The organism is Enterobacter cloacae complex sp. SHL022 (assembly GCF_049237785.1).
GTDB classification, from domain to species: domain Bacteria; phylum Pseudomonadota; class Gammaproteobacteria; order Enterobacterales; family Enterobacteriaceae; genus Enterobacter; species Enterobacter hormaechei_C.
Genome location: NZ_JBMKJH010000003.1, coordinates 1 through 115,343 on the forward strand (window position 1 = coordinate 1; position 115,343 = coordinate 115,343).

The 115,343-nt window shown below is 54.6% G+C and carries 103 protein-coding genes (1 of these 103 running past the window's edge); 49 read left to right on the forward strand and 54 right to left on the reverse strand.

The features are described 5' to 3' along the window. Positions 1 to 356: 356 nt before the first annotated feature. Entirely contained in the window at positions 357 to 923 is a 567-nt protein-coding gene (gmhB, locus tag ACOTZD_RS06905) for a D-glycero-beta-D-manno-heptose 1,7-bisphosphate 7-phosphatase (protein WP_048243524.1), read from the reverse strand. A 188-nt stretch (positions 924 to 1,111) separates the two neighbouring features. On the opposite strand from gmhB, the gene metN reads away from it, so the two are divergent. The 6 genes from metN (at position 1,112) to proS (ending at position 6,691) form a co-directional block, all read left to right on the forward strand. After that, complete coding sequence (gene metN / locus ACOTZD_RS06910) at positions 1,112 to 2,143, forward strand: methionine ABC transporter ATP-binding protein MetN (RefSeq protein ID WP_032608553.1); 1,032 nt, start codon at positions 1,112 to 1,114, stop codon at positions 2,141 to 2,143. Continuing rightward, complete coding sequence (locus tag ACOTZD_RS06915; protein ID WP_003856130.1) at positions 2,136 to 2,789, forward strand: methionine ABC transporter permease MetI; 654 nt, start codon at positions 2,136 to 2,138, stop codon at positions 2,787 to 2,789. The genes metN and ACOTZD_RS06915 overlap by 8 nt, the downstream gene beginning before the upstream one ends. Positions 2,790 to 2,829: 40 nt before the next feature. Then, positions 2,830 to 3,645 (forward strand): methionine ABC transporter substrate-binding lipoprotein MetQ, encoded by an 816-nt coding sequence (gene metQ / locus ACOTZD_RS06920; protein ID WP_003856132.1) that lies wholly within the window; start codon positions 2,830 to 2,832, stop codon positions 3,643 to 3,645. Between the two features lie 106 nt (positions 3,646 to 3,751). Beyond that, the gene (gene rcsF / locus ACOTZD_RS06925; protein WP_003856133.1) at positions 3,752 to 4,156 is read left to right on the forward strand and encodes an Rcs stress response system protein RcsF; all 405 of its coding nucleotides are present in this window, start codon (positions 3,752 to 3,754) and stop codon (positions 4,154 to 4,156) included. Continuing rightward, positions 4,153 to 4,860, forward strand: a complete 708-nt coding sequence (gene tsaA / locus ACOTZD_RS06930) for a tRNA (N6-threonylcarbamoyladenosine(37)-N6)-methyltransferase TrmO (RefSeq protein ID WP_058662611.1) — start codon at positions 4,153 to 4,155, stop codon at positions 4,858 to 4,860. Before rcsF ends, tsaA begins: the two co-directional genes overlap by 4 nt. A 112-nt stretch (positions 4,861 to 4,972) precedes the next feature. Beyond that, positions 4,973 to 6,691 (forward strand): proline--tRNA ligase, encoded by a 1,719-nt coding sequence (proS, locus tag ACOTZD_RS06935; RefSeq protein ID WP_003856138.1) that lies wholly within the window; start codon positions 4,973 to 4,975, stop codon positions 6,689 to 6,691. 45 nt (positions 6,692 to 6,736) lie between these two features. Here the strand turns inward: proS and nlpE are convergent, their stop codons facing one another. The 3 genes from nlpE to ACOTZD_RS06950 are packed head-to-tail and all read right to left on the reverse strand — an operon-like array spanning position 6,737 to position 8,432. Further along, a complete protein-coding gene (gene nlpE / locus ACOTZD_RS06940; RefSeq protein WP_058662610.1) occupies positions 6,737 to 7,435 on the reverse strand; it encodes an envelope stress response activation lipoprotein NlpE in 699 nt (232 codons plus the stop codon). 38 nt (positions 7,436 to 7,473) lie between these two features. Continuing rightward, the gene (gene arfB / locus ACOTZD_RS06945) at positions 7,474 to 7,890 is read right to left on the reverse strand and encodes an alternative ribosome rescue aminoacyl-tRNA hydrolase ArfB (RefSeq protein WP_003856142.1); all 417 of its coding nucleotides are present in this window, start codon (positions 7,888 to 7,890) and stop codon (positions 7,474 to 7,476) included. Continuing rightward, on the reverse strand, positions 7,887 to 8,432 hold the full coding sequence (locus ACOTZD_RS06950; RefSeq protein ID WP_003856144.1) for a YaeQ family protein: 546 nt from the start codon (positions 8,430 to 8,432) through the stop codon (positions 7,887 to 7,889). The genes arfB and ACOTZD_RS06950 overlap by 4 nt, the downstream gene beginning before the upstream one ends. A 195-nt stretch (positions 8,433 to 8,627) precedes the next feature. Here ACOTZD_RS06950 and ACOTZD_RS06955 point away from each other — a divergent pair, with 195 nt between their 5' ends. Continuing rightward, positions 8,628 to 8,828, forward strand: coding sequence for a YaeP family protein (locus ACOTZD_RS06955; protein ID WP_003856146.1), 201 nt, complete (start codon positions 8,628 to 8,630; stop codon positions 8,826 to 8,828). Then, a complete protein-coding gene (gene rof / locus ACOTZD_RS06960; RefSeq protein WP_003856148.1) occupies positions 8,815 to 9,075 on the forward strand; it encodes a Rho-binding antiterminator in 261 nt (86 codons plus the stop codon). The genes ACOTZD_RS06955 and rof overlap by 14 nt, the downstream gene beginning before the upstream one ends. Before the next feature lie 26 nt (positions 9,076 to 9,101). Here rof and tilS read toward each other — a convergent pair whose 3' ends face one another. The 20 genes from tilS to rpsB form a co-directional block, all read right to left on the reverse strand. After that, positions 9,102 to 10,388, reverse strand: a complete 1,287-nt coding sequence (gene tilS, locus ACOTZD_RS06965; protein ID WP_003856150.1) for a tRNA lysidine(34) synthetase TilS — start codon at positions 10,386 to 10,388, stop codon at positions 9,102 to 9,104. A 58-nt stretch (positions 10,389 to 10,446) separates the two neighbouring features. Then, positions 10,447 to 10,836: a VOC family protein gene (locus ACOTZD_RS06970; protein ID WP_003856151.1), complete on the reverse strand. Its 390-nt coding sequence runs from the start codon at positions 10,834 to 10,836 to the stop codon at positions 10,447 to 10,449. A 66-nt stretch (positions 10,837 to 10,902) separates the two neighbouring features. Beyond that, positions 10,903 to 13,035 (reverse strand): lysine decarboxylase LdcC, encoded by a 2,133-nt coding sequence (locus ACOTZD_RS06975; protein ID WP_003856152.1) that lies wholly within the window; start codon positions 13,033 to 13,035, stop codon positions 10,903 to 10,905. A 100-nt stretch (positions 13,036 to 13,135) separates the two neighbouring features. Next, positions 13,136 to 14,095: an acetyl-CoA carboxylase carboxyl transferase subunit alpha gene (gene accA, locus ACOTZD_RS06980; RefSeq protein WP_003856154.1), complete on the reverse strand. Its 960-nt coding sequence runs from the start codon at positions 14,093 to 14,095 to the stop codon at positions 13,136 to 13,138. A 12-nt stretch (positions 14,096 to 14,107) separates the two neighbouring features. After that, positions 14,108 to 17,590, reverse strand: coding sequence for a DNA polymerase III subunit alpha (dnaE, locus tag ACOTZD_RS06985; RefSeq protein WP_003856156.1), 3,483 nt, complete (start codon positions 17,588 to 17,590; stop codon positions 14,108 to 14,110). A gap of 38 nt (positions 17,591 to 17,628) precedes the next feature. After that, entirely contained in the window at positions 17,629 to 18,225 is a 597-nt protein-coding gene (gene rnhB, locus ACOTZD_RS06990; RefSeq protein WP_003856158.1) for a ribonuclease HII, read from the reverse strand. Beyond that, entirely contained in the window at positions 18,222 to 19,370 is a 1,149-nt protein-coding gene (gene lpxB / locus ACOTZD_RS06995; protein WP_003856161.1) for a lipid-A-disaccharide synthase, read from the reverse strand. Before lpxB ends, rnhB begins: the two co-directional genes overlap by 4 nt. Further along, positions 19,370 to 20,158 (reverse strand): acyl-ACP--UDP-N-acetylglucosamine O-acyltransferase, encoded by a 789-nt coding sequence (lpxA, locus tag ACOTZD_RS07000; protein WP_003856164.1) that lies wholly within the window; start codon positions 20,156 to 20,158, stop codon positions 19,370 to 19,372. The genes lpxB and lpxA overlap by 1 nt, the downstream gene beginning before the upstream one ends. Positions 20,159 to 20,161: 3 nt before the next feature. Next, entirely contained in the window at positions 20,162 to 20,617 is a 456-nt protein-coding gene (gene fabZ / locus ACOTZD_RS07005; RefSeq protein WP_003856165.1) for a 3-hydroxyacyl-ACP dehydratase FabZ, read from the reverse strand. A gap of 104 nt (positions 20,618 to 20,721) precedes the next feature. Then, a complete protein-coding gene (gene lpxD, locus ACOTZD_RS07010; RefSeq protein ID WP_032608546.1) occupies positions 20,722 to 21,747 on the reverse strand; it encodes a UDP-3-O-(3-hydroxymyristoyl)glucosamine N-acyltransferase in 1,026 nt (341 codons plus the stop codon). 3 nt (positions 21,748 to 21,750) lie between these two features. Continuing rightward, positions 21,751 to 22,245: a molecular chaperone Skp gene (gene skp / locus ACOTZD_RS07015; RefSeq protein ID WP_003856169.1), complete on the reverse strand. Its 495-nt coding sequence runs from the start codon at positions 22,243 to 22,245 to the stop codon at positions 21,751 to 21,753. Between the two features lie 123 nt (positions 22,246 to 22,368). After that, the gene (gene bamA, locus ACOTZD_RS07020; RefSeq protein WP_003856172.1) at positions 22,369 to 24,786 is read right to left on the reverse strand and encodes an outer membrane protein assembly factor BamA; all 2,418 of its coding nucleotides are present in this window, start codon (positions 24,784 to 24,786) and stop codon (positions 22,369 to 22,371) included. Between the two features lie 31 nt (positions 24,787 to 24,817). Beyond that, a complete protein-coding gene (rseP, locus tag ACOTZD_RS07025; RefSeq protein WP_058656374.1) occupies positions 24,818 to 26,170 on the reverse strand; it encodes a sigma E protease regulator RseP in 1,353 nt (450 codons plus the stop codon). 11 nt (positions 26,171 to 26,181) lie between these two features. Continuing rightward, positions 26,182 to 27,039, reverse strand: coding sequence for a phosphatidate cytidylyltransferase (gene cdsA / locus ACOTZD_RS07030; RefSeq protein WP_003856175.1), 858 nt, complete (start codon positions 27,037 to 27,039; stop codon positions 26,182 to 26,184). A gap of 12 nt (positions 27,040 to 27,051) precedes the next feature. Continuing rightward, the gene (gene ispU / locus ACOTZD_RS07035) at positions 27,052 to 27,810 is read right to left on the reverse strand and encodes a (2E,6E)-farnesyl-diphosphate-specific ditrans,polycis-undecaprenyl-diphosphate synthase (protein WP_003856176.1); all 759 of its coding nucleotides are present in this window, start codon (positions 27,808 to 27,810) and stop codon (positions 27,052 to 27,054) included. 185 nt (positions 27,811 to 27,995) lie between these two features. After that, entirely contained in the window at positions 27,996 to 29,195 is a 1,200-nt protein-coding gene (ispC, locus tag ACOTZD_RS07040) for a 1-deoxy-D-xylulose-5-phosphate reductoisomerase (protein ID WP_022650418.1), read from the reverse strand. Between the two features lie 92 nt (positions 29,196 to 29,287). Continuing rightward, on the reverse strand, positions 29,288 to 29,845 hold the full coding sequence (gene frr, locus ACOTZD_RS07045; RefSeq protein ID WP_003856180.1) for a ribosome recycling factor: 558 nt from the start codon (positions 29,843 to 29,845) through the stop codon (positions 29,288 to 29,290). A 167-nt stretch (positions 29,846 to 30,012) separates the two neighbouring features. After that, positions 30,013 to 30,738, reverse strand: a complete 726-nt coding sequence (gene pyrH, locus ACOTZD_RS07050) for a UMP kinase (protein WP_003856194.1) — start codon at positions 30,736 to 30,738, stop codon at positions 30,013 to 30,015. Positions 30,739 to 30,887: 149 nt separating this feature from the next. Next, the gene (gene tsf, locus ACOTZD_RS07055) at positions 30,888 to 31,739 is read right to left on the reverse strand and encodes a translation elongation factor Ts (protein WP_003856196.1); all 852 of its coding nucleotides are present in this window, start codon (positions 31,737 to 31,739) and stop codon (positions 30,888 to 30,890) included. Positions 31,740 to 31,856: 117 nt separating this feature from the next. Further along, positions 31,857 to 32,582: a 30S ribosomal protein S2 gene (rpsB, locus tag ACOTZD_RS07060; RefSeq protein ID WP_003856207.1), complete on the reverse strand. Its 726-nt coding sequence runs from the start codon at positions 32,580 to 32,582 to the stop codon at positions 31,857 to 31,859. 321 nt (positions 32,583 to 32,903) lie between these two features. Between rpsB and map the strand changes: the two genes are divergently transcribed. The 4 genes from map to ACOTZD_RS07080 all read left to right on the forward strand — a co-directional run bounded on the left by map (position 32,904) and on the right by ACOTZD_RS07080 (position 37,791). Next, on the forward strand, positions 32,904 to 33,698 hold the full coding sequence (gene map, locus ACOTZD_RS07065; RefSeq protein WP_003856208.1) for a type I methionyl aminopeptidase: 795 nt from the start codon (positions 32,904 to 32,906) through the stop codon (positions 33,696 to 33,698). 62 nt (positions 33,699 to 33,760) lie between these two features. After that, positions 33,761 to 36,436, forward strand: a complete 2,676-nt coding sequence (gene glnD, locus ACOTZD_RS07070) for a bifunctional uridylyltransferase/uridylyl-removing protein GlnD (protein ID WP_421636262.1) — start codon at positions 33,761 to 33,763, stop codon at positions 36,434 to 36,436. 32 nt (positions 36,437 to 36,468) lie between these two features. Next, entirely contained in the window at positions 36,469 to 37,293 is an 825-nt protein-coding gene (gene dapD / locus ACOTZD_RS07075) for a 2,3,4,5-tetrahydropyridine-2,6-dicarboxylate N-succinyltransferase (protein ID WP_003856214.1), read from the forward strand. Positions 37,294 to 37,404: 111 nt separating this feature from the next. Continuing rightward, on the forward strand, positions 37,405 to 37,791 hold the full coding sequence (locus ACOTZD_RS07080) for a DUF3461 family protein (protein WP_003856216.1): 387 nt from the start codon (positions 37,405 to 37,407) through the stop codon (positions 37,789 to 37,791). A gap of 92 nt (positions 37,792 to 37,883) precedes the next feature. On the opposite strand, the gene ACOTZD_RS07085 is transcribed toward ACOTZD_RS07080, so the two are convergent. From ACOTZD_RS07085 to dgt, 3 genes are all read right to left on the reverse strand, one after another. After that, entirely contained in the window at positions 37,884 to 39,041 is a 1,158-nt protein-coding gene (locus ACOTZD_RS07085) for a CdaR family transcriptional regulator (RefSeq protein ID WP_003856217.1), read from the reverse strand. A gap of 146 nt (positions 39,042 to 39,187) precedes the next feature. Continuing rightward, positions 39,188 to 40,621 (reverse strand): serine endoprotease DegP, encoded by a 1,434-nt coding sequence (gene degP, locus ACOTZD_RS07090; RefSeq protein ID WP_003856219.1) that lies wholly within the window; start codon positions 40,619 to 40,621, stop codon positions 39,188 to 39,190. A 132-nt stretch (positions 40,622 to 40,753) separates the two neighbouring features. Further along, the gene (gene dgt, locus ACOTZD_RS07095; RefSeq protein WP_174402282.1) at positions 40,754 to 42,268 is read right to left on the reverse strand and encodes a dGTPase; all 1,515 of its coding nucleotides are present in this window, start codon (positions 42,266 to 42,268) and stop codon (positions 40,754 to 40,756) included. An 82-nt stretch (positions 42,269 to 42,350) separates the two neighbouring features. On the opposite strand from dgt, the gene mtnN reads away from it, so the two are divergent. The 3 genes from mtnN to ACOTZD_RS07110 are packed head-to-tail and all read left to right on the forward strand — an operon-like array spanning position 42,351 to position 44,498. Continuing rightward, positions 42,351 to 43,049, forward strand: a complete 699-nt coding sequence (gene mtnN / locus ACOTZD_RS07100) for a 5'-methylthioadenosine/S-adenosylhomocysteine nucleosidase (protein WP_003856223.1) — start codon at positions 42,351 to 42,353, stop codon at positions 43,047 to 43,049. After that, the gene (btuF, locus tag ACOTZD_RS07105) at positions 43,042 to 43,851 is read left to right on the forward strand and encodes a vitamin B12 ABC transporter substrate-binding protein BtuF (protein WP_023315430.1); all 810 of its coding nucleotides are present in this window, start codon (positions 43,042 to 43,044) and stop codon (positions 43,849 to 43,851) included. Before mtnN ends, btuF begins: the two co-directional genes overlap by 8 nt. Before the next feature lie 23 nt (positions 43,852 to 43,874). Then, positions 43,875 to 44,498: a TRIC cation channel family protein gene (locus ACOTZD_RS07110; protein WP_003856227.1), complete on the forward strand. Its 624-nt coding sequence runs from the start codon at positions 43,875 to 43,877 to the stop codon at positions 44,496 to 44,498. A 58-nt stretch (positions 44,499 to 44,556) separates the two neighbouring features. On the opposite strand, the gene erpA is transcribed toward ACOTZD_RS07110, so the two are convergent. Together erpA and clcA are read right to left on the reverse strand one after the other, a co-directional pair. Beyond that, positions 44,557 to 44,901 carry an iron-sulfur cluster insertion protein ErpA gene (erpA, locus tag ACOTZD_RS07115; RefSeq protein ID WP_003856230.1) on the reverse strand — a complete coding sequence of 115 codons (345 nt, stop codon included), beginning with the start codon at positions 44,899 to 44,901 and terminating at the stop codon, positions 44,557 to 44,559. Positions 44,902 to 44,986: 85 nt separating this feature from the next. Beyond that, positions 44,987 to 46,387, reverse strand: a complete 1,401-nt coding sequence (clcA, locus tag ACOTZD_RS07120) for a H(+)/Cl(-) exchange transporter ClcA (RefSeq protein ID WP_045346803.1) — start codon at positions 46,385 to 46,387, stop codon at positions 44,987 to 44,989. Between the two features lie 177 nt (positions 46,388 to 46,564). Between clcA and hemL the strand changes: the two genes are divergently transcribed. Further along, the gene (gene hemL / locus ACOTZD_RS07125; RefSeq protein WP_003856235.1) at positions 46,565 to 47,845 is read left to right on the forward strand and encodes a glutamate-1-semialdehyde 2,1-aminomutase; all 1,281 of its coding nucleotides are present in this window, start codon (positions 46,565 to 46,567) and stop codon (positions 47,843 to 47,845) included. A 93-nt stretch (positions 47,846 to 47,938) separates the two neighbouring features. On the opposite strand, the gene fhuB is transcribed toward hemL, so the two are convergent. From fhuB to hrpB, 6 genes are all read right to left on the reverse strand, one after another. Then, the gene (fhuB, locus tag ACOTZD_RS07130) at positions 47,939 to 49,921 is read right to left on the reverse strand and encodes a Fe(3+)-hydroxamate ABC transporter permease FhuB (RefSeq protein WP_003856237.1); all 1,983 of its coding nucleotides are present in this window, start codon (positions 49,919 to 49,921) and stop codon (positions 47,939 to 47,941) included. Continuing rightward, on the reverse strand, positions 49,918 to 50,808 hold the full coding sequence (gene fhuD, locus ACOTZD_RS07135; protein ID WP_048210793.1) for a Fe(3+)-hydroxamate ABC transporter substrate-binding protein FhuD: 891 nt from the start codon (positions 50,806 to 50,808) through the stop codon (positions 49,918 to 49,920). Before fhuD ends, fhuB begins: the two co-directional genes overlap by 4 nt. Then, positions 50,808 to 51,605, reverse strand: a complete 798-nt coding sequence (fhuC, locus tag ACOTZD_RS07140) for a Fe3+-hydroxamate ABC transporter ATP-binding protein FhuC (protein WP_174402283.1) — start codon at positions 51,603 to 51,605, stop codon at positions 50,808 to 50,810. The genes fhuD and fhuC overlap by 1 nt, the downstream gene beginning before the upstream one ends. 50 nt (positions 51,606 to 51,655) lie before the next feature. Next, positions 51,656 to 53,866 (reverse strand): ferrichrome porin FhuA, encoded by a 2,211-nt coding sequence (gene fhuA, locus ACOTZD_RS07145; protein ID WP_174402284.1) that lies wholly within the window; start codon positions 53,864 to 53,866, stop codon positions 51,656 to 51,658. 237 nt (positions 53,867 to 54,103) lie between these two features. Then, positions 54,104 to 56,629, reverse strand: coding sequence for a bifunctional glycosyl transferase/transpeptidase (gene mrcB / locus ACOTZD_RS07150; protein ID WP_003856245.1), 2,526 nt, complete (start codon positions 56,627 to 56,629; stop codon positions 54,104 to 54,106). Between the two features lie 144 nt (positions 56,630 to 56,773). After that, positions 56,774 to 59,203, reverse strand: a complete 2,430-nt coding sequence (hrpB, locus tag ACOTZD_RS07155) for an ATP-dependent helicase HrpB (RefSeq protein ID WP_174402285.1) — start codon at positions 59,201 to 59,203, stop codon at positions 56,774 to 56,776. A gap of 73 nt (positions 59,204 to 59,276) precedes the next feature. Between hrpB and thpR the strand changes: the two genes are divergently transcribed. The 16 genes from thpR to ACOTZD_RS07235 all read left to right on the forward strand — a co-directional run bounded on the left by thpR (position 59,277) and on the right by ACOTZD_RS07235 (position 73,576). Then, positions 59,277 to 59,831: an RNA 2',3'-cyclic phosphodiesterase gene (gene thpR / locus ACOTZD_RS07160; protein WP_003856249.1), complete on the forward strand. Its 555-nt coding sequence runs from the start codon at positions 59,277 to 59,279 to the stop codon at positions 59,829 to 59,831. Continuing rightward, a complete protein-coding gene (gene sfsA / locus ACOTZD_RS07165) occupies positions 59,821 to 60,525 on the forward strand; it encodes a DNA/RNA nuclease SfsA (protein WP_174402286.1) in 705 nt (234 codons plus the stop codon). The genes thpR and sfsA overlap by 11 nt, the downstream gene beginning before the upstream one ends. A gap of 176 nt (positions 60,526 to 60,701) precedes the next feature. Then, positions 60,702 to 61,157, forward strand: coding sequence for an RNA polymerase-binding protein DksA (dksA, locus tag ACOTZD_RS07170; protein ID WP_001155232.1), 456 nt, complete (start codon positions 60,702 to 60,704; stop codon positions 61,155 to 61,157). A gap of 59 nt (positions 61,158 to 61,216) precedes the next feature. Then, on the forward strand, positions 61,217 to 62,107 hold the full coding sequence (gluQRS, locus tag ACOTZD_RS07175; protein WP_023324171.1) for a tRNA glutamyl-Q(34) synthetase GluQRS: 891 nt from the start codon (positions 61,217 to 61,219) through the stop codon (positions 62,105 to 62,107). Positions 62,108 to 62,149: 42 nt separating this feature from the next. Continuing rightward, on the forward strand, positions 62,150 to 63,547 hold the full coding sequence (gene pcnB, locus ACOTZD_RS07180; protein WP_071785222.1) for a polynucleotide adenylyltransferase PcnB: 1,398 nt from the start codon (positions 62,150 to 62,152) through the stop codon (positions 63,545 to 63,547). Continuing rightward, the gene (folK, locus tag ACOTZD_RS07185; RefSeq protein ID WP_023315424.1) at positions 63,544 to 64,023 is read left to right on the forward strand and encodes a 2-amino-4-hydroxy-6-hydroxymethyldihydropteridine diphosphokinase; all 480 of its coding nucleotides are present in this window, start codon (positions 63,544 to 63,546) and stop codon (positions 64,021 to 64,023) included. The genes pcnB and folK overlap by 4 nt, the downstream gene beginning before the upstream one ends. Positions 64,024 to 64,146: 123 nt before the next feature. Further along, positions 64,147 to 64,938 carry a 3-methyl-2-oxobutanoate hydroxymethyltransferase gene (panB, locus tag ACOTZD_RS07190; RefSeq protein WP_174402287.1) on the forward strand — a complete coding sequence of 264 codons (792 nt, stop codon included), beginning with the start codon at positions 64,147 to 64,149 and terminating at the stop codon, positions 64,936 to 64,938. Between the two features lie 11 nt (positions 64,939 to 64,949). Then, the gene (gene panC, locus ACOTZD_RS07195; RefSeq protein WP_003856282.1) at positions 64,950 to 65,801 is read left to right on the forward strand and encodes a pantoate--beta-alanine ligase; all 852 of its coding nucleotides are present in this window, start codon (positions 64,950 to 64,952) and stop codon (positions 65,799 to 65,801) included. Between the two features lie 31 nt (positions 65,802 to 65,832). Further along, positions 65,833 to 66,213, forward strand: a complete 381-nt coding sequence (panD, locus tag ACOTZD_RS07200) for an aspartate 1-decarboxylase (protein WP_003856284.1) — start codon at positions 65,833 to 65,835, stop codon at positions 66,211 to 66,213. A gap of 325 nt (positions 66,214 to 66,538) precedes the next feature. After that, positions 66,539 to 67,150, forward strand: a complete 612-nt coding sequence (locus ACOTZD_RS07205; RefSeq protein WP_023324169.1) for a fimbrial protein — start codon at positions 66,539 to 66,541, stop codon at positions 67,148 to 67,150. A gap of 85 nt (positions 67,151 to 67,235) precedes the next feature. Next, positions 67,236 to 67,979, forward strand: coding sequence for a fimbrial chaperone (locus ACOTZD_RS07210; protein WP_032608525.1), 744 nt, complete (start codon positions 67,236 to 67,238; stop codon positions 67,977 to 67,979). An 81-nt stretch (positions 67,980 to 68,060) separates the two neighbouring features. Continuing rightward, positions 68,061 to 70,655 carry an outer membrane usher protein gene (locus ACOTZD_RS07215; protein WP_045350395.1) on the forward strand — a complete coding sequence of 865 codons (2,595 nt, stop codon included), beginning with the start codon at positions 68,061 to 68,063 and terminating at the stop codon, positions 70,653 to 70,655. Positions 70,656 to 70,693: 38 nt separating this feature from the next. Further along, a complete protein-coding gene (locus ACOTZD_RS07220) occupies positions 70,694 to 71,263 on the forward strand; it encodes a fimbrial protein (protein ID WP_032610176.1) in 570 nt (189 codons plus the stop codon). 26 nt (positions 71,264 to 71,289) lie between these two features. Then, positions 71,290 to 71,853 (forward strand): hypothetical protein, encoded by a 564-nt coding sequence (locus ACOTZD_RS07225; RefSeq protein ID WP_023324165.1) that lies wholly within the window; start codon positions 71,290 to 71,292, stop codon positions 71,851 to 71,853. 14 nt (positions 71,854 to 71,867) lie between these two features. After that, positions 71,868 to 72,470 (forward strand): fimbrial-like protein, encoded by a 603-nt coding sequence (locus ACOTZD_RS07230; protein WP_048209800.1) that lies wholly within the window; start codon positions 71,868 to 71,870, stop codon positions 72,468 to 72,470. A 20-nt stretch (positions 72,471 to 72,490) separates the two neighbouring features. Next, entirely contained in the window at positions 72,491 to 73,576 is a 1,086-nt protein-coding gene (locus tag ACOTZD_RS07235) for a fimbrial protein (RefSeq protein ID WP_174402288.1), read from the forward strand. Between the two features lie 3 nt (positions 73,577 to 73,579). On the opposite strand, the gene ACOTZD_RS07240 is transcribed toward ACOTZD_RS07235, so the two are convergent. The 4 genes from ACOTZD_RS07240 to ACOTZD_RS07255 all read right to left on the reverse strand — a co-directional run bounded on the left by ACOTZD_RS07240 (position 73,580) and on the right by ACOTZD_RS07255 (position 77,131). After that, positions 73,580 to 74,827: a polysaccharide deacetylase family protein gene (locus tag ACOTZD_RS07240; protein ID WP_032608523.1), complete on the reverse strand. Its 1,248-nt coding sequence runs from the start codon at positions 74,825 to 74,827 to the stop codon at positions 73,580 to 73,582. 63 nt (positions 74,828 to 74,890) lie between these two features. Beyond that, positions 74,891 to 75,331 (reverse strand): PTS sugar transporter subunit IIA, encoded by a 441-nt coding sequence (locus tag ACOTZD_RS07245; RefSeq protein ID WP_032608521.1) that lies wholly within the window; start codon positions 75,329 to 75,331, stop codon positions 74,891 to 74,893. 106 nt (positions 75,332 to 75,437) lie between these two features. Continuing rightward, positions 75,438 to 76,208 carry an ABC transporter permease gene (locus ACOTZD_RS07250; protein ID WP_023324161.1) on the reverse strand — a complete coding sequence of 257 codons (771 nt, stop codon included), beginning with the start codon at positions 76,206 to 76,208 and terminating at the stop codon, positions 75,438 to 75,440. Continuing rightward, the gene (locus tag ACOTZD_RS07255) at positions 76,205 to 77,131 is read right to left on the reverse strand and encodes an ABC transporter ATP-binding protein (protein WP_003856300.1); all 927 of its coding nucleotides are present in this window, start codon (positions 77,129 to 77,131) and stop codon (positions 76,205 to 76,207) included. The genes ACOTZD_RS07250 and ACOTZD_RS07255 overlap by 4 nt, the downstream gene beginning before the upstream one ends. 107 nt (positions 77,132 to 77,238) lie before the next feature. Here ACOTZD_RS07255 and can point away from each other — a divergent pair, with 107 nt between their 5' ends. Further along, positions 77,239 to 77,901, forward strand: coding sequence for a carbonate dehydratase (gene can / locus ACOTZD_RS07260; RefSeq protein WP_003856301.1), 663 nt, complete (start codon positions 77,239 to 77,241; stop codon positions 77,899 to 77,901). A 64-nt stretch (positions 77,902 to 77,965) separates the two neighbouring features. Here can and hpt read toward each other — a convergent pair whose 3' ends face one another. Continuing rightward, entirely contained in the window at positions 77,966 to 78,502 is a 537-nt protein-coding gene (gene hpt, locus ACOTZD_RS07265; protein ID WP_003856303.1) for a hypoxanthine phosphoribosyltransferase, read from the reverse strand. A 206-nt stretch (positions 78,503 to 78,708) separates the two neighbouring features. On the opposite strand from hpt, the gene ACOTZD_RS07270 reads away from it, so the two are divergent. Beyond that, positions 78,709 to 81,099, forward strand: coding sequence for a glucose/quinate/shikimate family membrane-bound PQQ-dependent dehydrogenase (locus tag ACOTZD_RS07270; RefSeq protein WP_003856304.1), 2,391 nt, complete (start codon positions 78,709 to 78,711; stop codon positions 81,097 to 81,099). An 86-nt stretch (positions 81,100 to 81,185) separates the two neighbouring features. Here the strand turns inward: ACOTZD_RS07270 and cueO are convergent, their stop codons facing one another. After that, positions 81,186 to 82,745, reverse strand: a complete 1,560-nt coding sequence (gene cueO, locus ACOTZD_RS07275; protein WP_048243508.1) for a multicopper oxidase CueO — start codon at positions 82,743 to 82,745, stop codon at positions 81,186 to 81,188. Positions 82,746 to 82,890: 145 nt separating this feature from the next. On the opposite strand from cueO, the gene ACOTZD_RS07280 reads away from it, so the two are divergent. The 3 genes from ACOTZD_RS07280 to speD all read left to right on the forward strand — a co-directional run bounded on the left by ACOTZD_RS07280 (position 82,891) and on the right by speD (position 85,004). Beyond that, entirely contained in the window at positions 82,891 to 83,238 is a 348-nt protein-coding gene (locus tag ACOTZD_RS07280; RefSeq protein WP_003856306.1) for a YacC family pilotin-like protein, read from the forward strand. 101 nt (positions 83,239 to 83,339) lie between these two features. Beyond that, on the forward strand, positions 83,340 to 84,209 hold the full coding sequence (gene speE / locus ACOTZD_RS07285) for a polyamine aminopropyltransferase (protein ID WP_045330972.1): 870 nt from the start codon (positions 83,340 to 83,342) through the stop codon (positions 84,207 to 84,209). Next, positions 84,210 to 85,004, forward strand: coding sequence for an adenosylmethionine decarboxylase (speD, locus tag ACOTZD_RS07290; protein WP_003856308.1), 795 nt, complete (start codon positions 84,210 to 84,212; stop codon positions 85,002 to 85,004). A 31-nt stretch (positions 85,005 to 85,035) separates the two neighbouring features. Here speD and yacL read toward each other — a convergent pair whose 3' ends face one another. Together yacL and acnB are read right to left on the reverse strand one after the other, a co-directional pair. After that, the gene (gene yacL / locus ACOTZD_RS07295; protein ID WP_003856309.1) at positions 85,036 to 85,398 is read right to left on the reverse strand and encodes a protein YacL; all 363 of its coding nucleotides are present in this window, start codon (positions 85,396 to 85,398) and stop codon (positions 85,036 to 85,038) included. Between the two features lie 190 nt (positions 85,399 to 85,588). Next, positions 85,589 to 88,186: a bifunctional aconitate hydratase 2/2-methylisocitrate dehydratase gene (gene acnB / locus ACOTZD_RS07300; RefSeq protein ID WP_174402289.1), complete on the reverse strand. Its 2,598-nt coding sequence runs from the start codon at positions 88,184 to 88,186 to the stop codon at positions 85,589 to 85,591. 449 nt (positions 88,187 to 88,635) lie between these two features. Between acnB and ACOTZD_RS07305 the strand changes: the two genes are divergently transcribed. Both ACOTZD_RS07305 and ACOTZD_RS07310 read left to right on the forward strand, forming a co-directional pair. Next, complete coding sequence (locus ACOTZD_RS07305) at positions 88,636 to 90,132, forward strand: DUF3300 domain-containing protein (protein WP_174402290.1); 1,497 nt, start codon at positions 88,636 to 88,638, stop codon at positions 90,130 to 90,132. A 10-nt stretch (positions 90,133 to 90,142) separates the two neighbouring features. After that, the gene (locus ACOTZD_RS07310) at positions 90,143 to 90,934 is read left to right on the forward strand and encodes a DUF2950 family protein (protein ID WP_003856312.1); all 792 of its coding nucleotides are present in this window, start codon (positions 90,143 to 90,145) and stop codon (positions 90,932 to 90,934) included. 52 nt (positions 90,935 to 90,986) lie between these two features. Here ACOTZD_RS07310 and lpdA read toward each other — a convergent pair whose 3' ends face one another. The 4 genes from lpdA to pdhR form a co-directional block, all read right to left on the reverse strand. Continuing rightward, a complete protein-coding gene (gene lpdA, locus ACOTZD_RS07315; RefSeq protein ID WP_003856313.1) occupies positions 90,987 to 92,411 on the reverse strand; it encodes a dihydrolipoyl dehydrogenase in 1,425 nt (474 codons plus the stop codon). Between the two features lie 175 nt (positions 92,412 to 92,586). Beyond that, the gene (gene aceF / locus ACOTZD_RS07320) at positions 92,587 to 94,485 is read right to left on the reverse strand and encodes a pyruvate dehydrogenase complex dihydrolipoyllysine-residue acetyltransferase (protein ID WP_023315404.1); all 1,899 of its coding nucleotides are present in this window, start codon (positions 94,483 to 94,485) and stop codon (positions 92,587 to 92,589) included. A gap of 14 nt (positions 94,486 to 94,499) precedes the next feature. Next, positions 94,500 to 97,163: a pyruvate dehydrogenase (acetyl-transferring), homodimeric type gene (aceE, locus tag ACOTZD_RS07325; RefSeq protein WP_174402291.1), complete on the reverse strand. Its 2,664-nt coding sequence runs from the start codon at positions 97,161 to 97,163 to the stop codon at positions 94,500 to 94,502. Positions 97,164 to 97,286: 123 nt separating this feature from the next. Next, positions 97,287 to 98,051 carry a pyruvate dehydrogenase complex transcriptional repressor PdhR gene (gene pdhR, locus ACOTZD_RS07330; protein ID WP_023315403.1) on the reverse strand — a complete coding sequence of 255 codons (765 nt, stop codon included), beginning with the start codon at positions 98,049 to 98,051 and terminating at the stop codon, positions 97,287 to 97,289. A gap of 537 nt (positions 98,052 to 98,588) precedes the next feature. On the opposite strand from pdhR, the gene aroP reads away from it, so the two are divergent. The 3 genes from aroP to ACOTZD_RS07345 all read left to right on the forward strand — a co-directional run bounded on the left by aroP (position 98,589) and on the right by ACOTZD_RS07345 (position 102,482). Further along, positions 98,589 to 99,959, forward strand: coding sequence for an aromatic amino acid transporter AroP (gene aroP, locus ACOTZD_RS07335; protein ID WP_003856317.1), 1,371 nt, complete (start codon positions 98,589 to 98,591; stop codon positions 99,957 to 99,959). A gap of 164 nt (positions 99,960 to 100,123) precedes the next feature. Further along, on the forward strand, positions 100,124 to 101,521 hold the full coding sequence (locus ACOTZD_RS07340) for a glycoside-pentoside-hexuronide (GPH):cation symporter (RefSeq protein ID WP_174402292.1): 1,398 nt from the start codon (positions 100,124 to 100,126) through the stop codon (positions 101,519 to 101,521). A gap of 10 nt (positions 101,522 to 101,531) precedes the next feature. Further along, on the forward strand, positions 101,532 to 102,482 hold the full coding sequence (locus ACOTZD_RS07345) for a family 43 glycosylhydrolase (protein ID WP_174402293.1): 951 nt from the start codon (positions 101,532 to 101,534) through the stop codon (positions 102,480 to 102,482). Positions 102,483 to 102,500: 18 nt separating this feature from the next. Here the strand turns inward: ACOTZD_RS07345 and ampE are convergent, their stop codons facing one another. Together ampE and ampD are read right to left on the reverse strand one after the other, a co-directional pair. Beyond that, positions 102,501 to 103,355 carry a beta-lactamase regulator AmpE gene (gene ampE / locus ACOTZD_RS07350; protein ID WP_003856320.1) on the reverse strand — a complete coding sequence of 285 codons (855 nt, stop codon included), beginning with the start codon at positions 103,353 to 103,355 and terminating at the stop codon, positions 102,501 to 102,503. After that, complete coding sequence (gene ampD, locus ACOTZD_RS07355; RefSeq protein WP_421636263.1) at positions 103,352 to 103,915, reverse strand: 1,6-anhydro-N-acetylmuramyl-L-alanine amidase AmpD; 564 nt, start codon at positions 103,913 to 103,915, stop codon at positions 103,352 to 103,354. Before ampD ends, ampE begins: the two co-directional genes overlap by 4 nt. A gap of 87 nt (positions 103,916 to 104,002) precedes the next feature. Here ampD and nadC point away from each other — a divergent pair, with 87 nt between their 5' ends. The 4 genes from nadC to hofC all read left to right on the forward strand — a co-directional run bounded on the left by nadC (position 104,003) and on the right by hofC (position 108,073). Next, complete coding sequence (gene nadC, locus ACOTZD_RS07360) at positions 104,003 to 104,896, forward strand: carboxylating nicotinate-nucleotide diphosphorylase (RefSeq protein ID WP_048243506.1); 894 nt, start codon at positions 104,003 to 104,005, stop codon at positions 104,894 to 104,896. Positions 104,897 to 105,069: 173 nt separating this feature from the next. Beyond that, positions 105,070 to 105,507, forward strand: a complete 438-nt coding sequence (gene ppdD, locus ACOTZD_RS07365; RefSeq protein ID WP_023315399.1) for a prepilin peptidase-dependent pilin — start codon at positions 105,070 to 105,072, stop codon at positions 105,505 to 105,507. Between the two features lie 12 nt (positions 105,508 to 105,519). After that, positions 105,520 to 106,899, forward strand: coding sequence for a type II secretion system protein GspE (gspE, locus tag ACOTZD_RS07370; RefSeq protein WP_050871271.1), 1,380 nt, complete (start codon positions 105,520 to 105,522; stop codon positions 106,897 to 106,899). Further along, complete coding sequence (gene hofC / locus ACOTZD_RS07375; protein WP_050871270.1) at positions 106,889 to 108,073, forward strand: protein transport protein HofC; 1,185 nt, start codon at positions 106,889 to 106,891, stop codon at positions 108,071 to 108,073. Before gspE ends, hofC begins: the two co-directional genes overlap by 11 nt. 33 nt (positions 108,074 to 108,106) lie before the next feature. Here the strand turns inward: hofC and ACOTZD_RS07380 are convergent, their stop codons facing one another. Next, entirely contained in the window at positions 108,107 to 109,150 is a 1,044-nt protein-coding gene (locus ACOTZD_RS07380) for a GMP reductase (protein WP_003856327.1), read from the reverse strand. Positions 109,151 to 109,378: 228 nt separating this feature from the next. Between ACOTZD_RS07380 and coaE the strand changes: the two genes are divergently transcribed. From coaE to yacG, 3 genes are read left to right on the forward strand one after another with little or no spacing between them, the layout of a single operon-like run. Then, positions 109,379 to 109,999 carry a dephospho-CoA kinase gene (gene coaE, locus ACOTZD_RS07385; protein WP_059370142.1) on the forward strand — a complete coding sequence of 207 codons (621 nt, stop codon included), beginning with the start codon at positions 109,379 to 109,381 and terminating at the stop codon, positions 109,997 to 109,999. Continuing rightward, a complete protein-coding gene (zapD, locus tag ACOTZD_RS07390; RefSeq protein ID WP_003856329.1) occupies positions 109,999 to 110,742 on the forward strand; it encodes a cell division protein ZapD in 744 nt (247 codons plus the stop codon). The genes coaE and zapD overlap by 1 nt, the downstream gene beginning before the upstream one ends. 9 nt (positions 110,743 to 110,751) lie before the next feature. Then, on the forward strand, positions 110,752 to 110,946 hold the full coding sequence (yacG, locus tag ACOTZD_RS07395) for a DNA gyrase inhibitor YacG (RefSeq protein ID WP_003856332.1): 195 nt from the start codon (positions 110,752 to 110,754) through the stop codon (positions 110,944 to 110,946). Between the two features lie 34 nt (positions 110,947 to 110,980). Here the strand turns inward: yacG and mutT are convergent, their stop codons facing one another. The 4 genes from mutT to lpxC form a co-directional block, all read right to left on the reverse strand. Continuing rightward, complete coding sequence (gene mutT, locus ACOTZD_RS07400; protein WP_003856333.1) at positions 110,981 to 111,373, reverse strand: 8-oxo-dGTP diphosphatase MutT; 393 nt, start codon at positions 111,371 to 111,373, stop codon at positions 110,981 to 110,983. A gap of 57 nt (positions 111,374 to 111,430) precedes the next feature. Further along, positions 111,431 to 114,136, reverse strand: a complete 2,706-nt coding sequence (gene secA / locus ACOTZD_RS07405; RefSeq protein WP_003856335.1) for a preprotein translocase subunit SecA — start codon at positions 114,134 to 114,136, stop codon at positions 111,431 to 111,433. A 58-nt stretch (positions 114,137 to 114,194) separates the two neighbouring features. Beyond that, a complete protein-coding gene (secM, locus tag ACOTZD_RS07410; RefSeq protein ID WP_032628081.1) occupies positions 114,195 to 114,698 on the reverse strand; it encodes a secA translation cis-regulator SecM in 504 nt (167 codons plus the stop codon). 280 nt (positions 114,699 to 114,978) lie between these two features. Continuing rightward, positions 114,979 to 115,343: the end of a UDP-3-O-acyl-N-acetylglucosamine deacetylase gene (gene lpxC, locus ACOTZD_RS07415; protein WP_003856337.1), read on the reverse strand. 553 nt of this gene lie beyond the right edge of the window; the window shows 365 of its 918 coding nt (coding positions 554-918); the start codon falls outside the window, past its right edge; the stop codon is at positions 114,979 to 114,981.

The following is a 115,343-nucleotide window of genomic DNA, read 5'->3' on the forward strand; positions in this document are numbered from 1 at the left end:
AATGAATTAAACTTCGTAATGAATTACGTGTTCACTCGTTGAGACTTGGTATTCATTTAGTGTCCGAGGACGTTAAGAATCCATGTCACTTTGAGTGACCACACAGATTGTCTGATAAATTGTTAAAGAGCAGTGCAACGCGGCTTTCGCTCACCGTTGCGAGGTGGCGTATATTACGCTTTCCTCTTTCAGAGTCAACCCTGATTTTCAGGATTTTTTCTCTTCAACCGACCGGGTTATCTGTGAAGTGATTCACATCCGCCGTGTCGATGGAGGCGCATTATAGGGAGCCGCCGAGGAATGACAAGCGGAAAAATGCATTTTTATTTCAACCGCTCACCTTTTCGCCAAAACGCCTATTTTTGGTGCTTTTTAATCTCTTTTGGCAGTTCTGCCAGACTAGTTATCACCCAGTCGGCTGCATTTTCTGCTTCTGGGGTGACCGGTTTACCGGTACGCACTAATACTTTGGTACCTACACCTGCCGCCGCTGCTGCCTGCATATCTTCCAGTTTATCGCCCACCATATAAGATGCGGCCATATCAATGTGCAGGAATTCCTTTGCAGAGATAAACATGCCCGGGTGTGGCTTACGGCAATCGCAGGTCTGACGATACGCCTCTACACTTCCCTGCGGGTGATGCGGACAATAATAGATGCCATCAAGATCGACGCCGCGATCGGCCAGAGACCAGTCCATCCATTCCGTCAGCGTCTCGAACTGCGCTTCGGTAAATTTACCTCGGGCGATACCGGACTGGTTAGTTACCACCACCAGCGCATAGCCCATCTCTTTCAACTGGCGCATGGCATCTATTACGCCCTCGATAAATTCGAACTCATCAATCTCATGGACGTAACCGTGATCCACATTAATAGTGCCGTCACGATCGAGAAAAATTGCGGGTACAGATTTTGCCACCGGTTTGCTCCTGAAAAAGGCTTGTTCGGTTAGTATCTCATGAATCGCAGCGCAATAAAGTGCTCATCGCAAAGAGGTGCATTGATTTAGACGTCTGGATGCCTTAACATCCATTTTGTTTACGGTCATTCCCCGTATCTGGCAGAAGAAAATGCCACGGCTAACTTACTTACGATAAAAATAATCTAATGATTAAACTTTCCAATATCACCAAAGTGTTCCAGCAGGGGAACCGAACCATTCAGGCGCTGAACAACGTCAGCCTGCATGTGCCTGCTGGTCAGATTTATGGCGTCATTGGCGCATCGGGTGCAGGTAAAAGTACGCTGATCCGTTGTGTTAACCTGCTTGAGCGCCCAACCCAGGGCAGCGTAGAAGTTGGCGGCCAGGAGCTTACCGCTCTCTCAGAAAAAGAACTCACCAAAGCGCGTCGCCAGATTGGCATGATTTTCCAGCACTTTAACCTGCTGGCCTCACGCACCGTTTTCGGTAACGTTGCGTTACCCCTGGAGCTTGATAACACACCAAAAGAAGAAATTACGCGTCGCGTCACCGAACTGCTCGATCTGGTTGGTCTGGGTGATAAACATGACAGCTACCCGGCAAATCTGTCCGGCGGGCAAAAACAGCGAGTAGCAATCGCTCGCGCGCTGGCAAGCAACCCAAAAGTGCTGCTGTGCGATGAAGCCACCAGCGCATTAGATCCGGCTACCACGCGCTCTATTCTGGAACTGTTAAAAGACATTAACCGTCGTCTGGGCCTGACTATCCTCCTTATTACGCATGAAATGGATGTAGTGAAACGTATCTGCGACTGTGTAGCAGTCATCAGCAACGGTGAGCTGATTGAGCAGGACACGGTGAGCGAAGTCTTCTCGCACCCGAAAACGCCGCTGGCTCAGCAGTTCATTCAGTCCACACTGCATCTTGATATTCCGGAAGATTATCTGGAACGTTTAAAAACAGACGCAACGCCTGACAGCGTCCCGATGCTGCGCATGGAGTTCACGGGCCAGTCCGTTGACGCACCGCTGCTGTCCGAAACCGCGCGTCGCTTTAACGTTAATAACAACATTATTAGCGCGCAGATGGACTACGCCGGTGGCGTGAAGTTCGGCATTATGCTGACGGAAATGCACGGCACACAGGAAGAAACCCAGGCGGCAATTGCCTGGCTGCAAGAACATCACGTAAAAGTAGAGGTACTGGGTTATGTCTGAGCCGATGATGTGGCTACTGGTTCGCGGCGTTTGGGAAACGCTGGCAATGACCTTCGTATCGGGCTTCTTTGGTTTTGTGATTGGGCTGCCGGTCGGCGTGTTGCTGTACGTCACGCGCCCGGGACAAATTATTGAAAACGCGAAGCTGTATCGCACGCTCTCTGCGCTGGTGAACATTTTCCGGTCTATTCCGTTCATTATTCTGCTGGTGTGGATGATTCCGTTTACTCGCGTGATCGTCGGGACGTCGATTGGTTTGCAGGCGGCAATTGTCCCGCTGACAGTAGGCGCGGCACCGTTTATCGCCCGTATGGTGGAAAACGCCCTGCTGGAAATCCCAACAGGCCTGATTGAAGCTTCCCGCGCGATGGGTGCAACACCAATGCAGATCGTTCGCAAAGTACTGCTGCCAGAGGCGCTGCCTGGGCTGGTGAACGCAGCAACCATCACGCTTATCACCCTGGTCGGTTATTCCGCAATGGGCGGCGCCGTAGGTGCTGGCGGTTTAGGCCAGATTGGATATCAGTACGGCTATATTGGCTATAACGCTACCGTAATGAATACCGTTCTGGTATTGCTGGTTGTGCTGGTTTACTTAATTCAATTCTCTGGCGATCGTATCGTCCGGGCTGTTACGCATAAATAACGTTACAAACAACACAAACTCGACGAGTTAAGGATATAACATGGCGTTTAAATTTAAGACCTTCGCAGCAGTAGGCGCACTGATTGGCTCGCTGGCACTGGTGGGTTGCGGTCAGGACGAAAAAGATCCAAACCACATCAAAGTAGGCGTTATCGTCGGTGCAGAACAGCAGGTTGCTGAGGCCGCGCAGAAAATCGCTAAAGAGAAATATGGCCTGGACGTTGAACTGGTGACCTTCAACGATTACGTTCTGCCGAACGAAGCGCTGAGCAAAGGCGACATTGACGCTAACGCCTTCCAGCATAAACCGTACCTGGATCAGCAGATCAAAGATCGCGGCTACAAACTGGTTGCTGTCGGTAACACCTTCGTTTACCCGATTGCCGGCTACTCCAAGAAAATTAAATCTCTGGATGAACTCCAGCCGGGTTCACAGGTTGCCGTCCCTAACGACCCAACCAACCTTGGCCGTTCCCTGCTTCTGCTACAGAAAGTGGGCCTGATTAAACTGAAAGAAGGCGTTGGCCTGTTACCGACCGTTCTGGACGTAACCGAAAACCCGAAAAATCTGAAAATTGTTGAGCTGGAAGCACCACAGCTGCCACGTTCTCTGGACGATGCGCAGATCGCCCTGGCCGTGATCAACACCACTTACGCCAGCCAGATCGGCCTGACCCCAGCGAAAGATGGCATCTTCGTTGAAGATAAAGATTCCCCGTACGTCAACCTGATCGTGACTCGCGAAGACAACAAAGACGCGGAGAATGTGAAGAAATTCATACAGGCATATCAGTCTGAAGAAGTGTACCAGGAAGCCAATAAGGTGTTTAACGGCGGCGCGGTTAAAGGCTGGTAATCTCCCGGCAGTGTAATATCATCAAGACGGGCATTTGCCCGTCTTGTCATTTGTGCGGTCAACTGCTTCAATATCTGACGTTTTGATTATCCACTGAGGAATTATTATGCGTGCTTTACCGATCTGTCTTTTAGCACTGATGCTGAGCGGCTGTTCTATGCTAAGCAGATCTCCTGTTGAACCTGTTCAAAGCACTGCAACCCCGCCAAAAGCGGAGCCAGCAAAACCGAAAGCGCCTCGCGCTGCGCCGGTACGTATTATTACCAAAGCCGACGAGCTGGTCGGTAAGCCATTCCGTGAACTGGGCGAAGTGAGCGGCGAATCCTGCCAGGCAACGAATCAGGACTCTCCACCCAATATTCCGACAGCCCGCAAGCGTATGCAAATCAACGCGTCGAAAATGAAAGCCAACGCGGTGTTGCTGCACAGCTGTGAAGTCACCAGCGGCACACCAGGTTGCTATCGTCAGGCGGTATGTATCGGTTCTGCGCTTAACATTACGGCGAAATGAGTTCATTTCAGTTCGAGCAGATAGGCGTTATCCGCTCCCCTTATAAAGAAAAGTTCGCCGTACCGCGTCAGCCGGGTCTGGTCATTCACGGCGGCGGCGAGCTTCATCTTGTCGCGCCGTATAACCAGGCCGATGCAGTGCGCGGGCTTGAGGCGTTCAGCCATTTATGGGTGGTCTTTGTGTTTCACCAGACCATGGAAGGCGGCTGGCGTCCCACTGTGCGTCCTCCTCGTCTGGGCGGAAATGCCAGAATGGGGGTCTTTGCCACCCGCTCAACCTTTCGTCCCAACCCCATCGGAATGTCGCTGGTCGAGCTGAAAGGCATACGTTGTCAGAGAGATCAGGTGATCCTGGAGTTAGGTAGCCTTGACCTGGTTGATGGCACACCGGTCATAGATATTAAGCCTTACCTGCCCTTCGCCGAAGCGCTGCCGGATGCCCGGGCAAGCTATGCTCAGGACGCACCGCAGGCAGATATGCCGGTTCACTTCACGTCTGAAATAACGACGCAAATCAGCGAGCTGGAAAAGCGTTATCCACGTCTGCGTGACTTTATCGTTGAAGTGCTGGCGCAGGACCCCCGTCCCGCCTACCGCAAAGAAGAGAAGGCCGGGAAAACGTACGCCGTCTGGCTGCTGGACTTTAACGTGCGCTGGCGCGTGACTGCGGCGGGTTTTGAAGTGTTTGCCCTGGAACCAAGGTAATTTTGTTCTCCTCTCTTTTGGCATCTTTGCCACACTGGTAAACTAAACCACTTTTTTTGTGTCAGGCTGGTGTTTCAGCCTGTTCCAATCGTCGAAATGGAACCGTAACAACATGCGTACTAGCCAATATCTGCTCTCCACTCTGAAGGAGACACCTGCCGACGCCGAGGTGATCAGCCACCAGCTGATGCTGCGCGCCGGGATGATCCGCAAGCTGGCCTCCGGGTTATACACCTGGCTGCCGACCGGCGTGCGCGTCCTGAAAAAAGTCGAAAACATCGTGCGTGAAGAGATGAACAACGCCGGTGCTATCGAGGTGTTAATGCCGGTCGTTCAGCCCTCTGAACTGTGGCAGGAGAGCGGTCGCTGGGAGCAGTACGGTCCTGAACTGCTGCGTATTGCCGATCGTGGCGATCGTCCATTCGTCCTCGGCCCAACGCATGAAGAAGTGATCACCGATCTGATCCGTAACGAGCTGAGCTCTTACAAACAGCTGCCGCTGAACTTCTTCCAGATCCAGACCAAGTTCCGTGACGAAGTGCGTCCACGCTTTGGCGTCATGCGTTCTCGCGAGTTCCTGATGAAAGATGCTTACTCTTTCCATACTTCTCAGGAATCGCTGCAAGAGACCTACGACAAAATGTACGCGGCCTACAGTAAAATCTTCTCCCGCATGGGGCTGGATTTCCGTGCTGTACAGGCTGATACCGGTTCAATCGGCGGTAGCGCCTCCCATGAATTCCAGGTTCTGGCGCAGAGCGGCGAAGACGATGTGATCTTCTCTGACTCCTCTGATTACGCCGCGAACATCGAATTTGCAGAAGCGCTGGCACCAAAAGAACCACGCGGCGCGGCAACGCAAGAGATGACGCTGGTTGATACGCCAAACGCGAAAACCATCGCCGAGCTGGTTGAGCAGTTTACTCTGCCGATCGAAAAAACCGTGAAAACCCTGCTGGTGAAATCGGCTGAAGGTAGCGCTTATCCACTGGTTGCCCTGCTGGTACGAGGCGATCACGAGCTGAACGAAGTGAAAGCCGAGAAGCTGCCGCAGGTTGCCAGCCCGCTGACCTTCGCAACGGAAGCGGAGATCCGCGCCGTGGTGAATGCAGGTCCTGGTTCTCTGGGCCCGGTGAACATGCCTGTTCCGGTGGTCATTGACCGCACCGTTGCGGCGATGAGCGACTTCGCTGCGGGCGCAAACATCGACGGTAAACACTACTTCGGCATCAACTGGGATCGGGACGTGGCGACGCCGGAAGTGGCTGACATCCGTAACGTGGTCGCAGGCGATCCAAGCCCGGACGGCAAGGGTACCCTGATGATCAAACGCGGTATCGAAGTAGGCCACATCTTCCAGCTGGGCGATAAGTACTCACGCGCAATGAACGCTGCCGTTCAGGGCGAAGATGGTCGTAACCAGGTTCTGACCATGGGCTGCTACGGCATTGGCGTAACGCGCGTTGTTGCTGCCGCTATCGAGCAGAACTATGACGAACGCGGAATCGTCTGGCCGGATAACATCGCGCCGTTCCAGGTAGCGATCCTGCCAATGAACATGCACAAGTCTTACCGCGTGCAGGAGCTGGCTGAGAAACTCTACGCTGAGCTGAGCGCGAAAGGTATCGACGTGCTGATGGATGACCGTAAAGAGCGTCCTGGCGTGATGTTTGCTGACATGGAACTGATCGGTATTCCACATACCATCGTCATTGGCGACCGTAACCTCGACAGCGACGAGATTGAATACAAATACCGTCGCAACGGCGAAAAACAGATGATCAAGACGGGCGATATTCTTGATTACCTGGTGAAAGCCATCAAAGGTTAAGAAACAAAAAACCCCGCCAGTGCGGGGTTTTTTAATGGCTATATCTTATTTGCTTTCGCAGTCTTTCCCCGCAGCAAACTTCGCGTCTTTATCTGCCACCAGCGTTTTCACCAGCTCGCCGCTATCCGGGTTTGACTCCAGCGTAAAATGCCCTTCAACCGTCAGCAACACTGGCTTACTGTCGTTGCCGCGCGCAACGGCATAGTCTCGCTCCAGCTGGGCATTGTTCGCCACGCTGACTTTCTTCCCGGTTGCACAGTCAGTGAAGATCGCCGCATCCGCCATGTAGAAATACATCCCTCGCATCGCCATTGGGGTGGCTGGCAGGGTCGCTTTCACCGGGGCCAACGTGTAGTTGAACTGGGATTCAATCGGATTGCCTTCGCGATCGAGCATCTCCATCCCCTCGCCTTTGGCGCGGAAGAAGGTTTTATCGCCCGTGGTATCCGTCAATACCAGCTTCTCAGCCGTACGCGCCCATGTTCCGTAAGATGCAAAAGAAGACGGTTCTTTCGCCCCCTGGTAACGCTGGTTCATGACCCAGGTGCCATCTTTTTGCAGGAACAGAGAGGTTTCGATGCCCTCGCAATCTGCACACGGTAATACGCCGCGCCAGCTTTGCTGCATCGGCTTTAATTCTTCATTTTGCGTTGGCTGTAGTACCTGCGTTTCCGAACGGTTATTACAGCCAAAAAGCGCAAACAGGCTTGTCACGGCCAGCGCTGATAATAATGCTTTTTTCACAATACTTTCCTTATGAAAAGGGTATCCCTTTCGTCACATTATGGGTGACGGACTTTGCCACGCAGTGATTTTACGGTGGATTTCTGCGCCTTCGATGACAACCGACGTTCTTTCGATGCCCGCGTTGGACGTGTTGCCCGGCGACTTTTTTGTACAGCCGTCAGCTCTTTGATGACCGCGACCAGCCGGGCAATTGCCGCTTCCCGGTTAAGCTCCTGGCTGCGATACTCCTGCGCTTTAATCACTATCACACCCTCGCTGGTGATCAGGTGATGGCTGGCGGCAAGCAGGCTTTCTTTATAATACTCTGGCAGGCTGGAGGCCCGAATGTCAAAGCGCAAATGGATAGCCGTTGAGGCCTTGTTAACGTGCTGCCCCCCTGCGCCCTGGGCCCGGATAGCGGTGATCTCCAGCTCGTTATCAGGGATGCTGACATTTCGGGACAATACAATCATGATGCGGGCTGCCAGGCCGTGAGATGAATTTCCAGATTATTCTGAGAATCGGAAAGCCAGATGGCACCGTCCTGAATTGTTGCCTGTAGCGCCATCGTCCGGCTGGCGAACGCACTCAACTGCGCAAGCTGTTCATCATCCAGATACCAGACGGTGAGATTTTTGAACTGCGCACATTTATTTTTATTTTGTTGCCACCAGATCTCCGCCGCGCGCTGGTTGTAGGCAAACAACGCCACTTCAGCAGACTGGGTGCAGGCCTTTTTGATCCTGCGTTCATCCGGCAGGCCAAGCTCAATCCATAAATCGATACCCAGATGATCGTTGCGCAGCCAGGCTTCCGGTTCATCTTCCGCGCTTAAACCACGGGTAAATTGCAGACGCTCGTCGGCATACTTAATCCACGCCAGCAGGCGCAGCATCATGCGCTCCTGGGTTTCAGAAGGGTGACGCGCCAGCGTCAATGACGCATCCAGAAACTGGTTACGGTCAAGATCCGCCACATTGACCACAGCTTTATAAATAGTCGCTTTCAGCGCCATGAGAGAACTCCTTTCGAATCAGGCGTACATTGTAGCGAAAACCGCGGCAAAAGGCTGTTACGAGGTGGTGGCTCACTCTTATCAAGGCGCTGATATTGCTTAAATGAGTATGGTATAGTCACCTTGCTAAACCGAGTTTAACTTCGTAGGCTTAATGATATCTCACAGTAAGTCAGTACGCTGGCAGGAGGTGATGTGAATAATTATTGTGAGTTGATTCGCAGACGGTATGCGGAGATCGCCAGCGGAGATCTGGGGTACATTCCGGATGCGTTGGGCTGTGTATTGAACGTGCTAAATGAAGTGGCCTCTGATGAGAGCCTTTCTGAATCGGTCAGGGAAAAAGCAGCGTATGCTGCGGCGAATTTACTGGTGAGCGATTATGTCGATGAATGATACTTATCAACCCATCAATTGTGATGACTATGACAACCTCGAACTCGCCTGCCAGCATCATTTAATACTGACGCTGGAGCTAAAAGATGGCGAAGTGCTAAAGGCAAAGGCCAGCGATCTGGTTTCCCGTAAAAATGTGGAATACCTGGTTGTGGAAGATGCAGGTGCAACGCGTGAGCTACGCCTCGACAAAATTGCCAGTTTCAGCCATCCGGAAATCGGCACCGTCGTGGTGAGCGAATCCTGATAACCAACGGGCAGCCAGGCTGCCCGTTACGCTTTCCATTCAAAATTAACACCCGCTTCAGCCCACCCCTCTTCAGTGATGAACACCCCTGCCGCCGCGATGAGCGTGTCGCCGTAAAACAGAAGCGGCGTGGTATTACGTCGCCAGGGCGGAACGTTCTGTTCCTGCCAGATTTTCTTCAGCTTACGCCCGCCGTTACGACCGACGATATGCAGCATGCCGCTGGCCCTGAAGCGTATGGTAACGTTCTCGTCCGGCTCAGGTAGACGCACATTGCCCGAATGACTTAACGCAACGACACCGGCATTCATCGGTAGCGTTAATGCTTTTTCCGGCGACGGCCAGTCGAGCACAACGTCAGCCAGCGACGGCACAGATTTTACCCACCAGAGTTGCCCTTTATAACGCCTGACGTCATAACCATTCAGGTGTATACACGGTGCGGCATCTTCCCTCGCCTGTGCAACTTCCTCCCAGATACGGTTGAGCATCGCCCTGGACGGCATAACCGCACGGTGGTAAGCCAGCCAGCGGCGAATCAGAGCAGCCCGACGCACGGGGCTCATCACCTTCAACGGCGCAACGTTCAGGGCACCGTCAGCGGTAATCAGTGTATTCAGCTCCCCGCTCAGCAACTCATCCAGCAAGCTTTCCTGTTCAGCACACAGCATGGCGCTTCTGGCCGCCGCTTCGGAAAAATGCGCCCAGCGCTCACTCAGCAGCGGTAAGACGCGCAGGCGCAGGAAGTTACGGTCGTAACTGTCGTCCTGATTGCTGTCGTCTTCAATCCAGCACAGATGATGCTGCTGCGCCCAGGCTTCCAGTGATGCGCGCGTCTCACCCAGCAGCGGGCGGATGAGCTCTGTTTCAGCAAAATCAGCGCGCTCAGGCATGGCGGATAAACCCGCAGGCCCGCTGCCCCGCTTGAGCGCCAGTAAAAACGTCTCGCACTGGTCGTCCAGATGCTGCGCGGTGACCAACGCTTCTCCAGGCTGTAATGCGCCAGAAAACGCGGCGTAGCGGGCTTTCCGCGCCTGCGCCTCAATACCCAGCCCCTCATCCTCAAGCGTGACGCGTTCAACGATCAGCGGGATCTCCCACCCTGAGCACACCGCTTCGCAGTGCGCCACCCAGTCTTCGGCATGGGGGCTTAAGCCGTGATGGATATGCATCGCCCGCAGCTGGACGTCAGGCTCACGGTCGCGCCAGAGCTTAAGGCGGTGCAGCAAAACGGTGGAATCCAGGCCACCGCTGAACCCCACCAGCAGCTGGCGGTAGGGTGAAACGGCGTGCGCGATAGCGGGTAAGGTCATAGGAAATTACACATAAAAAATGCCCGAACTGAACGGGCATTATCACACATGACGGCGATTACTGCTGATAAAGCTCCAGCGGCAGGCCGTCCGGATCGTTGAAAAAAGTGAAACGTTTATCGGTAAAGGGATCGACACGAATCGCTTCGCAGGCCACGCCGTGGGCTTCCAGATGTTTTACCGCGCTGTCCAGGTCATCGACACTGAAGGCCAGGTGGCGCAGGCCGCAGGCTTCCGGGCGTGAAGGACGCGCTGGCGGGAAAGGAAAAGAGAACAGCTCAATCACATATTGACCGTTTAACGCCAGATCGCCTTTCCAGGAGTCGCGCTCCTCACGGTAGGCCTCGCTCAACAGCGTAAAGCCGAGAACGTCGCAGTAGAATGCCTTACTTTTCGCATAATCGGTGGCAATGATCGCAATATGATGAACCGCTTTTAAACCCAGCATAGTTTCTCCTTTTTATGATGCCCTGAACGTTACAACCGACAACCCGCCCCTGGCAAGCGGCCCCTTTTATTTTAGGACTCTCACCCAGTACACGCCGTTATCATCGCGTTTCGCGCCATGAATATCCGTTTCAAAGCCAGGATAGTGGCGCCCCACCGAACAGAGCATCAGCAGGAAATCGAGCACCGCCCGGCTCTCCTCGGTGATCATTTCACCCGGCATCAGCAGCGGCACGCCCGGCGGATAAGGCAGGATCATGTTGGCCGATACCCGCCCGACCAGGTTCTCCAGTTCAACGGTTTCAACCTCCCCTTTCACCTGGCGCTGCCACGCCCTGTGCGGCGTCAGCTTCATTTCAGGCAGAACATCAAATGCTTGCAACATCAGGCGCGGCAGATCGTGCTGGCGGATCAGCCTGTGAATCCCCTGGGCCAGATCCTGAATACGCATATTGCGGTAGAAGTCAGGATCTTCCGCGTAGAGATCCGGCAGCATGTTCTTCACCCGCAGGTTCAGATCGTATGCGCGCTTAAACTCCATCAGTCCCCTGAGCAGCCCCATCGCGCGGGTTTTATCGATCCCGATGCTGAACAGGAACAGCAGATTATAGGGGCCGGTTTTCTCCACCACCACGCCGCGCTCATCAAGGAACTTCGCCACCAGCGCTGCCGGGATCCCTTCCTCACCCATCACACCCTGCTCATCCATGCCCGGCGTCAGGATTGTCACCTTAACCGGATCGAGGAACATGTGGTCCGCATCAGCATCCCGAAAACCGTGCCAGCTCTCCCCCGGCGCGACGGGCCAGCATTCTGCCTCATCAATCTCTTCCGGCTGCCAGATATCAAAGAACCAGCCGTCCGCTTCATCTTTAAGTCGCTGAACCTCTTTTCGGAAATGCAACGCCCGCTCCACCGAACGATTGATCAGGCGTTTACCCGGATTACCGCGCAGCATCGCTGCCGCCGTTTCGATGGACGCCACCAGCGGGTAGCTTGGCGACGTGGTCGTGTGCATCATGAAAGCTTCGTTGAAGGTGTCCTCGTCGTACTCACCCTTGATGTGAATGAGAGACGCCTGGGAAAACGCGGCCAGCATTTTGTGCGTCGACTGCGTTTCGAAGAACACCTTGCCCGGCACCCGCTCGCCGCTCATCCCACTTTTACCCGAGTAAATCGGGTGGAAATTAGTGTAAGGCACCCACGCGGAGTCAAAGTGAATCGACGGCACGTCCAGCGTCTGCTTGATCCAGTTCGTGTTGTAAAGCAGCCCGTCATAGGTGGAGTTGGTGATCACCGCATGCACAGGCCAGCTTGCCTCGGGGATAGCCGCGATCTTATTCTCAATGGCTTCATGCGCGAACTCACGGCGAGGAATGCCGCCGAGAATACCCAGCGCATTACGCGTAGGCGACAGCCAGAGCGGCACCACATCGCTCATCATCAGCAAATGCGCCAGTGATTTATGGCAGTTTCGGTCAATCAACAGCGTACTGCCGGCAGGCGCGGCATACATCCCGACGATTTTGTTCGAGGTTGAGGTACCGTTGGTCACCATGTAGCTTTGCTCGGCGCCAAAGGTCCGGGCGATGTATTCTTCAGCTTCCAGATGCGGGCCGGTATGATCCAGCAGAGAGCCTAACTCGGTGACCGAAATCGACACGTCCGCCTTCAGCGTGTTACCGCCGAAGAAATCGTAGAACAGGCATCCCACCGGGCTTTTTTGATAGGCCGTTCCCGCCATATGGCCTGGCGTACAGAAGGTGTACTTCCCTTCTTTCACATAGGTGAACAATGCGCGCGTAAACGGCGGTGTGATGTTATCGAGGTATTCACCGGTGTACTGCTGAATGCGGGTTGCAATGTCCTCGGCAACGCCGAGTGAGTATTCGAAGAACCACAGCGCCATACGCATATCGTGCGCACTCACGTCCATGGTCGAGTGAGTGTTGATAAACGCGTACAGCGGAAGATATTCGTTGAGCTTATTGATATCGCTGCACAACTCCATGTCGTATTCGTCCCAGTCGAATATCACGCCACAGATGCGCGGATTGTGTTCGATAAATTTCAGCAGGTCGGCGCTGTTTTGCGGCCAGATCAGCTGGTATCCGCGTGCTTTAAGGGCTTGCTCCAGCTCCTTGATGGGTTCGTCTTTATAAAAGACGCCGTGTGGCCCCATGATGGCAATGATGTTCATGGTTTACCTCCTTGAAAAACATCAGATAAGCATAGTTAAGGTAAACGGCAGGTATAAAAAAAGCCGCAACAATGTGCGGCTTTTAGGATAATTGTGAGGCTTACGCGTAACCGTAGGTCATCAGACGCTGATAACGACGGTTGAGCAGATCTTCTGTGCTCAGCACGTCCAGGTCCGCCAGGTCTGCCAGCAGCTGCGCTTTCAGGGAAGCAGCCATCACTTCCGGCTTACGATGCGCGCCACCCAGCGGTTCAGGGATAACGGTGTCGATCAGCTTCAGCTCTTTCAGACGTGGGGCAATGATGCCCATCGCTTCAGCAGCCAGCGGCGCTTTATCGGCACTTTTCCACAGGATGGAGGCACAGCCTTCCGGAGAGATAACGGAATAGGTACTGTACTGTAGCATATTCACTTTATCGCCCACGCCAATTGCCAGCGCACCGCCGGACCCACCTTCACCGATAACGGTACAGATGACCGGCACTTTCAGGCGAGACATCTCACGCAGGTTGCGTGCGATGGCTTCAGACTGACCACGCTCTTCGGCGCCAACCCCCGGGTAAGCACCCGGCGTGTCGATGAAGGTGATGATTGGCATATTGAAACGCTCAGCCATCTCCATCAGACGCAGGGCCTTACGGTAGCCTTCTGGAGCTGGCATACCGAAGTTACGACGGATTTTCTCTTTGGTTTCACGGCCTTTCTGATGACCAATGATCATCACCGGACGTCCATCCAGACGCGCGATACCGCCGACGATAGCTTTATCGTCAGCGTATGCGCGGTCGCCTGCCAGTTCGTCAAATTCGTCAAACGCCAGGCGGACATAATCCAGGGTGTACGGACGCTGTGGATGTCGCGCCAGCTGGGCGATCTGCCATGCGCCGAGATCGGCAAAGATTTTGCGCGTCAGTTCTACGCTTTTTTCGCGCAGACGATGCACTTCTTCGTCGATGTTAATATCCAGTTTTTCATCCTGACGGCTCACGGCTGTCAGAGAATCGATTTTCGCTTCCAGCTCTGCAATCGGCTGTTCGAAATCAAGGAAATTCAGACTCATAGTATTCCTGTATTAGTCAAACTCCAGTTCCACCTGCTCCGAACCAATGAGGCCACGGAGATCGTTCAGTAAACGATCGCTCGGAGAGACACGCCACGTTGCACCAAAGCGCAACCGCGCGCGTGCATCCGCCCTCTGATAGTAGAGATGTACTGGAATGGTCCCCGAGCGGTGGGGTTCCAGAGACTGACGGAGTCGGTTTAAAAGCTGGTCATCAATTTGCCTGTCCGTCAGCGAGATAGCAAGCCCGCGAGCATATTTTTCCCGGGCTTCGTCAATGTCCATCACTTCGCGGGCGGTCATTTTAAGCCCCCCGCTGAAGTCATCAAAGCTGACCTGTCCGCTGACGATAAGTATGCGGTCTTTTTCCAGCAATTGCTGGTATTTATCCAGCGCGTCGGTGAACAACATCACCTCCAGACGCCCGGAACGGTCATCCAGGGTACAGATGCCGATACGATTGCCGCGCTTGGTGACCATTACCCTTGCAGCAATCACGAGCCCCGCAGCCGTGGTGATTTTACCACGTTCTGTCGGATGCATGTCTTTAAGCCTGTGGCCGCCGACATAGCGCTCAATTTCTTTAAGATACTGGTTGATCGGGTGCCCCGTCAGGTACAGACCTAACGTTTCCCGCTCTCCATCCAGCACTACCTGTTCTGGCCACGGCTGGCAGTTGGAATAGGACTGCTCGATCTGCTCTGGCTCTTCCGCCAGCACGCCGAACATATCCGCCTGGCCAATGGCTTCCGCTTTCGCATGCTGATCGGCCGCCTTCAGCGCATCGCCGAGCGAGTTCATCAGCGCGGCGCGGTGTGGCCCCAGACGGTCAAACGCGCCGGACATGATCAGTTTTTCCAGCACGCGGCGGTTCAGTTTTTTGGTATCGGTACGGGCGCACAGATCGAACAGCTCACGGAAGTAGCCGCCGTTGTTACGCGCTTCAATGATCGCCTCGATCGGACCCTCACCCACGCCCTTGATCGCGCCGATCCCATAGACGATTTCCCCGTCATCGTTAACGTGAAAATGATACAGGCCCGAGTTAATATCCGGCGGCAGGATCTTCAGCCCCATGCGCCAGCACTCGTCCACCAGGCCAACCACCTTCTCGGTGTTGTCCATATCGGCAGTCATTACCGCTGCCATAAACTCAGCGGGATAGTGAGCTTTCAGCCACAGCGTCTGATACGAAACCAAAGCATAGGCGGCGGAGTGAGATTTGTTAAATCCGTACCCGGCGAATTTCTCCACCAGGTCGAAGATTTTCATCGCCAGTTCGCCATCGATGCCGTTTTTCTTCGCTCCATCTTCAAAGATGGAGCGCTGCTTGGCCATCTCTTCCGGCTTTTTCTTACCCATCGCACGACGCAGCATGTCTGCGCCGCCAAGGGTATAACCCGAAAGTACCTGGGCGATCTGCATCACCTGTTCCTGATACAGGATGATGCCATAGGTTGGCTCCAGTACCGGTTTCAGGCTTTCATGCTGCCACTGAACGTCCGGGTAGGAAATTTCTTCGCGCCCGTGCTTACGGTCGATAAAGTTATCCACCATCCCCGACTGCAACGGCCCCGGACGGAACAGGGCCACCAGCGCGATCATATCTTCGAAGCAGTCGGGTTGCAGACGCTTAATCAAATCTTTCATGCCGCGGGATTCAAGCTGGAAGACGGCTGTCGTCTCCGAGCGTTGCAGCATGTCGAAACTTTTCTTGTCATCAAGCGGGATAGCCGCGATATCCAGCGGCGGTTCGCCGTTCTTCTCGCGACGGGCGTTAATCATCTCCAGCGCCCAGTTGATGATGGTCAGCGTACGCAGGCCGAGGAAGTCGAACTTCACCAGCCCGGCGTATTCTACGTCGTTCTTGTCGAACTGGGTGACCGGATGCTGGCCCGCTTCGTCGCAGTACAGCGGCGCGAAGTCGGTGATTTTGGTCGGGGCGATAACCACGCCCCCCGCATGCTTACCGGCGTTACGCGTGACGCCTTCCAGCTTGCGCGCCATGTCGATCAGCGCTTTCACCTCTTCGTCGGCTTCGTAGATTTCCGGCAGCTGAGGTTCGGCTTCAAAGGCTTTCGCCAGGGTCATGCCCGGATCGGGCGGGACCAGCTTAGAGATACGATCGACAAAACCGTACGGGTGGCCCAGAACGCGGCCCACGTCGCGGATAACCGCTTTCGCCGCCATCGTCCCGAAGGTAATGATCTGTGAAACCGCATCACGACCGTACATATCGGCCACGTGCTCAATCACCTGGTCGCGTTTTTCCATGCAGAAGTCGACGTCAAAGTCGGGCATGGAGACACGTTCCGGGTTGAGGAAACGTTCGAACAGCAGGTCGAATTCCAGCGGATCGAGGTCGGTGATTTTCAGTGCGTACGCCACCAGCGAGCCGGCACCGGAACCACGGCCCGGGCCTACCGGCACGCCGTTATCCTTCGACCACTGGATGAACTCCATCACGATCAGGAAGTAGCCAGGGAACCCCATCTGGTTGATCACCTGGAGTTCAATATCCAGGCGCTCGTCATATTCAGGACGCTTCTCTTTACGGACCGCTTCATCCGGGAAAAGGAATTCCAGACGCTCTTCCAGACCCTCTTTCGATTTCATGACCAGGAAATCTTCGGTGGTCATGTCGCCCGTCGGGAACTGCGGCAGGAAGTATTCGCCGAGACGCACGGTGACGTTACAGCGCTTGGCAATCTCTACGCTGTTTTCCAGCGCTTCCGGGATGTCCGAGAAAAGCTCACACATCTCCTCTTCGCTGCGCATGTACTGCTGCGATGAGTAGTTGCGCGGGCGTTTCGGATCGTCGAGGGTGAAGCCGTCGTGGATAGCGACGCGAATTTCATGCGCGTCAAAATCGCCCGCCTCAAGGAAGCGCACATCGTTGGTGGCCACTACAGGCAGGCCACGCGCTTCCGCCAGGGCGACGGCCGCATGCAGATAGCTCTCTTCGTCCGCACGCCCGGTACGGATCAGCTCCAGGTAATAGCGATCCGGGAAATACTCTTCGTAGAACGAGACGCACTGATCCACCAGCGCGTTGTTACCGCGCAGCAGACATTTGCCGACATCCCCCATACGACCACCGGAGATCAGCAGCAAACCTTCGTTCAGCTCTGCCAGCCAGTCGCGGTCAATCCATGGGCCCAGTGCGCCGTAGCCGCGCTGGTAGGCTTTTGAGATCAGCAGAGTGAGGTTCTGATAGCCCGTGTTATTCATGGCTAACACGGAAATTTGCGTCATCTCATCGCCGAGCAGGTCGCTCTGCACATGAAAATCCGCACCGACGATGGGCTTTAATCCTGCGCCATGCGCCGTTCCGTAGAACTTCACCAGGCCACACAGGTTGGTAAAATCGGTGATCGCCAGCGCAGGCATGCCAAGCGAGGCCGCCTTTTTTACCAGCGGCCCGGTCTTTGCCAGCCCATCGATCATGGAGTAGTCGCTATGCACCCGCAGGTGTACGAAACGTGGTTCAGCCATCTTCAAATCCCGCGTTACTTAATTGCTTGCGTCTTGATTCAGGACACCAGTCCCAGCGCGCGTTTCACCGGGCCAAAGCTGCGCCGATGATGTTCAGTTGCGCCATGTTCAGCCAGCTTTTCCAGATGGAAAGCCGTTGGATATCCCTTGTGTTGGGCGAAACCATACGCGGGATAAGTGAGGTCCAGCGCGGCCATTTCAGCATCGCGCGTCACTTTGGCAATGATTGACGCCGCACTGATTTCTGCGACGCGGCTATCGCCTTTAACAACAGCCATGGAAGGCATCGGCAGCGCCGGGCAACGGTTACCGTCGATCAGTACATACTCAGGCACAATCTTCAGGCCCGCAACGGCACGCTGCATCGCCAGCATGGTAGCGTGCAGAATGTTTAGATCGTCAATCTCATGCGGTTCTGCGCGCCCGAGACTCCAGGCCAGCGCTTTCTCTTTAATTTCATCGAACAGCGCTAAACGACGCTTTTCGCTCAGTTTTTTCGAGTCGTTCAGGCCAACGATCGGGCGGGCTGGATCGAGGATCACCGCCGCGGTCACAACGGCACCCACTAACGGGCCACGACCGACTTCATCCACACCGGCAACGAGGTGGGTATGGGGATAAATAAATTCCATCATTGTGCTAACTCCAGCACCGCATCGGCCGCCTGCTCATCAGCATTACAGCGGATCAGTTGATGCAGTTCACGGAAGGTATCATGCATCTGGTGGCTGGTTTTACCGTTGGCCAGCAGCGGCAGCAGCGCATCTGCCAGCGCCTGCGGCTGACATTCATCCTGCAAGAGCTCTTTCACCAGCTCGCGACCCGCAAGCAGGTTTGGCAGAGATACGTAATCTGTTTTTACCAGACGTTTTGCCAGCCAGAAGGTAAACGGCTTCATGCGATAACCGACCACCATTGGGCATTTTGCCAGCATACACTCCAGCGCAGCCGTGCCGGAAGCCAGCAGTGCGGCATCGCTCGCAAACATAGCTTGCCGCCCTTTTCCGTCCAGCAAGCGGACGTGAAGATCCGGGGCGACGTCGGCTTTGATACGCTCAAACTGCTCCCGGCGTTTGGCATTCACCAGCGGCACGACCACTTCAAGATCGGGGTAAGTCTTGCGAAGAATTTGCGCCGTTTTCAGGAAATCGGCACTGAGCATTTCAACTTCCGCACCCCGGCTTCCTGGCAGCAGCGCCAGACAATGCACATCATGCGGGATGCCCAGTTCGTCACGCGCCGCGTTTTTATCCGGATCCAGTGGCATGGCATCCGCCATGGTATGACCGATAAAACGGCACGGGACATTAAATCTGTCGTAAAACGCTTTTTCGAAAGGCAGAAAAGCCAGCACCAGATTGGTGGACCGTCCGATTTTGAAAACGCGTTTCTGTCGCCACGCCCACACGGATGGGCTGACGTAATGGATCGTTTTGATCCCCTGCTTTTTCAGGTTCCCTTCAAGGGTAATATTGAAATCAGGCGCATCAATGCCGACAAATACATCGGGCTTGAGGTCGGTAAAGCGGCGGGTAAGGTCGGCGCGGATATGCAGCAGGCGACGCAAGCGGCCCAGCACCTCGACGATGCCCATCACAGCCAGCTCTTCCATTTCATACCAGGCTTCGCAGCCTTCGGCCTGCATTAGCGGCCCAGCCACGCCCACAAAGCGGGCATTGGGTACACGGGCTTTAAGCGCGCGGATAAGACCTGCACCAAGAATATCGCCGGAGGTTTCTCCGGCGACCAGGGCGATGGTAAGCGGACGACTGTCGACCATTAACGAATCAGACCACGGGTTGAACGTTCAAAGAATTCCATGAACGTTTTCACTTCAGGGTGCTTATTCGCCAGCTCGGCAATTTCCGGCTTAGCCTCTTCCAGCGTTTTACCGCTACGGTACAGCAATTTGTACGCGTTGCGGATCGCGGTAATCGCTTCGCGGCTGAAGCCACGACGCTTGAGACCTTCAATGTTCACGCCAAACGGCGTGGCATGGTTGCCCTGCGCAATCACAAACGGTGGGACGTCCTGCGCCACACCGGAGCATCCGCCGACCATCACGTGTGCACCAATGATGCAGAACTGATGGACTGCGGTCATGCCGCCAATAATGGCGAAATCATCGACCGATACGTGTCCCGCCAGCGTTGCGTTGTTGGCGAGAATACAGCGGCTCCCCACGGTACAGTCGTGCGCAATGTGCGCATTAACCATAAACAGGTTGTCGCTGCCCACCTTCGTCAATCCACCGCCTTGCGTTGTACCACGATGAATGGTGACGCTTTCGCGAATGCGGTTACGATCGCCGATTTCCACGCGGGTCGGTTCGCCAGCATACTTGAGATCCTGGTTAACTTCGCCGATGGAGGCGAACTGATAGATCTCATTGTTGCAGCCAATGGTGGTATGACCATTCACGACAACGTGAGATTTCAGTACTGTACCCTCACCAATTTCGACATGGGGTCCAACAATACAAAACGGGCCGATGTGGACATTGGCACCAATGATGGCACCCGTTTCCACAATGGCGGTAGGATGAATAAAGGCGGATTTATCAATCACGTATCAGGCCTCCCGGCTACGCGCACACATCATTGTCGCTTCGCAAACAACTTTGCCGTCAACCATAGCTACGCCTTTGAAGCGAGTCAGGCCGCGACGCGTTTTTTCAAAAGTGACTTCCATGATCATTTGATCACCAGGCACGACCGGACGCTTGAAGCGCGCTTCATCGATACCCGCGAAGTAATAGAGTTCACCCGGTTCCAGTTTACCTACGCTTTTAAACGCCAGAATACCGGTAGCCTGTGCCATCGCTTCCAGGATCAATACCCCCGGGAAGATAGGCTTACCAGGGAAGTGCCCCTGGAAGAACGGCTCGTTAACGGAGACATTTTTCACTGCGCGCAGAAAACGACCTTCTTCAAAATCCAGCACACGGTCTACCAGTAAAAACGGATAGCGGTGCGGCAGAAGTTCTAAAATCTCTTCAATATGCAGAGTATGAGTGTCAGTAGTCAAAATACTCTTCCTGTCAAATGTACTAAGTAGCAATAATAACACGGCCTGCCGGTTTATAAACAAAGCCGACAGGCCGGGAAATTTAGCGTTAAACGGATGAACGCTTAGTCTTGTTGATCGATTTTGCGCTCAATCGCTTTGAGTCGCTTGCTCATATCATCAATATTCATCACCAGTGCAGCTGTTTTACGCCAGACCTTGTTCGGTTGCAGCGGAATACCGGAGGAATAAACGCCAGGCTCAGTGATTGGACGCATCACCATGCCCATCCCCGTCACCGTGACTTTGTCGCATATTTCCATATGGCCATTGATCACGCTGGCACCGCCAATCATGCAGTAACGGCCAATTTTCAGGCTGCCTGCCATGATAACACCACCCGCCACTGCGGTATTGTCGCCAATCACAACGTTATGTGCAATCTGGCACTGGTTGTCTATGATAACACCGTTACCAATAATGGTGTCGTCAAGCGCACCGCGGTCGATGGTGGTGCAAGCGCCGATCTCCACACGATCGCCGATAATCACGCGACCCAGCTGAGGGATCTTAACCCAGTTACCCCGATCGTTAGCGTAACCAAATCCGTCAGAACCAATCACCGTGCTGGACTGTACGAGACAATTCTCGCCAACCTCAACCTCATGGTAGACAGAGACATTGGCCCACAGACGAGTCCCTGCGCCAATTTTCGTATTTTTTCCAACAAAGCAGCCTGGGCCAATCACCACGTTATCACCCAGCACGACGCCGGATTCGATAACGGCGTTTGCGCCGACTGATACGTTGTTACCCAGCTGAGCCGTCGGATCAATCGCAGCACTGGCTGCAATGTTCTGTGCCGGCTGCGGCGTGGTATCAAGAATTTGGGCCATGCGCGCATAGGTCAGGTAGGGATTTTTCACTACCAGTGCAGCGCTAGTGGCAAACGGAAGATCGTCCTGCGTCAGAACAACGGCAGACGCCTGGCACTGGGCCAGGTGTTCACGGTACTTAGGGCTTACCATGAAGGTAATAGTGCCTGCTTTAGCAGATTGCATGGACGCAACAGCGGTGATGACGATATCGCCATCACCGTGTAATTCTGCATCCAACTGCTGAGCTAAATCAGCCAGTCGAATTGAAGGCATTACTTATTTAACCTGTTTCAGAACATCAGCGGTGATGTCTTTAACATCGCTGCTGTTGAATGCAACGGCGTTCGAATCAACAACCAGATCGATGCTCTGATCGGCTGCGACTGCTTTAACGGCAGACTGAATACGCGTCACCAGTTTGCCACGCTCTTCGTTAGAACGACGCTGACGATCCTGCTCGAAAGCCTGTGCTTTCTGAGAGAAGGTCTGGCGCTGAGACATGACATCTTTTTCCAGTTTGCTGCGCTCGCTCGCTTTCATGGTAGAACCATCACGCTGAAGACGCTGCATCTTGGACTGAAGATCACCTTCCATACGTTGCAGTTCGCTCGCACGGCCTTTGAATTCGTTTTCCAGCGTTGCAGAAACACCGGTTTTCTGTGCAACCTGCTGGAACAAATTACCCATGTTGACGATTGCAATTTTATCCGCTGCCTGAGCAGAAGTTGCCATCGCTAAACCGAGACCTGCAGCTAATAACCACTTTTTCACAATTAACTCCTTACCATCCCATTGGCACCCGAGGGGTACCGTTCTTTGCGTGGCAAGGCGATCGTTTTACCGATCGCCGGTTGTCAGCGCTACACTGCCAACGCATTCCATTGCAGCGGATTATTACCAGGTTTTACCAATGTTAAACTGGAACTGCTCCGCTTTGTCTCCATCGTATTTCTTAAACGGCTGGGCGTAAGAGAAGACCAACGGCCCCAGCGGTGACATCCATTGTAATGCGATACCTGCGGACATGCGAATGTTGCTCGGATCGCTGTAGTCCGGGACCCCCGCCGCACGCATCTGGGCGGTGTTCTCCCAGTTGGTGTCCCACACTGTACCTGCATCCATAAAGAAGGAGGTGCGGACAGAGTTTGCGTACTTGTCGCTGATAAACGGCGTAGGCGTGATGAACTCGAGGCTCGCCACGGCCATAGCGTTACCACCTACTGCGTCATCAGAGCTACATACTTGCTTAGGATCACGGCTTGCGCAGTTATCTTCGTCATTACCGCCGTAATAAACCGCTTTCGGACCAATGTTATTGGACTGGAAGCCACGCACGGTGCTTGAACCACCGGCGTAGAAGTTTTCATAGAACGGCAGTTCTTTGCTTCCAATACCGTCACCATAACCCCAACGGGTACGACCCAGAACAACCCACTTGTGATCTTCATCAATTGGGAAGTAGGACGCCGTATCCAGCGTGACCTTGTAGAACTCGTTATCCGAGCCCGGGATAGTCACTTTACCGTTCAGGTTGACACGTGAACCTTCCGTCGGGAAGTAGCCACGGTCAAGACGGTTGTAGGTCCAACCGTAGTTGAAGGTGAAGTCATCCGCGGCGAAACCGTTGTCATCGCTGGACGTACTCGCCGACTGACCGATGGAGTCCAGGTAACGCCACATCGCCACCTGCGGTTGCATGTTGGACAGGTCGTTATGCACGTACCCTAAACCTGCGCGCAGGGTGTTGTATTCGTTAACCGGGAAGCCGAGCGTACCATCCAGACCGTAACTCTTGTTGGTATACGAGGAGAGGTCCGCGTCATCCGCTTTAAAGTCGTTATAGAAGATACGACCGCCCAGGCTTACACCGTCAACGGTGAAGTATGGGTTGGTAACAGAGAACTCAGAGTAGGTCTGGTAGTCGTTTTTCGTCCCGTTGATACCGACAGAGTAGCCCGTACCCAGCCAGTTATCCTGCTGAACACCGACCTGGAAGCTCACGCCACTTTCAGTACCGTAACCAATACCAAAGTTGAAGCTACCGGTATTACGTTCTTTAACTTTATAAACAACATCAACCTGATCCGGACGACCTGGTACACGCTGAGTATCGGTATCGACCGTTTCGAAATAGCCCAGACGGTTCAGACGCTCTTTACCCTGGTCTACCAGATCGCTTCCCAGCCATGCCCCTTCCATCTGGCGCATTTCACGGCGCAGAACGGAGTCTTTAGAGGTATCGTTACCTTCGAAGCGGATCTTACGCACATAGAAACGGTTGCCCGCATCAACGTTAACGTGCAGCTTAACGGTTTTATCCGTGTCGTTAATTTCCGGCTGCGTTTGCACACGCGGATACGCATAACCATAACGGCCGAGCAGCTTCTTAATGCTGTCTTCCATTTTGGTGACTTTAGATCCGCTGTACAGATCGCCCGGCTGAATTTTGGTCAGAGATTCAATTTCAGCTGAATGTCCTGCCAGGTTGCCGCTGACTTCAACACCTGAAAGCGTGTACTTATCGCCTTCAGTGATGTTAACGGTAATGTAGATACCTTTCTTGTCCGGAGTCAGACTCACCTGAGTTGAATCGATGTTGAAACGGGCGTAACCGCGATCCAGATAGTAGCTGCGCAGGGTTTCAAGGTCACCCGCCAGTTTCTGTTTCTGGTATTTACGATCGCCCACCACGTTCCACCACGGCACTTCGTCACGCAGCTGGAAGTTGGAGATCAGTTCGTCGGTGCTGAACGCGTGGTTACCCACGATGTTGATCTGCTGGATCTTCGCAGAAACACCTTCCTGGAAGACCAGTTTCAGGTCGACACGGTTACGTGGCAGCGGTGTAACAACCGCTTTAACGCTCGCGCTGTATTTACCGACGCTGTAATAGAAATCTTCCAGACCTTTTTCAATGTCTGCAAGGGTTGTGCGGTCCAGAGATTCCCCCACACGAACACCCGATGCCTCAAGGTTCTGCTTGAGCATGTCATCTTTCACCGACTTGTTGCCGGAGAAAGTGATGCTGGCAATCGTTGGACGTTCTTTTACCTGAACCACCAGCGTATCACCATCGCGCAGGACACGGACGTCCTCAAAGTTGCCAGTGGCAAACAGAGCACGGATGGTGTTACTGATATCTTCATCATTAACCGTATCGCCGGGGCGCACAGGCATACTGAGGAGGGCCGCACCAACGGCGACACGCTGAAGGCCTTCGAAATGAATATCTTTCACTACGAACCCGTCAGCACCGTATACGGTCGCGCTGCTAAACAGCAGCGACGCTATGAGCAACTTTTTCATCGCCATCGTTATTATGCGTTCTTCCTAACTAACTCTCTTACAACCGAGAGAAATCATTGAAAAGTGCAAGCCCCATTAACAGCACCAGCAAAATCGAGCCAATGCGATAACTAAAGTCTTGAACTCGCTCGGATACCGGTCCGCCTTTTAGCTTTTCAATCGCTAAAAACAGCAAATGGCCCCCATCTAGTACGGGAAGCGGGAACAGGTTGATTATCCCCAGGTTCACGCTAATCAGCGCAAGGAACATGAGATAGTAAATCACCCCGAACTCCGCTGACATCCCAGCCCCCTGAGCAATCGAAATTGGCCCACTGAGGTTGTTCAGTTTCACATCACCGGTTATCAATTTCCCCAACATGTTGACCGTAAGCTTCATCAGCTGCCATGTTTTATCCGTGGCCTCAACGATGGCGCTAAACGGCCCATACTGGCGTATTGTCTTGTACTCATCTGGCAGTGGGATCACTTTCGGCACAACGCCGGCAAACCCTTCCGCCTTACCGCCGCCCGATTTGGTATCCGGGGTGAGAGTCAGTGAGAGCGAACTCCCCTGCCTTTCCACTTCCAGCGCGAGCGGCTTGCCTGGATTATCGCGCACCAGAGTAACAAAGGTCATCCATTGTGTTAATGGCTGACCATCGACTTTAACGATCCTGTCACCCGCTTGTAAACCTGCTTTACTCGCTGCCGATTTGGCCTGTACTTCGGCTAATACCGGCTCGATCTGCGCGCCGCGCGGTCGAATCCCGAGTGCGGCGACAGGGTCCTCTTTGTCTGGCTCAAAGCGCCAGTGGCGTAAATCCAGCACTTTTTCCTGCCGCTGGTCGGAACCAAATGGCGATACGCTGACGGTTGTCTGCTCATCACCGATTTTGGCAACCAGTTGTAACCTCACGGCATCCCAATCAGGGGTTTCGATACCATCAATCGCTTTAAGTTCCATTCCCGGTGTAATTTGCGCCGTTGCCGCAATAGAACCCGTGGTGATTTCGCCCACGACCGGGCGCACGCCAGGCACGCCGATGATAAACACCAGCCAGTAGGCGAAGATAGCGAAGATGAAATTGGCTACCGGGCCGGCAGCGATGATGGAAGCACGTTGTCCAACAGTTTTATTGTTAAACGCGCGATGGCGAAGTTCCGGGGCGACAGGCTCAACGCGTTCGTCGAGCATTTTGACATAGCCGCCCAGGGGAATCAGAGCAATGACAAACTCGGTGCCATGCTTATCGGTACGCTTCCAGAGCGATTTGCCAAAGCCAATCGAGAATCGCTCCACCCGCACACCACAGCGCCGGGCAACCCAGAAATGGCCAAATTCATGCACGGTAATCAGTACACCCAGTGCAACAATGAACGCCGCCAGATTCCAGAGAATGCTCAGCATAAAACCTTCCGTTATATCGTCCCAAACACCAGTAAAAGCAGGCAAGCAAATACAGGAACAGCCGCGGTAAGGCTGTCAATGCGATCCAGTATTCCGCCATGTCCTGGAATCAGGTGACCACTGTCCTTAATCCCTGCTTCACGCTTAAACATACTCTCGGTTAAATCACCCAGCACCGATGCCAGCGCCGCGAAAATCGAACATACCAGCAGCGTGGAGGGGGCAACCTCAAGATTCGCCCAGACCCCATAGCCCCAGGAGATAATTGCTGCCGTAAACAGGCCGCCAATGAAGCCTTGCCAGGTTTTGCCCGGAGAAACCTTTGGCGCCAGTTTATGTTTGCCGAACAGTTTACCAAACATATAGGCCCCGGAGTCAGCCCCCCAGACGAGAATCATCACATAAAGCAGCCATATCGCGCCGCTGTAGTGGTTTTCGTCATAGTGCCAGGCGCGCAGCGCAACCATCCCCCAGAAAAAGGGAACAATCGTGAGCAGACCAAAAATAAGGCGCAACACTTTAGAGTTACGCCAGATCGCCGCAGAGCCTGGATAGAAAAGCACTAAAACAAGCGCAGCAATCCACCAGGCCAGCGATATCCATAAGGATCCGGCAACCAGCGGCTGGTGAACATCGTGATGATATTCAGGCAAGGTATACAGCATCAGGGCCAGTAAAAAACCACAGAGTACCGCCAGCCATACCCGCTGAGTGCGCGAGGTAAAGCCGCTAAGCTGCCCCCATTCCCACGCGGCGAGCATACACACCACCAGCGTAACAATAGCGAATCCCACCGGAGGCAGTAAAAACAGCGCTGCGATGACGACGGGTATTAATACAAAAGCGGAAATCAGGCGATACTTCAGCAAAAGCTACCCCCATCAGGCGTTATCGCCACCAGGCTCGGTGCCGCCGAAACGACGCTCTCGATTGGCAAAGGCATGCAGCGCACCTTCAAAGTCTTGTTCATCAAAATCTGGCCAAAGAACATCCGTAAAGTAAAGTTCGGCGTAGGCAATTTGCCACAGCAAAAAGTTACTAATGCGATGCTCCCCCCCTGTCCTTATAACCAAATCCACGGGTGCCAGTTCATTCATGCAGATTTGCTGACTCAGCGCCTCTTCATCAATCTGGTCGGGTCTTAACAGCCCTTCCTGAACCTGCTCAGCCAGATGCCGAACCCCCTGGATAATATCCCAGCGTCCGCCGTAATTCGCCGCGATATTGAGCGTCAGGCCGGTATTATTTTCCGTCAGCGCTTCTGCTTTGCGAATCCGTTCCTGCAAACGTGAGTTAAAACGACTGGTTTCGCCAATAATACGCAAGCGGACGTTGTGGCGGTGCAGGCTTTTTACTTCGCTATCGAGCGCCCACACGAACAGTTCCATCAACGCAGTCACTTCCTGCGCAGGTCGATTCCAGTTCTCACTGCTAAAAGCATAGAGCGTTAACGCATCAATGCCGTTATTGGCGGCAAAAGAAACGGCGCGGCGAACAGATTTCGCCCCAGCTTTATGCCCAAAGGCTCGTATCTTCCCTTGTCTTTTCGCCCAGCGGCCATTGCCATCCATGATGATTGCAACATGGCGACAGCCATGTGCTGGCAAGTTTTCGCTTATTGGTTGATTCGCAGACAACATAACGCGTTTTTAGTCCCTGAAAGGATTTAACGGTACACAGGAATACTGAAGCCTATACATAAAAAAGCCGTGTCAAACCACGGCTTACCTGACCACTTAAAGCCAAATACCTGCGATCAGGTGGCGCAGACTATATCACTGAAGCCCAACGCTAACAAATAGCACGACGACTAGTGCTTGCTTTATCACCAGCTTGCGAGACGTGTCACCTGTTTACGCGCAACAATGCGTGCCTGTTCATCCACGGCCAGCACCTCTTCCACGCTCTGCGGCTCACGCAAATCCATCATCTCCAGCACGGATAAATTCAACGCGGCGATATCAGTGAAGCGGATCTGCTGATTCAGGAATGCTTCAACGGTCACTTCATTGGCCGCATTAAGCGCCGTTGTCGCCGCCTGCCCCTGATCGAAGGCCGTCATCGCCAGTTTCAGACAGGGATAACGGTCGTAATCAGGCTCGCTAAACGTCAGTGAACTCAGCTTGCAAAAATCGAGAGGCTTAACGCCCGATTTTACGCGGTTTGGCCACGCCATTGTATGAGCAATTGGCGTACGCATATCCGGTTCGCCCAGCTGGGCCAGCACGCTGCCGTCCTGATAGCGCACCATCGAGTGAATCACCGACTGCGGGTGGATCAGCACTTCCATCTGTTTCGCCGACGCATTGAACAGCCAGCGAGCTTCAATGTATTCCAGACCTTTGTTCATCATGGTGGCCGAATCGACGGAGATCTTACGCCCCATTGACCAGTTCGGATGACGACATGCCTGATCCGGCGTCATTGCGCTCAATTCAGACAGTGGCGTTTCACGGAACGGGCCACCAGACCCGGTAAGCAGAATCGACACAACGCCATTCTGCTCCAGGTCAGCGTACCCCAGGTTTTGTTGAAAAGGTTGGGGTAAACTCTGAAAAATGGCGTTGTGCTCGCTATCGACCGGCAAAAGACGTGCCCCACGCTGTTTTACCGCGTCCATAAAGAGGCGTCCGCAGGTGACCAGCGACTCTTTGTTCGCAAGCAGGACATCTTTTCCCGCATCGATCGCGGCAAGCGTCGGCAGAAGACCCGCCGCCCCGACGATTGCCGCCATAACCTGATCGACTTCATCAAGCGCGGCCATATCGCACGCCGCCTGTTGCCCGCTGAGCACCTCGGTACGGCAGCCCTTCTCCTGCAACAGCGCTTTTACCTGGCGGGCGCTCTCTTCATCATCCATCACCGCAAAACGGGGGGTAAACTCCAGGCACTGTTCGACCATTCGCTGCACGTTTTTTCCGGCCACAAGCGCGGCTACGGTGTAGCTGTCAGGATTATGACGTACAACGTCGAGAGTGCTGCAACCGATAGAGCCGGTCGAGCCGAGGAGAGTGAGATGCTTCATGAGATGCCCAAAAGTTAGACCAGATAAAAGCAAAACGCCGCCAGCAAGACTCAATGTCCTTCTGAACGGCGTTTATCAGTGTACAGCGAAAATCAGAACTGCATCAGTTCCGCTTCTTTTTCTGCCAGCGCCGCATCAATTTTCTTGATCGCCGCGTCGGTCATTTTCTGAATGTCGTCCTGAGAACGACGATCGTCGTCTTCGCTGATCTCTTTTTCTTTCAGCAGGGCTTTCACTTTATCGTTCGCATCGCGACGCACGTTACGTACGGAAACGCGACCCTGCTCAGCTTCACCGCGAACCACTTTGATCAGGTCTTTACGACGCTCTTCCGTCAGCGGAGGCAGTGGAACGCGAATATCCGCGCCCGCTGAGCTTGGGTTCAGACCCAGGTCAGATGCCATGATCGCTTTTTCAACGGCCGGGCTCATTGAGCGATCGAACACGTTGATTTTCAGGGTACGGGTATCTTCTACCGTCACGCTCGCCAGCTGACGCAGTGGCGTAGGCGTACCGTAGTATTCTACGATGATGCCATCCAGCAGGCTTGGGGAAGCTCGGCCAGTACGGATTTTGCTGATTTGGTTTTTGAACGCTTCTACGCATTTGTCCATGCGTACTTCAGCATCTTTTCTGATGTCGTTAATCACGTTACGGATCCTTGAAAACTTGTCTCAGGCAGACTATCCGCCAGCACAGCGCTACAGGTGTGCTAAGTATAGTCGCGTTTAATTCATGACAACGCCAAAGGCGCGCCCGGGTAAGATACCACGTCGAAATAAAGCGGAATCTTACCTGTATTTATCGCCGACGGAAATTATTCCGTGATCAAAGTGCCTTCTTTTTCGCCCATAACAACGCGACGCAGCGCGCCAGGCTTGTTCATATTGAAGACACGGATCGGCAGTTTGTGGTCACGAGCCAGCGTAAAGGCGGCAAGATCCATCACTTTTAGCTCTTTTTCCAGCACTTCGCTGTAGCTCAGCTGATCGTACATGGTCGCTGAAGGATCTTTTGCCGGGTCGGCAGTAAACACGCCATCTACTTTGGTCGCTTTCAGCACCACATCGGCTTCGATTTCGATACCGCGCAGGCAGGCTGCGGAATCGGTGGTAAAGAACGGGTTACCCGTACCGGCGGAGAGGATCACCACGCGGTTGTTGCGCAGCAGGCTGATGGCCTCTGCCCAGCTGTAGTTATCGCATACGCCATTCAAAGGAATAGCGGACATCAGGCGAGCGTTCACATAGGCGCGATGAAGCGCATCACGCATCGCCAGGCCATTCATCACGGTTGCCAGCATACCCATGTGGTCGCCCACTACGCGGTTCATCCCCGCTTTCGCCAGACCAGCACCACGGAAAAGGTTGCCACCGCCAATGACCACGCCAACCTGAATACCCAGTTCGACCAGTTCTTTGATTTCCTGTGCCATGCGATCAAGGATGCTTGCGTCAATACCGAAGCCTTCCGATCCTTGCAGCGCTTCGCCACTCAGCTTAAGCAGAATGCGTTTGTACACGGGTTTTGCATTGGTAGCCATGTTTCTTTCCTGAGACTGTCAACGATTAAGATGGGGTTAATTCTGGCGACATGATATGTCGCAAATCAGCACAGCGATACTGGAGCCTGTCTGATTTCGTGAGACGGGTGACAAAAAGAAGCCGCCCTCAGGCGGCTCCTTTTCAATCATTAAGACTGCTTGGACATTGCAGCAACTTCTGCTGCGAAGTCAGTCTCAACTTTCTCGATGCCTTCGCCCACTTCGAAGCGGATGAAGCCAGTTACATCAGCGTTGTGCTCTTTCAGCAGCTGAGCAACAGACTTGCTTGGATCCATTACGAAAGGCTGGCCAGTCAGAGAAACTTCGCCGGTGAATTTCTTCATGCGGCCTTCAACCATTTTCTCTGCGATTTCTTTTGGCTTACCAGACTGCATCGCGATGTCCAGCTGAACCTGGTACTCTTTCTCTACCACTTCAGCAGACACGTCTTCTGGCTTAACGAATTCTGGTTTGCTTGCAGCGATGTGCATTGCCAGCTGTTTAACCAGCTCTTCGTCAGCGCCTTTAGCCGCAACCAGAACACCGATACGCGCGCCGTGCTGGTAAGAGCCCAGAACGTCACCTTCCAGGGAAGCAACGCGACGGATGTTGATGTTCTCACCGATTTTAGCAACCAGCGCAACACGCTCTTCTTCGAACTGTGCTTTCAGAACTTCAACGTCAGTGATTTTGCCTGCAACCGCTGCGTCCAGAACTTTGTTAGCAAATGCCTGGAAACCAGCATCTTTAGCAACGAAGTCAGTCTGGCAGTTAACTTCCAGAATGATGCCGTAGTTGCCGTCGATTTTAGTGATGATCACGCCGTCAGCAGCAACGTTGCCTGCTTTCTTAGCTGCTTTGATCGCACCGGATTTACGCATGTTTTCGATTGCCAGCTCGATGTCGCCGTTCGCTTCGGTCAGCGCTTTTTTGCAATCCATCATGCCTGCGCCAGTACGCTCACGCAGCTCTTTTACCAGGGATGCGGTAATTTCAGCCATTCTTAAATCCTCGGGAGATGTGAACTGCCCGGCCGGGAGCCAAACAGTATAAATTGAAAAAAGGGGCCGATAATGGGCCCCTATTCATACACGGTACTAATAAGGGGTAAAACCTTATTATTCAGCTTCTACGAAGCTTTCTTCCGCCTGAGAAGCCAGATCCTGGGAACGGCCTTCACGAACGGTAGCAGCTACAGCGCTCAGGTACAGGCTAACAGCACGGATTGCGTCGTCGTTACCCGGGATAACGAAGTCAACACCGTCCGGATCGGAGTTGGTATCAACGATAGCGAATACCGGGATACCCAGGTTGTTAGCTTCTTTGATTGCGATGTGCTCGTGGTCTGCATCGATTACGAACAGCGCGTCTGGCAGGCCGCCCATATCTTTGATACCGCCCAGGCTGTTTTCCAGCTTGTCCAGTTCACGAGTGCGCATCAGCGCTTCTTTCTTAGTCAGCTTATCGAAAGTACCGTCCTGAGACTGGGTTTCCAGATCTTTCAGGCGCTTGATGGACTGACGAACAGTTTTCCAGTTGGTCAGCATGCCGCCCAACCAGCGATGGTTCACGAAGAACTGGTCGCAGCTGTTAGCAGCATCTTTCACAGCTTCGCTTGCAGCGCGCTTAGTACCAACGAACAGAATCTTACCTTTACGGGAAGAGATCTTGTTCAGCTCAGCCAGGGCTTCGTTGAACATTGGTACAGTCTTCTCAAGGTTGATGATGTGAACTTTGTTACGTGCGCCGAAGATGAAAGGCTTCATTTTCGGGTTCCAGTAACGGGTCTGGTGACCGAAGTGAACACCAGCCTTGAGCATGTCGCGCATGGAAACAGTTGCCATGTTTAAAACCTCTATATTGAAAGTTGGGGTTATGCCTCCACGTATCCCATATTACCGACCCCGAAGGGCACCCCGGAATATGTGCCGATACGTGTGTGTTGTTACACAAAGTGAGATTTGTCGCTCCCGTCCAGCCTGTGTATCTGAGATGGATCGGAAGTCCGGCGCGCTTTATATCACAAAACACGGCCAGAAACCAATAATTGTTGGCGGAGTGTGCTGTTAATGATTCTCAATTTGGCACGGGGTGCGCCTGACTGATACCATTGACAACACTTACACTAGTATTGTCGAAAAAATCGACACCGATGGACAGATTACATGGCTATCTCTATTAAGACACCTGAAGAAATTGAAAAGATGCGCGTTGCCGGTCGTCTGGCCGCGGACGTGCTGGAAATGATTGAGCCGTTTGTGAAACCGGGCGTCAGCACTGGCGAACTGGATCGCATCTGTAACGACTATATCGTCAACGAGCAGCACGCGGTCTCCGCCTGCCTTGGCTATCACGGTTTCCCGAAATCCGTCTGCATCTCTATTAATGAAGTGGTTTGCCACGGCATTCCGGATGACGAGAAGCTGCTGAAAGATGGCGACATCGTCAACATCGACGTGACCGTCATCAAAGACGACTACCACGGCGACACCTCTAAGATGTTCATCGTTGGCAAGCCAACGATTCTGGGCGAGCGTCTGTGCAAAGTAACGCAAGAGAGCCTCTACCTGGCGCTGAAAATGGTGAAGCCGGGCATCCGCCTGCGCACCATCGGCGCCGCAATCCAGAAATTTGTGGAAGCGGAAGGTTTCTCCGTGGTGCGCGAATATTGCGGTCACGGTATTGGTCGTGTGTTCCATGAAGAACCGCAGGTTCTGCACTACGATGCAGACGACGGCGGCGTAGTGCTGCAAAAGGGCATGACCTTCACGATCGAGCCAATGGTCAACGCGGGTGATTACCGCATCCGTACCATGAAAGATGGCTGGACGGTAAAAACCAAAGACAGAAGCTTGTCTGCCCAGTACGAGCATACTATTGTGGTTACAGACAACGGCTGCGAAATTATGACGTTGCGCAAGGATGACACCATCCCGGCGATACTGACGAACATTGAGTGATAAGAAGCCGGCGAATGCCGGCTTTTTTAATGGCGATAGCTTTTTCTTATGGGTGGCGCACGATGAGTAATCTCTTACCCGAACAGTATGCTAACACAGCACTTCCCACCCTCCCCGACCAGCCTGATAACCCGGGCGTCTGGCCACCGCATGAACTGACCTGCGCGCATATCAAAGCCCACATGAAGGTTTTCCATCGCTGGCTGGGAAGCGCATTTGACGCAGGCGTTTCGGCCGAGCAGCTCATTGAAGCGCGCACCGAATTTATCGACCAGCTTCTGCAACGTCTCTGGATCGACTACGGTTTCGGACAGGTGAGCGACGTCGCGCTGGTTGCTGTTGGCGGCTATGGCCGGGGTGAACTGCATCCGCTCTCTGATATCGACCTGCTGATCTTAAGCCGTAAAAAACTGCCGGACGATCGGGCGCAGAAAATCGGTGAACTGTTGACCCTGCTCTGGGACGTAAAGCTGGAAGTGGGCCACAGCGTACGCACGCTGGAAGAGTGTCTGCTGGAAGGGTTATCTGACCTGACCGTCGCCACCAACCTGATTGAAACCCGCCTCCTGATTGGCGACGTGGCGCTGTTCCTCGAACTGCAAAAGCACATCTTTAGCGACGGCTTCTGGCCTTCGGAAAAATTCTTCGCTGCGAAAGTCGAAGAACAAAACCAGCGCCACCAGCGCTATCACGGTACCAGCTATAATCTCGAACCGGATATTAAAAGCAGCCCCGGTGGCCTGCGCGATATCCACACGCTGCAATGGGTCGCCCGTCGCCATTTTGGGGCAACATCGCTGGACGAAATGGTCGGGTTTGGTTTTCTGACCGAAGCCGAACGTAACGAACTCAATGAGTGTCTGCATCTGCTGTGGCGCATCCGTTTTGCCCTGCACCTGGAAGTCACCCGCTACGATAACCGCCTGCTGTTTGACCGACAGCTCAGCGTGGCGCAGCGCCTGAATTACCAGGGCGAGGGCAACGAGCCGGTCGAGCAAATGATGAAGGATTTCTTCCGCGTCACCCGCCGCGTCTCTGAGCTGAACCAGATGCTGTTACAGCTGTTCGATGAGGCGATCCTCGCGCTGACGGCAGACGAAAAACCGCGTCCGATTGATGACGAATTTCAGCTGCGCGGCACGCTGATCGATCTGCGCGACGAAACGCTGTTCATTCGCGAACCGGAAGCGATCCTGCGAATGTTCTATACCATGGTGCGCAACAGCACGATCACCGGGATCTACTCCACTACCCTGCGTCATCTGCGCCATGCACGGCGTCATCTGAAGCAGCCGCTGTGTTACATCCCGGAGGCGCGCTCGTTGTTCCTGAGCATGCTTCGTCATCCGGGCGCCGTCAGCCGCGGACTGCTGCCAATGCACCGTCACAGCGTGCTGTGGGCCTATATGCCTCAGTGGTCGCATATTGTCGGGCAGATGCAGTTCGACCTGTTTCACGCCTATACGGTGGATGAGCACACGATCCGCGTCATGCTGAAGCTGGAAAGTTTCGCTAAAGAAGAGACGCGATCCCGCCATCCGCTGTGCGTTGATCTGTGGCCACGTCTGACACACCCGGAGCTGATCCTGATCGCTGCTCTGTTCCATGATATCGCCAAAGGTCGCGGCGGCGACCACTCCGTACTCGGTGCCCAGGACGTGCTGAAATTTGCCGAGCTGCACGGCCTGAACTCGCGTGAAACGCAGCTTATCGCCTGGCTGGTTCGCCATCATCTGCTGATGTCGGTTACCGCTCAGCGTCGTGATATTCAGGATCCGGAAGTGATCAAGCAGTTCGCCGAGGAAGTGCAAACGGAGAACCGCCTGCGCTACCTGGTCTGCCTGACGGTAGCCGATATCTGCGCCACCAACGAAACCCTGTGGAACAGCTGGAAGCAGAGCCTGCTGCGCGAGCTGTACTTCGCCACCGAAAAACAGCTGCGTCGCGGGATGCAGAATACCCCGGACATGCGCGAGCGTGTGCGCCATCACCAGTTGCAGGCGCTGGCCCTGCTGCGCATGGATAACATCAACGAAGAGGCGCTGCATCAGATTTGGGCGCGCTGTCGCGCCAACTACTTTGTACGCCACAGCCCAAACCAGCTTGCCTGGCACGCCCGGCATCTGCTGAAGCACGACCTGACGAAACCGATGATTCTGCTTAGCCCGCAGGCCACACGCGGCGGGACGGAGATCTTTATCTGGAGCCCGGACCGGCCTTATTTGTTTGCAGCGGTCTGTGCCGAGCTGGACAGGCGTAACCTGAGCGTTCACGACGCGCAGATTTTTACCACCCGCGACGGCATGGCGATGGACACCTTTATTGTGCTGGAGCCGGACGGCAGCCCGCTATCGTCGGACAGGCATGAGGGGATACGCTTTGGCCTTGAGCAGGCGATTACGCAGCGCAGCTGGCAACCTCCGCAGCCGCGCCGTCAGGCGGCAAAACTGCGCCACTTTACCGTCGATACCGAGGTCAATTTCCTGCCGACCCATACCGACCGTAAATCGTTCCTTGAGTTGATTGCGCTCGACCAGCCAGGGCTACTCGCCCGCGTCGGCCAGGTTTTTGCCGATCTGGGAATTTCGCTTCACGGCGCCCGAATTACAACGATTGGCGAACGAGTAGAAGATTTATTTATAATCGCGACGGCCGACCGGCGTGCCCTTAATAATGACCTGCAACTTGAAGTGCAACAACGGTTGACAGCAGCCCTCAATCCAAACGATAAAGGGTGACGTGTTTTTTAGTGAAATGGAAAGAGTAAACAATGCAGCAGTTACAGAACGTTATTGAGTCCGCTTTTGAGCGTCGCGCCGACATCACTCCGGCAAATGTGGATACCGTGACCCGTGAAGCGGTAAACCAGGTTATTTCCCTGCTGGATTCCGGCGCGCTGCGCGTGGCAGAAAAAATCGACGGTCAGTGGGTTACTCATCAATGGCTGAAGAAAGCTGTGCTGCTCTCTTTCCGCATCAACGATAACCAGGTTATCGACGGAGCAGAAAGCCGCTACTTCGATAAAGTGCCAATGAAATTTGCGGATTACGACGAAGCGCGCTTTCAGAAAGAGGGCTTCCGCGTAGTACCACCGGCAGCCGTTCGTCAGGGGGCATTCATCGCACGCAACACCGTGCTGATGCCATCCTACGTGAACATCGGCGCCTACGTTGACGAAGGCACCATGGTGGACACCTGGGCTACCGTCGGCTCCTGCGCGCAGATCGGTAAAAACGTTCACCTGTCCGGCGGCGTGGGCATCGGTGGCGTTCTTGAGCCACTTCAGGCTAACCCAACCATCATCGAAGACAACTGCTTCATCGGCGCACGTTCCGAAGTGGTTGAAGGCGTGATCGTCGAAGAAGGTTCTGTGATCTCCATGGGCGTGTACATTGGCCAGAGCACCCGTATTTACGATCGCGAAACCGGTGAAATTCACTACGGCCGCGTTCCAGCCGGTTCCGTTGTGGTTTCCGGCAACCTGCCGTCTAAAGATGGCAAATACAGCCTGTATTGCGCGGTCATCGTGAAAAAAGTGGACGCGAAAACGCGCGGTAAAGTAGGCATCAATGAACTGCTGCGCACCATCGATTAATCGGGTATAACAAAAAGCGGGGGCAACCCCGCTTTTTTTATATCCGAAGGTGGCGAAAATAGATTTTTTCGTTAATTATTCATAGGTTATGTTGAGATCAAGGGTACCGCTATGTACGATAATCTGAAAAGTCTGGGCATTACCAATCCTGATGAAATTGATCGTTATAGTCTTCGCCAGGAAGCCAATAACGATATTTTGAAAATCTATTTTCACAAGGACAAAGGAGAGTTCTTCGCCAAAAGCGTGAAGTTTAAATACCCTCGCCAGCGTAAGACCGTTGTCGCTGACGGTATCGGTCAGGGATATAAAGAAGTACAGGAAATCAGCCCTAACCTGCGCTACGTGATCGACGAACTCGATCAAATCTGCCAGCGCGATCGCAGCGAAGTCGATCTGAAACGTAAGATCCTTGACGACCTGCGTCACCTGGAAAGCGTAGTCACCAATAAGATCAGCGAGATTGAAGCGGATCTTGAGAAATTGACGCGGAAATAAAAGCAAAACGGCAATCCTTGATTGCCGTTTTTAATGTTTGCGCCCTCTCCCTGTGGGAGAGGGATGGGGTGAGGGCACCAGACCGCACTCAGCTATCTCTGCTCATCCAGCTGCAACGCAACATACAGCAGTAGCCGGTCGTCAAAATTCCCTAAATCCAGCCCCGTCAGTTCCGAGATCCGGTTAAGCCGATACTCCAGCGTATTACGGTGAATAAACAGCGCTTTTGACGTTGCCAGCGGCTGCACGTTATGCCGGAACCACGCCTGCAACGTGCGGCGCAGCAGCCCGTTGTTGTCCATCGCTTTCAGACGCACCAGCGGGCGCGCCAGCTCGTTGGCCTGCCAGCCACCGCGCAGGCTGTCGAGCAGGACCGGCAGCATCAGATCCTGATAGAAATAACTGCGGCTCTCCGGCATGCGCTGTTTACCCACCATCATGGTGGTGCGCGCCGTTCGCCATGAACGGGCGATACTCCCCGGCCCGGTAAAGTAATTTCCCAGCGCGACGCGAAAACGGAGCTGTCCGTTCTCCTTCATGCGCTCGATGAGCAGCTCAACGCGGCGACGATGATCTTCCGCGTCCCAGCGGCCAAACTGATTAAGCGCAGGCTTGAGCACCACCATTTCCGTTAAAGAGACGATTGCCACCAGGTTGTTACGCTCCGGCGTCGCCAGCATGTTTTGCAGCTGCTGTAGCTCCACCATAGCGCTGTCCACGCCAAGCTGGCCGCTATCCACCTCAATAACGGCAACCACGCGCGGCTGATTCAGGTCGATACCCAGACGCTGCGCCCACTCGCTCAGGGCAGGCGTGTGCTCCTCCGCCTGAATCAAATTCATCACCAGCTCTTCGCGCAGGCGGCTGTCCTGGGCGAGCAGGTGCATCAGACGCGACTGCTCCAGCATCATCTCCGCCGTCATGCAGACCAGCTCACCGTATTTACGCAGCGATTCAGGATCGCCGGTCAGACCGATAACGCCAACAATCTCTCCTTCCAGACGCAGCGGCAGGTTGATCCCCTGACGAACCCCGTGCAGATGTTTCGCCACGGCGTCATCGATGTCGACCACGCGCCCCTGAGAGAGCACCAGCAACGCCCCTTCGTGCAATTCCCCAATACGCTCACGATCGCCGCTGCCGATAATGCGCCCACGGGCATCCATTACGTTGATATTGGTATCAATGATGCGCATGGTTCGCGCCACGATATCCTGCGCCATTTTGGTATCAAGATGCCAGCCAGCCATATAACCCTCCCGTGAGCAGAGCTCAAGCATAGGGAAGTTCAGCTAAGGCTGCATTGTGCAGATGCCCAAAGGCAGTGAGAGATGTATGGAGTTGTGGGAAAGGTCACAGAAACGAGAAAGCCCCTGCGAACAGGGGCTTAAGATGATTACTGCATCAGGAGATAAATAGAAGTATCACCACGCTGAATATTCAGTGCCAGCACGGACGGCTTGCTGTCGAGAATTTTGCGCAGTTCAGCGATGTTTTTCACCGGCTGCTGGTTAGCGCCCATGATCACATCACCTTTTTTCAGGCCGATACGGGCAGCAGGTGAGTTTGCTTTCACGTTGTTCACCACCACGCCTTTATCTGCCCCTTTGTTGCTCATCTCAGCACCTTCAATACCGCTGAAGATGGTGCTGGAATCCACCTGATTCTGACTGCTCTGTTGCAGTTCCAGGCTCACGTTAACCGGCTTACCTTCACGCAGCAGGCCGAGGGTCACTTTACTGCCGATTGGCATAGAACCCACTTCCGCACGCAGGGCGGCAAAGCTGCTGATCGGTTTACCGTTCAGCGAAGTGATCACGTCACCCGCTTTAATGCCAGCTTTCGCCGCCGAGGAGTTCGGCATGACCTGGCTTACGAATGCGCCGCGCTGAGCGTCTACTTTCATTGCTTTCGCCAGCTCGGAGTTCAGCTCGGTACCCATGATACCCAGCTCACCGCGTTTCACCTGGCCATACTGCACCATCTGCGCGGTCAGGTTTTTCACCATGTTACTTGGGATAGCAAAGCCGATCCCGATGTTGCCGCCGTCCGGTGCCAGGATCGCGGTGTTGATACCGATCAGCTCGCCGTTCAGGTTCACCAGCGCGCCGCCGGAGTTACCGCGGTTGATCGCTGCATCCGTCTGGATGAAGTTTTCATAGTTTTCGGCATTGAGGCCGCTGCGGCCCAGTGCAGAGACGATACCCGAGGTCACGGTTTCACCCAGACCGAACGGGTTACCGATCGCCACGGTGTAGTCACCCACGCGCAGCGCGTCGGAGTCGGCAAGCTTAATCGCCGTCAGGTTCTTCGGATCCTGGATTTGAATCAGCGCGATATCGGAGCGCGGGTCTTTACCGACCACTTTGGCATCGAATTTACGGCCATCGCTCATCTGCACCTTAATGGTGTTAGCATTATCTACCACGTGGTTATTGGTCACCACGTAGCCTTTGGCTGCATCAATAATCACGCCCGAGCCGAGTGCCATGAATTTCTGCTGCTGGCCGCCGCCCATGCCGTCATCCCCTGCACCGCCGCCCTGACAGAACGGGGAGCTCTGGAATGGCGAACCGTCCTGGCAGAATGGCGAATTGTCGCCGAAGAACTGCTGGAAATTACGCGGCATACGCGGCGTATTGACGGTTGTGCTGCCCTCAACGTTAATACTCACCACCGATGGCATCACTTTTTCGAGCATCGGGGCCAGGCTTGGCATCTGCTGCGCAGTCGCTGCCGAGGAAGCTGTCTCGGCCGCCGTCGCCAGAGGGGACAGCGCTAAACCTAAACTCAGAGCCAGTGCACTCATTGCTAATGTGGTTTTTTTCATGTTTCTCAATCTCGATTTACCAGATAACGCAAAATTGCTGTGTAACTCAGATTCGTTTTATACCGCTTAGTTCCGGGATTAAGTTTATGGAAAAAGTAAAAATTTATTGGTCGTCTTTACAAAACTCATGGCTTATTCAACGGCCATAAGCTTGCGGTATTCATCCCAGGCATACAAATCTGTCATCCCGCTGATATAGTCCTGGATAAGACGACAGCGATAATAATATTCCATGACTGGCCATTGGGAAGAATGACGTTCTATTTTACTGACGGCTTCAATGTATGCCAGCCGGTGGCGCGTTGAAAGCTTCTGATAGAGACGAGATTCAATCGGCAGGCGGCGAACACGTTCATTTTCGACCAGCTCGCTAAACTCATCGACCGTCAGCTGGAGCAGCGGGCCATAAATCTCCAGCAACCCGCTGATAACCCGGTATCCTTGCAGCTCCAGCTGCTCGACATCCGGGTGGCTGAAAACATGGCGAACAGCCACGTTTTTATATAATTCAAGAAGCTGGCTAAAACTGCTCTCATCTTCCAGCAGGGCGTGATTAAATTCCCCGCTAAATATCATCGGCAAATTATCAATGAAACGGGCGGCTGCATACGGCACCAGTTTATTCAGCGTGTTTACTCGCAAATACATAAAGAACTGATCTTCGGTACTGCGGCTCAGCGAATTTGAACGCGATTTATCCCAGGCATTCTCGACGACCTGCGCAAACAGAGAACCTTTTTCATGCTCTCCCCAGGCATCATGAAGATGCTGATACAGCTCCTCGACGCTGAATATTCTTTTTTCCACCGCGTCTTCCAGATCGGCCACGCAATAAGAAATGTCATCAGCCGCTTCCATAATCCATGTCAATGGAAAACGGCCATTGGGGGTCAGAGACAGTTCTTTACGCAACCGCGCGATATATGCTTCTTCCGATAAGTAATAGCCCGGTTTTTTCATCAGGTAGCTATGCGTGGAGGGCGTTTCTCCGGTCCACCACGCGGGACGCGTGTATTTAAGAATACAGCCCACCTGGGCCCAGGTCAGATTCATCCGCATCAGGGAGTGCACCAAACGGATCCCCTGCGCGTTACCTTCGAAATGACACAGATCCTGGCGCACCTTACGGCGCAGATCGTTCAGGCTATCTTCACCTTCACGCAGGCGTAAATCGCGTACCACACAGCGGTCATCGCTGAGCGGCTGGCTTATGGCATCAGAGGGAAAAAGCCGCTGTTTAAACCAGTCATTGATGGCGGCCTCGCCGAAATGACCAAAGGGAGGATTGCCGATATCGTGCATCAGGCAGGCCATCTCAACGATGCTTTCGAACGGGCCGGTGAGTTCATCCAGTCCGTAGGTTTCCAGCAGACGTTGCTCTTTAAGGCGGCTGAGGATCTCTTTCGCAATGTAGCGCCCCACCTGCTGCACTTCCATGGAGTGCGTTAACCGCGTACGCACCGCGGCGTTACGCTCCAGCGGGAACACCTGGGTTTTTTGCTGTAACCGGCGGATGGCGGGCGAATTGATGATGCGTCCGCGATCGCTTTCAAAAATGCGCAGGATCTCATGTTCGCTCTTATCGCCCTGTGGCGAACGGAAACGTCGGTGCCAGTTAATTTTGGTACGAAAATCGATTGGTGCCATGTGCTCCCCCGCGTGAGAATGCGTTTCCCCTTAACCGCATGATAGACTATGCATCTTAACAAGGCACATCGCGAGTAAATCTATGAAAATCGGCATTATTGGTGCAATGGAAGAAGAAGTTACGCTGCTGCGTGACAAAATTGAGAACCGTCAGACCCTCTCCCTCGGTGGCTGTGAGATCTACACCGGCCAGCTGAACGGTGTTGACGTGGCTCTGCTGAAATCAGGCATCGGTAAAGTTGCAGCGGCACTGGGCGCGACCCTGCTGCTTGAGCGCTGCAAGCCTGACGTTATCATTAATACAGGTTCTGCGGGCGGTCTGGCGCCGACGCTGAAAGTGGGCGATATCGTGGTTTCCGACGAAGCGCGTTACCACGATGCAGACGTCACCGCATTCGGCTACGAATATGGTCAGCTTCCGGGCTGCCCGGCCGGGTTTAAAGCGGATGATAAGCTGATTGCCGCCGCTGAAAGCTGCATCAACGAGCTGAACCTCAATGCGGTGCGTGGCCTGATCGTCAGCGGCGATGCCTTTATCAACGGCTCTGTTGGTCTGGCGAAAATCCGTCATAACTTCCCGCAGGCTGTGGCCGTTGAGATGGAAGCCACGGCCATTGCGCACGTGTGCCATAACTTCAGCGTGCCGTTCGTGGTCGTTCGCGCGATCTCTGACGTAGCGGACCAGCAGTCCCACATCAGCTTCGACGAGTTCCTGGCCGTTGCGGCCAAGCAGTCCACCGTGATGGTGGAAACCCTGGTGCAGAAACTGGCGCGTGGGTAAGGTGTCATTCAGGGCGCTGGTCGCCCTGCTTCTGTTCGCTCCGGCCTGGCTCATCGCCGCGCCGCGGGTGATCACACTCTCCCCTGCCAATACGGAACTGGCTTTTGCCGCCGGGATCACGCCCGTTGCGGTGAGCAGCTTTTCCGATTATCCACCGCAGGCCGCCCAAATCGAACAGGTTGCCACCTGGCAGGGAATGAATCTGGAACGCATCGTTGCGCTAAAGCCCGATCTGGTACTCGCCTGGCGCGGCGGTAATGCCGAACGGCAGGTAAACCAGCTCTCTTCGCTGGGAATAACGGTTAAATGGGTGGACGCGGTGAGCATCGAACAGGTGTCGCAAACCCTCCGTGACCTCGCGCCCTTCAGCCCTACCCCCCAACGCGCCGGACAGGCTGCACAGCAGATGCTCAACGACTATGCCGCGCTAAAAGCCCGATACGGCACGCAACCGAAACAACGCGTTTTTCTGCAATTTGGCAGCCAGCCGCTGTTCACTACCGGGAAAGGTTCGATCCAGAACCAGGTGCTTGAAACCTGTGGAGGTGAAAATATCTTTGCCGAAAGCCGGGTCCCCTGGCCCCAGGTCAGTCGTGAGCAGGTTCTGGCGCGACAACCGCAGGCCATTGTGGTGGTCGGAAATGCGAGCGAGATTCCTAAAATAGAACAATTCTGGCATCGGCAGCTTAAAATTCCGGTCATCGCACTCAACAGCGACTGGTTTGAACGCGCCAGCCCGCGTATTATCCTCGCCGCAAAACAACTCTGCGCCGAACTGGCAGAGAGTCACTCAAACAGATAAATACCCCCTTCGAGGATTTAACGATGCTCGTGTATTGGCTGGATATTCTTGGCACAGCCGTTTTTGCTATCTCCGGCGTTTTGCTTGCCGGAAAACTACGCATGGATCCTTTTGGCGTACTGGTGCTCGGCGTCGTTACGGCGGTGGGAGGCGGAACGATCCGCGATATGGCGCTGGCAAATGGCCCGGTATTTTGGGTAAAAGATCCCACGGATCTGGTGGTGGCGATGGTCACCTGCCTGTTAACCATCGTGCTGGTTCGTCAGCCTCGCAGACTGCCAAAATGGATATTACCGGTGCTGGATGCCGTCGGTCTGGCGGTCTTTGTGGGAATAGGCGTGAACAAAGCCTTTATTGCCGGGACTGGCCCGCTGGTGGCGATCTGTATGGGCGTGTTAACCGGCGTGGGCGGAGGGATTATTCGCGACATACTGGCGCGAGAAGTCCCGATGATCCTGCGAACGGAAATCTACGCGACGGCCTGTATCATCGGGGGGATTGTTCACGCCACGGCGTATTACACTTTTGCTGTCCCGCTGGAAAACGCGGCGATGCTGGGGATGGTGGTAACGCTGGTGATCCGTTTAGCGGCGATACGCTGGCACCTGAAGCTGCCGACGTTTGCACTGGATGAAAATTCAAGATAGGTATCGTTTATAAGCCCGGTGGCGCTTCGCTTACCGGGCCTACAATTTGCATTCAGGTTTAAATACTGAATGAAGAACCACACCCGCAGGTGCTGGTCGCATTCGGGTTAGTCACCACAAAGCGCGAACCTTCCAGACCTTCAGTGTAGTCCACTGAACCGCCCACCAGATATTGCAGGCTCATCGGATCAACCACCAGCGCGACGCCCTGTTTCTCGATAGTCATATCACCATCGTTAACCTGGTCGTCAAAGGTAAAACCATACTGGAAGCCACTACAGCCGCCGCCGGTAATATAAACACGCAGTTTCAGATCCGGATTGTCCTCGTCGGCAATCAGGGTTTTCACTTTTTTCGCTGCTGCTTCGGTAAATTCCAGCGGCAACGCTACGTCATCACTCATCTTATGCTCCCATGAATACTGCGACTGCTATTGGGCAAAAATCACCCAATTCTTTTTGTCATTATCTAATACCCTGGTAATTCATTCAAGTATTCTGCTTCAGGGCCTGTTCAGCTTCCTGTTTCGCCAGGGTACGGGCAAGAATGGTGGAGTATAGCGGTTTTCCACCCAGGAATTGGGCTAATAGTGTCGCGCCGAGACAGGTAATGATCATTGGCAAAATGAGCTGGTAATTGTCGGTCATTTCCAGCACCAGTACGATCCCGGTAAGCGGCGCGCGCAGGGAGGCCGCCAGCAGCGCCCCCATTCCCGCCACCGCAAACGTCCCCGCGTCCAGATGATAGGCCGGGAAGCCAACCGCTGCCGCCATGCCAAACGCCGTGCCCAGCAGCGTTCCCAGCGCCAGCATCGGGGCAAATATGCCGCCCGGTGCGCCGGAGGAGAAGCACAGCACGGTCGTGATAACCCGCGAGATAAACATAAACAGCAGCAGCCCCACGCTGAAATTCCCCGCCGCGGCAATGGGAATCAGCCCGAAACCGCCGCCCGCCGCGTTCGGTTCGATAAAGCCGAGGATCCCGCACACGCCGCCAAGCAGGCCCCCCACCAGCACCCATTTCGTGGTATTTCCGCCATGGATGCGCTGAAACATATCCTGAGCCCGTAAAATCAGGGTGTTAAAAAGCGGGCCAACGACGCCAAAAATCATCCCAAGAACCAGATACAGCCACAAAGTATTGACCGGCGCATTGGTCAGCTTGCCAACTTCAATCACCGCCCCTTCGCCATTAAAGACGCGAAAGACAATGCTCGACATAATCACGCCGGTAAACACCGCTTTAATGGAGATCAGGTTGTAGCGGAACTGGGCGCGCATCTCTTCAATGATAAACAGGATACCCGCCAGCGGCGCGTTAAACGCCGCAGACAGCCCCGCCGCCGCCCCCGTCGCCAGCAACGTATGCCGTGCTTCGGCGCTGCGCATACGGAACAGATCGCCGACCATGCGCCCGACGTTACCGCCCAGCTGTACCGTTGGCCCTTCCCGACCGAGCACCATGCCCGCCCCGAGCGTTCCCATCCCGCCGATAAATTTCACAGGAAGTACCCGCCACCAGCGAACCGGGCGTAGCTCCTCCAGCGCCCCCTCAATTTCAGGGATCCCCGAGCCACCTGCTTCAGGTGCGAATTTACGCACCAGAAAATAGCCCACCATGGCAAACAGCGCCGACAGGCCAAAGGCCCACACCCAGACCAGCCATTCCCGATCGGCAAAGCTGGCGACGGTACCTATGCGCCAGTTGAGCACCGCATTGACCGCTTTCTCGAATGCGACCCCCACCAGCCCGGCCAGCGTACCGACCACGGCGGCTGCCAGCAGAATGGCTAACGGGGTTTTGTCACGGTTGAGCAACCGCCGGATACTGACCCGGTGCTTCGCGCGCGTAAACTGTTGTTGTTCAAAAGAAGGCGTGTTCTCGTTCATTACCTGTTCTGTTTCGTCATACAAAAGGCCGCAGGGATTCTACCAGAGACAATCCCCTCGTCCCCTGAAAAATACTTAACAATTGTTAAGCCTTCTGAGGGGCAAAAATTTTATAACCTCTTCCGAATCACTTAGAATAGTTGCCTTAACTTATTTCTACGAACCAGGAACGACGCCATGAGCAAGTCTGAAAACCTCTACAGCGCAGCCCGCGAGCTTATCCCAGGCGGCGTAAACTCACCCGTGCGCGCCTTTACCGGCGTGGGTGGCACCCCGCTGTTTATCGAACGTGCGGATGGCGCATATCTGTATGATGTGGATGGTAAAGCCTATGTCGATTACGTCGGCTCCTGGGGCCCGATGGTACTGGGGCACAACCACCCGGCGATCCGCAACGCGGTGATTGAAGCCGCTCAGCGCGGCCTGAGCTTCGGTGCGCCAACCGAGATGGAAGTCAAAATGGCGGAGCTGGTCACCGAGCTGGTGCCAACGATGGACATGGTACGTATGGTGAACTCCGGTACGGAAGCGACCATGAGCGCCATCCGTCTGGCGCGCGGCTTTACCGGCCGTGACAAGATTATCAAGTTCGAAGGCTGTTACCATGGCCACGCCGACTGCCTGCTGGTAAAAGCCGGTTCCGGCGCGCTGACGCTCGGTCAGCCTAACTCTCCGGGCGTGCCGGCTGACTTCGCAAAACACACCCTCACCTGCACCTATAACGATCTGGACACCGTTCGCGCGGCGTTCGAGCAGTATCCGCAGGAGATCGCCTGCATTATCGTTGAGCCAGTTGCGGGCAACATGAACTGTATCCCACCGCAGCCGGATTTCCTGCCGGGCCTGCGCGCGCTGTGCGATGAGTTCGGCGCGCTGCTGATCATCGACGAAGTGATGACCGGTTTCCGCGTCGCACTGGCGGGGGCGCAGTCATACTACGGCGTCGAGCCGGATCTGACCTGCCTCGGCAAGATCATTGGCGGCGGCATGCCTGTCGGCGCGTTTGGCGGCCGTAAGGACGTAATGGACGCGCTGGCGCCAACCGGTCCGGTTTACCAGGCGGGTACGCTCTCCGGTAACCCGATTGCGATGGCGGCGGGCTTTGCCTGTCTGACCGAAGTGGCGCAGCCGGGCATCCACCAAACCCTGACGGACCGGACGACGCAGCTGGCAAACGGTCTGCTGGAAGCCGCAGAAGACGCGGGTATTCCGCTGGTGGTAAACCACGTCGGCGGGATGTTCGGGATTTTCTTCACCGAGGCGAAAACCGTGACCTGCTATCAGGACGTGGTGAAATGCGACGTGGAACGCTTCAAACGCTTCTTCCACCTGATGCTGGAAGAAGGCGTGTATCTGGCCCCGTCAGCGTTTGAAGCGGGCTTTATGTCCGTGGCACACAGCGAAGAAGATATCAATAACACCATCGACGCAGCGCGTAAGGTGTTTGCGAAGCTGTAAAATGTGCGGCTTGATGCCCTCACCCCAGCCCTCTCCTACAGGGAGAGGGAGCAAACGCTAAAACGGCAATCTAAGGATTGCCGTTTACTTTTATTACCGACTCTGCTTTCTCAACAGATATATAAAGTACGGCGCGCCGATAAAGGTCGACAGCAGGCCCGCCGGGATCTGATACGGGAACAGCACCATCCTTCCGCACCAGTCAGCAAAGACCAGGATCGCCCCGCCCGTCAGGGCAGAGATCGCGATATGTGGCAAAGTCCTGCGGAAGCCCATCATACGGGCGATATGCGGCGCCATTAATCCGACAAAACTGAGCGGGCCAATGGTCATGGTGGCCGTCGCCGTCAGGCACGCGGCCAGCAGCAGCAGGGCGATACGCGTTGGCGTCAGCGCCAGCCCAACCGCGCGCGCGGTGTCCCCGCCCAGCGGCAGAATGGTCATCCAGCGGCGGCACAGCGGCACTATCGCCAGCAGTACGATCATCACGATCCCGGTATGTACCACCTGGCTGCCGGTGGCGTTGTACGTCGAGCCGGAGATCCAGGTCAGGATCTGCGCCATGCGCGGATCGCCGCTCGCCTGCAACATCATCAGCAGCATAGTAAACGCGGTGCTCAGCGCCATTCCGGCCAGCAGCATGCGGTGAGGCGAGAAACCGCCGCGCCCGGAGGCGATCAGGATAATCATCAGCGTGACTGCCGCACCGATACTCCCGGCAGGCATCAGCCAGCCGAATGCATTTCCCGGCACGAGGAACAACATCAACACTACGCCAAACGCGGCGCCGGAACTGATGCCCAGGACTTCCGGGCTTGCCATCGGGTTGCCGGTGAGACGCTGGATAATACAGCCCGCCACCGCCAGCATGACGCCCGCAATCAGCGCGGAGAAGATCCGCGGCCAGCGCCACTGCATGAGTTCATGCAGCAAATCCCCCGTCGCCCAGTGCCAGCCCGTGGCGTCGCGTCCCAGCGAGAGTGCGGCAAACGAGGCGATAACCAGCACTGCCAGTCCGGCAAGGCTGAACCACACCACCGACTGACGCTCAGCATGTACTTTATCGCCGGCATCCATTGCCGGGGCGCTAATGCTGCGCAGGCGCGGCAAGAGCCACAGCAGCAGCGGCGCACCGATCAGGGCCGTCACCGAGCCCGTGGAAACTTCCATCCAGACGCGCGCCAGCCAGAGAATGAGCTGATCGGAAAGCCAGAGGATCAGCGCACCAATCAGCGGCGCCAGCATCAGGCGCGCCAGCAGACGGCGTGCGCCGAGCATTTTTGCCAGCAGCGGCGCAAACAGGCCGATAAAGCCGATGATGCCGACGGCGTTAACCAGTAACGCGCTGAGCACAATCGCCAGGGTCAGGGCCGCCAGACGCGCCAGCGACAGCGCCAGCCCGAGATTGCGCGCCACGCCGTCGTCCAGGCCCATCAGCGTGAGCGGACGCAGCAGCAGCAGTGTCAGCACCACGCCGCCAAACAGCTGCGGCCACAGGCGCTGGACGATACTCCAGTCGGTCTGGGTGAGCGTGCCGGTACTCCACATAAACATGCTTTGCAACTGGTCGTGGTGAAACAGCACCAGCAGCTGGTTGATCGCCCCACAGTAGAGGCTGACGACCAGCCCCGCGAGGATCAGCGTGACCGGCGAGAGACGTTTTCCCCAGGCCACGCCAAAGACCAGCGCACCGACCACGCATGCGCCTGCCAGCGCGGCAAACTGCGAGGTTAACGCTCCCGGCAGGGTCCAGAGAGTGGTGATGGTGATCCCCAACTGAGCCCCCGTCGCCACGCCCAGCGTAGTCGGCTCCGCCAGCGGGTTACGTAGCACCTGCTGAAACAGTACGCCCACCAGTCCCAGTCCCGCCCCGACCAGCAGGGAGATAGCCAGACGCGGCAGCAGGCTGTAGTGGAACAGCATTTGCTGAATATTATCGATATCCGGTGCGGCAAACGCGGCTGCCCACTGATCGCGCGGCAACGCCGTGGTCAGGTTAAAGCCGGTTAACGCCAGGGCAGCCAGAAAAATGAGCGCTAACAGTAACATCGGGAAACGGGCCATACGCGTGCTCATGCCTTGCCTCCCAGTGCATTGTCCAGCACGCGGGCAAAATGCATGGCCGACAGCGTCGCGCCGTAGAACCATACCGCTGGCGCGCGCAGGAAGCGCTGCTCGCGGACGAACGGCATTGCCTGCCAGAGCGGGGTCGCCATCAGGGTTTGCATCTCGCGCTCATTGCCGTGGTCAAAGCACAGCACGTCCACATCACGAAACGCCGCCAGACGGTCAATCCCCACGGCGGTACTGCCCCAGAACGTCATCTCGCCTTCCCAGGCATTGCGAATGCCAAAGCTGTCGAGCACTTCCTGGAACAGACAGTTATTTCCAAAGACCAGCATATGGCGGGCATCCAGCAGGGTCACCATCAGCAAAGGCCGATCGCCACGGTGGGCAAAGCGCGGCTTAAGGGAATCAATCAACGCATCAAATTCATCGAGATGTTTTTTCGCCTCAGCCTCACGGTTGAGGAACTGCGCCATCTCGTGGATGGAATTTTTTGCCATGGTCAGCGGCTTTTTACCGTCGCTAAAGGAAAAGCCCCGTCCGGGCGCAATCTTCGCCATGGTCTCTTCCGACGGACCATACCCCGCAGACCAGAATAAATAAGATGGTTTCATCTGGGTGAGAAGCTCAAGGTTCGGCTCCGTACGCAGACCGATGTCGATGACGGAGTCCGGCAGTTTTGGCTCATTCACCCACAGGGTGTAGTTGGGAATATCGGCCACACCGTAAGGCGTCACGCCCAGCGCCATCATCAGTTCAACGGGCAACCACTCCAGCGCCACGATGCGGTGCGGATCGATAGCGGCAGCGCGGGCCGGGCCCATCTTTAACAGCAGCGGTGAGAGCGCCATGGCCGTCAGCAGGCGACGGCGGCTAATGAAAGTTGAATCCAGCATCAGTAGACAAAGCTCACGGGTGCAGTCCCGGCCGGGTGAGGCAGGATGCCCATAGGAATACCGTAGATATGTTCCAGCGTTTCGCTACGCATCAGTTCGGCAGGCGTACCCTGAGCGATCATTTCACCGCCGCGCAGCGCTACCAGATAGTCGCAATAGCGTGCCGCCATGTTGATATCATGCAGAACGGCAATCACCGTCAGGCCGCGCTGCTGACTTAAGCGATGCACCAGCGCCAGGACGTCAACCTGATGAGCAATATCCAGCGCCGACGTGGGTTCGTCGAGCAGCAGGCAGCGGCTGTCCTGCGCCACCAGCATTGCGATCCATGCGCGCTGACGCTCGCCACCGGACAGGCTATCCACCAGACGGTGCGCCAGCGGTTTTAATCCCACCAGCGCGATCGCCTCTTCCACTTTCTCTCTGTCAGCAACGCCAAAACGCCCGAGCGCACCGTGCCACGGATAACGTCCAATCGCCACCAGCTCGCGCACCGTCATCCCCTCCGCCTGCGGCAACTGCTGCGGCAGATAGGCCACCTTGCGGGCAAAGGCCTTACTGCTCCAGCTCGCCAGCGGCTGGTCATCCAGCAAAATGTCGCCCTCGGACGGTGGCTGATGACGGCCCAGCATCTTCAGCAGCGTCGATTTACCGGAACCATTGTGCCCGATTAAACCGGTCACTTTACCTGCGGGAAACGTCAAAGAGAGCGGATGCAGCAAGGTGCGCCCGGGTACGCGAAAGGAGAGATTATTGAGCGTGAAGGTGGAGTCGGATTGCGTTTTGTTATCCTGCATGTCAGCCAACTTAAATAAAAAGGGCACGGCGAACCGTGCCCATAAAGAGGTTAGAAGCGGAAGGTCGCCGTGGCAACAACCTGGCGTCCTGCTCCCCAGTAGCATGCATACTCGCTGTAGCAGCTGGAGACGTATTCACGGTCAAAGATGTTGTTCACGTTGACGCCGATGGAAGAGCCCGGCAGACCGAAGCGCGCCAGATCGTATTTCACGGTCGCATCCGCCAGGGCATAACCCGCGACGTTAAAGGACTCATAGGCTTTAGGCGACGCTGAGGAGTAGTACGTCACCGTGTTACCGATGTAACGCGCGCCTGCACCGACGGTCAGGCCACTCAGCGCCGTCTCGTGGAAGGTGTAATCCGCCCACAGGGATGCCATGTTGCGCGGTACTTCTGCCGGACGACGACCTTCATACCAGGTATCGTGGGTATATTCCGCATCGGTGTAGCTGTAGGCCGCCGTCACGTTCACATTAGCCGACACCGCCGCTTTCGCTTCCAGCTCAAAGCCACGGGAGCGGATTTCACCGCCCTGCACGCTAAAGCCGCTGGTCGGGTTCGCCGGATCGGCGGTCAGGTTGTTGTTCTTGGTCAGCTGGTATACCGCTGCCGTCACCACAACAGGCAGATCTTTCGGAACATACTTCACGCCCGCTTCATATTGCTTGCCGCGTGCCGGATCGAACGGTTTACCACCCTGAGTAGTGCCAGAGAGCGGTTCGAAAGATTCACTGTAGCTGAAGTATGGGGTAATCCCGTTATCGAACAGGTAGTTAATCCCCCCGCGCCAGGTAAATGCCTGATCGTTAATTTCCGCGGTGGTTCCGTTATTACGGTTGAAGGCAGACGTTTTCGCAAAGTCATAGCGGCCACCCAGGGTGAGTACCCACTTATCCCATTCCGCCTGATCCTGCGCATAGAGCCCGGTCTGCTCCTGGCGATTGAGCATGGCATACGGGAAGTTCACATTAACGTTCGCATTGCCGTGCTGCGGATTGTTCATGCTGATCGGATCGGCGGTACCGTAGTCAGCATCAATGTCATTGCGCATACGAAGGTAATCCACACCCGTCAGCAGGGTATGGTCAACGGCGCCGGTCGCGAATTTCGACTGGAGCTGTGTATCAACCGTGAACGAGTTGAGGTCTTCATCTGAGCGCACGTACGCGCGGCTGATCTGGGCCGGGGCGATATAGCCGTTACCGTAAACTGAACGGTAAAGCGTGTTGATTTTGGTATAACGCAGGTTCTGACGCACGGTGAAGGTGTCGTTGAATTCATGCGCGAAGCTGTAACCCACCATTTTCTGACGACGGGAGATCTTATTGTCTTCATCGCCTTCGTTGAAGTCGGTCGGCAGTTTGTGCGCTTTTCCGTTAGCATCATAGTAAGGCACAACGGTACCTTCACGCGGCAGCCAGCCGTAGTAACCCGCATCCGGATCGCTCTGGAAGTTGCTCAGGAAAGTGAAATCGGTTTTATCATCAGGACGCCAGCTGAAAGACGGCGCAATCGCGTAACGAGTAGACTTCACCATTTCCTGCTGCGCATTTTCACTGCGCCCCAGACCGGTCAGACGGTAGGACCACACGCCGTCATCGTCAATCGCGTCGCTGAAATCAAACCCGGTCTGCCAGAGGTTATCCGTCCCCATTTTGAACTGAATTTCTTTCAACGGTTCCGTAGTTGGACGCTTGCTGACCATACTCACTACGCCGCCAGGATGGCTTTTGCCATACAGTACAGACGTCGGGCCACGCAGCAGCTCTACGCGCTCAAGGAAGTACGGGTCCATGGACGCTTCAGAGTAGTTGTCTCCCTGCAACTTCATACCATCCAGATACTGGTTGGTATTCACGGTGCTGGAGGTCGTGAAACCACGAATCGAAACCACATCGTAAGTTGTTGATGCGCCGCGCGTTGCGAAAACACTTGGGGTATAGGCCAGCGCCTGTTTAACCGTTCCCGGCTGTTTCATGTCCATCTCTTCACGTGTAACCACGGAAATAGACTGCGGGGTTTTCTCGATCGGTGTATCGGTTTTCGTCGCCGTTGCAGTGCGCTTTGCTGCAATCGTCGGTGCAGGACCCCAGGCACTTTCCTGTGCAGCCGGTGCGGCAGTCACGGTGATGGTTTCTTCTTTCTTGGGGGTTTCAGCGGCCTGTGCGTAAGCAGACATGCCGGCAACCGCTGTGGCTACGACGGCTGCGATTTTACGCAGCGACGTGTTAATTGGCTGAGCAGTATTGGAAAGCGCCATGATGGATCTCTGATGAAAAAGGTGAATGATAACGTAAACGAGAATTATTATTATGACCGCAGAATAATATGCGAAACGCTGACGGCATAGCAAGCGATATGCGGCCCTACAAGAATTAAGGGTTTAAGAAATAATCAACGGAAAATGTGTCGTTAATAAGGGTTGAAAATGGGGTTAAGGAAATGAGTTGCCGAGGTGAAAAAATACCCCCTTCCCGGGAAGGGGGTATCAGTAGGGTTAGTTCCCGCCGAACATATCCTTGATCCAGCCGGCGACGCCGTCGCTGTCTTTCTTCTCTTCCTGCTGCTGCGGCTGTTGCTGCTGCGGCTGCTGAGGTTGAGAAGACTGATCGAACGGGTTACCTGTCGGTTCTTCTGGCTGGCTTTGCTGGCACAGCGCATCCGGGTTGGTCGTCCAGACCGGCAGCGTACGCACGCCACCGCCGCAAATGAAGTTACCCGAGCTGTCCACGCCCATATCGACGATATCTTCCGGAGCAACGAGGTTCAGCGGCACCGGAGACTGATTCGCGAGGTAGCGCTGGTAAATCGACATAGCACCGCTCGCGCCATACAGTTTGGTCGGCTGGTTGTTATCGCGCCCCACCCAGGTGATGACCACTTCACGACCATCAATACCGGCGAACCAGGTATCGACATTGTTGTTGGTGGTCCCGGTTTTACCCGCCAGATGCAGACCAGGATACTTCGCCCCCAGCTGACGACCGGTACCGCGCTGAACCACCTGCTGCATGGTCCACAGCGTCATATAGGCCGCCTGTGCCGGAACAGCGCGCTCCGCCTGCGGGAAGCTCTGATACAGCACGGAGCCATCTTCGGCAATCACCGAACGCAGAGCGGAGAGCGGCGCTCGGTTACCGCCGCTGGCGATGGTCTGGAACGCCTGCGCCACTTCGATTGGCGTCAGGTTAAGCGCCCCCAGGATCATCGCTGGCACAGGGTGCAGCTGATCTTTCGGTACGCCCAGCTTCTGCCAGGTGTCGGTGATGGCTGGCAGGCCCAGCGCCATCCCGAGGTTAACCGTTGGCACGTTCATCGAGCGGGTTAACGCATCCACCAGCATCACCTGACCGCTGAACTGTCTGTCATCGTTCTGCGGTGACCATACCTGGCCGTTAGGCTGGCGCAGGGAGATTGGCGCATCGGCAATCCAGGTGTTCAGTCGATAGAGGTTCGGCTGGCTCAGCGCGGTCAGATAAGTCGCCGGTTTTGCCAGTGAACCAATCGAACGACGCGCCTGCATTGCGCGGTTATAGCCCGCATACTGTGGCTCAGCACCGCCCACCATGGCACGAACTTCGCCGGTGTTACGGTCAACCACTACCATCGCGGTTTCCAGATCGCTCAGCTTACGCTGCTTTTTCAGCGCCGGAATACCTTCTACCGCCGCTTTTTCTGCCGCATCCTGCGCCACGGAATCAAAGGTGGTAAAGATCTTCACGCCTGAGAGATCTTTCACTTTATCTCCGAGCTTAGACTGCAACTCCTGACGCACCATCTGCATAAAGGCAGGCTGCGGAGAGATCACCCCACCGCGCGGCTGAACGCCCAGCGGACGTGCGCTCAGCATGTCGTACAGCTCCTGGTCAATCACCTGCTGTTGTTGCAGCAGACGCAGCACCAGGTTACGACGCTCCAGCGCCAGTTTCGGGTTACGCCACGGGTTGTAGATCGACGCGCCTTTCACCATGCCCACCAGCAGCGCCTGCTGGTCAAGGCTCAGCTCTTCTACCGGACGGCCAAAGTAGTACAGGCTCGCCAGCGGGAAGCCGCGGATCTCGTTATCGCCGCTCTGACCGAGGTACACCTCGTTCATGTACAGCTCAAGAATACGATCCTTGCTGTAGCGCGCATCCATCAGCACGGCCATGTACGCTTCGTTGGCTTTACGCCAGTAAGAGCGCTCGCTGGAGAGGAACAGGTTTTTCACCAGCTGCTGGGTCAGGGTACTCGCCCCCTGCACCGTACGCCCGGCGGTCAGGTTCGCCAGTACCGCACGACCAATGGAGTAAAGGCTGATACCGTCGTGCTCGTAGAAGTGGCGATCTTCGGTTGCCAGCAGGGTATCCACCAGCAAATCCGGGAAGCCGTTACGCGCCACGAACAGCCGCTGTTCGCCGTTTGCGGACGACAGCATGGTGATGAGACGCGGATCGAGACGGAAGAAACCGAACTGGCGATCGTTATCCATGTTCTCAATGGTTTCCAGACGATCGCCGTCAAAGGTCAGACGCGCGCGCACCTGCCCTTCTTTACTGTCCGGGAAGTCGAACGGACGGCGGATCATCTCAATGCTTTTCGCCTGGACGGTAAATTCGCCTGGACGGGTCATTTTCGTGACCTGACGATACTGCGTGGCTTGCAGCAGCTTCACCATCTCGTTCTTGCTGATGGACATGTCCGGCTCAAGGTTCACCATGCGGCCGTACACTGCCGCAGGCAATTGCCAGACTTTCCCGTCAATACGGCTGCGGATCTTCTGATCCAGATAAACGCCGTAAATCGCGATCAGGACAACAAAAACAATGAACAGCTTCAGCAGCAGCCAGAACCAGCCGCGCTTACCACGAGGCTTACGCCCTTTGCCTTTCCCTTTACGCGGCATCGGTTCTTCATCCTCATAATCGTCTTCATAGTCATCGTCATACTCCTCATCTCTGAGGCGACGACGGCTTACCTTTTCTTTCGCCGGACGCGTCGGCTTTCCCTTACGTCCTATTGGCTCGCGGTCATTCCCCGCCATGCTTTTTCTCCGCAACATTCAGGCGCAAAGGCCAGATTTTCTTATCTTGCACAGGTCAGTGAAAGAAGAAATCTCTCAAAGTTTGTTTCTCCCTCTCCCTGTGGGAGAGGGCCGGGGTGAGGGCATCAGCCCGCACTTTCCCCATTACGAATATTTTTTCGTGCGCCGTGTCGGCGCGGTATTCGCCGGATCGTCCGGCCAGACGTGTTTGGGATATCGCCCTTTCATCTCTTTCTGCACTTCACGATAGCTCCCCGCCCAAAACGCCCCCAAGTCGCGGGTGATCTGCAAGGGACGATGCGCAGGCGAAAGCAGCTCAAGCACTAACGGCACACGGCCTTCAGCAATGGACGGCGTGGTGGCCTCACCAAACATCTCCTGCATCCGAACCGCCAGCGCCGGCGGATTATCCTCATGATAACGAATGGCAATCCGGCTCCCGGTTGGCACAGTGTAATGCCCAGGCAGTTCACTATCCAGACGTTGACGTAACGACCAGTCCAGTAAATTCTGTAACGCTGCCTTAACATCAAGCGCCTTCAGGGCGCGCAGGGAGTGTACGCCGCTCATCTGCGGCAACAGCCACTGTTCAAGCGTCGCGAGCAGCGTCTCATCATCCACCGCTGGCCACCCCTGTTCCGGCAGCCACTTCGCGGCGCAGTGCAGACGTATACGATATTGTTCAGCCTCCGGCGTCCAGTTCAGTACGCTCAGCCCTTTTTCCCGAATGCCATTCAGCATCGCCTGGTGTAACTCTTCCTCCGACGGCTTCGCCAGCGGTTTCGTCCCGAGCGTCAGTTTGCCAATCTGGCTACGACGGAACGCCTTCAGCGTGCCCTGGGTATCATCCCATTCCACGATGTCAGATTGCTGAAGCAGCTGCGGGCAGGCACGCGTCAGGACGTCAATATCCACGGCAACCGCCTGTAAAATACGCGCGTCCGGGGAGTGGCTCCCCTGGAGTAAGAGCGGCGCGATCAGCCATTCATGACGCGTCAGGGCGTCATCGCTGTCCAGCATCGCGCCCATCCCATTTGCCAGCTGATAGCGACCATCCAGCCCGCGACGGCGCGCGATTCTGTCCGGGAAGGCCTGGGCCAGCAGAGGGATAACTTTATCGCTGTCAGGCGAACCGCCCCGGCAATTCAGGCGTTTACACAGCTGCTGCGCCCGCTGTTGCCAGTTTCCCTGATGGCGTGAAAAGGCCTGTCCCAGATCGCTGCCGCCACCGCGCGGCGGCTCCTCAAGAATAGCCGCCAGTTTTGCCGCCGTGGCAATTTCATCGTCGCCCTGTGCTGCCACCAGCATTGCCGCCAGACGTGGATCGTTGCCCAGCGCCGCCATTTTCTGGCCGCGCGCCGTCAGTCGCTCGCCTTCCAGCGCGCCAAGCTGGGTCAGCAGGCTGCGCGCGGCGGAAAGGTTGACGACAGGCGGAGGATTAAGCCAGGTGAGCTGGTCAGGGTCCGGACAGCCCCACTGCATCATATCCATCACCAGTCCGGAGAGATCGCTTTGTAAAATCTCAGGCGTGCTCTGGAATGCCGCACGCTCCGCCTGCTCGGCGCTGGTTAAATGCAGGCAAATACCCGGCTCAAGACGCCCTGCTCGCCCTGCGCGCTGCACCATTGAGGCCTGGCTGATGCGCTGCGTCAGCAGCCTGGTCAGCCCGGAACGCGGATCAAAACTGGCCACCCTCTCCAGCGTACTGTCCACCACCAGGCGAATGCCTTCGATGGTCAAACTGGTTTCCGCGATATTGGTTGCCAGCACCACTTTGCGCTGCCCCGCCGGTGCGGGAAGGATCGCCTTGCGCTGGTCAGCCAACGGCAGCGCGCCGTAGAGCGGGCACAGCATAACGTCACTGTCCACCCGGGATGCCAGCTGCTCCTGTACGCGCTGGATTTCGCCTACGCCGGGTAAAAACAGCAGCAGCGAGCCGGGCTCCTGGCGGAGCAATTCGGCGGTGGCGATGGCAACCGCTTCGTCAAAACGCTGATGGGCAGGCAGCGGCTGATAGCGGCGCTCGACCGGGAACGCACGCCCTTCAGAGGAGATCATCGGCGCGTCAGGGAGCGTCTGCCGGAGCCGCTCGTTATCCAGCGTCGCCGACATAATCAGCAGCCGAAGGTCGTCGCGCAGCCCCTGCTGAACGTCGAGCAGCAGCGCAAGGGCCAGATCGGCCTGGAGGCTGCGCTCGTGAAATTCATCAAGGATCACCAGCCCGACGCCGGTCAGCTCCGGATCGTTTTGCAACATACGGGTAAGAATACCTTCGGTGACCACTTCCAGCCGCGTGGATGGTCCAACGCAGGTTTCGGCGCGCATCCGGTACCCTACCGTCTCACCCGGTTTTTCATTCAGCAGTTCCGCCAGGCGCTGCGCCACATTGCGCGCCGCCAGCCTGCGCGGCTCCAGCAGGATAATTTTCCCGCTGATGTTCCCATCGCGCAGAATTTGCAGGGGCAGCCAGGTGGATTTACCCGCTCCGGTGGGCGCGCTGAGCAAAACCTGTGGCGCATGTTCTAAGGCTGCGAGTAGCTCAGGAAGGACGACGGCGACGGGCAAAGAGGACACTTACGGCTCCAGAGGGTTAACATTAATCGGCGTACATTGTAGCATCGGCGCATATCATTACCGAGTCTTGCGCATGTCTGAGTCTAAACGGCTATTCTTCGCCATTGAATTACCCACCACGCTTCAACGGCAGATTGTTCGCTGGCGCGCCAGCCACTTCCCCGCGGAAGCGGGCCGCCCCGTCGTCGCCGCCAATATGCACCTGACGTTAGCCTTTCTTGGTGAAGTAAGCGCTGAAAAGCAGCGCGCGTTAAGCGCAATGGCCGGACGCATTTCGCAGCCGGGGTTTACGCTGCATCTTGACGATGCCGGGCAATGGCTGCGCTCTCGGGTGGTCTGGCTGGGGACGCGGCAGCCCCCTCGCGGACTGCTACAGCTCGCCAACATGCTGCGGGCGCAGGCCGCGCGCAGCGGCTGTTATCAGAGCCCGCAGCCGTTTCATCCCCACATTACCCTGCTGCGCGATGCGGGTCAGGCCGTTGCCATCCCGCCACCGGGCTTTCACTGGTCCTTTCAGGTGAATGAATTTGCGCTGTACGAATCTGCCTTTGTACAAGGACGCACCCGCTATACTCCGCTCCAGCGCTGGACGCTGGGCGACACGTTAAGGAATCCTGATGAAGTTTAGTCCTGCACTCCAGCCCGCCACGCTGATCCAGCGTTACAAACGCTTTCTCGCTGATGTGATCACCCCTGCGGGCGAAACGCTCACGCTGCACTGCCCTAACACCGGCGCCATGACCGGTTGCGCCACGCCGGGTGACACGGTCTGGTATTCCACATCAGAAAATACTAAACGCAAATATCCCCATACCTGGGAAATGACCGAGACGCAAAGCGGGGCATTTATTTGCGTTAATACCCTGCGCGCAAATCAGCTGGTTAAGGAAGCTCTGACAAATGGAATGCTTTCTGAACTGGTGGGTTACGGCACGCAAAAAAGCGAAGTGAAATATGGCGATGAAGGCAGCAGAATTGATTTTATGTTACAGGCGGAAGACCGCCCTGAGTGCTATATTGAAGTGAAATCAGTGACGTTAGCGGAACAGGTAAACGGCTTCTTTCCGGATGCGGTAACGCTACGTGGCCAGAAGCATCTGCGAGAGCTAATGAGTGTAGCGGCGGCGGGCAAGCGCGCCGTGTTGCTGTTTGCGGTTCTGCATTCAGCCATTGAACGGTTTTCCCCGGCCCGTCATATTGATCCTAAATACGCGCAATTGTTGAATGAGGCACAAAAGCAGGGGGTAGAGATTTTCGCTTATAAAGCGGAACTTTCTGCCGATAATATGACTCTGAGATCCTCTCTTCCCATTGTCTTATAAGGGATTAGACGATTGACTAATAAGTGTTCTGGCCGCGTGCGCAAATACGCTTTTCCTCACAGGGTTGTCAAGTGTTACGTTTAGATAATTGCCATACGGAAAAGCATCTGCTATTTATAGCGACCTGATTTTTCCCCCAACACGGGGATCGATAGTGCGTGTTAAGGAGAAGCAACATGCAAGAAGGGCAAAACCGTAAAACATCGTCCCTGAGTATTCTCGCCATCGCTGGGGTGGAGCCGTATCAAGAGAAGCCGGGCGAAGAGTATATGAACGAAGCCCAGCTGTCGCACTTCAAGCGTATTCTTGAAGCATGGCGTAATCAACTCAGGGATGAAGTCGATCGCACCGTTACACATATGCAGGACGAAGCTGCTAACTTCCCGGACCCGGTCGACCGTGCCGCTCAGGAAGAAGAGTTCAGCCTCGAACTGCGTAACCGTGACCGCGAGCGCAAACTGATCAAAAAGATCGAAAAAACGCTGAAGAAGGTCGAGGACGAAGATTTTGGCTACTGCGAATCCTGCGGTGTTGAAATCGGTATTCGTCGCCTGGAAGCGCGTCCAACAGCCGATCTGTGCATCGACTGTAAAACGCTGGCAGAAATCCGCGAAAAACAGATGGCTGGCTAACGCCTGCCCTCTCACTACTCTGCTAAGGCGGGAGTCTCTCCCGCCTTGTTACCGTTGATATGTCTGAATCTCACTATATCGGGCGCTTTGCGCCATCTCCCTCCGGTGAATTACACTTCGGCTCATTAATTGCCGCGCTTGGCAGCTACCTACAGGCTCGCGCCCGTCAGGGTCAATGGCTGGTCCGCATTGAAGATATCGATCCTCCGCGTGAAGTTCCCGGTGCAGCAGAAACTATTCTGCGTCAGCTGGAACATTACGGTCTTCACTGGGACGGCGACGTACTCTGGCAGTCTCAACGCCATGATGCCTACCGTGAACGTCTGGCGTGGCTTGCTGAACAGGGCCTTTCCTATAACTGCACCTGCACGCGGGCGCGAATTCAAAGCGTGGGTGGCGTTTACGACGGCCACTGTCGTACGCGGCACAACGGTCCTGAGAATGCTGCCGTACGGCTGATACAGCGTTCTCCGGTGACGCAGTTTACCGACGTTCTCTCAGGAACCATTCAGGCGGATGAACGCCTGGCGCGTGAAGATTTTATTATTCACCGTCGTGATGGTTTGTTTGCCTATAACCTGGCGGTGGTTGTTGATGACCATTTCCAGGGCGTTACGGAAATCGTGCGCGGGGCGGATCTGGTTGAGCCTACCGTGCGGCAAATATCGCTTTACCAGCAGTTTGGCTGGACGGTGCCGGATTACATCCATCTGCCGCTGGCAGTCAATGATCAGGGAAATAAGCTGTCGAAACAGAATCATGCCCCGGCGCTGCCTGACGGCGATCCGCGCCCGGTTTTGATCGACGCGCTGCGATTTCTCAACCAGAATGTAACGCAGGAATGGCAGGATCTGAGTCTGGATGAATTGCTGAAAACGGCCATTGCTGACTGGGCGCTTATCGCCGTGCCAAAAATCCAGCATTCTCAAATGCGTTGCGCTGAGCTATGATTAGCCGCTTTTTTGATAACAAAACACACTACGAGGTGTACTATTTTTACCCGAGTCGCTAATTTTTGCCGTAAAGTGCTGAGCCGCGAAGAGAGCATGGCGAACGACGCTATTGCACAGCCACACATGTCGGTCATTCCGCGTGAGCAGCACAATATTTCCCGCAAAGATATCAGTGAAAATGCCCTCAAGGTGCTCTATCGTCTGAATAAAGCAGGCTACGAGGCCTATCTCGTCGGCGGCGGGGTGCGCGATTTACTGCTGGGCAAAAAACCAAAAGATTTCGACGTGACGACCAGCGCCACGCCTGAGCAGGTGCGTAAATTATTCCGCAACTGCCGTCTGGTTGGCCGCCGTTTCCGTCTGGCGCACGTGATGTTTGGACCAGAAATCATTGAAGTGGCGACCTTCCGCGGTCACCACGAAGCGGGCGTCAACGATCGCACGACTTCCCAGCGCGGCCAAAATGGCATGCTGCTGCGCGACAACATCTTCGGCTCTATTGAAGAAGATGCTCAGCGTCGCGATTTCACCATCAACAGCCTTTACTACAGCGTGGCGGATTTTACCGTGCGCGATTACGTCGGCGGTATGCAGGATCTGAAAGACGGCCTGATTCGCCTGATCGGCACGCCGGAAACGCGCTATCGCGAAGATCCGGTCCGAATGCTGCGCGCCGTGCGTTTCGCCGCCAAGCTGAACATGCGTATCAGTCCGGAAACCGCAGAGCCGATCCCGCGCCTGGCGACGCTGATTAACGACGTCCCCCCTGCCCGTCTGTTTGAGGAGTCGTTAAAGCTGCTCCAGGCAGGCTACGGGTTTGAAACCTACAATTTGCTGCGTGAATACAACCTGTTCCAGCCGCTGTTCCCGACCATTACCCGCTACTTCACCGAAAACGGTGACAGCGCAATGGAGCGGATGATTGCACAGGTGCTGAAGAACACGGATACCCGTATTCATAACGATATGCGCGTGAATCCGGCGTTCCTGTTCGCGGCCATGTTCTGGTATCCGCTGCTGGAAACGGCGCAGCGCATCACTCAGGAGAGTGGTCTCGCCTATTATGATGCGTTCGCGCTGGCGGCAAACGACGTGCTGGACGAAGGCTGTCGCACGCTGGCGATCCCGAAACGTATTACCACGCTGGTGCGTGATATCTGGCAGCTTCAGCTGCGTATGTCCCGCCGTCAGGGTAAACGCGCCTGGAAGCTGATGGAGCATCCTAAGTTCCGCGCCGCGTTCGATTTGCTCTCTCTGCGTGCTGAAGTCGAAAGAAACCAGGAGCTACAGCGCCTGGCGCAGTGGTGGGGAGAATTTCAGGTCTCTGCACCACCAGAGCAGAAAGATATGCTTACGGATCTGGATGACGAGCCGGCACCGCGCCGTCGTCACCGTCGCCCGCGCAAACGCGCACCGCGTCGTGAAGGCACGGCATGACCCTTGCGTATATCGCCATCGGCAGCAATCTGGCCTCTCCGCTGGAGCAGGTTAACGCTGCCGTGCAGGCGCTGGGGGAGATCCCGCAAAGCCGCATCGTCGCGCTGTCCTCATTTTACCGTACGCCGCCGCTCGGCCCGCAGGATCAGCCTGATTATCTGAACGCCGCCGTGGTGCTGGAAACGACCCTTGACGCAGAAACGCTGCTGGATAATACCCAGCGTATTGAGCTACAGCAGGGTCGCGTCCGCAAAGCCGAACGCTGGGGACCGCGCACCCTCGATCTCGATATTATGCTTTTCGGCCACGAGGTGATTAACACCGAACGCCTCACCGTTCCGCATTACGACATGAAAAACCGCGGGTTTATGCTCTGGCCGCTGTTTGAAGTCGCGCCCGATCTCACCTTCCCTGACGGCGCCTCGCTGCAAGCCGTTCTGCAAAATCTCAACGCGGATAAACCGGCCCGCTGGTAATCCCGCCTCTGCATCGATTAACCATTCCTTATTTGCGGTTAATCGATTGCCTAAAATCATTGTTCCCTCGAATGTTACTGTTAGAATGCGCAAAGATTCGCTATTGGGCCATCAGGAAACAGTATGAAACCAACCACCATCTCCTTATTGCAGAAATGCAAACAGGAAAAAAAACGCTTCGCCACTATCACCGCGTATGATTACAGCTTCGCAAAACTGTTTGCCGAAGAAGGGATCAACGTCATGCTGGTCGGGGACTCGTTAGGGATGACGGTACAAGGACATGATTCCACGCTGCCGGTCACGGTCGAGGATATTGCTTACCATACCCGCGCCGTGCGCCGGGGTGCGCCCGCCTGCCTGCTGCTTTCCGATCTGCCGTTTATGGCGTATGCCACCCCGGAACAGGCCTTTGAAAATGCGGCGACAGTGATGCGTGCTGGCGCCAATATGGTCAAAATCGAAGGCGGCGCCTGGCTGGTCGATACGGTAAAAATGCTTACCGAACGCGCCGTGCCGGTTTGTGGTCATTTGGGGCTAACGCCGCAGTCTGTCAACATCTTTGGCGGATATAAGGTGCAGGGCCGAGGCGATGCGGCGCAGACGCTGTTTGATGATGCCGCGGCGCTGGAAGCCGCGGGCGCACAGCTGCTGGTGCTGGAGTGTGTGCCGGTTGAGCTGGCTAAGCGTATCACTGAGGCGCTGTCGATTCCGGTGATCGGCATCGGCGCGGGCAACGTCACCGATGGCCAGATTCTGGTCATGCACGACGCCTTCGGGATCACCGGCGGCCACATTCCAAAATTTGCTAAAAATTTCCTGACAGAAGCAGGCGACATGCGTGCTGCTGTGCGGCAGTATATTGCCGAGGTTGAGTCCGGCGTTTATCCGGGCGAAGAACACAGTTTCCATTAAGGAGTCCAGGTGTGCTAATCATAGAAACTCTGCCGCTGCTGCGCCAGCATATCCGCCGTGCACGTCAGGAAGGTAAACGTATCGCCCTTGTTCCAACCATGGGCAACCTGCACGACGGCCATATGAAGCTGGTCGATGAAGCGAGAGCCCGTGCAGATATTGTGGTAGTCAGTATCTTCGTTAACCCGATGCAGTTCGATCGCGAAGACGATCTGGCGCGCTACCCACGTACCTTGCAGGAAGATTGCGAGAAGCTCAAAAAACGTCATGCGGATATCGTCTTCGCTCCGGCCCCCGCAGATGTATATCCCCAGGGCACCACTGAATCGACCTACGTCGATGTGCCGGGTATTTCGACCATGCTGGAGGGCGCCAGCCGCCCGGGCCATTTCCGTGGCGTTTCTACCATCGTCAGCAAGCTGTTTAACCTGGTGCAGCCGGACATCGCCTGTTTTGGCGAGAAAGATTTCCAGCAGCTGGCGCTGATCCGCAAAATGGTTGCCGATATGGGCTACGACATTGAGATAGTCGGCGTACCGATTGTGCGTGCGAAAGATGGCCTGGCGCTCAGCTCCCGTAACGGCTATCTGACCGCCGAACAGCGTAAAATTGCGCCGGGTTTAAGCAAAGTCATGAATACCATGGCAGAGCAACTGCTGGCAAAAGAGTTAACCGCAGAAGAAATTATCGCTCTGGCTGAACAGGCGCTGAACGAGAAAGGTCTTCGTGCTGACGACGTTCAAATTCGGGATGCCGATACGCTTCTGGCGCTTACAGAGACCAGCAAACGTGCGGTAATTCTGGTGGCGGCATGGCTCGGCCAGGCCCGCCTTATCGATAACAAAGTGGTTGAACTGGCGTAGTTTTACTACCCGGAAGTGAAAGGTAAACGTAATGATTCGCAAAATGCTACAAGGTAAGCTTCACCGTGTGAAAGTCACCCAGGCCGACCTGCACTATGAAGGCTCCTGCGCGATTGACCAGGATTTTCTCGACGCGGCGGGTATTCTCGAAAACGAAGCTATTGATATCTGGAACGTTAATAACGGCAAACGCTTTTCAACGTACGCGATTGCCGCTGAACGCGGATCTAAAATCATCTCCGTTAATGGGGCAGCAGCGCACTGCGCGGACGTAGGCGATATCGTCATTATTGCCAGCTTTGTGATGATGTCTGACGAAGAAGCACGTCGCTGGCAGCCTAAAGTGGCCTACTTTGAAGGCGATAATGAGATGAAACGTACCGCGAAGGCGATTCCGGTGCAGGTTGCCTAAGCCAATAGTACTGTTATAAATTACCCGGCAAAATAGGTTGGGTAATTTATACATAATTAAAATGAATAGCGTTCTTTTAATATATTTTTATTAATATATTAAAGTCACCCTGCCGAACACCTGATCATCAAAATGATGAACAATTATTATCACTCACTATTAAATAATCTCATTGGCTTAAAGATCGTTTAAGTATTTCTAACATCTAACGGCTTCTCACAACCATTACTCATCACTTAGAATCCTTTTCCCGAAGCATCTGTTCGGAACGAACATAAGCCTTGCTTATGTGCACTTTTCTAGCATTTAAATATGGATATAAAAAATGTCTTTTAATAAATTAGGTCTGGCAACTGTAGTAGCAATGGTTCTGAGTGCGGGTTCTGCAATGGCAGCTGATATTCCTTCAGATACAGGCACTATTACTTTCCACGGTATGGTTTCTAATAACACCTGTAAAGTATCCCTGGATCAGAAGATTGACCAGGATGGTAATGATTTTGACGTTAACCTGGATACCGTGTTTGTAAAAGACTTCGCTAATGCGCTGGGTACCACCAGCACCCTGGGAGAAAAGAAATTCTCCCTCACCCTGACAGGTTGTGATTCTGCTACCGTCAAACAGGCATCCGCTCAGTTTGATTCCTGGGCGGGTTCTTCTTCAACTTCCGGCGGTCTGCTGGTTCCACCATCAAACACTCAAGGCGCCGCTAAAAACGTCAATCTGGTACTGTCAAACGATGGCAACTCCGCTACCGATCAGATCAAACTGGATCAGACCAACAATACCCAGAAAGCAACGATTGATACCACAGGCGCAGGCGCACTTTACTACCGTGTAGCGTATACCCAAGGTCAGAACTGGGATGCGGCCAACAACCCAGTGTCAGCTGGTGTGGTTCAGGCACAAGCTGCATTCACCATGATCTACGAGTAATTTTAAAAGCATAGATAAAATGCTCATATTATCCCCTGACGTACGTCAGGGGACTATTGATATCATTCCAACAGGAAGTGGAAAAATGTTAAGCACATCATTTTATAAAGGATTTAAAGCTGCCTGCTTTACAGTTGCTGCTGTCGCGTCATTCCAGGCAAGCGCAGATATCGTTATTTCGGGAACACGTATTGTTTATCAGCAGTCGCAAAAAGATGTCATCGTTTCTTTAGACAACCGTGGCAAAAAGCCACTATTAGTTCAATCATGGATCGATGACGGTCGCGATGACACCAATCCACAGGAATTAAAACTTCCTTTTATTATTACTCCACCAGTATCCCGAATTGATCCCCAAAAAGGTCAATCCGTTCGGATCTCGTACCTGGGTGGTTCATTGCCGCAAGATCGCGAATCCCTATTCTGGTTCAATGTGCTCGAGATTCCACCGAAGTCAAAAGTGAAAGACGGTGAAAATCCTAACCAGCTCCAGCTGGCATTCCGCACACGTATTAAACTCTTTTTCCGACCTGACGGCCTGAAAGGTACGCCAGGAAATGCAGCAGCCAGGGTAACGTGGTCGCAACAAAAACAAGGTAATACGCTAAACCTGATTGCACACAATGATTCCCCTTACAACGTTTCTATTTCAAATGTAAAGCTGAAATCAGCAAATAAAGAGTACCAGGTTGAGCATAAATCTATTTTACCGTTTAGTACTCAAATAATGCAGGTAAAAGGTTTAGGTAGTACTGCCACCGGCACTGTTGCTTACGAAACCATTAATGACAATGGCGGCTCTGATACTTTTGAAAGCAAAGTAAACTAATAACCGCATCACTGCCACATTATAAATATAATACGTATGAATGATTCATAGCATTCATACGACGACTTGTCTGGATGAAGCATGCTATTTCAACGATCAATTTTATGTCTCGCAATCTGTGCAGCATTTCCTCTGCATGCCAGCGAGACTGAAAAAAAAGCTGTAGACACCTCATCCGAAACAGAATCGGCCATTGAATTTAATGACCAGTTCCTTATCGATAATGGTGGAGGTATCAATGTCGATCGTTATGCTTATGGCAACCCAGTTCTGCCAGGTACTTACCGTGTAAAAGTGAATTTGAATGGCAATTCAAAATCCACGGTCGAGATGGCATTCATTGATAACAAAACGCCACGTGCCTCAGCATGTCTGACTAAACTCACGCTGACACAGGCAGGCGTTGATACCAGCATATTAGGCGATGATGTCAAAGACGACGAAACGTCTTGCGTAGATATCAAAAAATATTATCCCGGTGCTTCTGAAAATTTTGATAGTAGCAAGCAGGAAATGGATCTTAATTTCCCGCAAATCTACGTGCTTAAGCTTCCAGCAGGGTATGTCGATCCTTCATTATGGGATAATGGTGTTCCGGCCGGATTACTTTCATACGATCTTAATACCTGGCACAGCGAGTCAAACGGCACCAATTCAGATACCGCTTATGCGGGCTTGCATTATGGCCTGAACGTGGGGCCGTGGCGTTTACGTTCTCGCGGCAGTCTGAACTGGGACAGTGATAATGGCACACATTATTCCAGCCAGGATATATACCTCCAGCGAGACATCACACCACTTAACGCACAGATGGTAATGGGTGATTCCTACACACGCGGTGATGTCTTTGACTCGGTGAGCCTGCGTGGTGCGCGTATGTATAACGATGACCGCATGCTCCCGCAAGGCACCTCTGGCTACGCGCCAGTAATTCGTGGTGTGGCAAACAGTAACGCCAAAGTTAGCGTTATGCAAAGCGGCAATAAAATCTATGAAACCACCGTTCCACCCGGTGCTTTCGAGATCAATGACCTCAGTACAACAGGCTATGGTAATGATTTGATTGTCACTGTAGAGGAAGCCGATGGAAGTAAACGGACGTTTACCGTTCCGTTCTCCTCAGTTACACAAATGCTCCGCCCTGGCTCCAGCCGCTGGGATGTGGGTATAGGTGAGCTGAATGATGATTCATTGCATGATAAGCCAAACGTTGGCTACGCAACTTACGCGTATGGTCTGAATAATACCTTTACCGGTTACGTGGGTGCGCAATATACGGATATGGATTTCTACGCCGGCCTGCTTGGTCTGGCTATGAATACCCGTATTGGTGCATTCGCTTTAGATGTTACCGGGTCCTATGCCGATATCGACGGGCTGGACACGCTTAAAGGGCAGAGTTATCGGCTGACCTACAGCAAAATGCTTGAAGCCACTAACACATCTCTTAACGTGGCAGCTTATCGCTTCTCAACAGAAGATTATCTCAGCCTTAACGATGCCGCCTCATTGCAGGACAGTATTCACCACGAGGAATATGGCAATCGATCTTATGACAGCAATGCCGAGCTTTATGCTGATTATCAGCGTACCAAAAACCAGATACAGGTCAGCCTGAACCAGCCATTGAATGTTAACGGTGATGAATACGGCTCACTCTATATTAGCGGTACCTGGCAGGATTACTGGAATAATTCCAGCTCCACTTCCGACTACAGCGTGGGTTACAACAATAGTTTTGCTTACGGTAGCTATAGCGTTTCTGTGCAACGCACGTACAACGAAACAGGGGAAAAGGATGACAGCGTTTATTTAAACGTCAGTATTCCATTCAGCATATTCAATAAGGATAACGCGCAGTCAGGCGGATTTAATAACGTCAACATGAGCCTGCGCACTGATTTAAAAGGCGGTACCAGTTTTAACTCTACGGCAAGCGGCAACTCCAAAAACAGTGAAGTGAGCTATTCCGTTAGCGCCTCATCAAGCGGGGGCAACTACGGCAACCTGAACCAGGTCAGTGGCTATAGCTCATGGAACAGTCCTTACGGGCCGCTCGGTGTCTCGGCGTCCTTTGGCGATGACAATAGTAAACAGTATTCCGCGAGTTATAACGGCGGAATGGTTGTTCACTCGGGTGGCGTTGTATTTACATCAGGCAGTATCGGCGAAACGGATTCACTTGCGCTGGTAAAAGCAAGTGGCGCAACGGGTGCTCGGCTGGGTTACGGCCAAAGCCGCATTAACAGTTCCGGGTACGGGATTATGCCGTATATGTCAGCCTACAGAGAAAACCGAGTATCGCTCGATATCAGCACTCTCGAAGCAGACGTTGAAATCAAAAATACAAGCGCAGTTGCCGTACCTCGCAATGGCTCCGTTGTATTTGTGAATTTTGAAACGGATGAAGGCCGTTCGCTTGTTCTGGAATTACAACGTTCTGATAACGGCTTTATTCCGCTAGGTGCTGACGTTCTGAATGAGAAAAACGAATCTATCGGAACGGTAGGCCAGGCAGGACAAGCTTATGTACGCGGTGTGGAAAACAAAGGCGCTCTCCGGGTGGTATGGGGAAGCGATGGTTCCAGCTCCTGCACGGTGCATTATCAGATTCCTGAAAATGCGAAGAAAGCAGGCTTAACCACGATTCTGAGTAATCAACAGTGCCAAATGTAATGATGTTAAAACAGGGAATCACACCCATGGGAAATAATATGAAGAAAAATCATTGCGGTTATTCATTAATCGCATTAGCAATGTTAGCGATGTCAGGTTCTGCTGCGGCAGCCGATCTCAATGTTAACTTTACTGCCAATATCCGCGAAACCACCTGCGATATGAAACTGGTCGGCGATACGGGTTCAGATACGCAGCAAACGCTGACTATCGGTAATAACGGACAGGTACGTTTAGATGATGTCAAAGCCGGAACGGCAAATGCCAATTTCAAAATTGTGCTCGTTGAATGCCCGGCATCACTGACCTCATTGAAAACCAAAGTATCGGGAACAAGATCTGGATATTTGTACTCAGGCCTTATTAACCAAATACAAAAAATCGACGGAGGTGCAGACTACTCTGCTGTTGAGATTGCCAGAGCCAGCGCACCGGATGCCCCGTTTATCATTAACTCTGAGGACGATAACGAGCGCCTGGTCTGGAGTCCGACAGAAATCCAGAATAAGGAAGTTGCTCTGGTGGCCACCTTACGTGAAACACAGGAAAACAGGATGACCATAGGTGATTTTCAGGCCGTGGCGACCTTTGAATTTATCTACGAGTGATTAGTGCAGGAAAACGGAGCAACATTATGAAATTCAATTTTACTTTTATCGCCCTGTCCGTTTCTGCCCTTCTGTTCTCGGGAATGGCAAGCGCAGCTATTACAGGCACCCCTAGTGTCGAATTAACGATTAAATCAAAAATTGTATCAGGCACATGTACCGCAAAAGTACTTAACGATGCAGGCACAGCTTCCACTGAAATTGCGTTCGGCGACGTATACAAATCCGATCTGGTGAACAAAACCCGTGTCGAGCCGCTCAAGATTAGTTTCACCAACTGTTCTGGAGTAACCAAGGCAACGGTGTCCGCTGCGAAAGGCGCTGGTGGTGAATGCAGTGGCGTCAACAAGACGGGTGATTCTTACTCCGGCGGCTTAGCAACGGGCTTTGAGATCTGGTCGGGTGTTGTCGATACTGGCGAGCTTATGAGCTGCAACACGCCTCCGGCTGCTAAGGATGTCACCATTACTGATGGTACCGGTGAATTCCCGATGAATTCCCGTATCGTTATCGGACAAGGCCAAACCATTGCTGAAGTAGGCGCGGGGGCGGTTAATGCGCCAGTCACGTTTACTATCACTTATCCATAATACCAGGAACCAGCATGCAACAATCACCGTTTACTTTATACCAGCCCGGTCTTGTGTTGCTTATGGGCTTGGCTGGTGGCATCTTGCCTGGCGTAGGCCAGGCAAGCTCAGGATTAGACGTAAATATTACCGCTAACATTGTTAATAGCACTTGTAAGATGACCGTGGAAAATGACGGCGAAATTTATCTCCCCAATGTAATGCGCAGCTGGTTTTATAACCCGGATGGTAGCGATCGTTTTACTGCAACCGATGATGCAGGCGGTACGCCTTTTAAGATCCATGTAGATGATTGCTATGGAGACAGCAGTACGGCTAAAAAGCTGAGTTTTAGCTTTTCGCCGCAGTCGGGTTTCTGGCCAGGACAAAATCAGCTTTTCAAAAGTGATGATACCGCCGCAGGCGCGGCAAAAAATGTCGGCGTCGTCGTTTTCTCTGAAAGATATAAAAAGAATGTTTTAAACAACGACGGCACGTCAAAAATCACTTATGACGTAAGCGGTCAGGATACTGCATTTTTAACGGATTATCAGTTCTATGCCCGATATCAAAATATTGGCGTAGTGGCTGGTGGTGTCGTTACCAGTAAAGTATTAGTTGACGTCACTTACGAATAATAATCAGAACAGGAAAAAGGATGAGAATGTTCAACTTTATAAGACAGGGTTTCACCGTGAAAGGCACAATGGCGTTTGCCATGGCGAGCGTGTTATTAACCCTCAGCCACTCCTGCTGGGCAGCTGAGTGTCGCATGAATAATGGAAAAGGCGGCACAACCACGCTGATCAATTCCGAATACTCAGGTGGCACCGTACGTCTTCCCCCTCCGGGTAATTATGCCAGTACTCTTTTTAACGTTAACCTGACACCGGGCATTCAGGCCGAATGTGGTCCAGGGAACGATGGTTTTAACCTCGTCTCACAAACAAACTCGACCTTGCTAAAGGGGGGCAGTTATGGCAGGGCTATGTTTGAAACAAATATTCCGGGGATTTATTATTCCGTAAGGGTCCACACCGCAGAAAGCGACGGAGGCATGGGTGGCTATTTCGCTATGAATACTACTGACTGGACTACCGTTGCATCCTCCGGAAATTCTGATCCCTGGGATAATAAATGGATTAACACCTCAGTTCAAATTTATATTGATGAAGGTTATAGAGGCAACCCGAACAAAGAAACCTCAATCAGACCCAAACCCGGCACTCTGGGTAAAATGGCTATTGGTAATCCAAATGATTCTAACAACCAACCATGGACATTTGTGGTCAACGAAGACTCATTCCAGATCCCGATCGTTCTTCCAACCTGCGACATGGCCATGCTTTCAGATGGCACTAATGATGTTAACCTGGGAGAATATTATGTTTCAGACATTAAAAACAATCGGGTTAAGGATATCCCTTTTTCAATTAGCTTAAGCAATTGTACCAGTGTGGCAAATATCACAACCAAACTCACCACCTCAAAGCTAACCGGAAAAAATAATGATCTTCTTGGAAATACGCTTTCGTCCGGAGCTGAGGGCGCAGGCGTGAAAATTATGTATAACGGAACCTCTCAACTCCTGCCGAATAATCCTGACTCATCCTATGTCATAACGGATTACCAAACCCCGGAATCCAAGCAAATTAATTTTGTTGCTCAACTGGTAGCAAACGGAAGCACAGTGAAACCGGGGTCGTTTAAAGCCACCGGCGTATTCACCCTTTCATACGACTAACCGCTATCCCTGCGGCTGATTACTGATCAGCCGCGACATCGTCTCCAGTGAGTCCGTTCTTAATATATACAAACGCTTCAACAGGAACGGATTATCCCCCGGCTTCACCTTCCCTTTCACCGTGGTCACCGCCAGATGAAACCCCGCATCGTTCGCCGCTTTAATCGCTTTATTGTCATAGCCGCCAAACGGATACGACACATACAACACGCGCGGGTTGAACTGCGCCAGTGCACGACGTGATCGTTCAAAATCAAACAGGATCACGTGATAGCTACGGCTCAACAGGATGGGGTGTTTATAGCCATCCACGCGATGCAGGAAATGGGTGTGAGACTGAATGTCGAACACATCCTGGATGCCCTTGATTTCCTGAACGCTCATAAACTGTAGCGATTTTGGATCCCACTTCTGCGGATGGCCTTTGATACGTGATGAAATTATAAACGCCGTCGCGTTGAAGCCATATTCTTTCAGAACAGGGTACGCGTAGCGGCTCACCGATTTGAGACCATCATCAAAGGTGATCACCACTGCTTTCGCGGGTAGGTTCATCTTGTTACGCACGTACCCTTCAAGCTGGTACATCGTCAGCGTGGTATAGCCTTGATCGCGTAACCAGGCCATCTGATTATTAAACGCACGTACGCTGGTCGTCGTGGAGGTATGTCGAAAACGGGTGTTCTCTTCATCACGCAAAATATGATGGTAAGTCAGAACCGGTAGCCCGTTATCTTCCTGTGCATCGAGGCTGCTGATCCACGCCAGACGATTACCGATACGGATCTGAAACCATGTCTGGTTCAGGCGGTCTTTCAGCTTATTCAGAATCGGATAGCGAAGATTGGCGCTTAAGGTGCCAAAAGGCGCGCTTCCGCTGCTGGGGGCGTTATACACCGGCGTGTCTTTCCAGGTGATGAGGTTTTGATTACTGAGCGGCTTGTTCAAGTCACCCAGGCTATCCTCAACACGTTGTTTGCCCTGCACTTTTTCAAGGTGGTCTTTATCAATAAACCCCGTGCCGAATCCGAAACGAAATTCATAGTAATCCGCCGCGGCCGGAAAGACAGCGAGGATCTGCCCGGCGCGGACATTCCCCACATTCACAACGGCATTTCCCACCTGCGCCCAGATGGCCGCATCTTCGGTGGTTTGCATATATTGGGCAGGAAGGCCTTGCTGACTGGTCAGGCTGGCAGACGCACCACCGGAAACCAGCACCAGAAGGATAAAGATAACGCGCATGAGCATGGGATATAAATCGATACGGAAAATCAGTCGCCATTGTAGCAAAAGCGACATCAATACCAATGTTTAATGCTTATACAGATCGTGAAGCAGAACGAAAGGCGGGTTCTTCTGCTGCTGGTGCCACAGGCTGCTCACGCCCGGGGAGCCCTGCGCCACAATGGCGTGGCGAAACTCAGCGCTGCTCAACGTTGCGCGCAGCGGATACATCGCTTCGAGTAAAGGCAGGCTGATACCGGAGATCACTTCACAATTATCATGCTTATGGCTCATTAACGCCGCTGAACGGTAAGGCGCCGCGCCCGATTTGTCGGTGAGAAAAATCACGCCATCACCGGTGTCGGTTTCATGCAGCGCGTCGCACATCATCCGGCTGAGCATGTTGGTGCTTAACCCTCGCCAGTAATTTACCGCACGACATTGCGCCAGAGGGCCAAATCGGGCCTCCAGCTTCAGGAGCATTTCCTGTGCCTCTTCATCGTGGCAGGTGATAACCCATCCCAGCATAACGTCTCTCCTTAGCAGGCGAGTAGTTTATCCAGGTGAAGGTTAGTTTACGGTGATAACTGTCAAAGAAAGTGCCCGGCAAACAGAACGTCTGCCGGGCAGAAGGTTAGCTACGCAGCCCACGTCCACGCTGGATCAGATACCAGCACAGCAGGTAGAAGGCGATAATGAACACCACCAGCACCACCACCGTGGTAAACAGCGGGACATCGGTAATGCCGAGGAAACCAAAGCGGAAGCCGCTGATCATATAGACAATCGGGTTCAGGTGCGACAGCGCCTGCCAGAACGGCGGCAGCAGCGTCAGGGAGTAAAACACCCCGCCCAGATAGGTCAGCGGCGTCAGTACGAAGGTCGGGATCAGGCTGATGTCATCGAACGTTTTGGCGAACACGGCGTTCAGCAAGCCAGCCAGTGAGAACAGGATCGCCGTCAGCAATAATGTGAGCGCCACGAACAGCCACGAATGCACCTGGAACGGGACGAAGAACAGCGAAATCGCCGTCACCAGAATACCCACGCACAGCCCACGCGCCACGCCGCCGCCCACGTAACCGGCGATGATGACGTGCGTTGGCACCGGCGCCACCAGCAGCTCTTCAATGTTGCGCTGGAACTTGGCGCTGAAGAATGAGGACGCCACGTTCGCGTAGGCGTTGGTGATCACCGCCATCATGATCAGGCCCGGCACGATAAACTGCATATAGGTGAAGCCGTGCATCTCACCAATGCGGGAGCCAATAAGGTTGCCGAAAATGATGAAGTAGAGCGTCATGGTGATCACCGGCGGCACCAGGGTTTGCACCCAGATACGCATAAAGCGGTTAATCTCTTTCGCCCAGATGCTTTTCAGCGCGACCCAGTAAAGATGCGTCATGCCTTGTCTCCTTGTTTGTCGTGCACCAGAGAGACAAACAGCTCTTCCAGTCGGTTTGCTTTGTTACGCATGCTTAATACCTGAATGCCCTGCGCACTCAACTGTGAGAACACGCTGTTAATACCCTGCTCGCGCAGCACTTCTACCTCCAGCGTCGAGGTATCGACCAGGCGATAGTTGTAGCCCTCCAGTTTCGGCAGCGCGCTTTTCGCCGCCAGATCGAGGATAAAGGTCTCTGATTTGAGCTTGGAGAGCAGATTCTTCATCGAGGTGTTTTCCACCAGCTCACCGTGCTGAATGATGCCGATATTGCGGCACAGCATTTCCGCCTCTTCCAGGTAGTGCGTGGTCAGAATGATGGTGGTGCCTTTGTCGTTCAGATCTTTCAGGAAACCCCACATGGAGCGACGCAGTTCAATATCCACACCAGCGGTCGGCTCATCAAGGATAAGCAGCTTTGGCTCGTGCATCAGCGCGCGGGCAATCATCAGGCGGCGCTTCATCCCTCCGGACAACATCCGCGCGCGCTCGTTACGTTTCTCCCACAGATCAAGCTGTTTCAGGTACTTTTCGCTGCGCTCAAGCGCCTCTTTGCGCTCCACGCCATAGTAACCCGCCTGGTTAACAACAATCTGCTGTACCGTCTCAAACGGGTTAAAGTTGAACTCCTGCGGCACCAGCCCCAACTGGCGCTTGGCGTTGACCACATCTTTTTGCAGATCGTAGCCAAACACGCTGACGCGGCCCGAGGTTTTATTGACCAGTGAACTGATGATCCCGATGGTGGTGGATTTCCCTGCCCCGTTCGGCCCCAGAAGCGCGTAGAAATCTCCCGCTTCGACTTTAAGATCTATCCCGCGCAGCGCCTGAACGCCCCCCGGGTAGGTTTTTTTGAGCTGTTCAAGCTCCAGTGCAATCGCCATGAATTCAACTTACCTTAAGTTCTGACACACGTTGTGTGGTTTCATTAAAAGTCGGGTTACCCTATAGTAGCGCAACGCAATCACTTGGTTACAGGTCGCTAACCTCCATGAACGACATTGATACACTCATCAGCAACAATGCACTATGGTCAAAAATGCTGGTGGAGGAAGACCCCGGATTTTTTGGAAAACTCGCGCAAGCGCAGAACCCGCGCTTTCTCTGGATTGGATGTTCCGACAGCCGCGTCCCCGCCGAACGTCTGACTGGTCTTGAACCTGGCGAACTGTTTGTTCACCGCAATGTGGCTAACCTGGTTATTCATACCGATCTCAACTGCCTTTCGGTTGTTCAGTATGCCGTCGACGTTCTTGAGGTTGAGCACATCATTATTTGTGGTCACTACGGCTGCGGCGGCGTGCAGGCGGCAGTCGAAAATACAGAGCTGGGGTTAATCGATAACTGGCTGCTGCACATTCGTGATATCTGGTTCAAACATAGCTCACTGCTGGGCGAAATGCCGCAGGAGCGCCGTCTCGACACGCTGTGTGAGCTGAACGTGATGGAGCAGGTGTATAACCTGGGCCATTCGACGATTATGCAGTCTGCCTGGAAACGCGGGCAGAAGGTCTCTATCCACGGCTGGGCGTACGGTATTCACGACGGCCTACTGCGCAATCTGGAAGTGACCGCCACCAACCGCGAAACGCTGGAACAGCGTTACCGCTCGGGAATTGCCAACCTCAAGCTTAAGCACGTTAACCATAAATAACAAAGCCGGGGGTTTTCACCCTCTCCCTGTGGGAGAGGGCTGGGGTGAGGGCATCAGCCCGCAATTATTCGTCCAGAATCACCACTTTCCCAACATACGGCAGATGGCGATAACGCTGTGCGTAATCAATGCCGTAACCCACCACGAATTCGTCCGGGATGGAGAAACCAACGAACTCCACCGGCACCTGCACTTCACGGCGCTCAGGCTTATCCAGCAGGGTACAAATCGCCAGTGATTTTGGTTCACGCAGGCTCAGGATCTCACGCACTTTAGAGAGCGTGTTGCCGGAGTCGATGATGTCCTCAACAATCAACACATCTTTGCCACGAATATCTTCATCCAGATCTTTCAGGATTTTCACATCACGGGTTGTGGACATGCCGCTGCCGTAACTGGAGGCGGTCATAAAATCGACCTCGTGCGGCACCTGCACTTCACGGCACAGGTCTGCCATGAACATGAAAGAGCCACGCAACAAACCGACCAGCACCATTTCGCTGCCGCTGTCCTTGTAATGTTCGGTGATTTGACGACCCAGTTCGGCGATACGCGCTTTGATCTCGGCTTCCGGGATCATCACTTCAACAGTATGTTTCATATTACTAACCAAATGATTTTAGTGAAAATCTCTCAATGCGGATGACTCTCGCTCCGGCATCGATACGCAAGCCAGCCATTATACCAGTAAATGGATAAGCCTGGCGTATGAGTTATAAAAAGCAATATTTGTGATTCCGATCACAGTTGTTAATACCTATAATTAATTGCTAGCAAATAATTAACAAAACTGACGAGTACTTTTCTATGGCTGAAACAAAAACTAAACAGCCGCGTCTACTGGTGACATTAACAGCCGCGTTTGCCGCATTCTGCGCGCTGTATTTGTTAATCGGTGGCGTATGGCTGGTCGCGATTGGCGGCTCCTGGTACTACCCGATTGCGGGTCTGGTTATGGTTGGCGTAACCGTCCTGCTTTTACGCAGAAAACAATCTGCTCTGTGGTTGTACGCAGCGTTACTGCTCGCAACCATGATCTGGGGCGTCTGGGAAGTCGGGTTCGACTTCTGGGCGCTGACGCCGCGCAGCGACATTCTGGTCTTCTTCGGTATCTGGCTGATCCTGCCGTTTGTCTGGCGTCGTCTGATTGTCCCTTCCAGTGGCGCCGTGGCCGGTCTGGTCGTTGCTCTGCTGATTAGTGGCGGCATCCTGACCTGGGCCGGTTTTAACGACCCGCAGGAGATCAATGGCACGCTGAACGCGGAATCCACGCCGGCTGCGGCTATTTCGCAGGTGGCGGACGGTGACTGGCCTGCTTATGGTCGTAACCAGGAAGGTCAACGCTACTCCCCGCTGAAGCAGATCAACGCGGACAACGTGAAAAACCTGAAGGAAGCCTGGGTATTCCGTACCGGCGACCTGAAGATGCCAAACGATCCGGGTGAGCTGACCAACGAAGTGACCCCGATTAAAGTGGGCAACATGCTCTACCTGTGTACGGCGCACCAGCGCCTGTTCGCGCTCGACGCGGCCACCGGTAAAGAGAAATGGCACTTTGATCCACAGCTGAACTCCAACCCGTCGTTCCAGCACATCACCTGCCGCGGCGTCTCTTACCACGAAGCGCGCGCAGATAATGCCAGCCCGGAAGTCATTGCCGACTGTCCTCGCCGCATTATGCTGCCGGTGAACGATGGCCGCCTGTTTGCCATCAACGCTGAGACCGGTAAGCTGTGCGAAACCTTCGCTAACAAAGGCATTCTGAATCTTCAGACCAACATGCCGGACACTACGCCGGGTCTGTATGAGCCGACCTCCCCGCCAATCATCACTGATAAAACCATCGTGATTGCCGGTTCGGTAACGGATAACTTCTCTACCCGCGAAACCTCCGGCGTTATCCGTGGTTTCGACGTGAACACCGGTAAACTGCTGTGGGCCTTCGACCCGGGCGCGAAAGATCCTAACGCGATCCCATCCGATGAACACACCTTTACCTTTAACTCACCGAACTCCTGGGCACCGGCAGCGTATGACGCGAAGCTGGACCTGGTTTACCTGCCAATGGGCGTGACCACGCCGGATATCTGGGGCGGTAACCGCACGCCGGAGCAGGAACGTTACGCCAGCTCCATCGTGGCGCTGAACGCAACGACCGGTAAACTGGCATGGAGCTACCAGACCGTTCACCACGATCTGTGGGATATGGATATGCCGTCCCAGCCGACGCTGGCGGACATTACCGTTAACGGTAAAACCGTTCCGGTGATTTACGCCCCGGCCAAAACCGGCAACATCTTCGTGCTGGATCGCAGCAACGGTAAGCTGGTTGTTCCTGCGCCAGAAAAACCGGTTCCGCAGGGCGCGGCCAAAGGCGACTACGTCACCAAAACGCAGCCGTTCTCTGACCTGAGCTTCCGTCCGAAGAAAGATCTCAGCGGTGCAGACATGTGGGGTGCCACCATGTTTGACCAGCTGGTGTGCCGCGTGATGTTCCATCAACTGCGCTATGAAGGCATCTTCACGCCGCCTTCAGAGCAGGGCACGCTGGTCTTCCCGGGTAACCTGGGGATGTTCGAGTGGGGTGGGATCTCCGTTGACCCTAACCGTCAGGTCGCCATCGCTAACCCAATGGCGCTGCCGTTCGTTTCCCGTCTGATCCCACGCGGTCCGGGTAACCCAATGGAGCAGCCGAAAGATGCGAAAGGCAGCGGTACCGAAGCCGGTATCCAGCCGCAGTATGGCGTTCCTTATGGTGTGACCCTGAATCCGTTCCTTTCTCCGTTCGGTCTGCCGTGTAAACAGCCTGCCTGGGGTTATATCTCCGGTCTGGATCTGAAGACCAATAAGATCGTCTGGAAAAAACGTATTGGTACGCCACAGGACAGCATGCCGTTCCCGATGCCTGTTCCAGTGCCGTTCAATATGGGTATGCCAATGCTGGGTGGCCCAATCTCCACCGCCGGTAACGTGCTGTTTATCGCGGCAACCGCAGATAACTACCTGCGCGCGTACAACATGACCAACGGTGAAAAACTGTGGCAAGGCCGTCTGCCAGCCGGTGGACAGGCAACGCCGATGACCTATGAAGTGAATGGCAAACAGTATGTTGTCATCTCCGCGGGTGGTCACGGTTCGTTTGGCACGAAGATGGGCGACTATATTGTCGCGTATGCACTGCCTGACGACGCTAAGTAACGAAAAAGCCCGGTGGCGCTAACGCTTACCGGGCCTACGATTTCCATATGTAGGCCGGGTAAGGCGAAGCCGCCACCCGGCTTTTTTTATACGGTAAAACCGAGCATCATCCCCGTATCTTCATGCTCCAGCAGATGGCAGTGGGCCATATAGGCAAACTCTTTCGGTGCCTCGTGGTCGAACTTCACCAGTACCTCGCTGACGCCGCCTTCCACCCTCACCGTATCTTTCCAGCCCGCGCGATGCGGCTCCGGCGCTTTACCATTTTCAGACAGAATACGGAACTGCGTGCCGTGGATATGGAACGGGTGCAGCATCATGTCCCCTTCGCCTGAAATCATCCAGCGTTCAAACTGCCCTTTCGTGGCGGCGAACATGGGCGTATTCATATCGAACGCTTTGCCGTTGATGCGGTTGGCATTGTGGAAATCGAAACCATGGCCGCCGTGATTCATGCCGCCCATATTGCCGTGGTCCATATTCATATGGCCCATCATCTGGCCGTGATGCATTCCCGCCATGGCCTGATTGCCGTACTTCTTCATCAGCGCCTGCATGCCCATCATGTCGAGCATCGGGTCCATGGAGAGCTGAAGTTTACGCTGCGTAAGCCCATCCAGCGACGGGAGTGCTGGCAGAGTGGTGAGGGTCTCCGGCAGCGTACCGGAGGCGGTGATCTGTAGTGGCTGAATGCGCAGGACCGGATGCGGCTTATCAAACGGCGCAACGGCCATCCCCATCTGGCTGACCGGCAGGGTCACCAGGTCAAACGCTTTGCCATCGCTGATATCCACCAACACCTCGAAGCGCTCGCCCATCAGCATCGGCAGCTCGCTCACCTTCACCGGCTCCGGCAGCAGGCCGCCGTCGCTTGCCACTACGTAAAGCGGGCGTTTATCGCTGGTGGCGAAGTTCAGCGAGCGGGCGTTACAGCCGTTAAGCAGACGTAAGCGCAGCCAGCCTTTTGGCGCGGCATGCTGCGGGTAGATCGCGCCGTTGGTCAGCAGCGTATCGCCAAACCAGCCTACCGCCGCGCTCATTACGTCCAGCTGATAGTCAATTTGCCCGTCAGCGCTGAATTTTTTGTCCTGCACAATCACCGGGACATCGTCGATACCCCACTGTTTCGGCAGGCGCAGCAGGCGGCTTTCATCGTCTTCAATCAGCACCAGCCCGGCCAGCCCCATCGCCACCTGATGGCCCGTTTTGCCATGCTGATGCGGGTGGAACCAGCAGGTCGCCGCGCGTTGTTCCGGGGTAAAGGTTACGCTGCGTTTACCACCAGGCCTGATGACGCCCTGAGGCCCCCCATCCACTTCGCCCGGGACTTCCAGCCCGTGCCAGTGCAGCGTGGTCTCTTCCGCAAGCGTGTTATGAATGTCTACCGTCACCGCCTTCCCTTTGCGTAACTGCAACGCCGGGCCGAGCAGATTGCCGTTATACCCCCACGTCGTGGCGGCGTGCTGACCGAACGTGGTTTTACCGGCCTGCACCACAAGCTGAATGCGGCTGCGGGCATCTGGGGCGAGTAATTCAGGAATGGGTAAAGCCGGTCTGTCGGCGGCAAAAACGGCGCGGCTCCAGAGAGGTATCGCGCTGGCAACCCCCAGCGCGGCAGAAAATTTTAAAAAATCACGACGTTGCATGTGCATTTCCTTATTTCCAGCAGGCGATCTTTTGAGCATAAACCCTCCCCTTACCGGAAGGTCAAGCACGGCGGCAATAATAAAGATCGTCGGCCTGGCATCAAGTATGCTAACGTTAATTTTCCGTGATGCAGTGGTAAAGGCAATGAAGACGTTTTTCAGAACAATTTTGTTCGCCAGCCTGATGGCGATGTGTGCGAACAGTTACGCGCTAAGTGAAAACGAAGCGGAAGATATGGCCGATCTGACGGCAGTTTTTGTTTTTCTGAAAAACGATTGTGGTTACCAGAATTTACCCAATGGGCAAATTCGTCGCGCACTGGTCTTTTTTGCCCAGCAGAATCAATGGGACCTCAGCAACTACGACAGCTTCGACATGAAGGCGCTCGGTGAAGACAGCTACCGTGATTTAAGCGGTATTGGCATTCCCACTGCTAAAAAATGCAAAGCGCTGGCTCGCGATTCACTCAGCCTGCTCGCCTACGTGAAGTAACCTTCCCGACGCCCCTTGTTGACCCGCTAACCGCCTCACGGTGGTGTTGTGTTGCGCCCATCTGCCGGATGTAATGGATGTTAACGAAGGAGGTGCTCCCCATGACCGAAAAAACGGTATGGCAAGAAACGCTGCACGACCATTTTGGTCAGTATTTTGCCGTGGATAACGTGCTCTATCATGAGAAAACCGATCATCAGGATTTGATAATATTCGAAAACGCCGCTTTTGGCCGCGTGATGGCGCTGGACGGCGTGGTGCAAACCACCGAGCGCGACGAGTTTATCTATCACGAAATGATGACCCACGTCCCGCTGCTGGCCCACGGCCACGCGAAGGACGTGCTGATTATCGGCGGCGGCGACGGCGCGATGCTGCGTGAAGTCTCTCGCCATCAGAATGTCGAAACCATCACCATGGTGGAAATTGACGCCGGGGTCGTGTCGTTCTGCCGCCAGTATCTGCCCAACCATAATGCCGGCAGCTATGACGATCCGCGGTTTAATCTGGTTATCGACGATGGTGTCAATTTTGTTAACCAGACCACGCAAACGTTTGATGTCATTATCTCTGACTGTACCGACCCTATCGGTCCGGGCGCGTCGCTGTTTACCTCGTCGTTTTACGAAGGCTGCAAGCGCTGCCTGAAGCCTGGCGGAATTTTTGTGGCGCAAAACGGCGTTTGCTTCCTGCAACAGGATGAAGCGCTTGATAGCCACCGTAAGCTGAGCACCTATTTTGCTGACGTCAGCTTCTACCAGGCGGCGATCCCCACTTACTACGGCGGGATCATGACCTTTGCCTGGGCGACGGATAACGACGTCCTGCGCCATCTCTCCACCGAAATTATCCAGGCCCGCTTCCATCAGGCCGGGCTCCAGTGCCGATACTACAACCCGGCGATCCACACCGCAGCCTTTGCGTTGCCTCAATATCTGCAAGACGCGCTGTCCTCAAAGGAGGTGAACTAATTGAAAAAGCTTAAACTGCATGGCTTTAACAATCTGACCAAAAGCCTGAGTTTTTGTATTTACGATATCTGCTACGCCAAAACAGCAGAAGAGCGCGATGGTTACATCGCCTATATCGATGAACTCTACAACGCCAACCGTCTGACCGAGATCCTGACAGAGACCTGCTCGATTATCGGCGCGAACATCCTCAATATCGCGCGCCAGGATTATGAGCCTCAGGGTGCGAGCGTCACCATTCTGGTGAGTGAAGAGCCGGTTGACCCACAGCTTATCGACAAAACCGAACACCCCGGCCCGCTGCCGGAAGTGGTGGTTGCTCACCTGGATAAAAGCCACATCTGCGTGCACACCTACCCGGAAAGCCACCCGGAAGGCGGGCTGTGTACCTTCCGCGCGGATATTGAAGTGTCCACCTGCGGCGTGATTTCACCGCTGAATGCGTTGAATTATTTAATCCACCAGCTGGAATCGGACATCGTCACCATTGATTATCGCGTACGCGGTTTTACCCGTGATATCAACGGCATGAAGCACTTCATTGATCATGAGATCAACTCCATTCAGAACTTCATGTCCGAGGACATGAAGTCGCTGTACGACATGATGGATGTGAACGTCTATCAGGAGAATATCTTCCACACCAAAATGTTACTTAAGGAATTCGACCTTAAGCACTACATGTTCCACACGAAGCCGGAAGATTTAAGTGAGGAAGAGCGAAAGGTCATTACCGACCTGCTCTGGAAAGAGATGCGCGAAATTTACTACGGCCGTAACATTCCGACCGTGTAAACGTGACCCGGAGCAGGGACGCTTCGGGAAGTTACTTCTGTTTCATAAAGTCGCGGTAGGCATTCACCACACTCAGGAAGTCTTCCACGCCGCACAGCGACAGGCTCTCTTCGTCGTAGTAGCTCATCCCCTCTTCCATTTCATCACCCGAGAACTCAAGCTGGTTGGCGCGCACCATCACCTCTTCGCCATCCATCCACAGGGTGTATTCGTGCCCGGCGCGTTGCCAGGAGCGTTCACTGCCTTTCACCGTTTCCGCCGCCTGCTCAACTTCATCCAGCAGCGCGAGGTTCTCTTTCACCTCTTCGTTAAACCAGTGTCCAACGGCTTCGTGCCCCATCGACATTCGCACTTTCACCACGCCGGTGATGTCGCGCAGAAATTCGTAATCCATAGTGTTTTCCTCTGCAAAGCCATTAAGGTAATTATCGCAGCAGCGAGGAAGAAAAAAAGCGGGAGAGGTGGGAGGAATGAAAATAAAAAGGTGAGAGCAAGACCCTGCGGCCTGATGCCCTCACTCCGTCCCTCTCCCACGGGAGAGGGTGCAAACACTAAAAACCGTCTCGTAGAGACGGTTTTGCTGTTTATACCGCCGTCTGGAAGATCACCCCGTCTGCCTTCTCGGTGTACTGAGAGAGCTGGTCGAAGTTCAGGTAGCGATAGGTATCCACCGCCGTCTTATCCACCTGAGCCACAAAGGTCTGGTACTCTTCCGGCGTTGGCAGTTTGCCAATCAGCGCCGCAACCGCCGCCAGCTCCGCAGAGGCCAGGAAGACGTTCGCACCGGTACCTAAACGGTTCGGGAAGTTACGGGTCGAAGTGGAGACCACCGTCGCGCCGTCGGCTACGCGCGCCTGGTTGCCCATACACAGGGAACAGCCAGGAATTTCGATACGCGCGCCGCTCTTACCAAACACGCTGTAGTAGCCCTCTTCGGTCAGCTGAGCCGCGTCCATACGGGTTGGCGGCGCCACCCACAGACGGGTTGGCAGCTGGCCTTTGTGGGTATCCAGCAGCTTGCCGGCTGCACGGAAGTGGCCGATGTTGGTCATGCACGAACCGATGAACACTTCGTCGATCTTCTCGCCCTGAACTTCGGACAGCGGACGCGCGTCGTCCGGATCGTTCGGTGCACACAGGATTGGCTCTTTGATATCCGCCAGATCGATGTCGATCACCGCCGCGTACTCTGCGTCAGCATCGGCTTCCAGCAGCTGCGGATCGGCCAGCCATTTTTCCATGCCCTGGATACGACGCTCCAGCGTACGACGGTCGCCGTAGCCTTCTGAAATCATCCACTTCAGCAGCACGATGTTAGAGTTCAGATACTCAATAATCGGCTCTTTGTTCAGCTTGATGGTACAGCCCGCAGCCGAACGCTCAGCGGAGGCATCGGTCAGCTCGAAAGCCTGCTCAACTTTCAGATCCGGCAGACCTTCAATTTCCAGAATGCGGCCAGAGAAGATGTTTTTCTTCCCTTTTTTCTCAACGGTCAGCAGACCCTGTTTGATGGCATACAGCGGGATCGCGTGAACCAGGTCGCGCAGGGTAATACCCGGCTGCATTTTACCTTTGAAGCGCACCAGCACCGATTCCGGCATATCCAGCGGCATCACGCCGGTCGCGGCAGCAAACGCCACCAGACCGGAGCCCGCCGGGAAGGAGATACCGATTGGGAAACGGGTATGGGAGTCACCGCCGGTACCGACGGTATCCGGCAGCAGCATGCGGTTCAGCCAGGAGTGGATAACGCCGTCGCCCGGACGCAGAGACACGCCACCGCGGTTCATGATGAAATCTGGCAGCGTGTGGTGCGTGGTCACGTCAACCGGCTTCGGATACGCCGCAGTGTGGCAGAAGGACTGCATCACCAGATCGGAAGAGAAGCCCAGGCACGCCAGGTCTTTCAGCTCATCACGGGTCATTGGACCGGTGGTGTCCTGAGAGCCGACGGAGGTCATCTTCGGCTCGCAGTACGCGCCAGGACGGATACCAGCGACGCCGCAGGCGCGACCGACCATTTTTTGTGCCAGCGAGAAGCCACGGTTGCTTTCCGCCACGTCTTTCGCCTGACGGAACACGTCGCTGTGCGGCAGACCCAGCGCTTCACGCGCTTTGGTGGTCAGGCCACGGCCGATGATCAGCGGAATGCGGCCACCAGCACGTACTTCGTCGATCAGCACGTCGGTTTTCAGCTCAAAGCTTGCCAGCAGCTCATTAGTTTCGTGATTACGCACTTCGCCTTTATACGGGTAAACGTCAATCACGTCGCCCATGTTCAGGTTAGAGACATCCACTTCGATCGGCAGCGCGCCAGCATCTTCCATGGTGTTGAAGAAGATTGGCGCAATTTTGCCGCCGAGGCACAGGCCGCCGCCGCGCTTGTTTGGCACGTGCGGAATGTCGTCGCCCATGAACCACAGCACGGAGTTGGTGGCGGACTTACGGGAAGAGCCGGTACCCACAACGTCACCCACGTAAGCCAGCGGGAAACCTTTTTGTTGCAGGGCTTCGATCTGTTTGATCGGGCCAACGCTGCCCGGCTGGTCCGGCTCAATGCCTTCACGGGCGTTTTTCAGCATCGCCAGGGCGTGCAGAGGGATATCAGGACGAGACCACGCGTCCGGTGCCGGGGAGAGGTCATCGGTGTTGGTTTCACCGGTCACTTTGAAGACGGTAACGGTAATTTTTTCAGCAAGCTGAGGGCGGTTCAGGAACCATTCGGCATCGGCCCAGGACTGCATCACCTGCTTCGCATAGACGTTGCCTGCTTTAGCTTTTTCTTCCACATCGTAGAAGTTATCGAACATCAGTAGCGTTGAAGAGAGCGCTTTAGCGGCAATCGGTGCCAGCTTGTCGTTATCCAGCGCGTCAATCAGCGGATGAATGTTATAGCCACCCTGCATGGTGCCGAGCAGTTCAATCGCTTTTTCAGGAGTAACCAGTGGGGAGGTGGCTTCGCCTTTGGCAACGGCGGCAAGGAATCCGGCTTTTACGTAGGCAGCTTCATCTACGCCAGGCGGTACACGGTTGATCAGCAGATCTAACAGGAATTCTTCTTCGCCCTCAGGCGGGTTCTTCAGCAGCTCGACGAGCGCGGCCATTTGGGTTGCATCTAAAGGTTTGGGTACAATTCCCTCGGCGGCACGTTCTGCTACGTGCTTACGGTATTCTTCTAGCACGACGGTTCTCCTCGCTCTCATTGTCATATGCGGCGGGCGTTCTCTTCACGCTCCTGTGAGACAGCAGTTTGTAGGGTAAATGCCCGATACCGCGTCGGGCAGCATAGCAGGATTTCTGCACAGTGTTAATCTGTTTACAAAAAAGCAACATTAAAAAATTTGCTGAATCGTTAAGCATGATGTAGCACCCCGTCACCGGGCCCGGAAGCAGTTCCGTAAGTCTGTCGTCCCCCCGGCAACGCGCTGCTGGTCGCTCGCAAGAGCGGCCTTTTGAATTTCCGTCGCCTGCTCAGCCATCCGATATAATTGTGTAATAAATACTCACACTCTTTATCCGGATGCTTCAGAGTTTTTCCCAACAAAAGTCAAAACTGTAAAACACGGGTGAATGATACTCGCGGCAACAGCAACGCCTCACGGCACTGCACTCGTCTCGTTGGAGTCAATCTATGAAGTTGCCTTTTAAACCACATCTTGTTGTTCTGCTTTGCAGTGCGGGGCTGTTTGCCGCCTCGGGCGTCATGTTCGTTAAAAGCCGCGCAACGGAACCCGCTCCCGCACCTGCGCCGGTAGCCCCGCAGCTCCCCGACCCGGCAGCACAGCCTGCCCCGGTGGCCACCCCTGCCTATACCGCCGCGCAGATCGATCAGTGGACCGCGCCCATTGCGCTCTACCCCGACGCGCTGCTGTCGCAAATTCTGATGGCCTCAACCTATCCGGCGAGCGTGATTCAGGCCGCCCAGTGGTCAAAGGACAACCCTAAAATGCAGGGCGATGCCGCCATTCAGGCGGTCAGCGGGCAGCCATGGGATGCCAGCGTGAAATCGCTGGTCGCCTTTCCGCAGTTAATGTCGCTGATGGGGGAAAACCCGTCGTGGGTACAAAGCCTCGGCGACGCCTTTCTGGCCCAGCCAAAGGATGTGATGGATTCCGTGCAGCGTCTGCGCCTGCTGGCGAAGCAGACAGGCACATTGCAATCCACCCCGCAGCAGACCGTCACCACCGTGAAAAAATCTGCGCCAGCCTCCGCCAGTACAGCCGCGACGTCAACGTCGGCTAGTCCGACGGTGATTAAAATTGAGCCAGCCGATCCACAGGTGGTTTATGTCCCTACCTACAACCCTTCCACCGTTTACGGCACGTGGCCAAATGCCAGCTATCCGCCGGTGTATCTGCCTCCGTCTCCCGGCCAGCAGTTTACCAATAGTTTTGTCAGAGGCTTTGGCTATAGCCTCGGCGTAGCCACCACCTATGCGCTGTTCAGTAACATCGACTGGGACGATGACGACGATCATCATCACGATCGTGATGACGATCACCACGGCGGTTATTCGCATAACGGCGATAACATTAATATTAATGTTAATAACTTCAATAAGATCACCGGCGAGCACCGTACCGATAATCACCAGGTCTGGCAGCATAATCCGGCCTACCGCAACGGCGTGCCCTACGCCAATAGCCAGCTTGCCAGCCGCTATCATCAGACTTCAGTGCCGGGCGGGTTGAGCGCTACCCGGCAGCAGCCGGTCAACCGCGATAGCCAGCGGCAGGCCGCGATGGCGCAGGTACAGCAGTCGACGGGCAAAACTCTCACACAGCTACAGCATGGCGACGCGCATTTCCCGCAACATTCAGCGTCCGCGCAGCAACTGAAGCAGCTCTCTCAGCGCAGCAACTATCGCGGCTACGACAGCGCGCGGCCCCACGCACAACAGATGAATAATACTCTTGCGCAAACCAGACGCCCGACGCAGGTTCAGCATCAGCCGCTGCGGGCAAACGCCCTGAGCGGCAACGACAGCCGTTCGGCCAGCTGGCAGGCCCAGCACCAGCGCGGACTGCAAAGCCGCCAGCACGCGTCGCTGAACAGTGAGCAGCGTGCCAGCTTCCGCCAGCAGCTGTCCGAACAGCATACCGAACACCATGAATTCCACCGTCGTTAAGGGAGCCGCCATGAACATGAAACCGATCGGTGGAATGCTGTTGTTGATGGTATCCACCTTCGCCTTCGCCCAGCAATCTTTCTCCACACCTGAGCAGGCGGCCAATGCCCTGACGAAGGCCATCAGCGAGCAGAATGAGAGCGCGATGGCCGACCTGCTGGGGGATAACTGGCGCGACTATCTGCCACCTGAAGGGGTTGATCCGGAGGCGGTGGCTCGATTCCTGCGTGACTGGAAGATAAACCATCGTACCGAAATCAGCGGCGATATTGCCCATCTGTCAGTTGGCGATAACGGCTGGCAACTCCCCATACCGGTAGTGAAGAAAAAAGAGGGCTGGCAATTTGATATGCAGAAAGCGGCTGATGAGATCCTGACCCGCGAAATCGGCCGCAACGAACTCGCGGCTATCGAAGCGCTGCATGCCTACGTCGACGCACAGCGGAGCTACTACGCCATGAACCACCGCTATGCACAGAAGATTGTCAGCACGCCAGGGCTAAAAGACGGCCTGTACTGGCCCATCTCGCCGGGCGAAGCGCCAAGCCCGCTGGGTCCCGCCTTTAGCCCGCCGGAGCCTGGTATGGGCTATCACGGCTATCGGTTCCGCATTCTGTCGGATAAAAATGGCTTTGCGATGGTTGCCTGGCCCGTAAGCTATGGTCAGACGGGGGTAATGAGCTTTGTCGTTAACCAGGAAGACAAGGTTTATCAGGCAAATCTCGGCAACGATTCGGCGCAGAAAGCGCAGGCGCTCGCTGCATACCACCCGGATAAAACCTGGCAGCCTGTCACCCCCTGAACGCAGTGCATAAAAAAAGCGGCCTGAGGCCGCTTTTTTCATCTTAAGAAACTTATTTCTTCTTCGCTTTCGCGTTTGGCAGGTCGGTGATGCTACCTTCAAACACTTCTGCCGCCAGGCCCACGGACTCGTGCAGAGTCGGGTGAGCGTGGATGGTCAGCGCGATGTCTTCCGCGTCACAGCCCATTTCGATAGCCAGACCGATTTCACCCAGCAGCTCGCCGCCGTTGGTACCGACAATCGCACCACCGATTACACGGTGAGTTTCTTTGTCGAAGATCAGTTTGGTCATACCGTCTGCGCAGTCGGACGCGATAGCACGGCCAGAAGCAGCCCACGGGAAGGTGGCGGTTTCGTAGCTGATGCCTTTCTCTTTCGCTTCTTTCTCAGTCAGACCAACCCATGCAACTTCTGGCTCGGTGTAGGCGATAGATGGGATCACTTTCGGATCGAAGTAGTGCTTCATGCCGGCGATAACTTCAGCGGCAACGTGACCTTCGTGAACACCTTTGTGCGCCAGCATTGGCTGACCGACGATATCGCCGATAGCAAAGATGTGCGGCACGTTGGTACGCAGCTGTTTGTCAACGCGGATGAAGCCACGGTCGTCCACTTCCACGCCAGCTTTGCCCGCGTCGAGGTTTTTACCGTTCGGCACACGGCCGATAGCCACCAGCACGGCGTCGTAACGCTGTGGTTCGGATGGGGCTTTTTTGCCTTCCATGGAAACGTAAATACCGTCTTCTTTCGCTTCAACGGCAGTCACTTTGGTTTCCAGCATCAGGTTGAATTTCTTGCTGATGCGTTTGGTGAAGACTTTAACGATGTCTTTGTCGGCAGCCGGGATAACCTGGTCGAACATTTCAACCACGTCGATCTCTGAACCCAGCGCATGGTACACGGTACCCATTTCCAGACCGATGATACCGCCGCCCATAACCAGCAGACGCTTAGGAACGGTTTTCAGCTCCAGCGCATCGGTGGAATCCCACACGCGTGGATCTTCATGTGGAATGAATGGCAGTTCGATTGGGCGAGAGCCTGCCGCGATGATCGCGTTGTCGAAGTTAATCACGGTTTTACCGTTTTCACCTTCCACTTCCAGGGTGTTCGCACCGGTGAATTTACCCAGACCGTTTACCACTTTCACTTTACGGCCTTTGGCCATACCCGCCAGACCGCCGGTCAGCTGAGTGATAACTTTCTCTTTCCAGGTACGAATTTTGTCGATGTCGGTTTTCGGCTCGCCGAAGACGATACCGTGTTCAGCCAGCGCTTTGGCTTCTTCGATAACTTTCGCTACGTGCAGCAGCGCTTTAGAAGGGATACAGCCGACGTTCAGACAAACACCGCCGAGGGTGCTGTAACGTTCTACGATGACGGTTTCCAGACCTAAATCCGCGGCGCGAAATGCTGCGGAATAACCTGCCGGGCCTGCCCCAAGTACTACGACCTGAGTTTTGATTTCTGTGCTCATCATGACCTCTTAATGTATACCCGTCGTCCACCGGGTCGTTCTATCCGCCCGTATTTTACAAAATTGTTAACAATTTTGAAACAACAAACGGCTCACGAATTATCGCTTTCACCAATAACCTCAAAAACCCCATGAGATTATCAGAAAAAAGCCGGCCGATTGGCCGGCTTTTCGATTACATCACCAGGCGGCGAATGTCGCTCAGCATGTTGTTAATGATGGTGATGAAACGCGCACCATCAGCCCCGTCGATCACGCGGTGGTCGAAGGACAGAGAGATTGGCATCATCAGACGCGGTACGAACTCTTTGCCATTCCACACCGGCTCCATCGCGGACTTGGACACACCGAGGATAGCCACTTCCGGCGCGTTCACAATCGGCGCGAAGTGGGTGGTACCCAGGCCGCCGATGCTGGAGATGGTGAAGCAGCCGCCCTGCATTTCGCCGGCAGTCAGCTTACCATCACGCGCTTTCTTGGAGATGGTGGTCAGTTCACGGGACAGCTCTGTGACGCTCTTCTTGTTCACGTCTTTGAAGACCGGAACAACCAGACCATTTGGCGTATCAACCGCAACACCGATGTTGATGTATTTCTTCAGCGTCAGCTTCTGGCCGTCTTCGGACAGGGAGCTGTTGAAGCGTGGCATCTGTTCCAGCGCCGCCGCAACCGCTTTCATGATGAAGACCACTGGGGTGAACTTCACGTCCAGCTTACGCTTCTCAGCTTCGGCGTTCTGCTGTTTACGGAACGCTTCCAGATCGGTGATATCGGTCTTATCGAAGTGGGTAACGTGCGGGATCATCACCCAGTTACGGCTCAGGTTAGCACCGGAGATTTTCTGGATACGGCCCAGTTCCACTTCTTCGATTTCGCCGAACTTGCTGAAGTCCACTTTCGGCCATGGCAGCATGCCCGGGATACCGCCGCCAGCGGCTGCCGCAGGTGCAGCTTCGGCGCGTTTCACCGCGTCTTTCACGTAAGCCTGAACGTCTTCGCGCAGGATACGACCTTTACGGCCGGTGCCCTTCACTTTCGCCAGGTTCACGCCGAATTCGCGCGCCAGGCGACGGATCAGCGGAGTCGCGTGGACATAAGCGTCGTTTTCAGCGAACTCAGATTTTTCTGCTTTAGCAGCAGGGGCAGCAGCCGGTTTAGCAGCCTGAGCCGGTGCAGCAGCCGGTGCCGGAGCAGCCGCAGCAGCAGGAGCGGCGGCAGGTGCAGCGCCTTCCACTTCGAAGACCATGATCAGAGAGCCGGTAGAGACTTTGTCGCCGGTGCTGATTTTGATCTCTTTAACGGTACCCGCGAACGGCGCAGGCACTTCCATGGAAGCTTTGTCGCCTTCAACGGTGATCAGTGACTGTTCAGCGGCAACTTTGTCGCCCACTTTCACCATCACTTCGGTCACTTCAACTTCGTCACCGCCGATGTCTGGTACGTTAACGTCTTTCACGCCGCCAGCAGCCGCTGGTGCAGCAGCCGGAGCCGGAGCAGCTTCCGCTTTCGCTGGAGCCGCAGCGCCTTCAGAGCCCGCCACTTCGAAAATCATGATCAGGGAACCCGTAGACACTTTGTCACCGGTGTTGATCTTGATCTCTTTAACGGTACCGGCGAATGGCGCTGGTACTTCCATAGAGGCTTTATCGCCTTCTACGGTGATCAGTGACTGCTCAGCCGCAACGGTATCGCCCACTTTCACCAGGATTTCAGTGACTTCAACTTCGTCACCGCCGATGTCAGGCACGTTCACTTCTTTCGCTGCCGCGGCCGCTGCTGGAGCAGCAGCAGGAGCGGCTTCTTTCTTCTCTTCCTGCGCAGGTGCAGCTGCTGCTGCACCGTCGGCGGAATCGAAAATCATGATCAGTTTGCCAGTCTCGGTTTTATCGCCAACAGAGACTTTGATCTCTTTAACGATGCCAGCCTGAGGAGACGGGACTTCCATAGAAGCTTTGTCGCCTTCTACGGTGATCAGCGACTGTTCAGCTTCAACTTTGTCGCCCACTTTGACCAGGATTTCGGTGATTTCAACTTCATCAGCCCCGATGTCCGGTACATTGATTTCGATAGCCATTATTCTTTTACCTCTTACGCCAGACGCGGGTTAACTTTATCTGCATCGATGTTGAATTTAGTAATTGCGTCTGCAACCACTTTCTTATCGATTTCGCCACGTTTAGCCAGTTCGCCCAGTGCTGCTACAACCACGTAGGAAGCATCAACTTCGAAGTGGTGACGCAGGTTTTCGCGGCTGTCAGAACGACCGAAGCCGTCAGTACCCAGTACGCGATAATCATCAGCTGGAACGTAAGTACGAACCTGCTCAGCGAACAGTTTCATATAGTCAGTAGACGCCACCGCTGGCGCGTCGTTCATCACCTGAGCGATGTACGGAACGCGTGGGGTTTCCATTGGGTGCAGCATGTTCCAGCGCTCACAATCCTGGCCATCACGCGCCAGTTCAGTGAAGGAGGTAACAGAGTACACATCGGAACCCACACCGTAGTTTTTCGCCAGGATCTGCGCTGCTTCACGAACGTGACGCAGGATAGAACCGGAGCCCAGCAGCTGAACTTTACCTTTGCTACCTTCGATGGTTTCGAGTTTGTAGATACCTTTACGGATACCTTCCTCGGCGCCTGCTGGCATTGCCGGCATGTGGTAGTTTTCGTTCAGGGTGGTGATGTAGTAGTAAATATTCTCTTGCGCTTCACCGTACATGCGCTGCAAGCCGTCATGCATGATGACTGCCACTTCGTACGCGTAAGACGGATCGTAAGAGATACAGTTAGGGATAGTCAGAGACTGAATGTGGCTGTGACCATCTTCGTGCTGTAGACCTTCACCGTTCAGGGTCGTACGACCAGAAGTACCCCCGATCAGGAAGCCGCGAGCCTGCTGATCGCCTGCCTGCCAGCACAGGTCACCGATACGCTGGAACCCGAACATGGAGTAGTAGATGTAGAACGGGATCATCGGCAGGTTGTTGGTGCTGTAAGAGGTCGCAGCAGCCAGCCAGGATGCGCCTGCACCCAGTTCGTTGATACCTTCCTGAAGGATCTGGCCTTTCTCGTCTTCTTTGTAGTATGCAACCTGCTCACGGTCCTGCGGGGTGTACTGCTGGCCGTTCGGGCTGTAGATACCGATCTGACGGAACAGACCTTCCATACCGAAAGTACGCGCTTCGTCGGCGATGATTGGAACCAGACGATCTTTGATCGACTTGTTCTTCAGCATCACGTTCAGGGCACGAACGAAAGCGATAGTGGTAGAGATCTCTTTGTTTTGCTCTTCCAGCAGCTGAGAGAAATCTTCCAGCGCTGGCAGTTCCAGCTTCTCGGTGAAGTTAGGCTGACGAGCAGGCAGGTAGCCTTTCAGCGCCTGACGACGTTCGTGCAGGTACTTGTGTTCTTCAGACCCTTCCGGGAAGGTGATGTAAGACAGTTTTTCTACCTGCTCATCGGTCACTGGAACGTTGAAACGGTCGCGGATATAACGCACGCCGTCCATGTTCATTTTCTTAACCTGGTGAGCGATGTTCTTACCTTCTGCGGTATCACCCATGCCGTAACCTTTGATGGTGTGGGCCAGGATCACAGTCGCTTTACCTTTGGTTTCACGCGCTTTTTTCAGTGCAGCGTAAACTTTCTTCGGATCGTGACCACCGCGGTTCAGCGCCCAGATCTGCTCGTCAGTCCAGTCTGCAACCAGGGCTGCGGTTTCAGGATATTTGCCGAAGAAGTGCTCACGAACGTAGGCACCGTCTTTGGATTTGAAGGTCTGGTAGTCGCCGTCAACGGTTTCGTTCATCAGCTGGATCAGTTTACCGCTGGTGTCTTTACGCAGCAGTTCATCCCAACGACCGCCCCACATCACTTTGATCACGTTCCAGCCAGCACCTGCGAAGATGCCTTCCAGTTCGTTGATGATCTTGCCGTTACCGGTTACCGGACCATCCAGACGTTGCAGGTTACAGTTGATGATGAAGCACAGGTTGTCCAGCTTCTCACGGGTCGCGATGGTGATCGCGCCTTTAGATTCTGGCTCATCCATTTCACCGTCGCCCAGGAAGGCGTAAACGGTCTGCTCAGAGGTGTCTTTCAGACCACGGTGTTCCAGGTACTTCAGGAATTTAGCCTGATAGATCGCACCGATTGGACCCAGACCCATAGATACGGTCGGGAACTGCCAGAACTCAGGCATCAGTTTAGGGTGCGGGTAAGAAGACAGACCCTTACCGTGAACTTCCTGACGGAAGTTGTTCATCTGCTCTTCAGTCAGACGACCTTCCAGGAAGGCACGTGCATAGATGCCCGGAGAGATGTGGCCCTGGAAGTACACCAGATCGCCGCCGTCTTTCTCGTTAGCTGCACGGAAGAAGTGGTTGAAGCACACTTCGTAAATGGTCGCAGAAGACTGGAAGGACGCCATGTGGCCACCCAGTTCCAGGTCTTTCTTAGATGCGCGCAGAACGGTCATGATGGCGTTCCAGCGGATAGCAGAACGGATACGGCGTTCCAGATCCAGATTGCCCGGGTATTCCGGTTCGTCTTCGACGGCAATCGTGTTTACGTAGTTGCTAGCCCCTGCACCTGAAGCCACTTTCACGCCGCCTTTGCGTGCTTCAGAAAGCAGCTGATCAATCAGATACTGAGCGCGCTCAACACCTTCTTCACGGATGACCGATTCGATCGCCTGTAGCCAGTCGCGAGTTTCGATCGGATCCACGTCATTTTGGAGACGTTCTGACATGGGGGTATTCCTTATCTATCTAATACGTTGATTTGTCTGGAACCTGTCCCATTGTATTTTCGCCAGAAAACACAATAAGACAGGTTCTGCGTTTAGTTGCCGCGCTCTAAAAGTACCTGGCGCTTAATCCTTTCGTTGCTGTATGCGGCGTAATGAACGTTCGCGACGCGATTGTTCACGGCTGCGGTCCAGCAAGATTTCCTCAATGAAAGCCAGATGGCGGTGCGACGCTTCGCGCGCCTGCTCCGGTTCCCCGGCCATTATCGCCTCGAATACTCGGGTGCGATGGTTGCTTACCAGCGGGAGCATCTCCCGACGGGCATACAACAATTCAAAATTCTGACGAACGTTCTGGGCCAGCATCGGCTCCATGCAGCGTAGCAGATGGAGGAGCACCACGTTGTGCGCCGCTTCGGTGACGGCAATTTGATACTGGACGACGGCGCTGGACTCGGCGTCTAAATCGCCGGACTGCTGTGCCCGTTCAATGGCCTGATGCAGCTCGCGAATACGTATGCGGTCTTCATCAGTGCTGCGAAGGGCGGCGTAATAGGCCGCGATACCTTCCAGCGCGTGACGGGTCTCAAGCAGATCAAACTGGGATTCTGGGTGGTCAGAGAGAAGTTCTACCAGCGGGTCGCTGAAGCTCTGCCACAGGCTGTTTTGCACAAAGGTTCCGCCACCCTGGCGACGGAGCAACAGGCCCTTTGCTTCGAGACGTTGAATCGCCTCACGCAGAGAGGGACGTGAAACGTCGAACTGTTTTGCCAGCTCGCGTTCTGGCGGGAGCTTCTCGCCCGGGCGCAGTGTCCCTTCGAGAATTAAAAACTCCAGCTGCTGCTCAATCACATCGGAAAGTTTTGGTTGGCGAATTTTGCTGTAGGCCATATTCCCTGTCTTACGCCTTTTTGCCCGGAGTCAATTGGTCTTACCAATTTCATGTTCGTATCGCTAAAGTAACAAAGTATTCACCTTCTGTCCATATTGGTTTTGATTGAAATCAGTAAACCCGGCACATTTTAACAACCTTACAGAACTAACGTTTCAGGAATGTAACTTTGCACAAATGAAATGGTTACTACCAAAGAGGCAGTTTTAACCATAATGAAACGAGGGTTTTTGCAATCTGAAGCGATTCAACAAGGCAAAAAATGAAAATTCGCCCTCTTATGATGAATTTCTATTCTATAGGTTGGGGTATGAGGGGTTAACGTACCGATTTACAATTGGTTTCTTTTTATTCAAGTCGTCATCGCCCCTTCATAAAGCAGGTGCATTCGCTGGCGCTTACCACTATTCTGGCGCTAACGGAAGCCATCTCCGCTTTTTTCGGTATCGTTAACCGTAAAGAAATAAATACAGAATATGGACTTTCATAATTACATACGCACAGCGTGAACATAACAACCACACACGAGGTTTCAAATGGAAGCTCAACAGCATGGCGATCAGCTAAAACGCGGCCTTAAAAACCGCCATATACAGCTCATCGCCCTGGGCGGTGCTATTGGTACTGGCCTGTTTCTGGGCAGTGCATCGGTTATCCAGTCGGCCGGTCCGGGCATTATTTTGGGGTACGCGATAGCGGGTTTCATTGCATTTCTGATTATGCGTCAGTTAGGGGAAATGGTTGTTGAGGAGCCGGTCGCAGGCTCATTCAGCCACTTCGCCTATAAATACTGGGGCAGCTTCGCAGGTTTCGCCTCGGGCTGGAACTACTGGGTTCTGTACGTTCTGGTTGCCATGGCCGAGCTGACCGCCGTCGGGAAATACATTCAGTTCTGGTACCCGGAGATCCCTACCTGGGCGTCTGCGGCGGCCTTCTTCGTCCTGATTAACGCCATTAACCTCACCAACGTAAAAGTGTTCGGTGAGATGGAGTTCTGGTTTGCCATCATCAAAGTGATTGCCGTTGTAGCGATGATCATCTTCGGCGGCTGGCTGCTGTTCAGCGGCAACGGCGGCCCGCAGGCCACCGTGCGCAACCTTTGGGAGCAAGGCGGGTTCTTGCCTCACGGCATGACCGGCCTGGTGATGATGATGGCGATAATTATGTTCTCCTTCGGCGGTCTGGAGCTGGTGGGCATCACCGCCGCGGAAGCCGACAACCCGGAACAGAGCATCCCGAAAGCCACAAATCAGGTTATCTACCGCATCCTGATCTTCTATGTGGGCTCCCTGGCGGTGCTGCTCTCGCTGCTGCCATGGACGCGCGTCACGGCGGATACCAGCCCGTTTGTGCTCATCTTCCACGAGCTGGGCGATACCTTCGTGGCGAACGCGCTCAACGTCGTGGTGCTGACCGCTGCGCTCTCCGTTTATAACAGCTGCGTTTACTGCAACAGCCGTATGCTGTTCGGCCTGGCGCAACAGGGCAACGCACCGAAAGCGCTGCTCACCGTTGATAAGCGTGGCGTACCGGTTAATACCATCATCGTGTCGGCGGTCGTGACGGCGCTGTGCGTGCTGATTAACTACCTGGCCCCGGAATCAGCCTTCGGTCTGCTGATGGCGCTGGTGGTTTCCGCCCTGGTGATTAACTGGGCAATGATTAGCCTCGCGCACATCAAGTTCCGCCGCGCCAAGCAGCAGCAGGGCGTAACCACGCGCTTCCCTGCCCTGCTCTATCCGCTGGGGAACTGGGTTTGCCTGCTGTTCATGGCAGCTGTACTGGTCATCATGCTCATCACCCCAGGCATGGCGATTTCCGTCTACCTGATCCCGGTCTGGATTGCGATCCTCGGCGTGGGTTATATGGTGAAACAGAAAAATGCCAAAACGGTGAAAGCGCACTAAATGTTTTCTCGCTGTACTCGCGGTTGCGGGTACAGCGTCTTGTTACCTTCCTCACAAATTCGCGCCAACAGCAAAATCCTCCATATCACCGCCTTTATATTGCAACGCATATATTCGTTTGCCAGCGAATAATTCTCTCCATACCGAAACCCGGAGAGCTGTCGATGAATAACAACAAACTGTCAGTAAAAGAAAAGATCGGCTATGGCATGGGTGACGCCGGATGCAACATTATCTTTGGCGCCATCATGTTATTTGTTAACTATTTTTATACGGATATTTTTGGTCTGACTCCTGCACTGGTTGGCGTTTTACTCCTGTCCGTGCGCGTCATTGATGCCGTAACGGACCCGATCATGGGCGCGATTGCTGACCGTACCCGCAGCAAATATGGCCGGTTTCGTCCATGGCTGCTGTGGATTGCCTTCCCCTATGCGCTGTTCAGCATTCTGATGTTCACCACGCCAGAGTGGAGCTATAACAGCAAAGTTATCTATGCCTTTGTCACCTACTTCCTGCTGTCGCTGACCTATACCGCCATCAATATTCCGTACTGCTCGCTCGGCGGCGTGATCACCAACGACCCGAAAGAGCGCGTTGCCTGCCAGTCCTACCGTTTTGTTATGGTTGGTATCGCCACGCTGCTGCTGTCGCTAACGCTCCTGCCAATGGCCGACTGGTTCGGTGGGGATAACAAAGCCAAAGGCTACCAGATGGCGATGACCGTGCTGGCGCTGATTGGTACCTGCATGTTCCTGTTCTGCTTCGCCACGGTGCGCGAGCGTGTGCGTCCGGCGGTGCAAACCCATGACGAACTGAAAAACGACCTGAAAGACGTGTGGAAGAACGACCAGTGGGTGCGGATCCTGCTGTTAACCCTGTGCAACGTCTGCCCTGGCTTTATCCGCATGGCGGCCACCATGTATTACGTCACCTGGGTCATGGGGCAAAGCACCCATTTCGCCACGCTGTTTATCAGCCTGGGCGTTGTCGGCATGATGTTCGGCAGTATGCTGGCGAAAGTGCTGACCGACCGCTGGTGCAAGCTGAAGGTCTTCTTCTGGACCAACATCGCGCTGGCGATTTTCTCCTGCGCCTTCTACTTCTTCGACCCGAAAGCGACGACAACCATTGTTGTGCTTTACGTCCTGCTGAACATCCTGCACCAGATCCCATCCCCGCTGCACTGGTCCCTGATGGCCGACGTGGACGACTACGGTGAATGGAAAACCGGGAAACGTATCACCGGGATCAGCTTCTCCGGCAACATCTTCTTCCTGAAACTGGGTCTGGCGATTGCCGGGGCAATGGTCGGTTTCCTGCTCTCCTGGTACGGCTACGATGCGGGCGCAAAAGCGCAGAGCGCGGATGCCATCAACGGGATCGTGCTGCTCTTTACCGTCATTCCTGGCATTGGATACTTAATTACCGCGGGCGTAGTACGTCTGCTGAAAGTGGACCGTGAGACCATGAAGCAGATCCAGTCCGATCTGGAAAAGCGTCGCACCAACTATCGCGAGCTGAACGATTATCAGGAACTCAAAGCCGCTGAGACTAAATAAGGAAAGCCGAATGCAAACCTGGCCAAACCCGTTTATTGAACAACGCGCCGACCCGTATATCCTGCGTCACGATGGGCAATATTACTTTATCGCCTCCGTACCGGAGTACGATCGGCTGGCGATCCGCCGCGCGGACTCGCTGGAAGGTTTACGCGATGCCGAAGAGGTGGTTGTCTGGCGCAAGCCCGACACCGGCCCGATGAGCCAGCTGATCTGGGCACCGGAACTGCATCATATCGACGACAGTTGGTACATCTATTTTGCCGCCACGCATACCCAGGCGCTCGATCAGCTCGGGATGTTCCAGCATCGCATGTTTGCCATTGAATGCGCAGATCGCGATCCGCTCACCGGTACGTGGGTGGAAAAAGGGCAAATCAAAACCCCGTTTGACACCTTCGCGCTGGATGCCACCACCTTTGTTCATCAGGGTAAACGCTGGTATTTGTGGGCGCAAAAAGCCCCGGATATTTCCGGTAACTCGAATCTTTACCTGTGTGAAATGGAAAATCCGTGGACGCTGAAAGGCGAGCCGGTGATGCTCAGTAAACCGGAATATGACTGGGAGTGCCGCGGGTTCTGGGTCAATGAAGGCCCGGCGGTGCTGTTCCATGGCGATAAGCTGTTTATCAGCTATTCCGCCAGCGCCACCGACGAGAACTACTGCATGGGATTACTGTGGGCAGACCTGAATGCCGATCCGCAAAACCCGGCTAACTGGCATAAATCCCCGCGCCCGGTGTTCGTCACCAGCTACGAAAACCGTCAGTATGGGCCAGGCCATAACAGCTTTACGCAGACGCCGGAAGGCGAAGATGTGCTGGTCTACCACGCGCGAAACTACACTGACATTGAAGGCGATCCGCTTTACGATCCCAATCGCCATACTCGCCTGAAACTCATCCGCTGGAACGAAAACGGGATGCCTGAATTCGGCATCCCGCCCGCAGATACACCGTAACGGCTTCGGCGCGCTGGCTTAAACCAGCGTGCCGTAAATCGTCAGCAGCGCCACAATCACCACCACCACAAACGACGTTTTCTTCGCCATCGAGACGGCAGCCTTTGGCGTTGCGACTTTGTCCGTGTGCGGCTCACGGGCCAGCGAGAACTGTGCCAGTCGGGTTAAAACCTGATACTGCGAGGTATGGCGGTCAGCAAGGGAGACAAACCACGCGGGCAGCGCCTTTTCACCGTGACCGATGAGGGCATAGACCACGCCTACCAGACGCACCGGAAGCCAGTCGAGCACGTGCAGGATGGCATCAATGCCGGACTGTAGACGTTCATGCGGCGTAAGATAGCGGGCAAGCCAGGTCTGCCAGGCGCGCAGGAACGCGTAACCCATCAGCAGTACCGGCCCCCAGGGTCCGCCCACCACGAACCAGAACAGCGGCGCCAGGTAGTAACGGAAGTTAATCCACAGCAGCGCGTTTTGCAGCTCCCGCAGAAACTCGCGTTCATCGCAGTCCGGCGGTACGCCGTGGATCATCGTCAACTCGCTCGCCATCGCGCCGCGCGCGTGGGCATCATCCCGGGAAGCGGCTTTCAGATACGCGTGATAGTGCAAACGCACCTTGCCCGCGCCAATACACAACACACCGAGCAGGATCCACACCACCAGCAGCGGCACGTTGAAAAAGAGGCCGTAAAGCGAGCGCAGCAACAGGAACGTAATGGCCATCACGCCTGCCGCCATCAGCAGCGTGCGCAGCATGGAAAAATGCCTGATGCGGCGGAATAACACCTCCAGCCGATGATCCAGATGCCAGTGCTCGCCGAGCTTAAACAGGCGTTCAGCGATCATAACCAGCAGCATGGTAAACAACGTCATGTTATCTCCTTATCTGACGACGTGGTAAGCATGGCGTGAAACCGGGACCAGTCAAACGCCGGGCCGGGGTCGGTTTTTCTTTCGGGGGCGATGTCGCTGTGCCCTGTAATATTGTCTGCAATGGCGGGATAGCGCCCGATTAACGTTTGCGTTACAGCAACCAGTTTCTCATATTGCGCATCGGTGTAAGGCGTGGTGTCCGTTCCTTCCAGTTCAATTCCAATGGAGAAATCATTGCGCCGCTCGCGCCCCTGATACTTCGACACGCCGGCATGCCAGGCACGCTTATCAAAAGGAACATACTGAACCACTTCGCCATCACGACGGATCAGACAGTGCGCCGATACGCGCAGATGCGCAATCTCAGCAAAGAAGGGGTGGGCATCGGGATCTATCGTTCCAGTGAATAACGCATCGATCCACGGACCGCCAAACTCACCCGGCGGGAGACTAATATTGTGAACCACCAGCAGTGTGGGCTTTTCATCCTCCGGGCGGCAGTCGTGGTGCGGCGACGGTACATGCCGCGCGTCCACCAGCCATCCGTTTTCTAACAACATGCTGGAACTCCTTATCTATGGTGCTGTTACTCGGTTCAGAGTAGCATGTTTCAATATTATGATTCGTTACCAATTTGGAGTTTTATCATGCCGCCTCGCCGCTATAACCCCGACCACCGACGTGACGCGCTTCTGGAACGTATTAATAGTGATATCCCGGCAAGCGTTGCCCATGCCCTGAGAGAAGACCTCGGCGGTGACGTCAGCGCCGATAACGATATTACCGCCCAATTGTTGCCAAAAGAGACACGCTCGCATGCGGTGATTATCACCCGTGAAGCAGGGGTTTTCTGCGGCAAACGCTGGGTTGAGGAGGTCTTTACCCAGCTGGCGGGCGACGAGGTGCAGGTAACATGGCACGTTGAGGACGGCGATGCGGTCACGGCGAATCAGCCACTGTTCGAACTGGACGGCCCGTCCCGCGTCTTGCTGACTGGTGAACGCACCGCGCTCAATTTTGTGCAAACGCTCTCTGGCGTTGCCAGTGAAGTACGCCGCTACGTTGACCTGCTGGCAGGCACCCGCACGCAGCTGCTGGATACCCGTAAAACCCTGCCGGGCCTGCGCACCGCGCTGAAATACGCGGTACTCTGCGGTGGCGGCGCCAACCATCGTCTGGGGCTATCCGATGCCTTCCTGATCAAAGAGAACCACATTATTGCCTCTGGCTCGGTGCGTCAGGCCGTGGAAAAAGCCTTCTGGCTGCATCCGGATGTGCCCGTCGAAGTGGAAGTGGAAACGCTGGAGGAGCTGGACGAGGCCATTAAAGCGGGGGCTGACATCATCATGCTCGATAACTTCGACACGGAGCAGATGCGTGAAGCGGTCAAACGCACAAACGGCCAGGCGCAGCTTGAGGTGTCCGGCAACGTGACGTTCGACACCATCCGCGAATTTGCTGAAACCGGCGTCGATTACATCTCCGTAGGCGCCCTGACCAAGCACGTCCGCGCCCTCGACCTCTCGATGCGCTTCAAATAAATTATCCCCCCTCTCCGCCCGGAGAGGGGAAATACGAAACCGCTCGCAATTACGCTGTCCTTCTCTGCAATACTGAATCATTTCCCTGAAAGCCCCTTCACGTTCACGCTTTTGCCCCTCGTTTCTGCGCGCAGTCACTGCCACAGTAGCGCCACTTAACATAAGGAGCAGACATGAACAGACAACAAGGATTTACCCTGATTGAGCTAATGGTAGTCATTGGCATTATTGCCATCCTGAGCGCGATTGGCGTCCCGGCCTATCAGAACTACCTGCGAAAAGCGGCGCTCACCGATATGCTGCAAACGTTCATCCCCTACCGCACCGCCATTGAGCTTTGCGCCCTGGATCGTGGTGGTGTGGATCGCTGCGACGCAGGCACCAATGGCATCCCCTCCCCGACAACCACACGTTACGTTTCAGCGATGAGCGTGGCGAAGGGGATCGTATCGTTAACAGGGCAGGAAAGCCTTAACGGACTTGAAGTGCTCATGACACCGATCTGGAGCGACGGTAACGGTATGACGGGCTGGACGCGTGACTGCAAAATTGCGTCCGACACGGCGCTCAGACAAGCCTGTGAAGATGTTTTCCGCTTCGACAACAACTGAAAGGAGTGGACAATGAATACCGAGCAGCTTATGACGCTCTGTCAGCGCCATCACGCACTGCTACTCGCAAGCGACACCGAGATGATCAGCATTGCGGTGGTGGGTAATCCAGCCTCTGAGCTGATGGAAGCGTTACGCTTCGCCACGCAGAAACGTATTGATATTGAGTGCTGGACGGCTGAACGGATGGAAAAACGGCTTCAGTCCCTCTCATCATCACACCTGCCGGGCATCGCGCCAAACTCAGCCGCTGACGTGCTCAGTACAACCTTGCAGCAGGCAGTAAACCAGCGGGCTTCTGACATCCATATTGAACCGACGGAGCACGGTTACCAGATCCGTTTGCGAATCGACGGTGTTCTCTACCCTCAACCGCCGATCTCTGCCGCCCTCGGGACGACGCTTGCCGCACGCCTGAAGGTGCTGGGTCAACTGGATATTGCGGAGCGCCGCCTGCCGCAGGACGGTCAGTTTACGGTGGAGCTGGCAAGCGTCCCCGTCTCTTTTCGTATCGCAACCCTTCCCTGTAGCGGTGGAGAAAAAATCGTGCTTCGTCTGCTTCACCAGGTACAGCAGGCTCTGGAGCTTGAACAGCTGGGGATGAGCGCAGACCAGCAGGTCCGTTTTGCCGGGGCGCTTAACAGCCCTCAGGGGTTGATTCTGGTCACCGGCCCGACAGGTAGCGGGAAAACGGTGACGCTGTACAGTGCGTTACAGGCGCGAAATACACCTGACGTTAATATTTGCAGCGTGGAAGATCCCGTTGAAATCCCGCTTGCAGGCTTAAACCAGACGCAGATTAATCCGCGTGCGGGGCTGACCTTCCAGAGCGTGCTGCGCGCCCTGCTCAGGCAGGATCCTGACATCATTATGGTAGGTGAAATTCGTGACGGCGAAACGGCAGAAATTGCCATTAAGGCGGCACAAACCGGGCATCTGGTGCTGTCCACCCTCCATACTAATTCGACGACTGAAACGCTGGTACGGCTGCAACAGATGGGTGTCGCGCGCTGGATGATCTCTTCGGCGCTCTCGATGGTGATTGCCCAACGGCTGGTGCGCCGTTTATGCCCGTACTGCCGACAGGAAGCCAGCCGCCACACCGAATTACCCCGCACGCTGTGGCCCCGGCCGCTTCCTCGCTGGCAACCCACCGGCTGCGATCGCTGCTACCACGGTTTTTATGGTCGCGTAGCCATTTTTGAAGTGCTCGTCATCGACGACACGCTGCGGCAGGCCATCGCCAGCGGAGCAAGCACGGAGGTGATTGGGTCCAGCGCTCGTCAGGCGGGAATGACCTCATTGTTTGAGCATGGCTGCATGGCCGTAGAGCAAGGGCTGACTACGCTCGAAGAGTTGTTGCGCGTCCTGGGAATGCCAGATGGCTGCTAATTCGCTCTGGCGCTGGCGTGCCCTGACCACCGAGGGGGAGGTGCAAACCGGCACCCTCTGGGCCATCGACCGTAACGCAGCTTACACGGCTCTGGTGCTTAAACAGCTGCACCCGCTGGCGCTAAAACGCTGCCAGCAGCACCACCGATGGCAAGTGCAGCACTGCTACGATATTTTTCGCCAGCTCGCCACGCTGCTACAGGCCGGACTCACGCTGTCCCAAAGCCTGCACATGCTGGCGGAACAGCATCCTTTGCAGCACTGGCAGGCGCTGCTGCACAGTCTTGCTGATGACCTGAGCGAAGGTTTCGCTCTGTCAGAGGCCATGAAGAAATGGCCAGAGGTGTTTAGCCCCCTTTATGTCTCGATGGTGAAGACGGGTGAACTGACGGGTAAGCTCGAAGCCTGCTGCCGTCAGCTTGCGCAGCAACAAAAATCCCAGCAGCAGCTCAGTGCAAAGGTGAAGAAAGCGCTGCGCTATCCGCTGATCATCCTGACGCTGGCCGTTTTCGTGGTGCTGGCGATGGTCACGCTGGTTTTGCCTGAGTTTGCTGCAATCTACAAAACGTTCAACACCCCGCTCCCTTTGCTCACGCAGGCAGTCATGGGGCTGGCGGCCTTGGTTCAGGCGCATATCCTCACCCTTTTGGCCCTGCTCGTGGCAATGGTTGTCATCGCCTGTAAGCTGCGGCGGCATCCGCGCTGGCAGTATGTCTTGTTACATGTACCGGTGATGGGCACGCTGACGCGCGGGCAAAAACTGGGGCAAATTTTTACCGTGCTGTCATTAACCCAGCAGGCCGGAATTGCCTTTTTACAAGGACTGGAGAGTGTGGAGGAGACCGTTGAGTGTGGCTACTGGCAGGAGAAACTCCGTGAGATACGCAGCGATATCGAACAGGGGATGCCCGTGTGGTCCTCCTTCCAGAAGGCCTCTGTTTTTACGCCACTGTGTATTCAGCTCATTCGCACCGGAGAAGTGTCGGGTTCACTGGATGTCATGCTGATAAATCTGGCCCGCCATCATACGGAACAGACATTTCAGCAGGCAGACAATCTGGCGGCGCTTCTTGAGCCTTTGCTACTGGTCGTGACAGGTCTGATTATTGGCACGCTGGTGGTGGCAATGTATCTGCCGATTTTCCATCTGGGGGATGCAATGAGCGCGGGGTAACGCTGGCGCACGGACGCGCGCCAGCCGTAGCCGTCAGAGGCTATTGAAAACGCGGTTTTCCTGCTCCTGAACGCGGATAAACGTCGTGCGTTTAGTCAGCTCTTTCAGGCGGGAAGCCCCAACGTAGGTGCAGGCAGAACGCAGTCCGCCGAGGATATCGCGCGCCGTGTTTTCGACCGGACCACGCAGTGGTAGCTTAACGGTTTTGCCTTCCGCCGCACGGTATTTCGCGACACCACCCACGTGACGGGTCATCGCGGATTCAGAGCTCATTCCGTAGAATAGCATGAATTTCTCGCCGTTCTCTTCCACCACGGTACCGCCGCTCTCTTCGTGGCCTGCCAGCATGCCGCCGAGCATCACGAAATCCGCGCCGCCGCCGAAGGCTTTCGCGACATCGCCTGGCATGGTGCAGCCACCGTCGCTGATGATCTGGCCGCCCAGACCGTGCGCAGCGTCAGCGCATTCAATTACCGCAGACAGCTGCGGATAACCCACACCGGTTTTCACGCGCGTGGTGCAAACGGAGCCCGGGCCAATGCCCACTTTCACAATGTCGGCTCCGGAGAGGATCAGCTCTTCACACATTTCACCGGTCACCACGTTGCCCGCGATGATGGTTTTGGTTGGCCAGGCTTCACGCGCCTTGCTGACGAACTGGACGAAATGTTCGGAATAACCATTTGCCACGTCAATGCAGACAAAATTCAGCGCCGGATTGGCGTTCAGGATCTGTTTGGTTTTCTCGAAATCTGCATCAGACGTACCGGTCGAGACCATCACATGCTTCACCACTTCAGCCGAGGCGGAGGCGACAAACGCATCCCACTCTTCAGCGCTGTAGTGTTTGTGTACCGCAGTAAGGATGTCGAATTGCGCCAGTGCGGTCGCCATCTCGAAGGTCCCGACGGTGTCCATGTTGGCCGCGATAATCGGCACGCCAGACCACGTCTGACCGGAATGCTTAAAGGTGAATTGACGTTCGAGTTCAACGTCTGAGCGACTTTTCAGTGTAGAGCGTTTAGGGCGGATAAGAACGTCTTTGAAACCTAACTTCAGATCTTCTTCGATACGCATGTGCGGATTCCTGGGGTTAGAGGCAAATATATTAAAAGCACAACTCCAGTGACGCTATCATACGCACTAATACCTGCTCCGCAAGACTGCGAAATTCTCTTTTTTTACGCTACAATCCTATAAATTTACCTGGTAAAAAGCGGGTAAAGAGAGCTAAACATTGGCTGTTGTAAGTTTGAATTTTAAGCAACTGATTTTAAAACTGAATAATTCCCAGGATCTGATTTAATGGGGTATATCGTCGCATTAACCGGCGGCATCGGTAGTGGTAAAAGCACCGTTGCGCACGCGTTTGCTCGTCTCGGCATCACGATTATCGACGCCGATATCATTGCCCGTCATGTGGTAGAACCCAATACACCCGCCTTAAACGCCATCGAAGCGCATTTTGGTCGCCGTGTGATACAGGCTGACGGCACCCTGAATCGTCGGCAGCTGCGTGAGTACATATTTTCCGATCCAGCGGAAAAAGCCTGGCTTAATGCCCTGCTCCACCCCATTATCCACCAGGAAACTCAGCGTCAAATTGCCGCAGCCCGTTCGCCCTATGTGTTGTGGGTCGTCCCGTTACTAGTGGAAAATCAGCTTCAGAATAAAGCAGACAGAACGCTGGTGATTGACGTTTCCCGCGAAACGCAAATCCAGAGAACCATGGCGCGTGACAATGTTTCACGCGAACATGCTGAACAAATTCTTGCCGCACAGGCCACGCGCGAAGCGCGCCTCGCCGTTGCGGATGATGTTATTGATAATAACGGCGCACCAGATGCCATTGCATCGGATGTTGCTCGTCTGCACGCGCAGTATCTGACCTTCGCCGCGCAGGCCGTTGCACAGGAAAAACCATAATGTCGACTCATATCCTTTTTGAGCACCCGCTTAACGAAAAAATGCGTACCTGGCTACGCATAGAATTTCTTATTCAACAGCTTTCACAACATCTGCCTGTCAACGATCACGCCACCGCGCTGCATTTTTTCCGCAACGTGGGCGATCTGCTGGATGTGATTGAACGCGGTGACGTCCGCACTGAGCTGTTGAAAGAGCTGGAGCGCCAGCAGCGTAAATTACAGGCCTGGGCCGAAGTACCGGGCGTGGATCAAAGTCGAATTGACGCTTTACGCCAGCAGCTGAAAAACAGCAGCACGACGCTGATGGCCGCGCCGCGCGTTGGCCAGTTTTTACGAGAGGATCGTCTGATTGCGCTGGTACGCCAGCGCCTGAGCATACCGGGCGGTTGCTGTAGCTTTGACCTGCCAACGCTGCATATGTGGTTGCACATGCCGCAGGAACAGCGCGATCGCCAGGTGAACAGCTGGCTGGGCAGCCTGGAGCCGATGAATCAGACGTTATCCTTGATCCTCGATCTTGTGCGTAACTCTGCCCCGTTCCGCAAACAAACCAGTCTCAACGGTTTCTATCAGGATAACGGCGACGACGCCGATCTTCTGCGCCTGAATCTGTCTCTTAGCGAGCAGCTTTACCCGCAAATTTCCGGACATAAAAGCCGTTTCGCGATCCGCTTTATGCCGCTGGACAGTGAACATGGCACCGTGCCGGAACGCCTCGATTTTGAACTGGCCTGTTGTTAAGGAGTGCCGATGTCTGACGTAACCACCGTAAACTGCCCAACCTGTGGGAAAACTGTCGTCTGGGGAGAAGTGAGTCCATTTCGCCCATTCTGCTGCAAGCGCTGTCAGCTTATAGACCTGGGCGAATGGGCGGCGGAAGAGAAACGCATTCCGAGCGAAGGCGATCTCTCGGATAGCGATGACTGGAGCGAAAACCAGCAGTAACGTTCAAAGCCTGCTGGCGCTTCGCTTAGCAGGCCTACGGTTGTGCAACCAGCCGGAGTATCACAGGCTCATTGGCGGGCGGGAATTTTTCCGCATCGCTGGCCTGAAGCTCAATCCAGTTACCCGGCTGCCCCTCTTTACCCCACGGTTCACCTTCCCAGCTTTCCACCAGCCAGAACCACAGCGTGATGTGACGATCCGGAAACTGGTACTCCAGCTTATCGAACAGCGTTGCGCCAAGCGGGGTGATCCCCACCTCTTCCTGAAGCTCACGCACCAGCGCCTGCTCCGGCGTTTCACCTGATTCGATTTTCCCGCCGGGGAATTCCCATTTGTTGGCCATGTGCGCATCGGCGGCACGTTGGGTAATGAAGATCTGGTTTTGCGGGTTGCGAATGATCCCGACAGCAATTTGCAGTGTTTTCATCATGTCACTTCCATAAAAAAGGCGCAGATATCTGCGCCTTTTCAGTTTGTTATGTTCTTAGCTCAGACGGCCGTGGCACGCCTTGTATTTTTTGCCGGAACCGCATGGGCACGGATCGTTACGACCAACTTTACGATCGCCCGTCTGCGCTGCGATTGCTGCTGCGGCTTCGCTCTCATCGGTCTGATGGCTCAACTGCTGCATCTGTGCCAGACGCTCAGCTTCTTCACGACGCTGCTGCTCCATCGCTTCCACTTCTTCCGGCATACGCACCTGAACTTTGCTCAGAGTGCTGATAACTTCATACTTCAGCGACTCCAGCATGGCAGCAAACATGGAGAAGGATTCACGCTTGTACTCCTGCTTCGGATCTTTCTGCGCATAACCTCGCAGGTGGATACCCTGACGCAGGTAGTCCATTGCCGCCAGGTGCTCTTTCCACAGGGAGTCCAGGGTCTGCAACATTACGCCTTTCTCGAAGTGACGCATCATCTCTGCGCCAACCACTTCTTCCTTACGCTTGTAGACGTCCAGCGCGGTTTCGTAGATACGCTCGCGCAGGGTCTCTTCGTGCAGCTCAGGCTCTTTGTCCAGCCACTCTTTGATTGGCAGTTCGAGATCGAAGTCGTTTTTCAGACGTTCCTGCAAGCCTTCGATATCCCACATTTCTTCCAGAGACTGCGGTGGAATATGAGCGTCGATAGTGGCTTTGAACACATCTTCGCGAATGCTGTTGATGGTTTCGCTCACGTCGGACACGTCCAGCAGTTCGTTACGCTGGGTGTAGATCGCACGACGCTGGTCGTTGGCAACGTCATCATATTCCAGCAGCTGCTTACGAATATCGAAGTTGCGGCTTTCCACTTTACGCTGGGCGTTGGCAATCGCTTTGGTAACCCACGGGTGCTCGATCGCTTCGCCAGGTTTCATGCCCAGTTTACGCATCATGCCGGACACACGGTCAGAGGCGAAAATACGCATCAGCGCATCTTCCATAGACAGATAGAAGCGGGAAGAACCGGCATCACCCTGACGACCCGCACGACCGCGCAGCTGGTTATCGATACGACGAGATTCGTGACGCTCGGTACCAATGATGTGCAGACCACCGGATGCCAGCACCGCGTCGTGACGCACTTGCCAGTCGGCTTTGATCTGCGCGATTTGCTCTGGGGTTGGGTTTTCCAGCTCCGCCACTTCGGCCTGCCAGCTACCGCCGAGCATAATATCGGTACCACGACCCGCCATGTTGGTGGCGATGGTTACGGCTGCCGGGTAACCCGCCTGCGCAACGATATCTGCTTCTTTAGCGTGGAACTTGGCGTTCAGAACGTTGTGTTTGATGCCTGCTTTAGTCAGCTCGTTAGACACCACTTCGGACTTCTCGATGGAGATGGTCCCCACCAGTACCGGCTGGCCCTTCGCGGTACGTTCGCGAATATCTTCGATGATCGCCTGAATTTTTTCCGCTTCAGTCATGTATACCAGGTCCGGCATATCCTTACGGATCATCGGACGGTTGGTAGGTACTACCACGGTATCCAGCTTATAGATGGAGCTAAACTCAAACGCTTCGGTATCTGCGGTACCGGTCATCCCCGCCAGCTTCTCGTACAGACGGAAGTAGTTCTGGAAGGTGATGGATGCCAGCGTCTGGTTTTCGTTCTGAATATCCACGCCTTCTTTGGCTTCCACGGCCTGGTGCAGGCCATCGGACCAGCGACGTCCCTGCATGGTACGGCCGGTGTGTTCATCGACGATGATGACTTCCCCGTCTTTAACGATGTAGTCAACGTCGCGGGTGAACAGCGCGTGCGCGCGCAGTGCAGCCGTTACGTGGTGCATCAGCATGATGTTGCTCGGGGAGTACAGAGACTCGCCCTCTTCCATAATGCCTTCAGCAACCAGCAGCTCTTCGATTTTCACCAGGCCGCGTTCGGTCAGGTTGACCTGACGCGCTTTTTCATCCACGGAGAAGTGACCTTCACCCTGGAAGGTATCGGAGTCTTCTTTCTCCTGACGCAGCAGGTGAGGAATGATTTTGTCGACTTTACGGTACATCTCGGAGCTGTCTTCGGCCGGGCCGGAGATGATCAGCGGGGTACGCGCTTCATCGATCAGAATGGAGTCAACCTCATCCACCAGCGCATAGTGCAGTTTACGCTGGACGCGCTCTTCCGGGCTGAACGCCATGTTGTCACGCAGGTAGTCGAAGCCGTATTCGTTGTTGGTGCCGTAGGTGATGTCCGCGTTGTAGGCTTCACGCTTGGCAGGTGCCGGCAGGCCGGACATGTTAATGCCCACGGTCATGCCGAGGAATTCGAACAGTGGACGGTTGTTTTCGGCGTCGCGCTGCGCCAGATAGTCGTTGACGGTAACAACGTGAACACCCTTACCCGTCAGCGCATTCAGGTAAGCCGGCAGCGTTGCAGTCAGGGTTTTACCTTCACCGGTACGCATTTCCGCGATGCAGCGCTCGTTGAGCACCATCCCGCCCAGCAGCTGCACGTCGAAGTGACGCATGCCGAACACGCGTTTACTGGCCTCACGTACTACGGCAAAGGCTTCCGGGATCAGGCTTTCTAAGGTTTCGCCTTTCTCCAGACGCGCACGGAACTCCGCGGTTTTTGCTTTCAGCTCATCATCAGAGAGCTTCTCCATCGCCGGTTCCATACCGTTGATGACGTTTACCGCTTTGCGCATGCGGCGCAGGGTACGATCGTTACGACTACCAAAAACTTTGGTTAACAATTTGATTAGCATAATAAATTCTCAAACGCCCCAGTCGGGCAGATAAATTAAGGTATTGAAAAAGGTTAATTTAGCTGAGGCGTTGAGGCCCGGCACGGATGCCGTGAACCTGGCTAATCCATGTCGAAACAGAGAAGGATGCAGGGGAAACAAAATCCGTTTTCGCCGTCTGATTCACGGTCACTGGCGGCTGGTTGTCCTGCGTCAGAAGCGCATTAAGCGTATCGAGCAGAGCAAGGTGCTGAGCCTGGACCGGCAGCGTTTCTTCCGCAACAGGCATCGTCTGCGGCGCCATCGCGAACGACAGATGGCGGATAACCGTGCGAATCGCGTGCTGCTGCCAGTAATCAACGGAGAAATTGGGACGACGGCTGGCTTCAAGCCATGCGAGATTAGTGAAGTTAACCCGTGTGGTGAGATCGTGTTTAGTCGTCGTGGAACGTGCTGGCGTCGCCGCGTCTGCGCTGTTGCTGAGCACAGGCAAGCCGAGACTCGCCGCGACCATCCCCAATAAGAGATGCGGCCAGAAGTAACGTCTGCCAAATTGTCGCCAGCGCGTCAGTATTCCGCTCACTTGCTCCACCACGTTCGCCCGCCAGTGCAGGCTGAGTTTAGTTATTCTTTTTTAGCGCCCAGATATTACCACTAAAGCCAATACACGGCAGCAGGAATGACACCTTGCAGCAGGTAAAAACGGTCAATAATGCAGCGAACACACCGTTATTCGGCACCCGACACAGGCCAGGGGTGAAAGGGACAAATTAAAGAAGGGCAGAAATAAAAACGACTGGCTTCCCTGGTCGGAGAGAGTACCAGGTGAACCAGTCGCTTTTCTTACGAAACGGGTTTAACCGTTACGCCAGGACCATAGTCGGTGCTTTGAACGCCAGCGGCAGTTCAGCTTCGTCTTCGAAGGTCACATATTCCCAGGCTTCCTGTTTTGCCAGGACGGCCTGCAACAGTTTGTTGTTCAGTGCATGACCGGATTTAAACGCGGTAAAGGCACCAATGATGTTGTGACCACACATGAAGAGGTCGCCGATCGCGTCCAGCATTTTGTGACGAACAAATTCATCTTCAAAACGCAGGCCGTCTTCGTTCAGTACGCGATAATCGTCAACAACGATGGCACAATCGAAGCTGCCGCCCAGGCACAGGCCGCGGGATTGCAGATATTCGATATCACGCATAAAGCCGAAGGTACGTGCTCGGCTGATCT

Bases quoted from the DNA above. Each gene is read 5' to 3' on its own strand.
- tsf (WP_003856196.1), bottom strand. From the start codon at position 31,739: ATGGCTGAAATTACCGCATCCCTGGTAAAAGAGCTGCGTGAGCGTACT.
- ispC (WP_022650418.1), bottom strand. From the start codon at position 29,195: ATGAAGCATCTCACTCTCCTCGGCTCGACCGGCTCTATCGGTTGCAGC.
- lpdA (WP_003856313.1), bottom strand. From the start codon at position 92,411: ATGAGCACAGAAATCAAAACTCAGGTCGTAGTACTTGGGGCAGGCCCG.
- rnhB (WP_003856158.1), bottom strand. From the start codon at position 18,225: ATGATGGAATTTATTTATCCCCATACCCACCTCGTTGCCGGTGTGGAT.
- ACOTZD_RS07245 (WP_032608521.1), bottom strand. From the start codon at position 75,331: ATGCTGGGATGGGTTATCACCTGCCACGATGAAGAGGCACAGGAAATG.
- bamA (WP_003856172.1), bottom strand. From the start codon at position 24,786: ATGGCGATGAAAAAGTTGCTCATAGCGTCGCTGCTGTTTAGCAGCGCG.
- ACOTZD_RS07270 (WP_003856304.1), top strand. From the start codon at position 78,709: ATGGCTGAAACAAAAACTAAACAGCCGCGTCTACTGGTGACATTAACA.
- ispU (WP_003856176.1), bottom strand. From the start codon at position 27,810: ATGTTGTCTGCGAATCAACCAATAAGCGAAAACTTGCCAGCACATGGC.
- ACOTZD_RS07235 (WP_174402288.1), top strand. From the start codon at position 72,491: ATGAGAATGTTCAACTTTATAAGACAGGGTTTCACCGTGAAAGGCACA.
- dnaE (WP_003856156.1), bottom strand. From the start codon at position 17,590: ATGGCTGAACCACGTTTCGTACACCTGCGGGTGCATAGCGACTACTCC.
- pdhR (WP_023315403.1), bottom strand. From the start codon at position 98,051: ATGGCCTACAGCAAAATTCGCCAACCAAAACTTTCCGATGTGATTGAG.
- aceF (WP_023315404.1), bottom strand. From the start codon at position 94,485: ATGGCTATCGAAATCAATGTACCGGACATCGGGGCTGATGAAGTTGAA.
- proS (WP_003856138.1), top strand. From the start codon at position 4,973: ATGCGTACTAGCCAATATCTGCTCTCCACTCTGAAGGAGACACCTGCC.
- ACOTZD_RS07110 (WP_003856227.1), top strand. From the start codon at position 43,875: ATGCTCGTGTATTGGCTGGATATTCTTGGCACAGCCGTTTTTGCTATC.
- rof (WP_003856148.1), top strand. From the start codon at position 8,815: ATGTCGATGAATGATACTTATCAACCCATCAATTGTGATGACTATGAC.
- ACOTZD_RS07305 (WP_174402290.1), top strand. From the start codon at position 88,636: ATGAAGTTGCCTTTTAAACCACATCTTGTTGTTCTGCTTTGCAGTGCG.
- ampD (WP_421636263.1), bottom strand. From the start codon at position 103,915: ATGTTGTTAGAAAACGGATGGCTGGTGGACGCGCGGCATGTACCGTCG.
- ACOTZD_RS06950 (WP_003856144.1), bottom strand. From the start codon at position 8,432: ATGGCGCTGAAAGCGACTATTTATAAAGCTGTGGTCAATGTGGCGGAT.
- mutT (WP_003856333.1), bottom strand. From the start codon at position 111,373: ATGAAAACACTGCAAATTGCTGTCGGGATCATTCGCAACCCGCAAAAC.
- aroP (WP_003856317.1), top strand. From the start codon at position 98,589: ATGGAAGCTCAACAGCATGGCGATCAGCTAAAACGCGGCCTTAAAAAC.
- metQ (WP_003856132.1), top strand. From the start codon at position 2,830: ATGGCGTTTAAATTTAAGACCTTCGCAGCAGTAGGCGCACTGATTGGC.
- secA (WP_003856335.1), bottom strand. From the start codon at position 114,136: ATGCTAATCAAATTGTTAACCAAAGTTTTTGGTAGTCGTAACGATCGT.
- yacG (WP_003856332.1), top strand. From the start codon at position 110,752: ATGTCTGACGTAACCACCGTAAACTGCCCAACCTGTGGGAAAACTGTC.
- ACOTZD_RS07085 (WP_003856217.1), bottom strand. From the start codon at position 39,041: ATGGCTGGCTGGCATCTTGATACCAAAATGGCGCAGGATATCGTGGCG.
- ACOTZD_RS07225 (WP_023324165.1), top strand. From the start codon at position 71,290: ATGAAATTCAATTTTACTTTTATCGCCCTGTCCGTTTCTGCCCTTCTG.
- tsaA (WP_058662611.1), top strand. From the start codon at position 4,153: ATGAGTTCATTTCAGTTCGAGCAGATAGGCGTTATCCGCTCCCCTTAT.
- aceE (WP_174402291.1), bottom strand. From the start codon at position 97,163: ATGTCAGAACGTCTCCAAAATGACGTGGATCCGATCGAAACTCGCGAC.
- ppdD (WP_023315399.1), top strand. From the start codon at position 105,070: ATGAACAGACAACAAGGATTTACCCTGATTGAGCTAATGGTAGTCATT.
- accA (WP_003856154.1), bottom strand. From the start codon at position 14,095: ATGAGTCTGAATTTCCTTGATTTCGAACAGCCGATTGCAGAGCTGGAA.
- fhuC (WP_174402283.1), bottom strand. From the start codon at position 51,605: ATGCAGGATAACAAAACGCAATCCGACTCCACCTTCACGCTCAATAAT.
- dapD (WP_003856214.1), top strand. From the start codon at position 36,469: ATGCAGCAGTTACAGAACGTTATTGAGTCCGCTTTTGAGCGTCGCGCC.
- rpsB (WP_003856207.1), bottom strand. From the start codon at position 32,582: ATGGCAACTGTTTCCATGCGCGACATGCTCAAGGCTGGTGTTCACTTC.
- pyrH (WP_003856194.1), bottom strand. From the start codon at position 30,738: ATGGCTACCAATGCAAAACCCGTGTACAAACGCATTCTGCTTAAGCTG.
- ACOTZD_RS06975 (WP_003856152.1), bottom strand. From the start codon at position 13,035: ATGAACATCATTGCCATCATGGGGCCACACGGCGTCTTTTATAAAGAC.
- dgt (WP_174402282.1), bottom strand. From the start codon at position 42,268: ATGGCACCAATCGATTTTCGTACCAAAATTAACTGGCACCGACGTTTC.
- ACOTZD_RS06970 (WP_003856151.1), bottom strand. From the start codon at position 10,836: ATGCTGGGTTTAAAAGCGGTTCATCATATTGCGATCATTGCCACCGAT.
- mtnN (WP_003856223.1), top strand. From the start codon at position 42,351: ATGAAAATCGGCATTATTGGTGCAATGGAAGAAGAAGTTACGCTGCTG.
- mrcB (WP_003856245.1), bottom strand. From the start codon at position 56,629: ATGGCGGGGAATGACCGCGAGCCAATAGGACGTAAGGGAAAGCCGACG.
- degP (WP_003856219.1), bottom strand. From the start codon at position 40,621: ATGAAAAAAACCACATTAGCAATGAGTGCACTGGCTCTGAGTTTAGGT.
- hofC (WP_050871270.1), top strand. From the start codon at position 106,889: ATGGCTGCTAATTCGCTCTGGCGCTGGCGTGCCCTGACCACCGAGGGG.
- erpA (WP_003856230.1), bottom strand. From the start codon at position 44,901: ATGAGTGATGACGTAGCGTTGCCGCTGGAATTTACCGAAGCAGCAGCG.
- lpxD (WP_032608546.1), bottom strand. From the start codon at position 21,747: ATGCCTTCAATTCGACTGGCTGATTTAGCTCAGCAGTTGGATGCAGAA.
- tilS (WP_003856150.1), bottom strand. From the start codon at position 10,388: ATGACCTTACCCGCTATCGCGCACGCCGTTTCACCCTACCGCCAGCTG.
- ACOTZD_RS07215 (WP_045350395.1), top strand. From the start codon at position 68,061: ATGCTATTTCAACGATCAATTTTATGTCTCGCAATCTGTGCAGCATTT.
- panB (WP_174402287.1), top strand. From the start codon at position 64,147: ATGAAACCAACCACCATCTCCTTATTGCAGAAATGCAAACAGGAAAAA.
- ACOTZD_RS07080 (WP_003856216.1), top strand. From the start codon at position 37,405: ATGTACGATAATCTGAAAAGTCTGGGCATTACCAATCCTGATGAAATT.
- map (WP_003856208.1), top strand. From the start codon at position 32,904: ATGGCTATCTCTATTAAGACACCTGAAGAAATTGAAAAGATGCGCGTT.
- fhuA (WP_174402284.1), bottom strand. From the start codon at position 53,866: ATGGCGCTTTCCAATACTGCTCAGCCAATTAACACGTCGCTGCGTAAA.
- ACOTZD_RS07220 (WP_032610176.1), top strand. From the start codon at position 70,694: ATGAAGAAAAATCATTGCGGTTATTCATTAATCGCATTAGCAATGTTA.
- thpR (WP_003856249.1), top strand. From the start codon at position 59,277: ATGTCTGAGTCTAAACGGCTATTCTTCGCCATTGAATTACCCACCACG.
- coaE (WP_059370142.1), top strand. From the start codon at position 109,379: ATGGGGTATATCGTCGCATTAACCGGCGGCATCGGTAGTGGTAAAAGC.
- ACOTZD_RS06915 (WP_003856130.1), top strand. From the start codon at position 2,136: ATGTCTGAGCCGATGATGTGGCTACTGGTTCGCGGCGTTTGGGAAACG.
- clcA (WP_045346803.1), bottom strand. From the start codon at position 46,387: ATGAACGAGAACACGCCTTCTTTTGAACAACAACAGTTTACGCGCGCG.
- gspE (WP_050871271.1), top strand. From the start codon at position 105,520: ATGAATACCGAGCAGCTTATGACGCTCTGTCAGCGCCATCACGCACTG.
- rseP (WP_058656374.1), bottom strand. From the start codon at position 26,170: ATGCTGAGCATTCTCTGGAATCTGGCGGCGTTCATTGTTGCACTGGGT.
- lpxB (WP_003856161.1), bottom strand. From the start codon at position 19,370: ATGGTCGACAGTCGTCCGCTTACCATCGCCCTGGTCGCCGGAGAAACC.
- glnD (WP_421636262.1), top strand. From the start codon at position 33,761: ATGAGTAATCTCTTACCCGAACAGTATGCTAACACAGCACTTCCCACC.
- hemL (WP_003856235.1), top strand. From the start codon at position 46,565: ATGAGCAAGTCTGAAAACCTCTACAGCGCAGCCCGCGAGCTTATCCCA.
- gluQRS (WP_023324171.1), top strand. From the start codon at position 61,217: ATGTCTGAATCTCACTATATCGGGCGCTTTGCGCCATCTCCCTCCGGT.
- folK (WP_023315424.1), top strand. From the start codon at position 63,544: ATGACCCTTGCGTATATCGCCATCGGCAGCAATCTGGCCTCTCCGCTG.
- dksA (WP_001155232.1), top strand. From the start codon at position 60,702: ATGCAAGAAGGGCAAAACCGTAAAACATCGTCCCTGAGTATTCTCGCC.
- ACOTZD_RS07250 (WP_023324161.1), bottom strand. From the start codon at position 76,208: ATGACGCATCTTTACTGGGTCGCGCTGAAAAGCATCTGGGCGAAAGAG.
- speE (WP_045330972.1), top strand. From the start codon at position 83,340: ATGACCGAAAAAACGGTATGGCAAGAAACGCTGCACGACCATTTTGGT.
- ampE (WP_003856320.1), bottom strand. From the start codon at position 103,355: ATGACGTTGTTTACCATGCTGCTGGTTATGATCGCTGAACGCCTGTTT.
- fhuB (WP_003856237.1), bottom strand. From the start codon at position 49,921: ATGAGCACGCGTATGGCCCGTTTCCCGATGTTACTGTTAGCGCTCATT.
- fhuD (WP_048210793.1), bottom strand. From the start codon at position 50,808: ATGCTGGATTCAACTTTCATTAGCCGCCGTCGCCTGCTGACGGCCATG.
- cueO (WP_048243508.1), bottom strand. From the start codon at position 82,745: ATGCAACGTCGTGATTTTTTAAAATTTTCTGCCGCGCTGGGGGTTGCC.
- yacL (WP_003856309.1), bottom strand. From the start codon at position 85,398: ATGGATTACGAATTTCTGCGCGACATCACCGGCGTGGTGAAAGTGCGA.
- hpt (WP_003856303.1), bottom strand. From the start codon at position 78,502: ATGAAACATACTGTTGAAGTGATGATCCCGGAAGCCGAGATCAAAGCG.
- sfsA (WP_174402286.1), top strand. From the start codon at position 59,821: ATGAAGTTTAGTCCTGCACTCCAGCCCGCCACGCTGATCCAGCGTTAC.
- arfB (WP_003856142.1), bottom strand. From the start codon at position 7,890: ATGATTGTATTGTCCCGAAATGTCAGCATCCCTGATAACGAGCTGGAG.
- ACOTZD_RS07310 (WP_003856312.1), top strand. From the start codon at position 90,143: ATGAACATGAAACCGATCGGTGGAATGCTGTTGTTGATGGTATCCACC.
- metN (WP_032608553.1), top strand. From the start codon at position 1,112: ATGATTAAACTTTCCAATATCACCAAAGTGTTCCAGCAGGGGAACCGA.
- can (WP_003856301.1), top strand. From the start codon at position 77,239: ATGAACGACATTGATACACTCATCAGCAACAATGCACTATGGTCAAAA.
- panD (WP_003856284.1), top strand. From the start codon at position 65,833: ATGATTCGCAAAATGCTACAAGGTAAGCTTCACCGTGTGAAAGTCACC.
- ACOTZD_RS07255 (WP_003856300.1), bottom strand. From the start codon at position 77,131: ATGGCGATTGCACTGGAGCTTGAACAGCTCAAAAAAACCTACCCGGGG.
- zapD (WP_003856329.1), top strand. From the start codon at position 109,999: ATGTCGACTCATATCCTTTTTGAGCACCCGCTTAACGAAAAAATGCGT.
- ACOTZD_RS07345 (WP_174402293.1), top strand. From the start codon at position 101,532: ATGCAAACCTGGCCAAACCCGTTTATTGAACAACGCGCCGACCCGTAT.
- ACOTZD_RS07205 (WP_023324169.1), top strand. From the start codon at position 66,539: ATGTCTTTTAATAAATTAGGTCTGGCAACTGTAGTAGCAATGGTTCTG.
- rcsF (WP_003856133.1), top strand. From the start codon at position 3,752: ATGCGTGCTTTACCGATCTGTCTTTTAGCACTGATGCTGAGCGGCTGT.
- ACOTZD_RS07340 (WP_174402292.1), top strand. From the start codon at position 100,124: ATGAATAACAACAAACTGTCAGTAAAAGAAAAGATCGGCTATGGCATG.
- ACOTZD_RS07210 (WP_032608525.1), top strand. From the start codon at position 67,236: ATGTTAAGCACATCATTTTATAAAGGATTTAAAGCTGCCTGCTTTACA.
- ACOTZD_RS07230 (WP_048209800.1), top strand. From the start codon at position 71,868: ATGCAACAATCACCGTTTACTTTATACCAGCCCGGTCTTGTGTTGCTT.
- ACOTZD_RS07280 (WP_003856306.1), top strand. From the start codon at position 82,891: ATGAAGACGTTTTTCAGAACAATTTTGTTCGCCAGCCTGATGGCGATG.
- ACOTZD_RS07380 (WP_003856327.1), bottom strand. From the start codon at position 109,150: ATGCGTATCGAAGAAGATCTGAAGTTAGGTTTCAAAGACGTTCTTATC.
- ACOTZD_RS07240 (WP_032608523.1), bottom strand. From the start codon at position 74,827: ATGCTCATGCGCGTTATCTTTATCCTTCTGGTGCTGGTTTCCGGTGGT.
- nadC (WP_048243506.1), top strand. From the start codon at position 104,003: ATGCCGCCTCGCCGCTATAACCCCGACCACCGACGTGACGCGCTTCTG.